Annotated in this window: 103 protein-coding genes (1 of these 103 running past the window's edge); 49 read left to right on the top strand and 54 right to left on the bottom strand. The window is 70.8% G+C overall.

Translation table 11 applies throughout. The annotated features are described in order from the left end of the window. On the top strand, window positions 1-511 hold the 3' portion of the coding sequence (locus DEJ09_RS11345; protein WP_111088705.1) for a MarR family winged helix-turn-helix transcriptional regulator. 68 nt of this gene lie to the left of the window's left edge; only the last 511 of its 579 coding nucleotides appear in the window; its start codon lies beyond the left edge, outside the window; its stop codon occupies window positions 509-511. Between the two features lie 36 nt (window positions 512-547). Then, window positions 548-1,057 (top strand): DinB family protein, encoded by a 510-nt coding sequence (locus tag DEJ09_RS11340; protein ID WP_111088704.1) that lies wholly within the window; start codon window positions 548-550, stop codon window positions 1,055-1,057. Window positions 1,058-1,270: 213 nt separating this feature from the next. Here the strand turns inward: DEJ09_RS11340 and DEJ09_RS11335 are convergent, their stop codons facing one another. After that, window positions 1,271-3,400, bottom strand: a complete 2,130-nt coding sequence (locus DEJ09_RS11335; RefSeq protein WP_111088703.1) for a DEAD/DEAH box helicase — start codon at window positions 3,398-3,400, stop codon at window positions 1,271-1,273. A 275-nt stretch (window positions 3,401-3,675) separates the two neighbouring features. Further along, a complete protein-coding gene (locus DEJ09_RS11330; RefSeq protein ID WP_111088702.1) occupies window positions 3,676-4,419 on the bottom strand; it encodes a polyprenol monophosphomannose synthase in 744 nt (247 codons plus the stop codon). A gap of 74 nt (window positions 4,420-4,493) precedes the next feature. Here DEJ09_RS11330 and DEJ09_RS11325 point away from each other — a divergent pair, with 74 nt between their 5' ends. Continuing rightward, window positions 4,494-5,654 (top strand): mannosyltransferase family protein, encoded by a 1,161-nt coding sequence (locus tag DEJ09_RS11325; protein ID WP_111088700.1) that lies wholly within the window; start codon window positions 4,494-4,496, stop codon window positions 5,652-5,654. A gap of 9 nt (window positions 5,655-5,663) precedes the next feature. Here DEJ09_RS11325 and DEJ09_RS11320 read toward each other — a convergent pair whose 3' ends face one another. Beyond that, window positions 5,664-6,518, bottom strand: coding sequence for a polyphosphate kinase 2 family protein (locus tag DEJ09_RS11320; RefSeq protein WP_181422657.1), 855 nt, complete (start codon window positions 6,516-6,518; stop codon window positions 5,664-5,666). A gap of 106 nt (window positions 6,519-6,624) precedes the next feature. Here DEJ09_RS11320 and DEJ09_RS11315 point away from each other — a divergent pair, with 106 nt between their 5' ends. Further along, window positions 6,625-7,641, top strand: coding sequence for an alpha/beta hydrolase (locus DEJ09_RS11315; protein ID WP_111091869.1), 1,017 nt, complete (start codon window positions 6,625-6,627; stop codon window positions 7,639-7,641). A 110-nt stretch (window positions 7,642-7,751) separates the two neighbouring features. After that, complete coding sequence (locus DEJ09_RS11310) at window positions 7,752-8,048, top strand: hypothetical protein (RefSeq protein WP_111024960.1); 297 nt, start codon at window positions 7,752-7,754, stop codon at window positions 8,046-8,048. On the opposite strand, the gene DEJ09_RS11305 is transcribed toward DEJ09_RS11310, so the two are convergent. The 3 genes from DEJ09_RS11305 to DEJ09_RS11295 form a co-directional block, all read right to left on the bottom strand. Next, window positions 8,045-11,401 (bottom strand): efflux RND transporter permease subunit, encoded by a 3,357-nt coding sequence (locus tag DEJ09_RS11305; protein WP_258373877.1) that lies wholly within the window; start codon window positions 11,399-11,401, stop codon window positions 8,045-8,047. The two genes, DEJ09_RS11310 and DEJ09_RS11305, sit on opposite strands and share 4 nt — an antisense overlap. A 109-nt stretch (window positions 11,402-11,510) precedes the next feature. Further along, window positions 11,511-12,188: a DUF6518 family protein gene (locus DEJ09_RS11300; RefSeq protein ID WP_111088696.1), complete on the bottom strand. Its 678-nt coding sequence runs from the start codon at window positions 12,186-12,188 to the stop codon at window positions 11,511-11,513. Window positions 12,189-12,349: 161 nt separating this feature from the next. Next, window positions 12,350-13,801: a PLP-dependent aminotransferase family protein gene (locus DEJ09_RS11295; protein WP_258373876.1), complete on the bottom strand. Its 1,452-nt coding sequence runs from the start codon at window positions 13,799-13,801 to the stop codon at window positions 12,350-12,352. Between the two features lie 61 nt (window positions 13,802-13,862). On the opposite strand from DEJ09_RS11295, the gene DEJ09_RS11290 reads away from it, so the two are divergent. From DEJ09_RS11290 to DEJ09_RS11280, 3 genes are all read left to right on the top strand, one after another. Next, entirely contained in the window at window positions 13,863-14,546 is a 684-nt protein-coding gene (locus DEJ09_RS11290; RefSeq protein WP_220034933.1) for a YitT family protein, read from the top strand. A 165-nt stretch (window positions 14,547-14,711) separates the two neighbouring features. Continuing rightward, a complete protein-coding gene (locus DEJ09_RS11285; protein WP_111029828.1) occupies window positions 14,712-15,572 on the top strand; it encodes a DUF4097 family beta strand repeat-containing protein in 861 nt (286 codons plus the stop codon). Next, window positions 15,569-16,150, top strand: coding sequence for a PadR family transcriptional regulator (locus DEJ09_RS11280; protein ID WP_071405831.1), 582 nt, complete (start codon window positions 15,569-15,571; stop codon window positions 16,148-16,150). Before DEJ09_RS11285 ends, DEJ09_RS11280 begins: the two co-directional genes overlap by 4 nt. A 140-nt stretch (window positions 16,151-16,290) precedes the next feature. Here DEJ09_RS11280 and DEJ09_RS11275 read toward each other — a convergent pair whose 3' ends face one another. Beyond that, a complete protein-coding gene (locus DEJ09_RS11275) occupies window positions 16,291-16,743 on the bottom strand; it encodes a MerR family transcriptional regulator (protein WP_111088694.1) in 453 nt (150 codons plus the stop codon). 130 nt (window positions 16,744-16,873) lie between these two features. Between DEJ09_RS11275 and DEJ09_RS11270 the strand changes: the two genes are divergently transcribed. The 4 genes from DEJ09_RS11270 to DEJ09_RS11255 all read left to right on the top strand — a co-directional run bounded on the left by DEJ09_RS11270 (window position 16,874) and on the right by DEJ09_RS11255 (window position 20,822). Then, window positions 16,874-19,120, top strand: coding sequence for an APC family permease (locus DEJ09_RS11270; protein ID WP_110864325.1), 2,247 nt, complete (start codon window positions 16,874-16,876; stop codon window positions 19,118-19,120). Window positions 19,121-19,131: 11 nt separating this feature from the next. Further along, complete coding sequence (locus tag DEJ09_RS11265) at window positions 19,132-19,887, top strand: hypothetical protein (protein ID WP_111088692.1); 756 nt, start codon at window positions 19,132-19,134, stop codon at window positions 19,885-19,887. Between the two features lie 98 nt (window positions 19,888-19,985). Continuing rightward, a complete protein-coding gene (locus tag DEJ09_RS11260) occupies window positions 19,986-20,261 on the top strand; it encodes a DUF3072 domain-containing protein (protein WP_111088690.1) in 276 nt (91 codons plus the stop codon). A 120-nt stretch (window positions 20,262-20,381) separates the two neighbouring features. Next, entirely contained in the window at window positions 20,382-20,822 is a 441-nt protein-coding gene (locus DEJ09_RS11255; RefSeq protein ID WP_111088688.1) for a DoxX family protein, read from the top strand. Window positions 20,823-20,949: 127 nt separating this feature from the next. On the opposite strand, the gene DEJ09_RS11250 is transcribed toward DEJ09_RS11255, so the two are convergent. Next, the gene (locus tag DEJ09_RS11250; RefSeq protein WP_111088686.1) at window positions 20,950-22,095 is read right to left on the bottom strand and encodes an NAD(P)-binding domain-containing protein; all 1,146 of its coding nucleotides are present in this window, start codon (window positions 22,093-22,095) and stop codon (window positions 20,950-20,952) included. 158 nt (window positions 22,096-22,253) lie between these two features. Here DEJ09_RS11250 and DEJ09_RS11245 point away from each other — a divergent pair, with 158 nt between their 5' ends. Beyond that, window positions 22,254-22,472, top strand: coding sequence for a DUF3073 domain-containing protein (locus tag DEJ09_RS11245; RefSeq protein ID WP_017886249.1), 219 nt, complete (start codon window positions 22,254-22,256; stop codon window positions 22,470-22,472). 218 nt (window positions 22,473-22,690) lie between these two features. Here DEJ09_RS11245 and purM read toward each other — a convergent pair whose 3' ends face one another. After that, window positions 22,691-23,806 carry a phosphoribosylformylglycinamidine cyclo-ligase gene (gene purM, locus DEJ09_RS11240; protein ID WP_110858852.1) on the bottom strand — a complete coding sequence of 372 codons (1,116 nt, stop codon included), beginning with the start codon at window positions 23,804-23,806 and terminating at the stop codon, window positions 22,691-22,693. Between the two features lie 73 nt (window positions 23,807-23,879). Here purM and purF point away from each other — a divergent pair, with 73 nt between their 5' ends. Further along, complete coding sequence (gene purF / locus DEJ09_RS11235; protein ID WP_027465037.1) at window positions 23,880-25,337, top strand: amidophosphoribosyltransferase; 1,458 nt, start codon at window positions 23,880-23,882, stop codon at window positions 25,335-25,337. An 85-nt stretch (window positions 25,338-25,422) separates the two neighbouring features. On the opposite strand, the gene DEJ09_RS11230 is transcribed toward purF, so the two are convergent. Further along, on the bottom strand, window positions 25,423-25,824 hold the full coding sequence (locus DEJ09_RS11230; protein ID WP_111088684.1) for a hypothetical protein: 402 nt from the start codon (window positions 25,822-25,824) through the stop codon (window positions 25,423-25,425). Between the two features lie 108 nt (window positions 25,825-25,932). Here DEJ09_RS11230 and DEJ09_RS11225 point away from each other — a divergent pair, with 108 nt between their 5' ends. Further along, window positions 25,933-28,521 carry a LuxR C-terminal-related transcriptional regulator gene (locus tag DEJ09_RS11225; protein ID WP_146245714.1) on the top strand — a complete coding sequence of 863 codons (2,589 nt, stop codon included), beginning with the start codon at window positions 25,933-25,935 and terminating at the stop codon, window positions 28,519-28,521. Between the two features lie 334 nt (window positions 28,522-28,855). Here the strand turns inward: DEJ09_RS11225 and DEJ09_RS11220 are convergent, their stop codons facing one another. Next, window positions 28,856-29,227, bottom strand: coding sequence for a sterol carrier family protein (locus DEJ09_RS11220; RefSeq protein ID WP_111088729.1), 372 nt, complete (start codon window positions 29,225-29,227; stop codon window positions 28,856-28,858). A gap of 57 nt (window positions 29,228-29,284) precedes the next feature. Here DEJ09_RS11220 and purD point away from each other — a divergent pair, with 57 nt between their 5' ends. Both purD and DEJ09_RS11210 read left to right on the top strand, forming a co-directional pair. Continuing rightward, window positions 29,285-30,553, top strand: coding sequence for a phosphoribosylamine--glycine ligase (gene purD, locus DEJ09_RS11215; RefSeq protein WP_110864321.1), 1,269 nt, complete (start codon window positions 29,285-29,287; stop codon window positions 30,551-30,553). Next, entirely contained in the window at window positions 30,550-31,419 is an 870-nt protein-coding gene (locus DEJ09_RS11210; RefSeq protein ID WP_111088680.1) for a phosphoribosylaminoimidazolesuccinocarboxamide synthase, read from the top strand. The genes purD and DEJ09_RS11210 overlap by 4 nt, the downstream gene beginning before the upstream one ends. Before the next feature lie 220 nt (window positions 31,420-31,639). On the opposite strand, the gene DEJ09_RS11205 is transcribed toward DEJ09_RS11210, so the two are convergent. After that, on the bottom strand, window positions 31,640-32,863 hold the full coding sequence (locus DEJ09_RS11205; RefSeq protein WP_111088678.1) for a PP2C family protein-serine/threonine phosphatase: 1,224 nt from the start codon (window positions 32,861-32,863) through the stop codon (window positions 31,640-31,642). A gap of 88 nt (window positions 32,864-32,951) precedes the next feature. Here DEJ09_RS11205 and DEJ09_RS11200 point away from each other — a divergent pair, with 88 nt between their 5' ends. Continuing rightward, window positions 32,952-33,269: a hypothetical protein gene (locus DEJ09_RS11200; protein ID WP_071405843.1), complete on the top strand. Its 318-nt coding sequence runs from the start codon at window positions 32,952-32,954 to the stop codon at window positions 33,267-33,269. A gap of 63 nt (window positions 33,270-33,332) precedes the next feature. On the opposite strand, the gene DEJ09_RS11195 is transcribed toward DEJ09_RS11200, so the two are convergent. After that, the gene (locus tag DEJ09_RS11195) at window positions 33,333-34,952 is read right to left on the bottom strand and encodes an MFS transporter (RefSeq protein WP_181433344.1); all 1,620 of its coding nucleotides are present in this window, start codon (window positions 34,950-34,952) and stop codon (window positions 33,333-33,335) included. 81 nt (window positions 34,953-35,033) lie between these two features. Continuing rightward, complete coding sequence (locus DEJ09_RS11190) at window positions 35,034-35,768, bottom strand: alpha/beta fold hydrolase (protein ID WP_111088674.1); 735 nt, start codon at window positions 35,766-35,768, stop codon at window positions 35,034-35,036. 284 nt (window positions 35,769-36,052) lie between these two features. Between DEJ09_RS11190 and DEJ09_RS11185 the strand changes: the two genes are divergently transcribed. Further along, window positions 36,053-36,592, top strand: coding sequence for a hypothetical protein (locus tag DEJ09_RS11185; protein ID WP_111029819.1), 540 nt, complete (start codon window positions 36,053-36,055; stop codon window positions 36,590-36,592). A 78-nt stretch (window positions 36,593-36,670) separates the two neighbouring features. Here the strand turns inward: DEJ09_RS11185 and DEJ09_RS11180 are convergent, their stop codons facing one another. Genes DEJ09_RS11180 through DEJ09_RS11165 form a run of 4 tightly spaced genes read right to left on the bottom strand, consistent with a single transcriptional unit; the run spans window position 36,671 to window position 39,595 of the window. After that, window positions 36,671-37,528: a helix-turn-helix domain-containing protein gene (locus DEJ09_RS11180; protein ID WP_111024233.1), complete on the bottom strand. Its 858-nt coding sequence runs from the start codon at window positions 37,526-37,528 to the stop codon at window positions 36,671-36,673. Window positions 37,529-37,566: 38 nt separating this feature from the next. After that, window positions 37,567-38,385 (bottom strand): helix-turn-helix transcriptional regulator, encoded by an 819-nt coding sequence (locus tag DEJ09_RS11175; protein ID WP_146245713.1) that lies wholly within the window; start codon window positions 38,383-38,385, stop codon window positions 37,567-37,569. Beyond that, on the bottom strand, window positions 38,382-39,023 hold the full coding sequence (gene lepB, locus DEJ09_RS11170; protein WP_111088670.1) for a signal peptidase I: 642 nt from the start codon (window positions 39,021-39,023) through the stop codon (window positions 38,382-38,384). Before lepB ends, DEJ09_RS11175 begins: the two co-directional genes overlap by 4 nt. Then, window positions 39,020-39,595: a hypothetical protein gene (locus tag DEJ09_RS11165; RefSeq protein WP_139179293.1), complete on the bottom strand. Its 576-nt coding sequence runs from the start codon at window positions 39,593-39,595 to the stop codon at window positions 39,020-39,022. Before DEJ09_RS11165 ends, lepB begins: the two co-directional genes overlap by 4 nt. A 127-nt stretch (window positions 39,596-39,722) precedes the next feature. Here DEJ09_RS11165 and DEJ09_RS11160 point away from each other — a divergent pair, with 127 nt between their 5' ends. From DEJ09_RS11160 to DEJ09_RS18155, 3 genes are all read left to right on the top strand, one after another. Further along, window positions 39,723-40,508, top strand: coding sequence for an SDR family oxidoreductase (locus tag DEJ09_RS11160; protein WP_111088668.1), 786 nt, complete (start codon window positions 39,723-39,725; stop codon window positions 40,506-40,508). A gap of 68 nt (window positions 40,509-40,576) precedes the next feature. Continuing rightward, complete coding sequence (locus DEJ09_RS11155; RefSeq protein ID WP_111088666.1) at window positions 40,577-41,446, top strand: VOC family protein; 870 nt, start codon at window positions 40,577-40,579, stop codon at window positions 41,444-41,446. Between the two features lie 110 nt (window positions 41,447-41,556). Then, window positions 41,557-42,123 (top strand): GNAT family N-acetyltransferase, encoded by a 567-nt coding sequence (locus DEJ09_RS18155; protein WP_071405850.1) that lies wholly within the window; start codon window positions 41,557-41,559, stop codon window positions 42,121-42,123. 140 nt (window positions 42,124-42,263) lie between these two features. Here DEJ09_RS18155 and DEJ09_RS11145 read toward each other — a convergent pair whose 3' ends face one another. Continuing rightward, window positions 42,264-43,781, bottom strand: a complete 1,518-nt coding sequence (locus DEJ09_RS11145; protein ID WP_111088664.1) for a catalase — start codon at window positions 43,779-43,781, stop codon at window positions 42,264-42,266. Between the two features lie 95 nt (window positions 43,782-43,876). Then, on the bottom strand, window positions 43,877-44,383 hold the full coding sequence (locus tag DEJ09_RS11140) for a Fur family transcriptional regulator (RefSeq protein ID WP_258373873.1): 507 nt from the start codon (window positions 44,381-44,383) through the stop codon (window positions 43,877-43,879). A gap of 169 nt (window positions 44,384-44,552) precedes the next feature. On the opposite strand from DEJ09_RS11140, the gene DEJ09_RS11135 reads away from it, so the two are divergent. Continuing rightward, window positions 44,553-45,866 (top strand): acyltransferase, encoded by a 1,314-nt coding sequence (locus DEJ09_RS11135; protein ID WP_111088662.1) that lies wholly within the window; start codon window positions 44,553-44,555, stop codon window positions 45,864-45,866. Between the two features lie 166 nt (window positions 45,867-46,032). Continuing rightward, window positions 46,033-46,854 carry a cytochrome c oxidase assembly protein gene (locus tag DEJ09_RS11130; RefSeq protein WP_111088660.1) on the top strand — a complete coding sequence of 274 codons (822 nt, stop codon included), beginning with the start codon at window positions 46,033-46,035 and terminating at the stop codon, window positions 46,852-46,854. Window positions 46,855-46,957: 103 nt separating this feature from the next. Here DEJ09_RS11130 and DEJ09_RS11125 read toward each other — a convergent pair whose 3' ends face one another. Then, window positions 46,958-48,502 (bottom strand): DHA2 family efflux MFS transporter permease subunit, encoded by a 1,545-nt coding sequence (locus tag DEJ09_RS11125; protein ID WP_111029803.1) that lies wholly within the window; start codon window positions 48,500-48,502, stop codon window positions 46,958-46,960. Further along, window positions 48,499-49,107 carry a PadR family transcriptional regulator gene (locus DEJ09_RS11120; RefSeq protein ID WP_181433343.1) on the bottom strand — a complete coding sequence of 203 codons (609 nt, stop codon included), beginning with the start codon at window positions 49,105-49,107 and terminating at the stop codon, window positions 48,499-48,501. Before DEJ09_RS11120 ends, DEJ09_RS11125 begins: the two co-directional genes overlap by 4 nt. A 178-nt stretch (window positions 49,108-49,285) precedes the next feature. Here DEJ09_RS11120 and purS point away from each other — a divergent pair, with 178 nt between their 5' ends. Genes purS through DEJ09_RS11100 form a run of 4 tightly spaced genes read left to right on the top strand, consistent with a single transcriptional unit; the run spans window position 49,286 to window position 53,571 of the window. After that, on the top strand, window positions 49,286-49,537 hold the full coding sequence (gene purS / locus DEJ09_RS11115; RefSeq protein ID WP_017886272.1) for a phosphoribosylformylglycinamidine synthase subunit PurS: 252 nt from the start codon (window positions 49,286-49,288) through the stop codon (window positions 49,535-49,537). 5 nt (window positions 49,538-49,542) lie between these two features. After that, entirely contained in the window at window positions 49,543-50,238 is a 696-nt protein-coding gene (gene purQ, locus DEJ09_RS11110) for a phosphoribosylformylglycinamidine synthase subunit PurQ (protein WP_027465024.1), read from the top strand. Between the two features lie 17 nt (window positions 50,239-50,255). Beyond that, window positions 50,256-52,637, top strand: a complete 2,382-nt coding sequence (gene purL, locus DEJ09_RS11105; protein ID WP_258373872.1) for a phosphoribosylformylglycinamidine synthase subunit PurL — start codon at window positions 50,256-50,258, stop codon at window positions 52,635-52,637. Between the two features lie 13 nt (window positions 52,638-52,650). Next, window positions 52,651-53,571 (top strand): 2-hydroxyacid dehydrogenase, encoded by a 921-nt coding sequence (locus tag DEJ09_RS11100; protein WP_111033674.1) that lies wholly within the window; start codon window positions 52,651-52,653, stop codon window positions 53,569-53,571. A gap of 165 nt (window positions 53,572-53,736) precedes the next feature. Here the strand turns inward: DEJ09_RS11100 and DEJ09_RS11095 are convergent, their stop codons facing one another. Together DEJ09_RS11095 and DEJ09_RS11090 are read right to left on the bottom strand one after the other, a co-directional pair. Next, a complete protein-coding gene (locus DEJ09_RS11095) occupies window positions 53,737-54,825 on the bottom strand; it encodes a beta-propeller fold lactonase family protein (protein ID WP_111088654.1) in 1,089 nt (362 codons plus the stop codon). After that, entirely contained in the window at window positions 54,822-55,145 is a 324-nt protein-coding gene (locus DEJ09_RS11090; RefSeq protein ID WP_111024253.1) for a chorismate mutase, read from the bottom strand. The genes DEJ09_RS11095 and DEJ09_RS11090 overlap by 4 nt, the downstream gene beginning before the upstream one ends. A 60-nt stretch (window positions 55,146-55,205) precedes the next feature. On the opposite strand from DEJ09_RS11090, the gene DEJ09_RS11085 reads away from it, so the two are divergent. Then, window positions 55,206-55,610: a DUF1304 domain-containing protein gene (locus DEJ09_RS11085; RefSeq protein WP_111024254.1), complete on the top strand. Its 405-nt coding sequence runs from the start codon at window positions 55,206-55,208 to the stop codon at window positions 55,608-55,610. 114 nt (window positions 55,611-55,724) lie between these two features. Here DEJ09_RS11085 and DEJ09_RS11080 read toward each other — a convergent pair whose 3' ends face one another. Next, on the bottom strand, window positions 55,725-56,732 hold the full coding sequence (locus DEJ09_RS11080; RefSeq protein ID WP_258373871.1) for an ABC transporter substrate-binding protein: 1,008 nt from the start codon (window positions 56,730-56,732) through the stop codon (window positions 55,725-55,727). Between the two features lie 58 nt (window positions 56,733-56,790). Here DEJ09_RS11080 and DEJ09_RS11075 point away from each other — a divergent pair, with 58 nt between their 5' ends. Then, complete coding sequence (locus DEJ09_RS11075) at window positions 56,791-57,657, top strand: shikimate dehydrogenase (protein ID WP_181433342.1); 867 nt, start codon at window positions 56,791-56,793, stop codon at window positions 57,655-57,657. 31 nt (window positions 57,658-57,688) lie between these two features. Here DEJ09_RS11075 and DEJ09_RS11070 read toward each other — a convergent pair whose 3' ends face one another. The 3 genes from DEJ09_RS11070 to DEJ09_RS11060 are packed head-to-tail and all read right to left on the bottom strand — an operon-like array spanning window position 57,689 to window position 59,499. Then, a complete protein-coding gene (locus DEJ09_RS11070; protein ID WP_111088648.1) occupies window positions 57,689-58,642 on the bottom strand; it encodes an SDR family NAD(P)-dependent oxidoreductase in 954 nt (317 codons plus the stop codon). Window positions 58,643-58,676: 34 nt separating this feature from the next. Continuing rightward, window positions 58,677-59,063, bottom strand: coding sequence for a YchJ family protein (locus tag DEJ09_RS11065; RefSeq protein WP_111088646.1), 387 nt, complete (start codon window positions 59,061-59,063; stop codon window positions 58,677-58,679). Window positions 59,064-59,073: 10 nt separating this feature from the next. Continuing rightward, window positions 59,074-59,499, bottom strand: a complete 426-nt coding sequence (locus DEJ09_RS11060) for an organic hydroperoxide resistance protein (RefSeq protein WP_027465016.1) — start codon at window positions 59,497-59,499, stop codon at window positions 59,074-59,076. A gap of 232 nt (window positions 59,500-59,731) precedes the next feature. Between DEJ09_RS11060 and DEJ09_RS11055 the strand changes: the two genes are divergently transcribed. Together DEJ09_RS11055 and DEJ09_RS11050 are read left to right on the top strand one after the other, a co-directional pair. Next, a complete protein-coding gene (locus tag DEJ09_RS11055; protein WP_111088644.1) occupies window positions 59,732-60,379 on the top strand; it encodes a hypothetical protein in 648 nt (215 codons plus the stop codon). 108 nt (window positions 60,380-60,487) lie between these two features. Further along, window positions 60,488-61,219 (top strand): SOS response-associated peptidase, encoded by a 732-nt coding sequence (locus tag DEJ09_RS11050; RefSeq protein WP_111088642.1) that lies wholly within the window; start codon window positions 60,488-60,490, stop codon window positions 61,217-61,219. Between the two features lie 86 nt (window positions 61,220-61,305). On the opposite strand, the gene DEJ09_RS11045 is transcribed toward DEJ09_RS11050, so the two are convergent. The 3 genes from DEJ09_RS11045 to DEJ09_RS11035 all read right to left on the bottom strand — a co-directional run bounded on the left by DEJ09_RS11045 (window position 61,306) and on the right by DEJ09_RS11035 (window position 67,863). Continuing rightward, complete coding sequence (locus DEJ09_RS11045) at window positions 61,306-66,804, bottom strand: Ig-like domain-containing protein (protein ID WP_146245711.1); 5,499 nt, start codon at window positions 66,802-66,804, stop codon at window positions 61,306-61,308. 298 nt (window positions 66,805-67,102) lie between these two features. Next, on the bottom strand, window positions 67,103-67,432 hold the full coding sequence (locus DEJ09_RS11040; protein WP_217499688.1) for a hypothetical protein: 330 nt from the start codon (window positions 67,430-67,432) through the stop codon (window positions 67,103-67,105). Window positions 67,433-67,533: 101 nt separating this feature from the next. Further along, the gene (locus tag DEJ09_RS11035) at window positions 67,534-67,863 is read right to left on the bottom strand and encodes a hypothetical protein (protein ID WP_071248415.1); all 330 of its coding nucleotides are present in this window, start codon (window positions 67,861-67,863) and stop codon (window positions 67,534-67,536) included. Window positions 67,864-68,122: 259 nt separating this feature from the next. Between DEJ09_RS11035 and DEJ09_RS11030 the strand changes: the two genes are divergently transcribed. Further along, entirely contained in the window at window positions 68,123-68,587 is a 465-nt protein-coding gene (locus DEJ09_RS11030) for a VanZ family protein (protein WP_084740580.1), read from the top strand. 69 nt (window positions 68,588-68,656) lie between these two features. On the opposite strand, the gene DEJ09_RS11025 is transcribed toward DEJ09_RS11030, so the two are convergent. The 5 genes from DEJ09_RS11025 to DEJ09_RS11005 all read right to left on the bottom strand — a co-directional run bounded on the left by DEJ09_RS11025 (window position 68,657) and on the right by DEJ09_RS11005 (window position 74,708). After that, window positions 68,657-69,214: a hypothetical protein gene (locus DEJ09_RS11025; protein WP_111029789.1), complete on the bottom strand. Its 558-nt coding sequence runs from the start codon at window positions 69,212-69,214 to the stop codon at window positions 68,657-68,659. 379 nt (window positions 69,215-69,593) lie between these two features. Further along, on the bottom strand, window positions 69,594-71,414 hold the full coding sequence (locus DEJ09_RS11020; protein WP_111088638.1) for a DUF4012 domain-containing protein: 1,821 nt from the start codon (window positions 71,412-71,414) through the stop codon (window positions 69,594-69,596). 35 nt (window positions 71,415-71,449) lie between these two features. After that, window positions 71,450-72,421, bottom strand: coding sequence for a GDP-L-fucose synthase (locus DEJ09_RS11015; RefSeq protein ID WP_111088636.1), 972 nt, complete (start codon window positions 72,419-72,421; stop codon window positions 71,450-71,452). Next, window positions 72,421-73,449 (bottom strand): GDP-mannose 4,6-dehydratase, encoded by a 1,029-nt coding sequence (gmd, locus tag DEJ09_RS11010; RefSeq protein WP_110864285.1) that lies wholly within the window; start codon window positions 73,447-73,449, stop codon window positions 72,421-72,423. Before gmd ends, DEJ09_RS11015 begins: the two co-directional genes overlap by 1 nt. Continuing rightward, window positions 73,446-74,708, bottom strand: a complete 1,263-nt coding sequence (locus DEJ09_RS11005; protein WP_111088634.1) for a glycosyltransferase family 4 protein — start codon at window positions 74,706-74,708, stop codon at window positions 73,446-73,448. Before DEJ09_RS11005 ends, gmd begins: the two co-directional genes overlap by 4 nt. Window positions 74,709-74,835: 127 nt before the next feature. Between DEJ09_RS11005 and DEJ09_RS11000 the strand changes: the two genes are divergently transcribed. From DEJ09_RS11000 to DEJ09_RS10985, 4 genes are all read left to right on the top strand, one after another. Then, the gene (locus tag DEJ09_RS11000; RefSeq protein WP_111088632.1) at window positions 74,836-75,984 is read left to right on the top strand and encodes a glycosyltransferase family 4 protein; all 1,149 of its coding nucleotides are present in this window, start codon (window positions 74,836-74,838) and stop codon (window positions 75,982-75,984) included. A 59-nt stretch (window positions 75,985-76,043) separates the two neighbouring features. Next, complete coding sequence (locus DEJ09_RS10995) at window positions 76,044-76,607, top strand: acetyltransferase (RefSeq protein WP_309146930.1); 564 nt, start codon at window positions 76,044-76,046, stop codon at window positions 76,605-76,607. Further along, the gene (locus tag DEJ09_RS10990; protein WP_111088628.1) at window positions 76,604-78,802 is read left to right on the top strand and encodes a glycosyltransferase; all 2,199 of its coding nucleotides are present in this window, start codon (window positions 76,604-76,606) and stop codon (window positions 78,800-78,802) included. Before DEJ09_RS10995 ends, DEJ09_RS10990 begins: the two co-directional genes overlap by 4 nt. 125 nt (window positions 78,803-78,927) lie before the next feature. After that, complete coding sequence (locus DEJ09_RS10985; protein ID WP_111088626.1) at window positions 78,928-80,289, top strand: hypothetical protein; 1,362 nt, start codon at window positions 78,928-78,930, stop codon at window positions 80,287-80,289. A gap of 2 nt (window positions 80,290-80,291) precedes the next feature. Here DEJ09_RS10985 and DEJ09_RS10980 read toward each other — a convergent pair whose 3' ends face one another. The 6 genes from DEJ09_RS10980 to DEJ09_RS10950 form a co-directional block, all read right to left on the bottom strand. After that, complete coding sequence (locus DEJ09_RS10980) at window positions 80,292-81,038, bottom strand: hypothetical protein (protein WP_110864279.1); 747 nt, start codon at window positions 81,036-81,038, stop codon at window positions 80,292-80,294. Next, on the bottom strand, window positions 81,035-82,240 hold the full coding sequence (locus DEJ09_RS10975; protein ID WP_111088624.1) for a lipopolysaccharide biosynthesis protein: 1,206 nt from the start codon (window positions 82,238-82,240) through the stop codon (window positions 81,035-81,037). The genes DEJ09_RS10980 and DEJ09_RS10975 overlap by 4 nt, the downstream gene beginning before the upstream one ends. Window positions 82,241-82,248: 8 nt before the next feature. After that, a complete protein-coding gene (locus DEJ09_RS10970) occupies window positions 82,249-83,292 on the bottom strand; it encodes a glycosyltransferase family 4 protein (RefSeq protein WP_146245710.1) in 1,044 nt (347 codons plus the stop codon). A 96-nt stretch (window positions 83,293-83,388) separates the two neighbouring features. Then, the gene (locus DEJ09_RS10960; RefSeq protein WP_111088620.1) at window positions 83,389-84,885 is read right to left on the bottom strand and encodes a sugar transferase; all 1,497 of its coding nucleotides are present in this window, start codon (window positions 84,883-84,885) and stop codon (window positions 83,389-83,391) included. After that, the gene (locus DEJ09_RS10955) at window positions 84,869-85,816 is read right to left on the bottom strand and encodes a hypothetical protein (protein WP_111088618.1); all 948 of its coding nucleotides are present in this window, start codon (window positions 85,814-85,816) and stop codon (window positions 84,869-84,871) included. Before DEJ09_RS10955 ends, DEJ09_RS10960 begins: the two co-directional genes overlap by 17 nt. A 14-nt stretch (window positions 85,817-85,830) precedes the next feature. Continuing rightward, on the bottom strand, window positions 85,831-87,282 hold the full coding sequence (locus DEJ09_RS10950; RefSeq protein WP_110864273.1) for a polysaccharide biosynthesis tyrosine autokinase: 1,452 nt from the start codon (window positions 87,280-87,282) through the stop codon (window positions 85,831-85,833). 152 nt (window positions 87,283-87,434) lie between these two features. Here DEJ09_RS10950 and DEJ09_RS10945 point away from each other — a divergent pair, with 152 nt between their 5' ends. Both DEJ09_RS10945 and DEJ09_RS10940 read left to right on the top strand, forming a co-directional pair. Then, window positions 87,435-88,157, top strand: coding sequence for a type II CAAX prenyl endopeptidase Rce1 family protein (locus tag DEJ09_RS10945; RefSeq protein ID WP_111088616.1), 723 nt, complete (start codon window positions 87,435-87,437; stop codon window positions 88,155-88,157). 74 nt (window positions 88,158-88,231) lie between these two features. Beyond that, entirely contained in the window at window positions 88,232-89,515 is a 1,284-nt protein-coding gene (locus DEJ09_RS10940) for a PP2C family protein-serine/threonine phosphatase (RefSeq protein WP_146245709.1), read from the top strand. Between the two features lie 177 nt (window positions 89,516-89,692). Here DEJ09_RS10940 and DEJ09_RS10935 read toward each other — a convergent pair whose 3' ends face one another. Then, on the bottom strand, window positions 89,693-90,331 hold the full coding sequence (locus DEJ09_RS10935; RefSeq protein WP_146237684.1) for a TetR/AcrR family transcriptional regulator: 639 nt from the start codon (window positions 90,329-90,331) through the stop codon (window positions 89,693-89,695). Between the two features lie 207 nt (window positions 90,332-90,538). On the opposite strand from DEJ09_RS10935, the gene DEJ09_RS10925 reads away from it, so the two are divergent. Further along, window positions 90,539-91,390: a GDSL-type esterase/lipase family protein gene (locus DEJ09_RS10925; protein WP_111103874.1), complete on the top strand. Its 852-nt coding sequence runs from the start codon at window positions 90,539-90,541 to the stop codon at window positions 91,388-91,390. A gap of 33 nt (window positions 91,391-91,423) precedes the next feature. Further along, window positions 91,424-91,918, top strand: a complete 495-nt coding sequence (locus DEJ09_RS10920) for a hypothetical protein (protein ID WP_111088610.1) — start codon at window positions 91,424-91,426, stop codon at window positions 91,916-91,918. 51 nt (window positions 91,919-91,969) lie between these two features. Here the strand turns inward: DEJ09_RS10920 and DEJ09_RS10915 are convergent, their stop codons facing one another. The 6 genes from DEJ09_RS10915 to DEJ09_RS10890 all read right to left on the bottom strand — a co-directional run bounded on the left by DEJ09_RS10915 (window position 91,970) and on the right by DEJ09_RS10890 (window position 97,728). Next, complete coding sequence (locus DEJ09_RS10915) at window positions 91,970-92,641, bottom strand: response regulator transcription factor (RefSeq protein ID WP_110892023.1); 672 nt, start codon at window positions 92,639-92,641, stop codon at window positions 91,970-91,972. Then, on the bottom strand, window positions 92,638-93,936 hold the full coding sequence (locus DEJ09_RS10910) for a sensor histidine kinase (protein ID WP_111088608.1): 1,299 nt from the start codon (window positions 93,934-93,936) through the stop codon (window positions 92,638-92,640). Before DEJ09_RS10910 ends, DEJ09_RS10915 begins: the two co-directional genes overlap by 4 nt. Next, window positions 93,923-94,897: a CPBP family intramembrane glutamic endopeptidase gene (locus DEJ09_RS10905; RefSeq protein ID WP_111088606.1), complete on the bottom strand. Its 975-nt coding sequence runs from the start codon at window positions 94,895-94,897 to the stop codon at window positions 93,923-93,925. The genes DEJ09_RS10910 and DEJ09_RS10905 overlap by 14 nt, the downstream gene beginning before the upstream one ends. Before the next feature lie 188 nt (window positions 94,898-95,085). After that, window positions 95,086-95,577 carry an SRPBCC family protein gene (locus DEJ09_RS10900; RefSeq protein WP_111088604.1) on the bottom strand — a complete coding sequence of 164 codons (492 nt, stop codon included), beginning with the start codon at window positions 95,575-95,577 and terminating at the stop codon, window positions 95,086-95,088. A 253-nt stretch (window positions 95,578-95,830) separates the two neighbouring features. After that, entirely contained in the window at window positions 95,831-96,391 is a 561-nt protein-coding gene (locus DEJ09_RS10895) for a low molecular weight phosphatase family protein (protein WP_250897300.1), read from the bottom strand. A 2-nt stretch (window positions 96,392-96,393) separates the two neighbouring features. After that, on the bottom strand, window positions 96,394-97,728 hold the full coding sequence (locus DEJ09_RS10890; protein ID WP_111088600.1) for an adenylosuccinate synthase: 1,335 nt from the start codon (window positions 97,726-97,728) through the stop codon (window positions 96,394-96,396). 210 nt (window positions 97,729-97,938) lie between these two features. On the opposite strand from DEJ09_RS10890, the gene DEJ09_RS10885 reads away from it, so the two are divergent. Continuing rightward, window positions 97,939-98,112 (top strand): antitoxin, encoded by a 174-nt coding sequence (locus tag DEJ09_RS10885; RefSeq protein ID WP_071404361.1) that lies wholly within the window; start codon window positions 97,939-97,941, stop codon window positions 98,110-98,112. Window positions 98,113-98,216: 104 nt separating this feature from the next. Here the strand turns inward: DEJ09_RS10885 and DEJ09_RS18150 are convergent, their stop codons facing one another. Next, window positions 98,217-98,381 (bottom strand): hypothetical protein, encoded by a 165-nt coding sequence (locus DEJ09_RS18150; RefSeq protein WP_155896763.1) that lies wholly within the window; start codon window positions 98,379-98,381, stop codon window positions 98,217-98,219. A gap of 168 nt (window positions 98,382-98,549) precedes the next feature. After that, entirely contained in the window at window positions 98,550-102,221 is a 3,672-nt protein-coding gene (locus DEJ09_RS10880; RefSeq protein ID WP_146245708.1) for a S8 family serine peptidase, read from the bottom strand. A 160-nt stretch (window positions 102,222-102,381) separates the two neighbouring features. Between DEJ09_RS10880 and DEJ09_RS10875 the strand changes: the two genes are divergently transcribed. From DEJ09_RS10875 to DEJ09_RS10865, 3 genes are read left to right on the top strand one after another with little or no spacing between them, the layout of a single operon-like run. Further along, a complete protein-coding gene (locus DEJ09_RS10875) occupies window positions 102,382-103,038 on the top strand; it encodes a TetR/AcrR family transcriptional regulator (protein ID WP_111029758.1) in 657 nt (218 codons plus the stop codon). After that, window positions 103,035-103,823: a hypothetical protein gene (locus DEJ09_RS10870; RefSeq protein WP_111088596.1), complete on the top strand. Its 789-nt coding sequence runs from the start codon at window positions 103,035-103,037 to the stop codon at window positions 103,821-103,823. Before DEJ09_RS10875 ends, DEJ09_RS10870 begins: the two co-directional genes overlap by 4 nt. Continuing rightward, on the top strand, window positions 103,820-106,054 hold the full coding sequence (locus DEJ09_RS10865) for a YhgE/Pip domain-containing protein (RefSeq protein ID WP_111088594.1): 2,235 nt from the start codon (window positions 103,820-103,822) through the stop codon (window positions 106,052-106,054). The genes DEJ09_RS10870 and DEJ09_RS10865 overlap by 4 nt, the downstream gene beginning before the upstream one ends. A 109-nt stretch (window positions 106,055-106,163) precedes the next feature. Here DEJ09_RS10865 and DEJ09_RS10860 read toward each other — a convergent pair whose 3' ends face one another. Further along, window positions 106,164-106,802: an endonuclease domain-containing protein gene (locus DEJ09_RS10860; RefSeq protein WP_111088592.1), complete on the bottom strand. Its 639-nt coding sequence runs from the start codon at window positions 106,800-106,802 to the stop codon at window positions 106,164-106,166. A 503-nt stretch (window positions 106,803-107,305) separates the two neighbouring features. Here DEJ09_RS10860 and DEJ09_RS10855 point away from each other — a divergent pair. Continuing rightward, on the top strand, window positions 107,306-108,295 hold the full coding sequence (locus DEJ09_RS10855; protein ID WP_111048005.1) for a LacI family DNA-binding transcriptional regulator: 990 nt from the start codon (window positions 107,306-107,308) through the stop codon (window positions 108,293-108,295). 103 nt (window positions 108,296-108,398) lie between these two features. On the opposite strand, the gene DEJ09_RS10850 is transcribed toward DEJ09_RS10855, so the two are convergent. After that, a complete protein-coding gene (locus DEJ09_RS10850; protein WP_111088590.1) occupies window positions 108,399-109,043 on the bottom strand; it encodes a TrmH family RNA methyltransferase in 645 nt (214 codons plus the stop codon). 64 nt (window positions 109,044-109,107) lie between these two features. Continuing rightward, window positions 109,108-109,806, bottom strand: coding sequence for a TetR/AcrR family transcriptional regulator (locus DEJ09_RS10845; RefSeq protein WP_181433341.1), 699 nt, complete (start codon window positions 109,804-109,806; stop codon window positions 109,108-109,110). Window positions 109,807-109,984: 178 nt separating this feature from the next. On the opposite strand from DEJ09_RS10845, the gene DEJ09_RS10840 reads away from it, so the two are divergent. The 3 genes from DEJ09_RS10840 to efeB all read left to right on the top strand — a co-directional run bounded on the left by DEJ09_RS10840 (window position 109,985) and on the right by efeB (window position 113,613). Beyond that, a complete protein-coding gene (locus DEJ09_RS10840; RefSeq protein ID WP_027464991.1) occupies window positions 109,985-110,782 on the top strand; it encodes an HAD-IIA family hydrolase in 798 nt (265 codons plus the stop codon). 201 nt (window positions 110,783-110,983) lie between these two features. Then, window positions 110,984-112,177 carry an EfeM/EfeO family lipoprotein gene (locus tag DEJ09_RS10835; RefSeq protein ID WP_111088728.1) on the top strand — a complete coding sequence of 398 codons (1,194 nt, stop codon included), beginning with the start codon at window positions 110,984-110,986 and terminating at the stop codon, window positions 112,175-112,177. Then, a complete protein-coding gene (efeB, locus tag DEJ09_RS10830) occupies window positions 112,174-113,613 on the top strand; it encodes an iron uptake transporter deferrochelatase/peroxidase subunit (protein ID WP_258373869.1) in 1,440 nt (479 codons plus the stop codon). The genes DEJ09_RS10835 and efeB overlap by 4 nt, the downstream gene beginning before the upstream one ends. Window positions 113,614-113,735 lie beyond the last annotated feature (122 nt).

Raw genomic sequence — 113,735 nt, 5'->3', positions numbered from 1 at the left:
CACCACACCGCCGGCACCGATGTCGCCCGACGTCACTGCGCTCGACCCCGTCACCGCCGACACGGACCCCGACGCCGACCTGCCGCGACTGCTCACCGCCTTCCGCGTGCTCCAGATGCAGCACGCGCGCGTCCTGCACCACGAGAGCACGGTCCGCGCACTGAACGCGACGGACACCCGGTTCGTGTTCTTCCTCAGCGCCGCCGGCGGCCACGGCGTCACCCCGAAGCAGGCCGGCGAGTACCTCGAACTCACCACCGGCGCGATGACGTCGCTGATCGACCGGCTCGAGAAGCACGGACACCTGGAGCGTCGCCCGAACCCCGAGGACCGCCGGAGCGTGCTGCTGCACCTCACGCCCTCGGGCACGGCGGTCGCCCGCGAGGTCGGTGCCGTCTACTCGCAGGCCTTCCAGCAGGTCGTCGCACCGTCGGACCGCGCCGTGGTCGCGGCCGCCTTCGAGGGGTTCGCCGCCGCCCTGGAACGCCACCACCGGTCGTCCACAGCGTGACAGCGGGTGTCACGGCCCGCGCGTAGCGTGAGCGCCATGACCCCCTCTGAACTCCTCACCGAAGCGTTCTCCCGCGTCCCCGAGACGGTCGAGCGGGCCGTCGACGGGCTCTCCGAAGACCAGCTCGCGGCGCGGCCGGCCGCCGGGGCGAACACGCTGGCGTGGCTCGCGTGGCACATCGCCCGCGGCCAGGACGTGCAGATCGCCGACCTCGCCGGCTCCGAGCAGGTCTGGACGGCGGACGGCTGGTACGACCGGTTCGGGCTGCCGTTCCCGGCCGAGGCGCTCGGCTACGGCATGTCCCGCGACGACGTCGGTCGGGTGCGGGCCTCTGCCGAGCTGCTCACCGGGTACCTGCGTGCGGTGCACGAGCGCACCGTCGCGTACCTCGGCGCGCTCGGCCCGGACGACCTCGACCCCGTCATCGACGACGCGTGGGACCCGCCCGTCACGGCCGGCGCGCGGCTCGTGAGCATCCTGGACGACTGCACGCAGCACGCCGGACAGGCCGGTTTCGTGCGCGGGCTGCTGTTCTTCAACCGCTGAGCGCGCGCGGCCGCGCGGTCGCGCGGTCGCGCGTCCGGTGAGCAGAAGACGACGAGTCTGCCGCGGCGACCCGACGTCTTCTGCTCACTCGACGACGGACGGGAGGCCCGGTACCAGCTGGTACCGTCCCTCCCGTCACGGCCGTCGTGCCGCTGGCGCGTCACGCCGGTACCGGCGGGTGGGGCCCACCTCCCGTCCGTCGTCTGGTCGCGACTAGCGCGCGGCGAGCTCCGACACGATGCCGTCGCCGGGTGCGGCCTGCACCAGGTCCGCCTCGATCTCGGCGCGCTCGAGGATGCCCTCGATCTTGCGGATGCGGCCACGCGGGACGATCGTCACGACCGTGCCCTCCTTGCCGGCACGACCCGTGCGGCCGGAGCGGTGCATGTACGCCTTGTAGTCGTCCGGGGCGTCCGCCTGGACGACGAGCGAGACGTCGTCGACGTGGATACCGCGGGCGGCGACGTCGGTGGCGACGAGCACGTTCACCCGGCCGCTCGTGAGCAGCTGCAGGTTGCGCGTGCGGCGCGACTGGTTCAGGTCACCGTGGAGCGAGGTCGCGCGGATGCCGGCGTCCTCGAACTGGTCGGCCAGACGCTCGGCGTAGGCGCGGGTCCGGGCGAAGACGATCGTCTTGCCGTCGCCGGCGACCAGCTCCTCGAGGAGACGGTCCTTCTCGCGCTGCTCGACCACGAGGACACGGTGGTCGATGGTCGAGGACGCCTGGTCCTCACCCGCGACCTCGTGCACGCTCGGCTCGTGCAGGAACTGCTCGACGAGCGCCGCGACCTGGGTGTCGAGCGTCGCGCTGAACAGCAGCTTCTGCGCGCGGTTGCCCTGCGGGGTCACCTCGGCCGTGGCGGAGAGGATCTCCTGCACCGGCTCGAGGAACCCGAGGTCGCACATGTGGTCGGCCTCGTCGAGCACGGAGATGATGACCTCGCTGAGGTCGAGCTTCCCCTTGTTCATGAGGTCCTGCACACGGCCGGGGGTGCCGACGATGATGTCGACGCCGCGCTCGAGTGCGCCCTCCTGGCGGCCGTAGGGGACGCCGCCGTAGATCTGCGTCGTGAACAGGCCGACCGAGCGGGCGATCGGCTGCACCGTGCGGTCGATCTGCAGGGCGAGCTCACGGGTCGGCGCGAGGATGAGCGCACGCGGGGCGCGGCCCATCTTGCGCTTGGTGCCGCCGCCGTGCTCCATGAGCTTCTCGACCAGCGGCGCACCGAAGGCGATGGTCTTGCCGGAGCCGGTGCGGCCACGGCCGAGGACGTCCTTGCCGGCGAGCACGTCGGGGATCGTCGCCGCCTGGATCGGGAACGGGCTCGAGGCGCCGAGCTCCTGCAGGGCGCGGGAGATGTTGCCGCCGATGCCCAGGTCGCCGAAGGTCACGCCCTCGACGTCGGCCGCGATGGTGGCCTCGGCCTGGAGCTTCTCGAGCTTGACGTCGTCTGCGGGCACGAACTTGCCGCGCTCGGGCTCGTCGAACGAGCGGCGCGGGGTGCGGTCGCTGCGGTCGTCACGGTCGAACTTGCGCGGGGCGCGGTCGTCGCGGTCGAACGAGCGACGCGGGCGGTCGTCGTTGTCACGGCGGGGCGCGCGGTCGTCGCGGTTGAACGAACGAGGAGCGCGGTCGTCGCGGTCGAACTTGCGCGGAGCGCGGTCATCACGGTCGAAGCTGCGACGGGGACGGTCGTCGTTGTCCCGACGGGGCGCACGGTCGTCACGGTCGAATGAACGACGCGGGCGGTCGTCGTTGTCCCGACGGGGCGCACGGTCGTCACGGTCGAACGAACGACGCGGACGGTCGTCGTTGTCACGACGCGGGGCACGGTCATCACGGTTGAAGCTGCGCGGGGCGCGGTCGTCGCGGTCGAAGCGACGCGGACGGTCATCGTTGTCACGACGGGGCGCACGGTCATCGCGGTTGAAGCTGCGCGGCGCACGGTCGTCACGGTTGAACGAACGCGGAGCGCGGTCGTCGCGGTCGAACGAACGACGCGGACGGTCGTCGTTGTCACGACGGGGCGCACGGTCGTCACGATCGAAGCGACGCGGGGCGCGGTCGTCACGGTTGAAGCCGCGACCACCACGGTCGTCGCGGTCGGGGCGACGCTGGCCGCCACTGTCACGCGGCTCCCAGTTCGGACGGGCCGGACGCTCGCCCTGCGACGCGCGACCGCGACGCTCCTCGGCGTCCCAGCGCTGCTTCTGGCGCGGCTGCGACGAGTCGGCGGCGCGGAACCCGCGGTGCTTGCTGCTGCGGGCGGCGGGGGTGCCGTTCGGGTGGCGGACGCGGTCGGAGGCGCGGTTGTCCGCGCCGCCCTTGTTGTACGGGGCCATGGCTGCTTTCTCGGGTGCGCAACGTACCGCAGCGCCCGACAGCGACATCGGCGGGGGCTGCTTGCGGAGAGGGGGGTTCATCCCGTCGCGAGTCGACGTGATTCCAGCCCTCGAGCAACACACACCCAGCAGAATTTCCGTGATCACAATGTCACGACGTCGAAGGCCGACCGAGCGAGTCTACGCGAGCCGGTGCGGTGACGCCAGCCCCGAGGCGAACGCAGGCCGGTCGAGCGGGGTGATCCGCGCCTCCTGGCCGCACCGGACGCGACGCGTCACGGCGAGCCCAGCCGGAACAGCCGCTGCAGCCCCCACCCGGTGACGCGCACGAGCGCTTCGACCACGATCCCACCGTTCATCTTCGACTCGCCCCGCTCGCGCTCCACGAAGGTGATGGGGACCTCGGCGACGACGGCACCCGCCCGGAGCGCGCGTCGGGCGAGGTCGACCTGGAAGCAGTAGCCGGCCGAGGCGATGCCCTCGGCGACGAGCGAACGGAGGAGGTCCGCGCGGATCGCGCGATAACCCCCGGTGAGGTCGCGGACCCGGACACCGAGCACGATCCGACTGTAGAGCGAGCCGCCGCGCGACAGCGCGATCCGGTGCCACGGCCAGTTCACGACCGAGCCACCGCGCACCCAGCGCGAGCCGATGACCAGGTCGGCACCCGCCGCCGAGCGCTCGAGCAACCTGCCGAGTTCTTCGGGCCGGTGCGAACCGTCGGCGTCCATCTCGACCAGGACGTCGTGGTGGCGCTCGAGCCCCCAGGCGAACCCCGCCAGGTAGGCGGCACCGAGACCGGCCTTCTCGGTTCGGTGCAGGACGTGCACACGCTCGTCGTCCCGGGCGAGGTCGTCCGCGATCGCGCCGGTGCCGTCCGGGCTGCCGTCGTCGACGACCAGGACGGAGACCTCGGGGCGTGCCGCGAGGACGCGGGCGACGACCGACTCGATGTTCTCGCGCTCGTCGTACGTGGGGATGACGACGAGCACCCCTCCACCGCCACTGCGAAGTTTCAAGGATTACCCCGTTGCTGTGTGGTTCAAATTGGATATCAGAACAACATATACGCAACGACATCACGGAGGCCAGCATGCGAGACAGCACGGCGACCCGCACCCTGCCCGATTGCCTCATCACCCTCGCGCTCTACGCCCTCGCGCGGGTCGTGACGACCGTCACGCTCACGGTGGGGTTCGCGTTCAGCGACCCGGTCGGGTTCGGCGACCCGCTCGGCTGGAAGGGGTTCTTCGAACGCTCGACCGCCTGGGACGGCCAGTACTTCCTCGAGATCGCGCGGCAGGGCTACCCGAGCGCGCTGCCCGTCGACGACACCGGCGCCGTCCAGCAGAACGCCTGGGCGTTCTTGCCCGTGTTCCCGGCGGTCGTGCGGGCGGCCAGCATGACCGGCGCCGACCCCGCGGTGGTCGCGGTGCTGCTCGCGACGGCGTTCGGCGGCGCGGCGTCCGTCGCACTCATGGTCCTGGTCCGTCCACATGTCGGACGGACCACCGCGCTGTGGTCGGGCGTGTTCTTCGCCTTCGGGCCGATGTCGTTCGTCCTGCAGCTCGCCTACGCCGAGTCGCTCGGCCTGCTGCTCGCGTTCGCCGCACTCATCGCGATGCAGCGGCGGCACTACTGGACGGTCCTGCCGATCGTCACGGTTCTCGCGTTCACCCGGCCCGGGGCGCTCGCGATCCCGTTGGCGCTCGCGCTGCACGCCGTGCTCCGGCTCGTGCAGCACGACCCGGTGCCCGTGCGGGAGCGTGTCGCGATCGTCGTCACCGGCGTCGTCACGGCAGCGGCCGGCCTGGCGTGGCCGGTCGTCGCGGCGCTCGTCACCGGGGTTCCCGACGCCTACTTGCAGACCGAACTCGCGTGGTGGCGGCTCCACCTCGACGTGCAGCACTTCGTGCCGCTGACACCGTGGTTCCTGCAGGCCGACCGGGTCGCGGGCGCGCTCGGCGTGGTCGCTGTGCTCGTCGCGGTCGGCGCCACCGGGTGGTGGCTGTCGTCGCGCTCGACCCGCCGGATCGGCTCGGTGCCGCTGCTCGGCTCGACGTCGTACCTGCTCTACCTCTTCGCGACGTTCCTGCCCCAACAGAGCCTGCCGCGGCTGCTGCTGCCGGCGGCCCCGTTGCTCGGTGCGCCGATCCTGCACCGCACCGCGTTGCGACGGGGGGTCGTGCTCGGTGTCTGCGTGCTCGCGCAGCCCGCGGCGGTGTGGGTGCTGTTCCTCACCCACAATCCCTGAGCCGGTGGCTCAGGACTCCGCGAGCCGACGACGCTGCTCGGCGACGTCGAAGTCCGCCTTCGGCCACGACAGGTGCATGTCCTCCAGCGCCCGGAGCAGGAGCTGCTGCACGGCGAGGCGGGCGTACCACTTGCGGTTCGCGGGGACGACGTACCAGGGTGCCTGCGGGGTCGACGTCCGGTCGAGGGCGATCTGGTACGCCTGCTGGTAGCGGTCCCAGAGCAGGCGGTCGTCGATGTCGGCCGGGTTGAACTTCCAGTGCTTGTCGGGGCGGTCGAGCCGGTCGCCGAGACGCTCGCGCTGCTCGTCCTTCGAGATGTGCAGCATCACCTTGACGATGGTCGTGCCGGCGGCGGCGAGGCCGTCCTCGAACGCGGTGATCGCGCCGTAGCGGCGTTCGATCTCGTCCGGCGCGGCGAGCCCGCGGACGCGCTGAGCGAGCACGTCCTCGTAGTGCGAGCGGTCGAACACGCCGAGCTGCCCGGCTGCCGGCAGCTGCTTCTCGATGCGCCAGAGGAAGTCGTGCTCGCGCTCCTCGGCCGTCGGGGCCTTGAAGCCGGCGTAGTGCACGCCGTTCGGGTCGACCGCACCGACGACGTGCGAGACGATGCCGCCCTTGCCCGCGGTGTCCATCGCCTGCAGCACGAGCAGCACCCGGCGCTCGTCGCCGGCCGTCGATGCCGCGTACAGGCGCTCCTGCAGGGCGGCGAGACGGGAGGCGCCGGCGGCGAGGGCCTCGAGGCCGTCGATCTTTCGGCCGGGGAAGCCCGGGGTGCCGTCCGGGTCCACCTGGTCGAGGCGGAACCCGGGTTCGACGCGGAGCAGTGGTTCGGGATCGGCGTTCCAGGCCTTGCGATTGCTCACGGGTCCTCCTGCGGTGCTCCGGTCGGCGGCTGCCGTGCTCATCCTCGCACTGCCGTCCTCCGCTCGGGTGACGTGGGCGGTCGCCGGGGCGGCTAGCGTGGACGTGATGAAGTCCGGCCGCCGCTCAGTGCTCGCGCTCGTCGCCGCGGTCGTGGCGCTCGGCGCGATGGCGTCCTGCAGCACGGACCCGGTCGGCGACGAGAACGCCACCGTGACCGCGGACAGCGTCATCTACCCGCTGTCGCTGCGCTACCACGGCATCGACGTGGTGGCCGACGTGCCCTACGGCACCGACCCGCTGCAGCGCCTCGACGTGTGCCTGCCCGCCGACAGCGACCCCGCGACGACGGCGACGCCCACTGCGACGCCGTCCGCCTCGGCCACCGCCGACCCCGATGCCGAAGCGGTCGAGGCCACCACCGGACGCCCGGCGGTCCTGATGATCCACGGTGGCAGCTGGTCGCACGGCGACAAGGCGACGGCCGCGTACCGGTCCGTGTGCAAGTACCTGGCGTCCGAGGGCTTCGTGACGTTCAACGTCGACTACCGCCTGGCCCCGACGGACCCGTTCCCGGCGGGGCTCGACGACGTGCGCCGTGCGCTCGACTACGTGTTCCGTCCCGCGACGCTCGAGACCTACGACGTCGACTCCCAGCGTGTGGGCGTGTTCGGCGGGAGCGCCGGCGGCAACCTCGCCGCGATGCTCGCCGTCACCGACCACGACTCCGCCGCGTACGCCGACGGTGACCGGATCCGTGCCGTGGTGGACCTGAGCGGGCCGACGAACCTGACCACCCGGTCCACCGAGCCCGACGGGGTGTCCGCGGCTTTCCAGCGCAAGCAGCTGCTCTACCTCGGGTGCCGGTCGTACGCCCGGTGTCCGGCGGCCACGCGGGCGTCGCCCGAGTTCCACGTCACTTCGGACACCGCGCCGTTCTTCATCGGGCACTCCACCGACGAGTTCATCCCGATGTGGGAGTCGCAGGAGTTCGCCGCGACGCTCCGGTCCCACGACGTCCCGGTGACGTTCGTGGCGGTCGAGGGCACGGCGCACTCGATCGCCCAGCTCGACGAGGCGATGAGCCGCCGCGTGGTCACGTTCCTGCGGACGCAGCTGGGCTGACCGCGCCGGCCGACCGGCCGACCGCGCAGGGCGTCCGACCGCGTGCCCCGGGTGGGTGCCACCCGGAGTCGGGACTGCCGCTGCCGACCCCCTGGCCGCAGACTTCGGGGGTGACCGACACCTCGACCCGCCCTGCCCGCGCCGCTGCGACCCGCTGGGACCGCCCTGCGCTGCAGACGTTCGGGGAGCTGCTGCTCGGGTTGTCGTTCGTCGCCGCGGTGTCGTTCGGCGGGTACGCCTCGGTCACCGGACAGCTGGCCGTCGTGTCGCAGGTCGCCGCCGTGGTGTTCCTCGTGACGCTGACCCTCGTGCTCGTGTCGTGGTTCCGGGCCGTCGAGCGCGAGGAGCGGACCGAGCGCGTCGTCGTGTCGCCCCTCGCCGCGATCGACGCCGAGTACCGCCGCTAGGCAGCTTCGCCCGGCTCCGTCTGCCTCGCCGCCCGCCGATCCGCGCGGCGCTCGCGAGCCCGCTCGACGACGAAGTACAGCGCCGGCAGCACCACGAGCGTCAGCAGCGTCGAGGACACCAGGCCACCGATCACCACCAGTGCCAGCGGCTGCGAGATGAAGCCGGACTTGCCGGTCAGCCCGATCGCCATCGGCAGCAGCGCGAAGATGGTCGCCATCGCCGTCATCAGGATCGGACGGAGGCGTCGTGTGGCGCCCTCGATCAACGCCTCGCGCACCCGCAACCCGCGCCGTCGGTACTGGTTGACGAGGTCGATGAGCACGATCGCGTTCGTCACGACGATGCCGACGAGCATGAGCAGACCGATCAGCGACGCGACACCGATCGGGACGCCCGACGCGATCTGCAGCAGGATCGCGCCCGTCGCCGCGAACGGCACCGACACGAGCAGCAGCAGCGGCTGGAGCAGGCTCCGGAACGTCGCGACCATGATCACGTAGACGATCAGCACGGCGACCAGCACCGCGAGCCCGAGCTGCGAGAACGCCGACGACTGGCTGGCGGCGACGCCACCGATCGAGGCGGTCGCACCCTTCGGCAGGTCGAGCTCGTCGACGGCGGTCGTGACGGACTGCACGGCCGCACCGAGGTTCGTGGCGTCCGGCGTCACGGTGATCGTGGCGGTGCGGGCCGCGTTCGTCGTGGTGACGGTGGTGGGGCCCTCGGACTCCTCGACCGTGGCGACGTCGGACAGCGGGACCGTTCCGGTGCTCGTCGGCACGTCGAGGGCACGGAGCGCGGCGATGGTGGTCGGCGGCTCCGGGTCGGCGATGTAGACGTCGAGCGTCGCGTCGTCGATCTCGATGCTGCCGGTGTCCCGCGGCGAGACCGCGGCGGCGACGAGGCCACCCACCTGGGTCTCGGTGAGGCCGAGTGACGCTGCCTCCTGGCGGTCGACCCGGACGGCGAGGAACGGTTCTGCCGCGGACAGGTTGCTCGTGGCGCCCGTGGTGTCCGGGACCGACTGCATGGTCTTCAGCACCTGGCGCGACGCCGTCTCGAGCTGCGACTGGGTCGGCGCGGTCACGTCGACCTCGATGTCGCTGCTGCCACCGAACCCGCCGCCGGAGGACGCGATGGTGACCTCGCCGACGTCCTTGATCTTCCCGATCGACTTCCGGGCGTCGGCCTGGATCGTGGGCTGGTCGGCCTCGGCGTCGGTCGTGACGGCGTACTGCACAGAGGCGCTGCCGCCCCCGCCGAACGCCGCCTGGATCGACTGGCCGCTCGTGCCGATGGTGGTCTGCACGGTCTCGACGCCGTCGACGTCCTGCAGAGCCCGCTCGACCTTCCGTGCGGACTCGGACTGGACGGCGAGACTCGAACCGGCCTTCAGGTCCTGCGTGACCGTGATTGTGTTCTGCCCCGAGTCGCCCAGGTAGTTCGTGGTGACGAACGGCAGCGTGGCGACAGTTCCGCCGAGCACGATCACGGCGAGCAGGATGACGACGACCGGCTTGCGGACGACCCACCGGAGCACCGGCAGGTAGACGCGTCGCAGGCGGTCGACCCGGCCGGCGTCGTGCAGGTCCGCGGCGGAGGCGAGCGCACCCTCCGAGCGGTCGCCCTCGTGCACGCGCTCGGCATCGATCGCCGACGGTGTCGCTTCCGCGTCCGTGGGCGCTTCCGCTGCCGCCGTCGCGTCACCCGGCTTCGCCTTCGGCGGGCGCAGCCACCAGTACGCCAGCACCGGCACGATGGTGAGCGAGACGAACAGCGACGCGACGAGCGCCAGGGTGACCGTCACGGCGAACGGTCGGAACAGCTCCCCCACGAGTTCTGCGACGAAGGCGACCGGCAGGAACACCGCGACGGTGGTCAGGGTCGAGGCGGTGACCGCTCCGGCGACCTCGCGAACGGCGTCCCGCACGGCCTGGCCGCGGTCGACGCCGGGGAGCATGTGCCGCTTGATGTTCTCGATGACGACGATGGAGTCGTCGACCACGCGGCCGATCGCGATCGTGAGGGCCGCCAGCGTGATGATGTTGAGCGTGTACCCGGCGGCGCGCATGCCGATCGCGGCGAGGAGCACCGACGTCGGGATCGAGATCGCGGTGACGAGCGTGGAGCGCCACGACAGCAGGAACACCAGGATGACGAGCACCGCGAAGGCGAGCCCGAGCAGGCCCTCTTCGGCCAGGGAGTCGATGGACTGCTGGATGTAGGGCGCCTGGTCGAAGACGACGGTGAAGCGGGGGTCTCCCTCGATCTTGTCCTCGATGCCGGGCAGAGCGTCGCGGACGGTGTTCGAGACGTCGACGGTGTTGGCTTCCTGCGTCTTCGTGATCGAGATCGTCAGCGCCTGCTGCCCGTCCACGCGGCTGATGGAGGTGCGCGGCGACTCGGTGATGGCGACCTTCGCGACGTCGCCCAGGGTGGTGTCCGTCGGCGTGGCCGCGGGTGTCGCCCCGCCCGTCGCGGCGTCACCCGTGGGAGCGGTGCCGGTCGCGCCCGTGCCGGTGCCGGTCGCACCCGCAGCCGTGCCGTCACCGGACGAGGCCGTCCCGTCGGGCCCGGCGGCACCCGACCCGGACCCGTCCGAACTCGACGAGCTCGACGAGCTCGTGAGTGGCAGGGCGCGGATGTCCTTGAGCGAAGCGATCCGCTCGCCCGTCTGCACCGACAGGGTCGAGCCGTCCTCGGTGATGGTGCCGCCGGGGATCAGGGTGCCGTTGTCGTCGAGCGCGTCCGAGATCGCCGTCTGGCTGAGGCCGCGGGCGGCGAGCTCGTCCTGGTCCGGCGTGATGACGACGCGACGACCCGGGTTGCCGAAGACGTCCGCCTGCCGCACACCGTCGAGCTTCTCGAGGTCGGGGATCGCCGAGGCCTGGAGCCGGTCGACGAGCTGCTCCTGGTTGCCGGACGCCGAGACCGCGACCTGCAGCACCGGCAGGTCGTCGAAGGACCCGGTGACGATCTGCGTCTGCACCGAGTCGGGCAGCGACAGTGCGTTCACCGCGGTCTGGATCTTGTCCTCGGCGCTGGCCAGGTTCGATCCGTACTGGAACGACGCCGACACCACGCTCTGCCCGGTCGACGAGGTCGCACTGGTCGACTCGAGGTCCGGGACGACCTGGATCGCCTGTTCGATCTTGGTCGAGACGTCGTTCGACACGACCTCTGGCGTGGCTCCGGGGTAGGCGCTGACGATCGCGACCTGCGGGAACTCGACGCTGGGGATCAGCTCCTGCTTGAGGCTCGAGAGCGCGATGCCGCCGAAGACCGCGACCACGATCGTGACGAGCGCGATGAGGGCCCGGTTGCGCAGGCTGAAGACCGAGAGGAGGTGCACGGCATCGATCCTCGCAGGACCGACCGACGAACGTTCGGCTGGCAGCCAGAACCCGCCGTCGGATCAGGACGGAGCGGCGAGGACCCGCCGTCGGATCAGGACTGCAGGATCAGAACCCGCCCAGCAACAGGTACGCCCCGAGCACCGCCACCGTGCCGACCACCCCGGTGCCGAGCGCCACCACGCGCCCGACGGGTGAGCGGGTGCCGAGGACCCCGATGCCGAGGAGGAGCACCACCCCGACGACGATCTCGACGGCCCAGGTGACGTGCCCCGTCGTCGCGGCGACCTCCAGCAGCCCGCGGATCCCCTCGCCGACGAGCACCGCGGCCGTCACACCGAACGCCCCCGCGCGCCATCGGGCGTCGCGGGCCCGCACCGCCACGGCGACCGCTCCGGCCAGCAGCCCGGCCGGCACCCCGAGCAGCACCCAGGGGTTCGTGATCGACAGCACGTCGGGGAACCCGCGCAGGACCGTCGTGGCCCAGTACCCGACGTGCATGAGCTCGAGGAGCACGACGCCGAGCACCATCGCCAGCGGCAGGGCGACCCGGCCCCCTCGTGCTCCGGCCACCAGGCACAGCAGCGCGGCGACGAGGAACCACGGTCCGGCCGAGTTGGACACGGAGGCGAGCGCGGGCACGGCCTGCCCGAACGAGGTCAGGACGCCCGCCAGGAACGCCCCGCTGAGCGCGATGGTGACCCGCACCACGGCGGGGACTGCCGCGGGCGGCTCGACGGGCGTCGGCACAGCGGAGCGGGTTCCGGCGGACAGGGTCGCGTTCATGGCACCAGCCTCGCCGGACCCCGCCGGAGCCGCATCACCCCGAGGAGCGAGAACCCCCGACCCGACCTCACCCCAGAGGATGACACCGAGCCCCGCAAGACACCGAGTCCCGCAAGACACCGAGCCCGGCGGACAACGCCGACCCCCGGACGACGCACCGCTCAGACCACCGCCGCCAACGACCCCCGCACGCCGCTCGTCTCGCCGCCCACCCGTTCCCACGACCGCGACAGCACGTCCACCAACCGCCCCCGATCGGCCGGCGCCATCGTGAACGGCACCCGCAGGAACCGCTCGAACCCACCGTCCGGCCCGAACACCCCGCCCGAGGCCAGCACCACACCCTCGGCCCGTGCGGCGAGCACGAGCGCGCTCGACACCGGTCGGCCGAGCCCCACCCACGTCGTCAACCCGCCCGCCGGTGCCGGGACGTCCCACTCGGGGAGCCGCGCCCGGAGCGCCCCCACGACCGCGTCGCGACCTTCGCGCAGGGACGCACGTCGCGCCTCCAGGAAGGCCGCCGTGCGCGGGACCAGCTCGCGCACGACCAGCTGGTCGAGCACAGGGGTGCCGAGGTCGCCCGTCGGGCGGGCCAGCAACAGCCGCTGCAGCAGCGCCGGGTCGGCACGGATCCAGCCGATCCGCAGGCCGCCCCAGAAGACCTTGGCGGCGGAACCGATCATCACGACCGACGACCCCGACGGGTCCGCCGCCGCCAACGGCGGCGACGGCTCCCCGTCGATCCGCAGCTCCCCCATCGTCTCGTCGGCGATCACGATCGTGCCGACCGAGGACGCGACCGACAGCAGGAGCCGGCGGGTCGACGCGGACATGGTCGCACCGGTCGGGTTGTGGAGCTCGGGCATGACGTACGCGACGGAGGGCGCGGTGCGACGCAGCGTCGTCTCGAGCGCGGCGTCGTCCCACCCGGTCCGCGCGTCGACGGGGACGCCGACCAGGCGGCCGCCGGCCTCGCGGAAGGCCTCGTGCGCGTGCGGGTAGGTCGGGGACTCGACGAGCACGGCGTCGCCACGGCGGACGAGCACGCGCGCGAGCAAGGCGATCGCGTGCTGCGCGCCGAGGGTGACGATGACCTGGGCGGGCTCCGTCGGCAGTCCGCGCTCGGTGTAGCGCGCGGCGATCGCGGCGCGCAGGCCGGGGTCGCCGACGGTGTCGTAGCCGATCCCGGCGAGCGCCGCGGGCACGTGCCGGACCGCCCGCTCGACCGCCTCGTCGATGCCGGGGGCCGCGTGCAGGGCCGCCTTGCGCAGGTCGAGCAGATCCCCCTCGACGACTCCGCCCAGGCGTTCGGGGTCGGGCCGGCCGACCAGGTCACGGGGCAGGTGGACCACGCTGCCGGAGCCACGGACGGACACCAGGAACCCGTCGGAGCGCAGGCGGGCGTAGGCGTTCGCGACGGTGGTGCGCGAGACGCCGAGGGCTGCGGCCAGTCCACGCTCGGCCGGCAGCCGGGCGCCCTGGGCGACCCGTCCGTCGATGACGAGGACCCGCAGGGCATCGGCGAGCGCCTCGTAGGCCGGGGCGTCGGTCCCGGCGCGCCAGTCGGTCAGCAGGTGGGAGGCGGCACGGGCACTGATCAGGACCGGGGGCACGGGTCCACGGTAGCGCGATTGGCTCTCGACCAGCAGGCCAATCTGTCGGGACGATGGCTACATGCCCCGTCGCACCGCCCTCACCCTGCGCTTCGTCCAGCTCTTCGTCGGACTGTTCCTCTACGGCGCCTCGACCGCACTGCAGGTCCGCGCGGTGGTCGGTGTGAGCTCGTGGACGGTGCTGACCCAGGGGCTCGAGAACGTCGTGCCGTGGTCGTTCGGCGTCATCACGGTGGTGTCGAGCGGCGTCATCCTGTTGCTGTGGATCCCGCTCCGCCAGAAGCCGGGCATCGGGACGCTGCTGAACGCCCTGGCGATCGGGCCGAGTGCCGACCTGGTGCTCTGGCTGGTGCCGGAGCCGTCGGGGATCGTCGCCCGGATCGGGCTGTTCGCCGCGGGACTCGTGCTGCTCGCGGTCGCGACGGCGTTCTACATCGGTGCGGGGTTCGGCACCGGGGCGCGGGACGGCCTGATGGTCGGGTTGCACCAGCGGCTCGGCTGGCCGATCTGGCTCGCCCGGACCCTGGTCGAGGTCACCGTCGTGATCGTCGGGTGGATCCTCGGCGGGGACGTCGGCGCGGGCACCGTGATCGCGGCGTTCGCGATCGGCCCGATGGTCCAGCCGCTCATGCCCTACTTCCGCCGGTTCCCGTGGAGCCCCGAGCGCACGGCCGCAGCGTCCGAAGCGAACGTCGCCAAATCCACCCTGGAGGCCCACCCCACCCCCGCCACGCCCGCTTCGTGAGCAGGAACGGTCGGGCCCACGGCCCCCACCCGACCGTTCCTGCTCACGATCGCCCGGCGATCGCCCGGCGATCGCCCGGCGATCGCGTGCGACCCCTTGCGGCTCGGTGCAACGCGATATAGCGTGACCTCCAGACGCGATACATCGCGAGTTCCAGGAGGCAACATGGCGCAGGAGAAGTGGCTCGTCGACGAGCCCAAGGTCATCGACACCGGCATCGTGCGCACCGTGCGTGTCGGCCTCGTCGGCGGGCAGGTGGACGTCGTCGCGCACGACGAACCCACGGCCCGGGTCGAGATCCACAGCGTGTCCGGCAAGCAGATGCTCATCGAGGTCGACGGTGACACCCTCACCGTCGACCACCCCCAGGTCCGATGGGACGACCCCATCGGGTTCCTGAAGTCCTTCCGCGGCAAGGCCCACGCCGACGTCAGCATCCTGGTCCCCCGCGACGCCGGCATCACGCTCGGTGTCGTCTCGGCCGGTGCGCTGCTGTCCGGCACGAACCGCGGTGCCACGCTCAACACGGTGTCCGGCGACCTGGTCGTCGACGGCGTCGCGGGTGACGTCACGGTCAACGCCGTCTCGGGCGCCACCACGATCCGCGACCTCGACGGCGCGCTCGCGGTGCACACCGTCTCCGGCGACGTCGTGGCCACCGGCGAGATCCCGCGGTTCCAGGCCGATGGCGTCTCGGCCGACGTCGTGCTCGACCTGCACGGGGTCCCCGAGTCCGCCCGCGTCAACACGGTGTCCGGGTCGGTGAGCGTCCGCCTGGCGGACGGCGTCGCCTACAAGTGCACGGTGAACACCGCGACCGGCAAGCTGCAGTTCGACGACGCCGAGATCCGCGGGGTGCGCGGTTCGTACGTCAAGCAGGGCGGCGAACTGTCCGGTCAGTGGCTCGACCTGCGGGTGAACTCCGTCTCCGGCGACATCGCGGTGCTGCACGCCCCGCCGGTCGCCGAGCCGACGCCCCCGACGACGCCGACCACCCCGACGAACGAGAGCGAGGTGCCCGAATGAGCCCCGTCTTCGCACACGGCCACCTGCGCCTCTACCTGCTCGTCCTGCTGGCCGACCACCCCATGCACGGCTACGAGCTCATCCAGGCACTCGGCGACCGCTTCGGCGGCACCTACGTGCCGAGCGCCGGCACGGTCTACCCCCGGCTCGCGAAGCTCGAGGACGACGGCCTGGTCACGAAGACCGCCGACGGCCGCAAGACCGTCTACGCGATCACGGACGCCGGCCGTGCCGAGCTCGCGGCACGTGCCGACGAGATCGCCACGGTCGAGTCCGGCGTCAGCGACTCGGTGAAGTCGTTGGCCGACGGCGTGCGCGCCTCGGTCGGCGAGGCCATGCGCTCGCTCCGTGCCGACCTGGCCGCAGCCGCCGAGAGCCCGGCGACCGGTTCCGCCGAGGAGCCCGTGTCCGTCCCGTCGGACAGTGCCCGCGCCCTGCGCGAGCTCGAGATGGCCCTGTCGTCGTTCCGGCAGCAGGTGCGTGCGGACCTGCGCCGGCGGGCGACCCGCGGCACGCTCGGTGCGGACACCGTGACGCGTCTGCGTGACGGCCTGGAGGCCCTGCGCAAGTCGCTCTGACGGCCCGCGGCCGACAGGCGGTGGCGACCAGGGCCTCCCGGCCGTCGTCCGCACCGTGTCGCGCCCGACGTCACCCCCGGAACCAGGTTCCGGACACAGCACCGTGCAGATACGCAGTGTGGTGTCCGGAACCTGGTTCCTCAGCGCCCTGCACCCGGCAGATCGGCGGCCGGAAGACGCGTCGGCGGGAAGCCGGCGAACGCCTCGCCTGCCGTCAGGTCCTCCCCGTGCTCGACGCGCGCCACGGTGGTGCGGACCGCGGCCAGCTGCCGGGCCAGCCGGTCCCGTTCGTGCTCGAGCCACGTCAGGTGGGCCGTGAGCGCAGCGACGTCATCGCCCTCGTCGTCGAGCCGTCGCGCGATCTCCGGCAGCCCGAGTCCGAGCCCGCGCAGCAGCAGGATGCGCTGCAGCCGGACGAGCGCACGGTCGTCGTAGCGCCGCAGCCCACCCGCGCCGACGGCGGTGGCCGGCAGCAGTCCGACGGCCTCGTAGTGCCGAAGGGTCCGACTCGAGACACCGGCGGAACGCGCCACCTCGGTGATGGCGTGGGGAGCTTTCGCAGCTGCATCACCCGGGCCTGTCGATGCGCTCATGCTGGCAACTGTAATGCTTGACGCTGCGTCAACCGCAAGGGGTGTGCGACACCCAGGGTGGCGCGCCCGCAGCCGACCGGGAATGTGCGGCAGGCGAACCGTGTTGACTCGCGCCCGGAACTGAGTAGGTTTGCCGCTCGTGACGAACGAGATCCGGTCGTTGAAAGCACGACTGATCGGGGATCCCCTCCCCTCTGAGAAGCTCGAAGGACAGCTCCTCCCGAAGCACCTGGCCCTGCCGATCTTCGCGAGTGACCCACTGTCCTCTGTCGCGTACGCGCCGCAGGAACTGCTGATGATCCTGCTGCTCGGCGGCATGGCCTTCCTGACGTTCGCGCCGTGGGTCGCCGCACTCGTCGTGCTGCTGCTCGTGGTCGTCGTCGCCTCGTACCGGCAGCTCATCAAGGCGTACCCGTCCGGTGGTGGCGACTACGAGGTGGCGCACCGGAACCTCGGTGAGAAGGCCGGGCTGGTCGTCGCGAGTGCACTGCTCGTCGACTACGTGATGACGGTGGCCGTGTCGGTCGCCTCCGGTGTCGACAACATCATCTCGGCGCTCCCGATGCTCGACCACTTCCGCGTCGAGCTCGCCCTGCTGTTCGTCGTGCTGCTCGCCGCCGCCAACCTGCGGGGTGTGCGGGAGTCGAGCAAGGCCTTCGCGATCCCGACCTACCTGTTCGTGGCGAGCGTCTTCGTGATGGTCGTCACCGGGCTCGTCCGGGTCGCCGCCGGCAACGCCCCGGTCGCCGAGTCCGCGGCGTACACCGTGCAGAACGTCGAGCACACCACGCAGGCGGCGTTCATCCTGCTGCTCCTCCGCGCCTTCGCCTCGGGCTGCTCGGCCCTGACCGGCGTCGAGGCCATCGCGAACGGCGTGCAGGCGTTCCGCCGGCCGAAGATCAAGAACGCGCAGGCCACCCTGGTCGCGATGGGCGGCATCGCGATCGTCCTGTTCATCGGGCTCATCACCCTGGCGCTCGTGTCGCACGTGCACTACGCCGAGCGCGCCTGCGACCTGCAGGGCTTCGCGAACTGTGCGACCACGCCGCAGCGCTCGCTCATCGCGCAGATCGCGGCCGCGACGTTCGGCAACAACTCCGTGCTGTTCTTCGTGATCCAGGCGACCACGGCGGCGGTCCTGCTCCTCGCGGCGAACACGGCCTTCAACGGGTTCCCGTTGCTCGGCTCGATCCTGGCCCGCGACTCCTACGCCCCGAAGGCGCTCTCGACCCGCGGCGACCGGCTCATCTACTCGAACGGCGTCATCGTCCTGGCCCTCGTCGCCGCGGCGCTGCTCGTGGTCTACCGGGCGAACGTCACGAGCCTCATCCAGCTCTACATCATCGGTGTCTTCGTGTCGTTCACGCTCGGACAGACGGGCATGGTCGTGCACTGGACACGGCTGCTGCGGGCCGATCGGGACCGGAACGGGGCGCCCACCGCAGACGGCGAGCCACCCGTGAACCGCGGGCAGGTCGTCCGCTCCCGCACGATCAACGCGATCGGCGCCACCTTCACCCTCGTGGTGCTCGTCATCGTCACGATCACGAAGTTCACCCACGGTGCCTGGCTCGTGTTCCTGATCATGCCGGTGCTGTACGTGCTCATGCTCGGCGTGAACCGCTACTACCGCGACGTCTCGCACGAGATCGAGGCCGACGTCGAGACGAAGTTCGGCGCCACCGGCGACCACGCGATCGTCCTGGTGAACAAGCTGCAGAAGCCCGTGCTCAAGGCGCTCGACTACGCGGTCGCCGCCGAGCACGCGAGCATCGAGGCGGTGCACGTCGCGATCGACGACGCCGAGTCCCAGCGCCTGCGCGACCAGTGGGCGGAGTACGGCATCCAGGTGCCGCTGACGATCGTGCCGAGCCCGTACCGCGACATCTCGATGCCCCTGATCAAGTACATCAAGGCGCACCGGAACGAGCACGGCTCCGAGGTCGTCACCGTCTACACCCCGATCTTCATCGTCGGGCACTGGTGGGAGGGCCTGCTCCACAACCACCGCGGCCGCCGCATCCGCAAGAAGCTGCTGCTCGTGCACGGCGTCACCGTGGCCCTGGTGCCGTGGCTGCTCGACTCGTCCGAGCTGCTCTACGGCCGCCGATCCCGCCCGCTGCCCGGCCAGGAACGCCGCGGCGAGCCCGTCCGGCCCCCGCTCCGCCGCCCCGCGCAGCCCGGTTCGTCGGCCGAGGCCGCGGCCTCGGCTTCGGCCGAGGACCGCCTGCTCCGGTCCGCCGAGCGCAACAGCATCCAGCCGCGCCGCGCGACCCGACCGGCCGGCCCCGCCGAGGGCGTCGACCCCGCGCTCTGCACGGGCGAGATCCACGCCCTCGTGCCCTCCCCGCCGCGACGGGGAGCCGACGAGTCGTAGCATGTGGCCCCATGACCATCAGTGACCTGCGGACGTTCGCCACGTTCGACGGACACGGCGGCAAGGTCTCGAAGCGCGTCGAGGTGCTCGACCACGAGCCGCCGGCCGGCAGCCCGCTCGAAGGACTCGTCGCCGTGCGCGGCGAGCACCCCCTCGGCGCGCGCGACGAGCGCGCCGCCGACGAGTCCGCCGCGCTCTCCCGCGGCGTCCCGAGCGTCGGGTGGGTGGACCCGGCCGCGCTCCGCGACTGGTACCGCCCGGACCGCGTCGTCCTCACCCGGCTCGAGGCGCGGCAGTCCGGCATCGAGCCCGGCGTCTACGCCGACTCCCGTGGGCGCGGTCGCGTCCGGATCGACGGCCTGGAGGCCCACCTCGCCCCCGACGGTCGCCCCGCCTTCCGCGCACTGGCCGGCCCCACCGCCGAGCCCGTCGTCGACGTGCCGCTGCCGACCGACCAGGCCGTCCGCCTGGTGGCGGTGACCGCGGTCGACGAGGGACTCGAGGTCGTCACGGCCCCGGTGTCCCCGTTCCTGCAGCCCGGCGAGCACCCGGCGTACGGTGACGACGTCGTCGGGTTGCCGCCACGTCCGGCGAGCGGGCACGTCCGGGTCACTGCGTCGGCGCTGCTCGACGGCGAGCTGCACGAGGTCGACCGGATCGACGAGCGTGCGGCGACCATCTGGATCCGGCGGGACGACCGCGTCGTGCCGATCGCCACGAGTGCCGTCGGGCCCGACCTGGTGCGGTACGCGGCGACGGCCGTGTGAGCCGCTTCGGTGCGGATGGGTGCCGTTGTGCCGCTGGGCCGCTTCGGGGGACGCCGCTGCTGCGTGTCGTGACGGGGGTGCGGCGTACCGTCGCGGACATGAGTGACGCAGACCGCGACCAGCAGCAGACCCAGGACGCACCGATCCAGGGCGAAACCCTCGGCGGCCCCCGACCCGACCCCTCCACCGACGCGAGCAAGGACCCTGAGCAGTGGGTCACCGGCGACGAGCCGATGACCGGACCGCAGCGCAGCTACCTCGACACTCTGGCCCGTGAAGCCGGCGAGGAGCTCCCCGCCGACCTCACCAAGGCGCAGGCGTCGGAGCACATCGACCGCCTCCAGCAGCAGACCGGCCGCGGCGCCGATTCCTGAGAAGCAGTCCGCCCTTCGGCGGACCGCTGTCTGGGCATGCTCTGGGCATGTTCTGGCGAAGCGCGGTCAGTCCCCTGTTCGAGGACGATCGATGACGCGTCACCGGCTACCTTCGTGGCCATGCGAACGACATCGACCTCCATCGGCCTGACCGCGCTCCGCATCGTCCTCGGGGTGGTGTTCATCGCCCACGGCGCCCAGAAGTTCGCCCAGGGCATCCCCAACGTGGTGCAGGGCTTCTCGGGCATGGGCGTCCCCCTCGCCGAGGTCGCAGCACCCCTCGTCGCCGGCCTCGAGCTCGTCGGCGGCGTCCTGCTCGTGCTCGGCGTCGCGACCCGCGTCGTCGGCGTGCTGCTGGCCGTCGACATGGTCGTCGCCGGGTTCCTGGCCCACGGCACCGCGGGCTTCTACTCGCAGGACGGCGGGTTCGAGTACGTGCTCGTCCTCGCGGTGGCGTCCCTCGCCGTGGCGCTGACCGGGCCCGGGCGGTTCTCGCTCGACGCCCTGGTGCTCAAGTCGTCGCGCCGTCGTCGTGGCGTCGAGAAGCCCCTCCCTGCCTGAGCGCGCGTCCCGGTTTCGTCTGGTGCGAGGTTCCGTTCCCGGTGAGAGCTCACGAGGCCCGCACCGGGAACGGAACCTCGCACCGTTCACGCTGCCCCTCGCACCGTGCGAGGGGCTGCAGTGCCGTTCAGCCCGCCAGCGCGTCCATGACCTGGCGGGCGATGCGTCGGCCGGCCCGGTTCGCACCGATGGTCGATGCCTGGGGACCGTAGCCGGCCAGGAACAAGCGCGGCTCCTCGGCCGACCGGCCGTCCTCGACCACCACCCCGCCCGCCGTGGTCCGCAGGTGCAGCGGCGCGAGGTGCCGCAGGTCGGCCCGGAACCCCGTCGCCCAGATCACCGCGTCGGCGTGTACGTGGGTGCCGTCTGCCCGCACCACCCCGGTCTCGTCCATCCGGGTGAACATCGGCTCGTCGCGCAGCACACCGCGGTCGATGCCGGCGCGGATCCGTCGCGACACCGGGACCCCGGTGCCGCTGACGATGCTCGGCAGGACCTCGCCGGCGCGGGCAGCACGGTCCTGTTCGTCGACGGCGGCCACGGCGGACTCGACGTCGAGCGACGCCGTCCCGGCCCAGACCATCGGGCGCCGGGTGAACCACCGCGTCGAACGGGCGACGCCGTCGAGTTCGAGCAGGAACCCGATCGCGCTCGTCCCACCGCCCACCACCACGACGTCCTGGCGGGCGAACTCAGAGGCGCTGCGGTACTCGGTCGTGTCGACCTGGCGTCCGCGGAACACATCGCGCCCCGGGTACCACGGCACGAACGGGGTGCCCCACGTACCGGATGCGTTCACCACGACCTCGGCACGGATGCGCGTGACGGTGCCGTCGGCGCTCCGGGTCGTGACGCACAGGTCGCCGTCCGCCGGGGCGTCGCCCGCCACGCCGTCGCCGCCGCCGATTCGCGAGACGGACGTCACCGTGACCGGGCGCCGCACCCGCAGGTCGTAGTGCTGCTCGAACCGCCGGTAGTACTCGCCGACGACGTCCCGCGCGGGCCGTGACCGGTCGGCGTCGTCGAACTCCAGGCCCATCGCGCGCATGCCGGGCAGGTCGTGCACCCGGTGTGCCGCCCCGAGCCGCAGGGCCGCCCACCGGAACTGCCACGCCCCACCGGTGCTCGGCGCACGGTCGAGGATCACCAGGTCGCTGCCGGGGACGAGCCCGAGGCGACGCAGGTGGTATCCCACCGAGAGCCCCGCCTGCCCCGCACCGATCACCACCACGCGGGCGTGCTGGTCGACCGGGGTCTCGAGGGGTTCCGTCATCACTTCGATTCTGCTGTGCGGGCCAGCCGTCGCGCGACGTCCAGATCGAGGTACATGGTAGAGTGATCGGCAGATTTCAAACCACGAACCGTCTGGTTCCCCGAGTGATCTTCCGTCATTCGCCAGGACCGGACCAGAGCCGAACGAGGGGGTCACGCATGGGGCGCGGCCGTCAGAAGGCGAAGCACACCAAGGTCGCCCGTGAGCTGAAGTACTTCAGCCCGCAGACGAACTACGGTGCGCTCGAGCAGGAGCTCTCCGCCGGACAACACTCCGACGAGAACTACGTCGACCGTTGGGCGGACCAGTACGGTCCGGAACCGGCGGAAGACGAAGACGAGTTCGAGACCCAGGCAGACCAGAACAAGTCCGCCTGACCTCTCTCGCAGTGACGCCGCGCAGCCCTCGGGCAGCGCGGCGTTTCCGCGTGCCCGGACACCCGTCGGCGCGCTGGATCCCGGCCTTGAGTGGTCACGATTCACCGCGTGCACGACGGCGAGCGGTCACAACCCGTCGGTTGCAGGCCTGCCGAACGACGGTTCGTGACCACTCGCCGCAGGCAGAACGGCGCGGCGGCAGCACGCCGCCCGGCGGGTCAGCCCGCGTAGCTCCCGACGAGCCGGACCGCGCCGCCGTCGACACCCTTGGCGCCCTGCTCGAACCCGGTCAGGTCCCGCGCGGACGTGGCGATCGTGCCGACTGGCCACGTGGGCATGCCGGCGGCACCGAGCGAGGCGATGACCTCGGCAGCAGCCCCGGCCGAGACGACGGCGAACATGCCGATGCCCAGGTTCCAGGTACCCTCCGTGTCCTCGATCGGGGTGCCGGCCATGTCGGCCAGGACCCGGAACACCGGGAGCGGCTGCCAGGTGGAACGGTCGACCTCGACCCAGGAGCCGACGGGCAGCACACGCGCCAGGTTCGCGGCGATGCCACCCCCGGTCACGTGCGAGAGCGAGTGCACCGCGCCCGGGTGCTGCTCGAGCAGTGCCAGGAGCGGGGCGGTGTACAGGCGGGTCGGCTCGAGCAGGGCTTCGCCGACGGAGACCGCGCCGCCGAACCCGACGCCGCTCAGTTCGGGCAGCTGGTCCGTGAAGCCGACGCCCCGCGACGCCAGGATGTGCCGCACGAGCGAGTATCCGTTGGAGTGCAACCCCGACGACTCGATCGCCAGGACCACGTCGCCGTCCTGCACCAGGTGCGCGCCGAGCTGCGCGTCGGCCTCGACGACACCCGTCGCCGCACCGGCCACGTCGTAGTCGTCCGGGCCGAGCAGCCCCGGGTGCTCGGCGGTCTCGCCACCGACCAGTGCGGTGCCGGTCTCCGAGCAGCCGCGGGCGATGCCGGCGACGATGTCGGCGATCCGGCCCGGCACCACGCGACCGCAGGCGATGTAGTCGGTCATGAACAGCGGCTTCGCGCCGACCACGACGATGTCGTCGACGACCATGCCGACCAGGTCCTGCCCGATGGTGTCGTGCTTGTCGATCGCCTGCGCGATGGCGACCTTGGTGCCGACGCCGTCGGTCGAGGTCGCGAGCAACGGGTGTGAGAAGTCCTTCAGGAACGAGACGTCGTAGAGCCCGGCGAACCCACCGACGCCCCCGAGGACCGAGGCGTTGTGGGTGGCCGCGACCGCGGACTTCATCAGTTCGACGGCCAGGTCACCGGCAGCGGTGTCCACTCCGGCTTCGGCGTACGGGTTGGGCATGCGGAGTCCTTCGCGGTGACATGGCAGACTTGTTCGGTACCCCCCGATTCTACGGTCTGGAGCACACCCGCGAATGTGCGGCATCGTCGGCCTTGTTGCGCAGGGCCCCGCCAACCAATCCATCTACGACGCACTGCTCCTCCTGCAGCACCGCGGGCAGGACTCGACGGGCATCGCCACGGTCGAGGGTCACGTGCACCACATGCACAAGACCCGCGGGCACGTGCGCGAGGCGTTCCGCACCCGCGACATGCGTGCCCTCCTCGGCACCATGGGGCTCGGACACGTCCGCTACGCCACCAAGGGCGCCGCGACGAACGAAGAAGAAGCCCAGCCGTTCTACGTGAACGCGCCGTACGGCATCGTCCTCGTCCACAACGGCAACCTCACCAACACGCGGGAACTCACGCGTGAACTGTTCGACATCGACCGTCGTCACCTGAACACGACGAGCGACACCGAGCTCCTGGTGAACGTGCTGGCGCACGAACTGCAGGGCCAGGTCCGCGGCGCGAACCTCGACCCGGGCCAGGTGTTCGACGCCGTCGAGCGCGTGCACGAGCGGGTCGAGGGCTCCTACGCCACGATCGCGACCATCGCCGGGCACGGGCTGCTGGCCTTCCGCGACCCGTTCGGCATCCGCCCGCTGATCCTCGGCCACAAGTTCGACGAGGCCGGGCAGCCGGAGTGGGTCGTCGCGAGCGAGTCGCTCGTGCTCGAGTCCGGCGGGTACGAGATCGTCCGCGACATCGCCCCGGGCGAGGCCGTCTTCATCGAGATGAACGGACAGATGCACGCCCGCCAGTGCGCGAAGAACCCGCGCCTGGTGCCGTGCTCGTTCGAGTACGTCTACCTGGCACGTCCCGACTCGGTGATGAACGGCATCTCGGTCTACGACGCGCGCCTGCGCCTCGGCAACCGCCTGGCCGACACCATCGAGCAGTACGCGCCGACCGGTGACATCGACGTCGTCATGCCGATCCCGGACTCGAGCCGTCCGGCGGCCATGCAGGTCGCCCGGAAGCTCGGCATCGAGTACCGCGAGGGCTTCTACAAGAACCGCTACGTCGGCCGCACCTTCATCATGCCGGGGCAGGCGGAGCGCAAGCGTTCGGTGCGCCAGAAGCTCAACGCGATGTCGTCCGAGTTCAAGGGCAAGAACATCCTGATCGTCGACGACTCGATCGTCCGCGGCACCACGAGCCGCGAGATCGTCGAGATGGCCCGGGCCGCCGGCGCGAACGAGGTCACGTTCACGAGCGCCGCTCCCCCTGTCCGGTTCCCGCACGTCTACGGCATCAACATGCCGACGCGCGCGGAGCTCATCGCGCACGACCGGAAGATCCCGGAGATCAACCGCGTGCTCGGCAGCGACCACCTGATCTACCAGGAGGTCGGGGACATGCGCGACGCCATCATCGAGGGCTCGGACGTGACCGACCTCGAGATGAGCTGCTTCACGGGCGAGTACGTCACGGGCACCGTGAGCCCGGAGTACCTGTCCTGGGTCGAGGCGAACCAGCTCAGCTGAGTGGGGGTCGCGATCGCGATCACCAGACGGACGGGAGGCCCGGTGCCAGCTGGCACCGGGCCTCCAGTCCGTTGATCGGGAGCGGCTACGGCCGCTGGTCACCGTGGTCGTCGAGCTCGCCGTCGACCGTCTCGGGCGGCAGTTCGACCTCGACGCGCTCCGCCGTCAGGCGGGCCGACCGCCGGGCGTAGACCCGGTCGAACACGACGGCGACGACCGCACCGACGAAGGCGCCGATCGTGACGCCCCACAGGCTGAAGTAGCCGACCAGGCTGCCGAAGCTGGTCTGGTCCCGCTGGCCGCCGAGGTTCATGGTGAGGGCGACCACGACGAGGGTCGCGAGGAACCCGAGCACGGCACCTCCGACGATGAACACGCCGAACTTCGGTGCACGGCGGATGGTGACCTCGTCGGGGCTGGCGACCGCACTGGGAGCCGGTGCCGGCGTGGGGAGCGGCTGCTCGTCGGGTCGATCGGTGTTGCTCACCTGTCCATTGTCCCCCACTGTGGGACGTCCCGCGGCCTGTGCGCGGCGACCGATCCGGGAGAGGATGGTCGCTACTGGTCGGTATCCCAAGCGGAGGAGGTGTGTCGGATGCGTGAACGAACCGCACCCGCCCGCCGACGCCGACCGGCCGCCCCCGCCCGCGTGGCCTGGCCCGTCGCACAGCGCGCGGAAGAGGACCGCGCCGTCGCCGTCGTCGCCGAGCACCGGTGGAGCGTCGCGCTCGTCGGTGCCCCCGGCATCGGCAAGAGCACCGCTGCGGCGCGGGTCACCGACCGCGTCGCCGGTCGCGACGGCACCGGCCGCACCGTCGTCGTGCCGATCACGGCGGTCGCCGCGAGCCGGTCGATGCCCTTCGGCGCCGTCGCCGAGCGCTTCGGCGAGTTGCCGGCGTCCATCTCGGAGCTGTCCGACGACACCGGCGCCGAGCAGCGCTTCCGGGCGATCGAGGACCTCGTCGACCGCGACGTCCTGCTCCGCGTGGACGACGCCGACCACCTCGACGCGATCTCCGCGCGGTACGTCGCCTGGCTGGTCCGCCGGCAGGGTGCTCGGCTCGTCCTGACCTGCCGCGACTTCACGGCGCTCCCCGAGCCGCTCCGCGCGCTGTGGCAGGACGACCTGCTCGAGCGCATCGACCTGCAGCCCCTGGCGCTGCACGAGACCGCGGCGCTCGTGGCCGAGGCGCTGGGCTCGCCGCTCGAGAACGCCTCGGCCGAGCGCGTCCACCGCGCCACCGCCGGCAACCCGCTGTACCTGCGCGAGGTGGTCCGTGCGGCGCGGGTCTCCGGCGCCCTCGACCACACCGCGACCGGGTGGTACTGGCGCGGGCGCGTGACCGCGTCGGACAGCCTCGCGGACATGTACCGCACCGAACTCGGGTCGCTGCCGGAGGACCTGCGCGACGTCGTCGACATCGTCGCCCTCGCCGACCCGATCCCGCTCGCCCGCCTGCTCGGTCTGGTGACCGGCGGGGACGTCGACCGGGTCGTCGTGCTCGGCCTGGTCCGGATCGACTCGCTCGACGACGGCGCCGCGGTCGTCCGGCCGTCGCACCCGCTCGTCGGCGAGGTCATCCGCACCCTGGTGCCGGTGGCCCGGCGAACGGCACTCTTCGCGCGCGCCAACGCCTTCCGCACCGACCGGCCCGAGGGCGCACCGCCCGCCGCACGCCTGCGTGCCGCACTGTGGTCGCTCGAGTGCGGGGTCCTGCCGTCGGTCGACCAGCTGCTCGACGCGGCGCAGGTCGCCGTGCGGCTGCAGGAGCACGAGAGCGGCATCGCCCTGGCCTCGGCAGCGCTCCGCACGACGCTCACCCCCACCGAACAGGTCGCGGCGCACTGCCTCCGCTCGCTGGCGTACTCGTACTCGGACGGCCGTGAAGCCGGCCGCGCCGACGCGGAAGCCGCCTGGGGCGTGGCGAAGCGGCACGTCGGCGACGTCACCGACGAGGCCGTCATCGAAGCGTGCGAGACCCTGGCGAACATCCGCCAGTTCCACGACGACGACGTCGCGGCGGCGGTCGCCCTGACCGATGCCGCCACGCGCCTGGTGGTTTCTGACGAGGCCGTCGAACGGCTGCGGCTGCTGCGGATGGCGCACCAGGGCTGGGGCGGCGACTTCGCCGAGGTCCGGGCCGAGATCGAGCGCAGCGGCATCGTGGACGCCCCGACGATGCCGATGTCGTTCCTCGCCGTCGCACCCTGCGCCGTGATGGCGTTGGCGACCGCCGGCCGACTGGACGACGCGTCCGCGCTCGGTCACCGCGCCCTGGCCACCGCCGTGGCGCACGTCGAGGCAGCACCCTGGAGCGTCGGCGAGAACTCCTCCGTCCTCCACCAGGTGCAGATGTGGCGCGGCGACCTCGACGACCTGATCATCGAGGTGCCCGCGGGTCGGTCCAGCCCCTACCTGAAGTACGACTTCACGCTCGAGCTCATCGGCCAGGGCAACCTGGCGATCGCACAGCGCCGCTGGGACGACGCCGTCGCCGCGTTCTCGGCGGCGTGCGAACGGTACGACATCGCCGACCACGGCGGGTTCGCGGCCTACCCCTGGGCACGTCTGGCCCTCGCGCTCGCGTACGGCGGACGCCCGGAAGCAGCCGCCAGCGCGCTCGAACGAGCCCGGACCACCCCGCAGCGGGCGATGCGCATCACCGGCGAGCAGGTCGGCGTGTCGATCGCCTGGACCGAGGCCGTGCTCGGCAACCCGGCCGGACTGCAGCACGCCGACGAGATCATCGAACGCAGCACGGCCAACGGCTCGTGGACGCACGTGATGTACGGGTACGCCCTGCACCACGCGGTCGGCATGGCGCAGGGGCGCGACTCGAACAGCTCGCTCGAGCGGATGCGCGAGGCGGCGACCCGCGTCGACGGGCCACTCGCCGCCGCCGTGATCGAGTACGCCGACGCCGTGCGCGCTGGTGACCGCACGCGGGTGATCGCGGCGCAGGGCGTGCTCGCGGCGCACGGCGTCTCGGTGACCGCCGGGCGCTCGAAACCGCCGCTGACGAAGCGCGAGTACGAGGTCGCCGAGCTCGCAGCGCAGGGGCTGAGCAACCGGCGGATCGCGGAGTCCCTCGGGCTCTCGACGCGGACGATCGACGCGCACCTGTCGCGTGTCTTCGCGAAGTGGGACCTGCACGCGCGGTCGGAGCTCAGCGAGCTGCTCTGAGCTGCTCGGCACTCGGTACGGCCGGTTCCGCGTTCCGCGTCGGCTGTCGCGCACGCAAGAACGTTGCGGATTGCAGCACGACGCGCCGCCACGATTGACACGTTGTGTGGAACATCGCGTACCTTGGTGCCTGTCGCCGGGTTCGGACCCGTTCGGGTCGGGTCCGAATCCCGGCGACTTCAAGCCTAGGAACCCGGTCGATGCGGGCGCATCGGTAGGCACTACCTAATTCGCGTGGGAGTTCTCCGCAGGCGCTTTCGCCGCGGCGGCTCGGTGCTGGCGGATCGGTGCCGGCGGATCGGTGCCGGCGGATCGGTGCCGGCGGCTCGCAGGGTCAGGCGCCGGGGGCGGGCAGCCGGACCGGCAGGAACGCCGTCAGGTCGGCGCGCGAGCCCGAGGCGCTGACGCGCGACTGCGCGACCGCCTCGGCCCAGGTCAGCTCGCCGGACGAGAGGGCGAGCCACGTGGTGGCGTCGGTCTCGACCACGTTCGGCGGCGTGCCACGGGTGTGCCGGGGTCCGGGCACGGCCTGGACGGCGGCGAAGGGCGGCACCCGAACCTCGACGCTGTTGCCCGGGACCTCGTCCGCCAGGCACTGCAACGTCCACCGAACCGCGGTCGCGACGGCCGGTCGAGCCGTCTCCCCACGACGCACGGCAGCAAGTGCCGCGCGCCCGTCGGCGTCCTCGATCCTCCTGGGTGGCATCTCCACAGGCTAGCCCTCGCATCGCGGGCGGCGAGTCGGGCTGGGTAGGGTGATCGGGTGCGAATCCTCGTCCTCGGTTCCGGTGCCCGCGAGCACGCGATCATCACGGCCCTCCTCGCTGAGCATGCGGGTCACGTCATCACGGCAGCGCCCGGCAACGCCGGCATCGCCGCCGACGTCGAGACCGTCTCCCTCGACCCCACCAACGGTGCGCTCGTCGCCGAGTACGCCATCGAGAACGACGTCGAGCTCGTCGTCGTGGGCCCAGAGGCCCCGCTCATCGCCGGCGTGGCCGACCCGGTGCGCACCCGCGGCATCCCGGTGTTCGGGCCGGGCAAGGCCGCCGCGCAGCTCGAGGGCTCGAAGGCGTTCGCCAAGCGGATCATGGGCGAGGCCGGTGTGCCCACGGGGCGTCCGGTCTACGCGGGCACGGCGGACGAAGCCGTCGCCGCGATCGACGAGCTCGGCGCCCCGTACGTGGTCAAGGCCGACGGGCTCGCCGCCGGCAAGGGCGTGCTCGTGACCGACGACCGCCAGGCCGCGATCGACCACGCCACCTACTGGCTCCAGCACGGACACGTCGTGGTCGAGGAGTTCCTCGACGGCGAAGAGGTCTCGTTGTTCTTCCTGAGCGACGGGCACGACGTCCGCGCGCTCAGCCCGGCACAGGACTACAAGCGCCTGGCCGACGGCGACCTCGGACCGAACACGGGCGGCATGGGCGCGTACTCGCCGCTGCCGTGGCTCGCCGACCGCTGGCCGTCCGAGCAGGCCTTCGTCGACGAGGTCACCGAGCTCGTCGCGCTGCCGACCGTCCGTCGTCTCGAGCACGAGGGCACGCCGTTCGTCGGACTCCTGTACTGCGGCCTCATCGTCACCGAGCAGGGCGTCCGCGTGATCGAGTTCAACGCGCGCTTCGGTGACCCGGAGACGCAGGTCGTGCTCCCCCGCCTGGCCACCCCGCTCAGCGAACTCCTGCTGGCTGCCGCCACCGGGCAGCTCGGTGCCGTGCCCGCACCCGTGTTCCGCGACGAGGTCGCCGTGACCGTCGTCCTGGCGAGCGAGGGCTACCCGGAGAACCCGCAGACCGGCCGACCGATCACCGGCATCGACGACGCGAACGCCCGCGACGGCGTCTCGGTCGCGCACGCCGCCACCGGCGTCCTCGACGACACGCTCGTCGCCACGGGCGGCCGGGTGCTCAGCGTCGTCGCGACCGGGTCGGACTTCGCCCAGGCCCGTGAGCGTGCCTACGCCGGGCTCGGCGACATCACGCTCGAGGGCGCGCAGTTCCGCACCGACATCGCCGCGAAGGTCGCGAAGTGACCGCCCCCGCGCCGATCGCCGGCTGGCGGCACGTCTCGTCCGGCAAGGTCCGCGAGCTCTACGTGCCCGAGGGCACCGCCGACCTGGCGAGTGCGTCCGAGCTGCTGCTCGTCGCCTCGGACCGGGTCAGCGCGTACGACTTCGCGCTCGAGCCGCCGATCCCGGGCAAGGGCGAGCTGCTGACCCGCCTGTCGCGGTTCTGGTTCACCCAGCTGAGCGACGTCCCGAACCACATCATCGGCCCGTCCTCCGGTGGCACCCCGGTGCCCGCCGAGGTCGAGGCACGGTCGATGCACGTCATGCCGCTCACGATGTTCCCCGTCGAGTGCGTCGTGCGCGGGTACCTGGTCGGCAGCGGCTGGGCCGAGTACCAGGAGACCGGCAGCGTGTGCGGCGTCGCGCTCCCCGCGGGCCTGTCCAACGGTGACCGCCTGCCGGAACCGATCTACACGCCGGCGTACAAGGCGGCCCAGGGCGAGCACGACGAGAACATCTCGTACGAGCGGACCGTCGACCTGGTCGGTGCCGAGACCGCGGCCACCCTGCGCGAGCTCTCGCTGCACGTCTACACCGAGGCCGCGGCCATCGCCCTCGAGCGGGACGTCGTCATCGCGGACACGAAGTTCGAGTTCGGGCAGGACGCCACCGGCCGGATCCGCATCGCCGACGAGGTCCTGACGAGCGACTCCAGCCGCTACTGGGACGCCCGCTCCGCCGACCGCACCGACTCGTTCGACAAACAGATCGTGCGGGACTGGCTCAGCGCGCACTGGGATCGCCAGGGAACTCCGCCGGTGCTCCCGGCCGAGATCGTCGAGCGCACGGCTGCGCGCTACGCCGAGCTGATCGAGCGCCTCGGCGCCTGACGCCGCGCCCGGCCGGCCGGCACGTGGTGTGGCGTGGCGTGGCCCGGACGGTCACGACACCCCGCTCAGGTCCGGCGAACGGTCACGAACCGTCGCCCGAGGCCCCGCCAACCGACAGTTCGCGACCACTCGGCGCCCCGCCCACGACACGTCACGACCACTCGACCGGCGACGACTCGCCGCGCGACCGCCGACGAACCAGCCGACAGTTCTAGACCGGTCAGGCCTCGAACGCGCCGAGTGCGTCGCGCGCCACGACGACGACGGTCAGGTCGTCGCCCGGGTCGTTCTCGGCGACACGTGCGCGCACCCGCTGCAGGAACGTCTCGACGTCCGGGGACTCCCGGTACAGCGACCCCAGCTCGGACAGCGACGCGAGCGTGGAGTCCCAGAGCTCGAGCGCGCCGTCCGTCACGACGATGAGCACGTCACCCGGCCGGAGCACGAGCGACCCGGCGGCGCGGGGCATCCCGGCGGGGTGCAGCCCGATCGGCAGGTCCGACGACCGCAGGATCCGCTCGGCACCGTCGTCACGGAGCTGCAGCACGAGCCCGTGGCCGGCGTCGGCGAAGTCGAGGCGCCCGGTGGACGGGGTCAGCCGGCCGTGGAACATCGTCGCGAAGGACTCGGCACGGCTGAGCTCGGGGGCGACCTGCGCCTCGAGTTCGGCGACGGCGGTGCCCGGGTCCTGGTCGCCGCGGGCGAGCAGGCCTCCGCGGATGTTCGCGGCGAGGAGCCCGGCGGACATCCCCTTGCCCATGACGTCCGACACGGTCAGGTGGATCGAGTCCTCGCCGGAGCGGTGCCAGTCGTGGAAGTCACCGGAGACGAGCCCGTGCGGGATCGACATCCCCGTGATCCGGTACCCGGGAACCTGCACCTCGGTCGGCTGCAGGCCGTTGAGCACGGTGCGCAGGCGGTCCTCGTCGGCTCCGGCGAGCAGTTCGCGCTCCGCCCAGACGCCGAGTTCCTGCAGCAGTTCGAGCTCGTCGGTGTCGAGGGTGCGCGGCTCGGGGTCGATCAGGCAGAGGGTGCCGATCTTCAGGTCGTCGTCGCCGGCACGGAGCCCGACCCCGGCGTAGAACCGGACGTTCGGGTCACCGAGCACCATCGGCAGGTCCGCGTACCGGGCGTCCTCGCGGGCATCCGGGACGACCACGGGCCCCTGCTCGCCCAGGGTCCGTCCGCAGAAGGTGTCCTGCAGCGGGATGACCGGCCCGAAGGCGTCGTCGCTCTGCTGCGACTTGATCGTCAGCGTGGTCTCGCCGGCCAGGTTGAGGAACGAGCCGGAGACCCCGAGGGCCTCGCGCGCGATGCGGGTGATCCGTTCGAACCGTTCCTCGACGCCACCGTCGACCACGTCGAGCGCCGCGATCAGGGCCGCTCGCCGGACGGCATCGGCCCCGGTCGGCGCGGGCACGGACATCGCGGTTTCCGGCTGCATGCTCCCACGGTAACGCGCTGAACGGACAGGGCCTGGCCCCAGTCCGGAGGGCGCAAGTGGTCGGGCGCGGCGGCGTACCCTGGTCGTCGTGCTCCGAGTCGTCCCCGCAACCGTCCTCGGCGTGGCCGCGCTCCTGGCCCTCGCCGGCTGTGGCGCCCACGACTCCACCGGCCAGGTGTCGGTCACGGTGTCGTCGAACGCCGCGGACCACCCGTACGAGGTCAAGGTGTTCGCCTCGACCGGCAAGCTCTCCGAGCACCAGCGGGTGTTCCCGGGCGGCACGGCCGACTTCGCGGGCGTTCCCCTCGGCAAGGTCACGGTCCGCGCCGGCGACCTCTGCCCACAGACGACCAAGGTGTCCGACGGCACGGTCGCGACGGTGACCCTCACCACGACCGGCTGCTGACACCACCCGCCACCCCGACCGGCTGCTGACCCCGCCCACCACCCCGACCGGCCGCTGACCCCGTCACCCTGACGACGGACTGCCGACCCCCTCCGCGACCAGGTGCTCGACACGCGGCTCGCCCGCGACCTCGCGCACCGCCTGCAGGGTCCGCGCGTCGTCCCCGGTCTGCCGGACCTCGTGCTGGTCGACGTGCTCCTGCCACGACCCCACCCGGAACGCCTCCACCCAGGCGTCCGGCCCGGTCGCGGCGTCCCGGTAGAGGTTCCAGTCACGGGCACCGGTCCGCCGACGACTCCGCCCGAGCCGTTCGGCGCGCGCCCGGAACTCGTCGACCGCGTCCGCCGGGACCGTCCAGTGCAGCAGCACGAGGGTCTCCCCCGTCGCCGCGCCGTGGTCGTCCGCCACGAACACCTCGTCCCCGAACGGCATCGGCGTCACGGCGCGCTGCCGGTCGGTGAGCACCGGAAACCCGGACACGAGCAGCACTGCGGCGCTGAGCGCGGTAAGGACGCCGGCCCCGGCGAGCACGCCCGTCACCCCGAGCGGCGTGGCGACCGCGCCGGCGAGCGCCGCACCGATCGCGGTGCAGCCGAACAGCACGAGCTGGTACGCGGCGAGCCCGCGGGTCCGGACCCAGGCGGGCAGGAACGCCTGCACGGTGCCGTTCAGGGTCGTCACCACGGCGATCCAGGCCACCCCGCCGACCAGCAGCGCGACGAGCACGACCGCCAGCACGGGGACGAGCGCGATGACGGTGGTGCAGACGCCGAACACCACCGAGGCGATGCCGACCGTGCGGCCGATGCCGAGCCGCGCACGGACCGCCGGCATCAGGAACGCCCCGCCGACGGACCCGATGCCGACGGCGGCGAGCAGGAGTCCGTACCCGCCGGAGGACAGGCCGAGCGAGCCGTCGGCGACGAGCGGCAGGAGTGCCCACAGCGCGTTCGCGGGCACCATGAAGACGGCGAGCTGCACGAGCAGCCGGCGGACGACCGCCGCGTGCAGGACGTACCGCAGCCCGGCGCGGGTGGCGTCGATGAACGGTTCGGCCCGCGTCTCGGGGCGCTGGTAGCCGCGCCAGGCGACGAGCACCACCAGGAAGAGCGCGAACGACAGCGCGTTGGCGGCGAACACGAACGGCACGCCGAGCTGCGCGATCACCACCCCGGCGAGCGCCGGTCCGATCGCCCGGGCGACGTTGACGCCGACGGAGCTGAGCGCCGCGGCGTCGGTGATCGCGGCGCGCGGCACGATCTCGGGCACGAGCGCCTGGTACGCGGGCAGCTGGAGCGCCGAGGCGGTCCCGAGCAGGAACGTGACGGTGAGCAGGAGCGCCGGGGTCATGTCGCCGGTCGCGGTGAGCACGGTCATCACGACGCCGACGACCACCTGGAACGCCTGCACCCCGATGAGCAGCCGCCGCCGGTCGACGAACTCGCCGATCACCCCGGCGGGGATCCCGACGAGCAGCACCGGCAGGCTCGACGCGGTCTGCACGAGGGCGACGACGACGGGTGCGGCGTGCTCGTCGACGAGCAGCCACTGCGCGCCGACGGTCTGCATCCAGCTGCCGATGTTGCTCACCAGCACCGCGATCCACAGGGCGCGGAAGACCGGGATCGCGAGCGGCGCCAGGGCGCCGCCGCGGGGTGCTGGGGTGGTGCGTTCCGTGGTCACGTCGCCTCCTGGGGTGGAACGGGGACATCCTGGAGGCGCGGTGCGCGTCGGGCGCACGCCGCGCCTCCAGGGATGGTCGGGTCAGGCGGCCGCGGCGTCGGTCGCGCTGGTCGCGGCGACGGCGCGCTCGATGACGTCGGCGACGTCCTTCGGGTGGGTCTGCATGACGAGGTGCGGGGCGGCGAGCTCGGTCACGTCGGTGATGCCGGCGCGGGTGTAGCCGAAGCGCTCGACCTCGGGGTTGATGGTGTGGTCGTCGGACGAGACGATCGCCCACGCGGGGGTGGTCTTCCACGCGGCGGCGGAGGCCGGTTCACCGAAGGCGGCGCCGGACAGCGGGCGCTGCGAGACCGCCAGGACCTCGGCGACGCGCGGGTCGACCCCGGCGGCGAAGACCTGCGGGAACGCGTCGATCGCGACGGAGACGTCGGTACCGTCCTCGGCGCCGGCGACCGGGTACGGCGTGTACACCAGGTTCGCGGCGAGGTCGGAGTCGGGGAACCCACCCTGCAGCTGCCCGAGGCTCTCGCCGACCTCGAGCACGTAGCCGGAGACGTAGACGAGTCCGACGACGTTCTCGGCCTCGCCGGCGACGGTGATCACGGCGCCACCGTACGAGTGCCCGGCGAGGACGACCGGCCCGTCGACGTGCTCGGCGACGGCGCGGATCGAGGCGGCGTCCTCGGCGAGGCTGCGGTTGTAGACCGGCGGGACGAGGACGGTGTGGCCGCGGTCGAGCAGCTCGCGGGTGACGGGTGCCCAGCTGGCGGAGTCGGCGAACGCGCCGTGGACGAGGACGATGGTGTGTGCAGCCATGTGCGGGTCTCCTTCGTGACGAACGTCTGGGGTGGTGCGGGGACCGGGGGGGTCCCGGCGTCGTCACGCTAGGGCTGGGGGTGCTGCGTCGTCGTGTCCCTGTCGTTGCCCGTCACCCCCGACGACAGCCCGTGCCGGCGGCCCCGGGTGCGGCGCACGGTGCTCTCCGACGGTCGGACACACCGTGCCGGGGTCCCCCTGCGGGGCGGAGGCTCCGCGACGGGGTCCCCGCCGGGGCCCCCTTCTCCCCCCTGCTCCACGGCCCGGCCGGTTAGCGTGATCGCATGGAACACGAGGACGGCACGACGACGACGTCGGCCCAGGACTTCGTGGACGCGCTCGCCGAACCGGTCGTGGTCTTCGACCGCCACCTGGACGTCGTGGCGGCGAACCGGCTCGCCGGTGCCCTGTCCGCGTCCCTCACCGTCGGCACGAACCTGGCGCGGTTCACCTTCCTGAACCCCTGGGTCGAGGACTCGGTGGACGGCTGGGAGGCCGAGGCGCACCGCACCGCCGCGATGCTCCGGGACTCGCTGGACGAACACGACGCCGACGACCGGTTCCAGGAGCTCCTGGGCGAGCTGATGGCCCGGAGTACGACGTTCGCGACCGAGTGGGCCGGCGGAGCGGTCCGGCCGACCCGCCGCGGGGAGTCGGCGTTCGAGAACCCGCTGGTGGGCCGGATCGACCTGCGGTGGGAGCAGCTGCGTCGCCTGGAGGACCCCGAGCACGTGCTCGTGGTGTGGACGGCGGCGGACGACGAGTCCGCCGCACGGCTCACGACGCTCCGGGGACTGCTCGACGAGGGCGCGACGACCGCCTGACCGGCGAGCGCGGCCACCACGGCAACCGCGGCGAGCGCGGCGACCGCGGCGACCGCGGCGACCGCGGCGACCGCCTGGCTAGCCCACCGCGGTCTCGCCCGCGACCGGTTCCCGGCGCGCGGTGCCCTGCTGCACCTGCGCGGCGAGGTACGCGACGGCCGCGGCTGCGGGGGTGCCGGGGTCGGCCCAGAAGGTGACGAGCACGTGCGAGCTGCCCGGGATCGCGAGGTTCTGCCAGCGGAACTCGACCCAGCCGATCGGGTCGATCCAGTGCCGCGAGACCCCGGTGCGCTGCACGGCGACGTCGTGCCGGGCCCAGATGCGGGCGAAGTCCGGGTCCTGCAGGGTCAGCGTGCCGACGATCTCCTGCAGCCGGGGATCCTCGGGTTCGGCGTGCAGCCGGAGTGCGGCGACGACCCGGTGCGCGGTGCGGTCCCATTCGGCCGCGTGCTGCCGGGACGCCTCGGAGAACATCTGCAGGACGAGGTTCGCGCCCGGCTCCATGTAGCCGGGGCCGAGGGCGCTCGCCAGGGCGTTGGACAGGATGATGTCCTGGTTGCGGTCCATCACGAACGCCGGGGTGTGCGACCACTGCGCCAGGAGCGACCGGACCGAGTCGTCGAGCCCCGGCGGCACGACCCCCTCGGGGCGGCGGCGTTCGGCGTGTGCGAGGCGGCGCAGGTAGTCGACCGCCTCGTGGTCGAGCCGCAGTGCCCGGCCGAGCGCCACGAGCACCTGGTCGGACGGCTGGTGGTCACGGCCGCGTTCGAGCCGCAGGTAGTACTCGGGGCTGATGCCCGCGAGCCGCGCGACCTCTTCGCGGCGCAGGCCGTCCACTCGTCGTCCGGGCTCGCGGGTGAGGCCGACGTCCTCGGGCTGGACGAGTGCCCGACGGGCGCGGAGGTACTGCCCCAGTTCGGACCGTCGCGCATCCACGCGAGCAGGATAGCCGGAATCCGCAAAGAACGCGAGAACTACCGTTCTCCGGGTGTGCCGCTCCGCGCGATGGTCTCGTGCGGCTGCTCCCCGAACCGTTCCCGGTAGTGCGCCGCGAACCGCCCGAGGTGGGTGAACCGCCACCGCCGCGCGACCTGGCTGACGAGCAGCGCGCGGGAACCCGGCCGCCCCAGCTCCAGGTGCACCCGGTCGAGCCGGACCTCGCGCAGGTACTGCATGGGGGTGACGCCGAGACGACGGCGGAACAGGTCCTGCAGCCCGCGCTCGCTCAGGTCGCAGGCCGCTGCGACGTCCGCCACCGTCAGCGTCCGGTCGGCGTGGTCGTGCACGAAGCCGATCGCCCGCCGCATCCGGTCCGCGACGTCCGCTCGCGACCGGGCGAAGGTCGACAGGACGACGGTCGCGATCCGCCGGTTCAGGGCCGCACGGTCGTCGGCGGGCAGGCCGGGGTCGAGGATGCGCCCGGAGGCCTCGCGCAGCAGTGCCCGCAGCGGCTCGAGTGCGGGATCGGCCGCGTCCGGCTGCCCGAACACCGAGGACTCCCCCGTGTCGCCGAGCAGCGACGGTGACAGGTGCAGCAGCGTCGTGGCGGTCGCGTCGGTCTCGAACCCGTACGCGACGGACGCCGAGAGCATCATCGGCCGCTCGGCGCCGACCTCCCAGTGCTCACCGTCGTCGGCGGTCAGGCTGGCCCGGCCGTCGGCGAGCCAGAACACGACGTGGTCGGGGCGCGGACCGATCGTCCCCGACCGCTTGCCCGGTGTCGCGATCCGGTGGATCGACAGATCGTCGTCCCCGCCGGTCTCGTAGCCGAAGCCCTCGTCGTCCGCGGTCACGGCGTCGGGACCCGGTCCCACTCGTCGCCGTACCGGGACAGCACCGACCACCGCGAGACGGGCCACGTGGTCACGAAGGCGCGCCCCACGACGTCGTCGACCGGCACGGTGCCGTGCACGCGCGAGTCGGCGGAGTCGTAGCGGTTGTCGCCCATCACCCAGATGCGCCCCTTCGGCACGGTGATCTCGAAGTCCTTCCCGGCGACACGGTCCGACCCGCGTTCGAGCACGACGTAGGGCTCGTCCACCGCGTGCCCGTTCACCGACAGGCGACCCCGGGCGTCGCAGCACGACACCGTGTCACCCGGCAGGCCGATGACCCGCTTGATCAGGTCGTCGCCCTGGCCCATGCCGAGCCAGCCGCCCGGGTCCTGGAACACCACGACGTCACCGCGCTGCAGTGGGACGACCCCGGGCACGAGCTCGTTGACGAGCACCCGGTCCCCGACGAGCAGCGTGTTCTGCATCGAGGCCGAGGGGATGTAGAAGGAACGGACCAGGTACGCCTTCACCAGGAAGGACGCCAACAGCGCCACGACGACGATGATGACGAGGTCGCGCAGGAACCGCAGACCGCCGCGCTTCGGCTCGCTCTCGGGCGCGGGTTCGGCGTGCGCGTCGGCGTGCGTGTCGCTCAATGCGTCAACACCACCTTGACGAGGCCGATCACGAACGCCACCGCGGCCAGCACGATGCCGCCCCACAACCCGAGGAACGTGGGCTGCTTCCCGCTGAACCGCTGCATGAACACGCCCACCAGCCCGATGCGCACGACCAGGATCACCGTCGCCGCGACCTGTGCCCACTCCGCCGGCAGCCACCCGATCCAGGCAGCCGCGTAGAGGACCGCCGGGATCATGCCGGAGGTCGCGATCGGGTTGGCGTTCCGGACGATCGTCGCGACCGAGTCGCGGCGCGCAGCGCGGTCCGCAGCGGACTCCTCGCCGTCGTCGCCGAGCCCGTGCGCGACCAGGTGCGCGAGCACGTGCGCCAGGTAGGTCAGCACCGCGGTCGCCAGGACGGTCGCCACCGCGGCACCGTGGTGGATCTGCTCCGGGTTCACCGCGATCGCGACGGCGAGCACCGTGATGTTGCCGTAGATGTACGACGACATCCGGTCGCGGACGTGCTCGAGCGGCAGGTCGCGGGGGTCCGGGCGACCGCCGCGGGGTCCGCGCCCCGGTCGCGAGGGCCGTCGTGTGCGTGGCATCCGTCCATCTTGGCCCCCGCGGTCGGCCGTCCGCCGACAGGACACCGGGTGCGATGGTCACACGGGTGGCCGGTTCCGGCAGACTGGGTGCCGATCGGTGCGACGGAGCGCCGGACAGGAGGCACGCATGACGTCCGCACGACCCCTCGCCCTGGTGACCGGGGTGGGCCGCAGAGCCGGCATCGGCGCAGCGCTCGCCACCCGGCTGGCGACCGACGGCTGGGACCTCGCCATCTCGTGGTGGGGGCCCTACGACGACCGCGTGAGCGGCGGGGCGGACCCGGACGGGGTCGAGTCGGTGGTGCAGGAGTGCGAGGCGGCGGGAGCACGGGTGACGCGCCTCCCGGTCGACCTGGAGGACCCGGAGCAGGCGGCCGCGCTCGTCGGCCGCGCCGAGGCGGAAGCCGGCGCCCCGGTCACCGCCCTCGTCATGTCGCACTGCGAGTCCGTCGACTCCGACTTCCGCACCACCACGGTCGAGTCGTGGGACCGCCACTTCGCCGTGAACGCCCGCGCACCGTTCCTGCTCGTGCAGGCCTACGCGGCCGGGCTCGAGCGCGCGGGTGAGGCCGCACCGCGCGACCGCCGCCGGCTCGTCGCGCTGACGAGCGACCACATCGCGTACAACCTGCCGTACGGGGCGTCGAAGGGCGCGCTCGACCGGATCGTGTTCGGCGCTGCGAAGGAGCTCGGGAGCCTCGGCGTCAGCGCCAACGTGGTGAACCCGGGCCCGAACGACACCGGCTGGATGTCCGACGAGGTCAAGGGGTGGGCCGTCGAGGGCGCCCCACTCGGCCGGCTCGGACGCCCGTCGGACACCGCCGCGCTCGTCGGGTTCCTCTGCTCGGAGCAGGGCGCCTGGGTGAACGGGCAGCTGCTGAAGTCGGACGGCGGGATCTCGAACAGCGCCTGACGCACCGATCTGGTTGACGCGTCATCGCATTGGTTGACGCGTCAACTAATTCGGCGCACACTGTGTGCATGCAAACGCACGAACTGCTCGCCGCCGACACCGGGATGGGCGCCGTCACGCTCCGCGTCGCCGACCTCGACGCGATGATCCGGTACTACCGCGACGGCGTGCGGCTGTCGCTGCTCTCCCACGACGGCGGCGTCGCCGTGCTGGGTCGCGGCAGCACGCCGATCGTGATCCTCGAGCACGCGCCCGCGATGCAGCACGCCGGCCCACGCGAGGCCGGACTGTTCCACACGGCGATCCTGTTCGACACCCGTGCCGACCTGGCCGCCGCGCTGTACTCGGTCGCCACGCAGTACCCGGCGTCCTTCACCGGCAGCGCCGACCACCTGGTGAGCAACGCGTTCTACTTCACCGACCCCGAGGGCAACGGCGTCGAGCTGTACTGGGACCGCGACCGCACCGAGTGGTCGTGGACGCACGGCATGGTCGACATGGACACGAAGTACGTCGACCCGAACGCGTTCCTGCAGTCCCACCTGACGCAGGACGCCCTGGACACCGCCGCGGCACGCCCGGGCAGGGTCGGCCACGTGCACCTGTCCGTCGGCGACGTCGACGCCGCGCGCTCCTTCTACGTGGACACTCTCGGCTTCGAGACCACCGCCGGCTTCGGCGATGCCCTGTTCGTCAGCGCCGGCGGGTACCACCACCACATGGCCATGAACACGTGGAACTCCCGCGGCGCCGGGCGTCGACAGCTCGCACTGGGCCTGGGGCTCGTGCGCATCGAGGTCCCCGCGGCCGACGACCTCGGCGCCCTGACCGAACGCATGCGGCACGGCGGCGTCGAGCTCGCCGACGACGGCCGGACAGTCGCGTTCGACGACCCCTGGGCGAACCGCATCGAGGTGACCGCGCCCGGTCGCGGCTGACACGTCGCGGCGCTTCGCGCTGGGCGACACCCCACGCGTGCCCGGACCCGCGAGGTGTCGCCCAGCGCGAAACCTCCCCACACCGGCCGCCGGACCGGCAGGATGGACCCGTGACTGACGACATCCGGTGGGAGGTGGTCGAGGAGAGCACGCTGTCGCTCCCCGACCACGAAGCGATCGCAGCGCTGCTCGGGCAGGCCTTCCCCGACTGGTCGCACTGGTACGTGGGCGGCCGGAGCTGGTCCGGCATGCAGCCGGAACGCCGGGTGCTCGCGCACGACGCCGACGGGGTCGTCCTGGCCCACGTCGGCATCCGCCGCATGTACATCTCCGTCGGCGGCGAAGACGTCCTGGTCGGCGACACCGGCCTGGTCGCCGTGTCGCCCCGGCTGCAGGGCACCGGCGTCGGCCGCGAGCTGATGACCCGGACCGCGGCGGTCCTCGAGGGGCTCCGCGTCCCCTTCGGGTTCCTCGGGGCCGGCGAGGACCGCATCCCCTTCTACGCGAAGCTCGGCTGGCACGAGTTCCCCGAGGCCGTCGGCACCTTCTCGGCGTTCACCGCCGAGGGCGCGGGCGTCAGCAACACCGAGCAGGGCGGCTGGATGGCGCTGCCGGTGGCAGCGCAGCTCGAGGACTGGCCCGCTGGCCCGATCTGGCTGAACGGCCAGCAGGTCTGAGCACGAGGACTGGGCACACCCCCGACGCGCCGGCCCGATCTGGCTGAACGGCCAGCAGGTCTAGACGCAACGACCAACGGACGGGAGGCCCGGTACCAGCTGGTACCGGGCCTCCCGTCCGTCAGGTCGTCAAGTGGGGCTTACGCCTCGACCGCGACCTTCTCCGGGTCCTCGTTGGAGCCCGGCGCGCTCGGCGCGACCGCGGCGCGCACGCGCGCACCCAGGTCGGCGTCGACGTTCGCCCAGTAGGCGAACACGCGCTCACGCAGGTCGTCGCGCGTCACCTTCGAGACGTGGCCGGCGATGTTGCCGACCAGGCGCTCACGGGCGGCGTCGTCCAGGACCTCGCGGACGAGCGTGCCGGCCTGGCCGAAGTCGTCGTCCTCCGGGTGCAGGGTCGCGGCGGAACGCTGCAGCGCACCGTCGGACTCCCAGCCCGGGGCGTCGTCGGTCGCGTTCGGGTCGGCGTGCGCACCGCCGAGCGAGTTCGGCGCGTACACCGGCACCTCGGACTTCTGGAAGTCGAAGCGCATGCCGCCGTCCTTCGAGTACGAGTGGACCTCGTTCTTCGGGGCGTTCACCGGCAGCTGGGCGTGGTTCGTGCCGACGCGGTACCGGTGTGCGTCCGCGTAGCTGAAGATGCGCGCGAGGAGCATCTTGTCGGGGCTCGCCGCGATGCCGGGCACGAAGTTCGAGGGGGCGAAGGTCGCCTGCTCGATCTGCGCGAAGTAGTTCTCCGGGTTGCGGTTGAGCTCCATCGTGCCGACCTCGATGAGCGGGTAGTCCGCGTGCGGCCACACCTTCGTCAGGTCGAACGGGTTGAAGCGGTAGGTCGCGGCGTCCTCGTAGGGCATGACCTGCACCTTGAGGGTCCAGCGCGGGAAGTCCTGACGCTCGATCGCGGCGTGCAGGTCACGGATGTGGAAGTCCGCGTCCTCACCGGCGATGCGGTCGGCGTCCTCCTGCGTCAGGGTCTTGTGGCCCTGCTCGGTGATGAAGTGGTACTTCACCCAGAAGCGCTCGCCCTCGGCGTTGATCCACTGGTAGGTGTGCGACCCGAAGCCGTCCATCTCGCGCCAGCTCGCCGGCAGGCCGCGGTCGCCCATCAGCCACGTGACCTGGTGCGCCGACTCGGGCGACAGGGTCCAGAAGTCCCACTGCATGTCGTGGTCACGCAGGTGCGAACCCGGCAGGCGCTTCTGCGAGCGGATGAAGTCGGGGAACTTGATGCCGTCGCGGATGAAGAACACCGGGGTGTTGTTGCCGACGAGGTCGTAGTTGCCCTCTTCGGTGTAGAACTTCAGCGCGAAGCCGCGGGGGTCGCGCCAGGTGTCCGGGGAGCCCTGCTCGCCAGCGACGGAGGAGAAGCGGGCCAGCATCTCGGTCTGCTTGCCCGGCTGCAGGAACGCGGCACGGGTGAAGCGGGAGACGTCCTGCGTGACGGTGAAGGTACCGAAGGCGCCGCCGCCCTTGGCGTGCACGACCCGCTCCGGGACGCGCTCGCGGTTGAACTGGGCGAGCTTCTCGACCAGGTAGTGGTCGTGCAGCGCGAGGGGGCCGTCGGCCCCGACGCCCATCGAGTGCTCGTCGCTCGAGACGGGTGCGCCGCTGTTGGTCGTGGTGGTCGGGGTGCCGGTCGGCGTGTTCTGGTCGGACACGGTTCCTCCTGGAGGTGGGACGTTGGTTCGGTCAGGGGTGCTCGGGTGGTTCGGGGTCCGGCGCGTCGTGCGGCCGGTGCGGTGGGCGGTCGCCGTCAGGCGGGCGTGGGGGCGCCGGGGGCCTGCGCGTTCACGCCGGGCGCGTCTGGGTGATCGCGCTCTGCGTCGTCGTGTTCCGCGTCGTGGCGCTCTGCCGCTGCGCAGCGTTCGCAGATGCCCCAGTAGGTGACCTCGGCGGTGGTGACCGCGAAGCCGTGGGTCTCGGACGGGGTCAGGCAGGGCGAGTGGCCGACCGCACAGTCGACGTCCTCGATCGCGCCGCACAGGGTGCAGACGATGTGGTGGTGGTTGTCACCGGTGCGGCGCTCGTACCGCGCGGGGCTGCCGGCCGGTTCGATGCGGCGGACGAGCCCGACGCCGGTCAGGGCGTTCAGCACGCCGTAGACGGCCTGGTGACTGGTGGTCGGCAGCTCCACGGCGAGCGCGGTGACGATGTCGTCCGCGGTGGCGTGCGGCATCGAGTCGGTCGCTCGGAGCACCGCGAGTCGCGGGGTCGTGACCCGGAGCCCCGAGGAACGGAGCAGATCGGCGTCGGCGTCCATGCTGAGCCTTTCTTTTGCAGGAATCAAGACAACGCGTTCACTGTACACGAGCTTCTGCTGCCGACCAGCGAGGACCCACATGCCGCCACCGGAATACGAAGTGTCACGATCCGGTCGCGATCAGCTGGGACGACACTGGACCGACCGTTCCGCACGCTAACGTCCGGACATGTCCACGAGCCAGGGTCTGCCTGAACAGGCGAACAGCACCGCGGACGTCCGGGGGATCATCGCGAAGCGGGACCTGGTCGTCGACCTCATCCGGACGGCCTGCGTCGTCCTCGTCGTCATCGTGCACATCTCGATGGTCGGCGTCGCCGCCGATGACCAGGGGGTGCGGGTCACGAGCCCGCTGCAGGAACTCCCCTGGTACGTCGCCGCCACCTGGGTCGGACAGGTGATGCCGCTGTTCTTCGTGGTCGGCGGGTTCGCGAGTGCCGTCGGCTGGCGCAGCACCGTCGCCCGTGGTGCGCCGAGCCCCGCCCGCGACTACCTGGCCACCCGCCTGGTGCGGCTGTTCCGGCCCGCGGTGCCGCTGTTCGTGTTCCTCGCGCTCGGGCTCGGGGTCGCGACGGCCGCGGGCACGCCGCCGGAGCTGCTGGCCGAGGTCGCGTTCGGCATCGGTTCGCCGCTCTGGTTCCTGGCGGCCTACGGCATCACCCAGTGCTGCGTCCCCGTGATGATGCGCCTGCACGAGCGAGCACCGTGGGCCACCCTCGCCGTGCTGCTCGTGCTCGCCGGGGCGGTCGACGCCGTCCGCCTGGCCACCGGGGTCGCCGAGGTCGGCCTGCTCAACCTCGGGCCGGTGTGGCTCTTCGCGCAGCAGCTCGGGTTCCTGTGGGCCGACGGCTGGTTCGCTCGCCGGTCGAAGGTGCTCCTGCTGGCCATCGCCGTCGCCGCGTACGCCGTGCTCGTGCCGATGACCTCGGTCGGGCTCTGGGCACCCGACATGCTGCAGGACCTCAACCCGCCGATGCTCCCGCTGGCGTTCCTGGCGATCGCGCAGGCCTGCCTGGTCCAGCTCGTGCACGCGCCGCTCACCCGGCTGATGCGCACCCGTGCCGCGCTCGGTGCCGTGTTCGTGCTCGGCCGCGACGGCATGACGATCTACCTGTGGCACCTGCCGCTGTTCATCGCACTGAACGGCATCGCCCTGCTCGTCGGGGTGCCGTTCCCGGCACCGGGCTCCGGTCCGTGGTGGGCGTCGCGCATCGTCGCACTCGTGGTGGTGCTCGCCGTCGCGATCGGGGTGGCCAGGGCGCTGCGCTGGTTCGACCGGCCGCTCCCACGGCTGCTGCCGTCGGCCGACCGTCCGTCGTGGCCGGTCGTCGCGTTCGCCGCGCTCTGCACGATCGGCCCGGCGTTCCTCGTGATGCAGCTGCACCTGTCGTTCGGCGTCGCGCTCGTCGGTGCCGTGGCCGTGCCGGTGGGCGTCTGGCTGCTGTCGCGGACCGTCCCGGCACGCGGGGTCGCCCGGATCTGAACCGGTTCTCACCGTCGCGGGGCCACGACGGACCCCCGCCGGACGTCGGGCGGACGGAGGATGGTTCCGGCGGCGCGAAGGACGAGTCCGCCTGATCCCCAGGAGGCTCCCCACGCCGTCGACACCCGAGTTCTGGAGCACCTGGCGGTTCGACCCCCTGGCGGCGGTGCTCCTCGTCGTCGCCGCGCTCGCCTACGGCCGCTGGGTCGTCGGCGCGGCTCGACGGGGTGCCCGCTGGCCGTGGTGGCGCACGCTCGCCTTCGCCACGGCGCTCGTGCTGTTCGGCGTCCTGCAGTTCGGCATCGTCGGTGTCGACGACGAGCGGTTGCGCTGGGCGTTCGTCCTGCGGGCCGCCCTGCTGTTCTTCGCGGTCCCCACCTTCGCCGCGCTCGGTGCGCCCGTCGCACTGCTCCGGATCGGAGGCCCGGCTCGCCTCGCGCAGGTCGCCGACGCGGTCATGGGGTCACGTCCGGTGCGGCTGCTCGGCAACGCGATCGTCGCCCCGCTGGTCGCGCTCGCGCTGTTCGCCGTCCTGCTCACCCCGTTCTCGGCGGTGATCCGGGAGTCCCCCGCCTGGGCCGCCGTCATCACCGTGACCGTGCCGGCACTCGGGTTCGGCCTGCTCGCGCCGCTGTCCGAGGTCGGCGTGCTCGTCTCGTCGACGTTCGCCACGGCCGAGTTCCTGCTCGCGTTCGTCGAGCTCGTCGTCGACGCGGTGCCCGGCATCGTGCTGCGGATCACGAACCACGTGCTCGACGGATCGCTCGTGCCGGTGGTCGGGCGGGCCTGGTACCCGTCGCCCCTGCAGGACCAGCACCTGGCGGGCGACCTACTGTGGTTCATCGCCGAGGTGGCGGACATCCCCGTGCTCGTCGCCCTGTTCATCCGGTGGCAGCGGACCGACCGCCGCGAGGCCCGGGACGTCGACGCCCTGACCGACGAACAGATGGACGAACTCACCCGAGCGCACCTGCAGCGCCGCAGTTGACGGGCGGGGGTGAGTCCCCGACACGAGTGAGCAGAAGAAGTCGAGTACCCGGAGGTGACTCGACTTCTTCTGCTCACTCGTTGGGCGCCGAAGCGCTCGTGCCCTACTTCGACGGGGCCCCCGCGGGCTCGGCGTCGGGCTGCGTGGTGACCGAGCCGGTCTGCTGCCACGCGACGGTCTGCTTCGGCTTCGCCAGGAACAGTGCGGCGACGATGGCCACGATCAGCACGATCGCCGGCAGGTAGAGCGACTCACCCATGGCCTTCGAGAACGGCTCGAGCAGGAAGCCCGGCAGCGCGCCGACCTGCTGCTCCGCGCCACCGGCCGAGGCCCCACCGGACGACGCCGGGAAGTTCGCGGTGATCCGGGCCTCCATCAGAGCGGCGATGCCGGCGGAGCCGAGCACCGCACCGATCTGGCGGGTGGTGTTGTAGACGCCCGAGCCGGCACCGGCCAGCTTCGGCGGCAGGTTGCGCGTCGCCGAGACGGACAGCGGTCCCCACATGCAGGCGTTGGCGAGACCGAGGAGGGCGCTCGGCAGGAGCACCCAGCCCCACTCGGCACCGCTCGACAGCAGGGCGCCGAACCAGAACAGGCCGACCGAGAAGCAGGCGAGCCCGAACGAGGCGACCCAGCGCGGGTTCCAGCGGTTCAGGTTCTTGCCGACGATCGGCGCGAGCGCGGCGGACAGCACGGCCTGCGGCACGAGGAGCAGTGCGGCCTGGGTCGGCGAGAAGCGCAGGACGTCCTGTGCCCACAGCATGATCGGCAGCGCGAACGAGGCGATCGCGACACCGACGGCCGTGATGGCGACGTTGGCCAGCGTGAAGTTGCGGTCCTTGAACAGGCCGAGCGGCAGCAGCGGCTCACCCTTCTGCACGCCCTGCCAGACGACGAAGCCGGCGAGCACCACGAGGCCGACGATGATGAGCGACCACACCGAGATCGGGCCGGCGATGACGCCCCAGTCGTAGGTCTCGCCCTCTTGGATGCCGAAGACGAGCAGGAACAGGCCCGCTGCCGACAGGAAGATGCCGAGGTAGTCGAAGCGGTGTCCGTGCCGCTCGAACGACGGCACGAAGCGCTGCGCGAGCACGAACGCCACGACACCGACGGGGACGTTCACGAAGAAGATCCACTCCCAGCCGAAGCCGTCGACCAGCAGGCCGCCGACGATCGGGCCGACGAGCGACGCGACACCGGCGACGGCACCCCAGAGGCCCATGGCTGCGCCGCGGTTCTGCGGCGGGAAGATGCGCGTGATGACCGACATGGTCTGCGGGCTCATCATCGCGGCGCCGAGGCCCTGCACGACGCGGGCGACGATCAGCACCTCGATCGAGCCGGCCAGGCCGCACCACAGGCTGGCGAGCGTGAAGACCACGAGGCCGATCTGGTACATGACCTTCGGGCCGAAGCGGTCACCGAGCCGGCCGGTGATGAGCAGCGGCACGGCGTAGGCGAGCAGGTAGGCGCTCGTCACCCAGATCACGGAGTTGATGTCCGCGTCGAGCTTCTGGGCGATGGTGGGGGTGGCGACCGACACGATGGTCGAGTCGACGAGGATCATGAAGAACCCGACGACGAGTGCCCACAGGGCAGGCCACGGCTTCTTCTCGGTCGTCCGCGGAGGCGTGACGGTGGTCATCGAGTGGTTTCCTTGCTGTTCGTGGTGGTGTCTGCGGACGCGACGGAGGCGTCCCAGGAGATGTGGCCGGCGGCGATCCGGTCGGCCGTGGCGGCGAGCCACTCGATCTGCGTCGTGAGCATGGCACGCACGTACGACACGTCGAGCCAGTACCGCTCGGGCAGGTCCTTCGCACGGACGACCCCGAGGATCTCGTCCGCCTCGTCGCGCTGGGCCCGGAGTGCGACGGCCCGCGCCCGGAGTGCGGACTCGGCCTCGTCGACCGACAGGTTCTCGATCTCGGCGACGGCCAGGTGGAAGACGGGGTACTCCTCGGCCGGTTCGGCGATCAGCCGGACGAGCCCGTCGTGCAGGGCCGTCCACCCCTCGTCCGTGATGGCGTAGGTGGTGCGTTCCGGACGGTTGCCCGCCCGGTCGGTCCCCACGATCTCGGCGAGGCCGAGCTCCACCAGGCGGCCGACCTGGTGGTACAGGGTGCCGGGCCGGACCTTGACGTTCCGACCGTCCCGTCGGTGCGTCATCGTCTGGAACATCTCGTAGGGATGCGTCGGCCCCTCGGCCAGGAGCCCGAGCGCGGCGAACGCGAGTGGCGTGAGCGACGGCACACGTGCCTCCAGTCCGCTTGTTCGTTGTTGACTATTCGAAGTGGAATATACGCGTTGGAACAGACATGAACAACCGCACAGCAAGGGCCGGTCTGGAGGCCCGTGGCCGTCCCGGCGTGTCGCGCGCGCCCCGTAGACTGGTCGCGTCCCCCCACCCCTGAAGTGCTGGAGAGAACACGTGCCAACGATCGTCGTCGAGGTCATGCCCAAGGCAGAGATCCTCGACCCCCAGGGGAAGGCCGTGGGCAACGCCCTGGCCCGCCTCGGCAAGGCCGACCTGACCAACGTCCGCATCGGCAAGCGCTTCGAGGTGACCGTCGACGGCCCCGTCGACGACGCCAAGCTCGCCGAGGTCCGCGACATCGCAGCCGACGTCTTCTCGAACGCGGTCATCGAGGACGTCGTGTCCGTGACGGTCGAAGGCCAGTGACCCGGATGCGCATCGGCGTCATCACGTTCCCCGGCTCGCTCGACGACCGCGACGCCCAGCGCGCCGTCCGTCTCGCCGGTGCCGACCCCGTCGCCCTCTGGCACGGCGACCACGACCTGCAGGGCGTCGACGCCATCGTGCTGCCCGGTGGGTTCTCGTACGGCGACTACCTGCGTGCCGGCGCGATCGCCGCGAAGGCCCCGATCATGGCCGAGGTCATCGACGCCGCCGGCAAGGGCATGCCCGTGCTCGGCATCTGCAACGGGTTCCAGATGCTGGCCGAGGCCCGTCTGGTCCCCGGAGCGCACACCCGCAACGCGCACCAGCAGTTCATCCGCCGCGACCAGAAGCTCCGCGTCGAGACCACCGCGACCGCCTGGACCTCCGGCTTCAGCGCTCAGCAGGAGATCACCATCCCGCTGAAGAACGCCGACGGCCGCTTCGTCGCGGACGCCGACACCATCAAGCGCATCGAGGACAACGGCCAGGTCGTGTTCCGCTACGTCGGCGTGAACCCGAACGGCTCCATCGACGACATCGCCGGCGTCTCGAACGAGCGCGGCAACGTCGTCGGCCTGATGCCGCACCCCGAGCACGCGACCGAGGCCGGCTTCGGCCCGGACACCCCCGCTGCGATGGCCTCGGGCACCGACGGCCTGACCTTCTTCACCTCCGTGATCGAGCACGCGCTCGTCAAGTGACAGGGAACAACGACACCGTGACGACACCCGTTCGCCCGAAGCCCGACACCGTGCAGGACGCGGCAGCCACCCCCGACAAGGAGCAGCCGTACGACGCGCTGGGCCTGAAGCCGGATGAGTACGCCCGCATCAAGGAGATCCTCGGCCGCCGCCCCACGTCGGGCGAGCTGGCGATGTACTCGGTGATGTGGAGCGAGCACTGCTCCTACAAGTCCTCGAAGAACTACCTCCGTCAGTTCGGCAAGAAGGTCACGCCGGAGATGACGAAGAACCTGATGGTCGGCATGGGCGAGAACGCCGGTGTCGTCGACGTCGGCAACGGCTGGGCGGTGACCTTCAAGGTCGAGTCGCACAACCACCCGTCCTACGTCGAGCCGTACCAGGGCGCGGCCACCGGTGTCGGCGGCATCGTCCGCGACATCATCTCGATGGGCGCCCGCCCCGTCGCCGTGATGGACCAGCTCCGCTTCGGCGCGATCGACCACGAGGACACCGCACGCGTCGTGCACGGCGTCGTCGGTGGCATCTCGTTCTACGGCAACTGCCTCGGCCTGCCGAACATCGGCGGCGAGACCTACTTCGACCCGGTGTACCAGGGCAACCCGCTGGTCAACGCGCTCGCGGTCGGCGTCCTGCGCCACGAGGACCTGCACCTGGCGAACGCCTCCGGTGCCGGCAACAAGGTCGTCCTGTTCGGTGCCCGCACCGGTGGCGACGGCATCGGCGGCGCGTCGATCCTGGCGTCCGACACCTTCACCGAGGGCGGGCCGACCAAGCGTCCGGCCGTGCAGGTCGGCGACCCCTTCGCCGAGAAGGTCCTGATCGAGTGCTGCCTCGAGCTGTTCCAGAAGGACCTGGTCGAGGGCATCCAGGACCTCGGCGCCGCGGGCATCTCCTGCGCCACCTCGGAGCTCGCGAGCAACGGTGACGGCGGCATGCACATCTCGCTCGACGACGTCCTGCTCCGCGACCCGACGCTCACCGCCGAAGAGATCCTGATGTCGGAGAGCCAGGAGCGCATGATGGCGGTCGTCCGCCCCGACAAGCTCGACGAGTTCCTGGCCGTCGTCGGCAAGTGGGAGGTCGAGACCAGCGTGCTGGGCGAGGTCACCGGCACCGGCCGACTCGTCATCGACTGGCAGGGCCAGGAGATCGTGAACGTCGACCCGCGCACGGTCGCCGTCGACGGCCCGGTCTACGACCGCCCGGTCGCCTACCCGACCTGGATCGACGCGCTGCAGGCCGACACCGCTGCCTCGCTCGACCGACCGGCCGACGGCCCCGCGCTGAAGGCACAGTTCCTCAGCCTGCTCGGTTCGCCGAACCTGGCGTCGAAGAACTGGGTCACGAACCAGTACGACACCTACGTGCTCGGCAACACCGCACTGTCCTTCCCCGACGACGGCGGCATGATCCGCGTCGACGAGGAAACGGGCCTCGGTGTCGCCATCGCCACCGACGCGAACGGCCGCTACTGCCAGCTCGACCCGAAGCAGGGTGCCCGTCTGGCGCTGGCCGAGGCCTACCGCAACGTCGCCGTCACCGGTGCCGTCCCCGCCGCCGTCACCGACTGCCTGAACTTCGGCTCCCCCGAGAACCCCGAGGTCATGTGGCAGTTCTCCGAGGCGGTCGAGGGTCTGGCCGACGGCTGCATGGAGCTCGGCATCCCGGTCACCGGCGGCAACGTTTCGTTCTACAACCAGACCGGCTCGACCCCCATCCACCCGACGCCCGTCGTCGGCGTGCTCGGCATCATCGACGACGTCGCCAAGCGCGTGCCGTCCGGGTGGCAGGACGACGGCCACAACATCTACCTGCTCGGCACCACGAGCCTCGAGCTCGACGGCTCCGCGTGGGCCGGCACCGTGCACGGGCACCTGGGCGGGCGTCCGCCGGCGGTCGACCTCGAGCGCGAGAAGGCCCTCGCCGAGCTGCTGTACGCGGCGTCCGGCGAGCAGCTGCTCACCAGCGCGCACGACCTGGCGGACGGTGGCCTGGGCCAGTCGCTCGCCGAGTCGGTGCTCCGCTTCGGCATCGGCGCTCGCGTGGTCCTCGACGAGCTCGAGACCCGCGACGGCATCGACACCGCGACGGCGCTGTTCTCCGAGTCGACCGGTCGCGTCATCGTGACCGTCCGCCGCGAGGACGACGTGCGGTTCCAGGGCATGTGCGACGGCCGGGGCTTCCCGGTGCTGCGCATCGGCGTGACCGACGCGACGTCGAGCACGCTCGAGGTCCAGGGCGCGTTCGAGGCCACGGTCGACGAGCTGCGCGGCACCCACGCCGCGACGCTGCCGGCCCGCTTCGGCGACGTGATCGTCGAGGACGTCACCGAGGGGTACGTCGGCCGCGGGCCGCTCGACTCCGACGGTGCCTTCTCGCCGCGCACCGACGCCTAGGCCCGGATCGCGGATGCCGATCGTCACCCTGCCCTTCGCCGAGCTCGTCGACCGGTTCGGCCCCGTGCCCGACGGCATCGAGCTGGACGTCTGGGACGTCGAGTCGCCGTACGGTCGCCCGGACGACGTCGCGATCACGTTCCTGCCGTTCTACTTCGAGGGGCGGCACCGCTGGCAGTTCGTGCACGACCTGCCCGAGCTCCAGCTGCTGCAGCTGCCGAGCGCCGGGTACGAGCACGCCGTCCCGCACGTGCCCGGTCACGCGCAGCTGGCGAACGGTCGTGGCATCCACGACGACGAGACCGCCGAGCTCGCGGTCGGCCTCGCGCTGACGTCACTCCGTGAGATCTCGGCGTTCCAGGTCGACCGTGCCAACGGCGTCTGGGACGCCCGCGAGACCCGATCGCTCGCCGACCGCCGGGTGACCGTCGTCGGCTACGGGGCGATCGGGTCCGCGATCGCCACCCGGTTCGAGGCGTTCCGCACCGAGGTGACCGTGGTCGCCCGGACCGCTCGCGAGCAGGACGGCCGGCACGTGCACGCGTTCGGCGAGCTGCCCGAGCTGGCTCCGACGACCGACGTCCTCGTGCTCATCGCGCCGCTCACCGCCGAGACCGAACGCCTGGTCGACGCGGAGCTGCTCGCGGCACTGCCGGACGGTGCCCTCGTGGTGAACGTGGCGCGCGGCAAGGTCGTCGACACCGACGCCCTGGTCGCCGAACTGCGGTCGGAGCGGCTGTTCGCGGCCCTCGACGTCACCGACCCGGAGCCCCTGCCCGCCGGACACCCGCTCTGGACGACGCCGAACACCGTGCTCACCCCGCACGTCGGCGGCAACACCGACCTGAGCGTGCCGCGGTCGATCGAGCTGATGCGCAAGCAGGTCGCCGCACTGGCCGAGGGCCGCCCGTTCGAGAACCTGATCGAGTTCTAGCGCGCTGCGGCTCCGAACACGCCGGCGTATCGCTCGCACGCCGCGGTGTCGTCGAGACGCCGCCGAATTCGGGGGCGTCTCGATGACTTCGGGGCGCCACACGAACACGCCGGCGTCACGCGGGCACGAACACGCCGGCGTCACGCGGGCACGAACACGCCGGCGTCAGAGCGGGACGACGCAGGTCGGCGTGCCGACCGGGATCTGCGCGACGGCTTCGCCGGGCACGCCCTCGGCGTCGAGCGGCAGCACGGCGACGGCGTCGGACATCTGGTTCGCCACCAGGACGAACCCGGGCACCCGCGCGAAGTGCCGCGGCCAGACCCCACCGCAGGGCACCGATCCGACGACGGCGAGCCCGCCGTCACGTGCGTCGAGCACCACGAGCAGGTCCCGCCCGCGCACGGCCACGTACACGCGGCCGGCCTCGTCGACCTCGATGTGGCTGAGCAGCGACTCCCCCACCGCACCGTCGAAGGTGGGCACGGCAGCGATCGTCACGAACGACCCGGAGTCGTCGCGGCGCAGGCGGTGCAGACGCCCGTCGAGTTCGCCGGCGACGAGCAGGTCACCGTCGATCCAGGCCATGTGCCTCGGGCCGGCGCCGGGTGTCACGTGGTGCACGCGGAGCGCCTCGATGGTGGGGACCCCGTCGACCGACACCGCGACGCGGAACTCGTGCAGGGCATCGCCGCCGAGGTCGGCGACGAGCACCGTGCCGTCCGGGGTCGCGATCGACTGGTGGGCGTGTGGGCCGTCCTGGCGGTCGTCGTCAGGGCCGGTGGCGTCGGGCAGCACGGCGACCGCGACGGCCTCGGTCGGCACCGAACGCTGGTCGGCGTCCCCGTGCAGCACCACACCGTCGCTGGCGGTCACCGACGCCGCGTGTGACTCGGCCGGCGCGAGGGAGATCGCCGTGACCGTGCCCGAGACGTAGTTCGTGACGACGAGCGTGCCCGAGGGGTCGACTCGCACGTGGCACGGGGCGTCTCCGCCGGCGGGGGCGTCCCACAGGTGTTCGAGTGCGCCACCCTGCAGCCGGAAGGCCGACACGGCGCCGTCGTTCGTCTCGGAGACCGCGTAGACCCGGTCACCGGAGACGGCGAGGAACGAGGGGTCGTCGAGCACCGCGACGGTCCGGGGTGCCGGAACGGCTCCGACCGGTCCGGCGTCGACCAGCGAGATGCCCGTGGCGTTGCCGCCACCGGTCGCCGTGTAGGACCCGATGAGCAGCGTCGGCAGCTCGGCGCTCATTCGTCGCGGCCCGCGATGCGCTCGTGGTGGTGGATGACCTCGGCCACGATGAAGTTGAGGAACTTCTCGGCGAAGGCGGGGTCGAGGTGGGAGTCGGCGGCGAGCGAGCGGAGCCGTGCGACCTGGATCCGTTCGCGGTCCGGGTCGGCGGCGGGCATGCCCGACTCGGCCTTCAGGTGCCCCACGCGCTGCGTGTACTTGAAGCGCTCCGCGAGCATGTGGATGACGGCGGCGTCGATGTTGTCGATGCTCTGCCGGATGCTCCGCAGTTCGGCGACGGCGCTCGCGTCGGCCTCGGACAGGGTGACGTCGTCGTTCATGGTCCGAGCCTACTGGCGGACGTGCAGCGGAACCCGGCCCGCTGCTGCGAGAATGTGCACATGTCGGTCCTGCTGGTGATCTCGGGTGTCTGTGCGGTCCTCGCGGGCCTCATCCACGTGTACATCTTCTTCCTCGAATCGGTCATCTGGACCAGTCCGCAAGCGCGCCGGATCTTCGGCATCGCTTCCGAGACCGAAGCCGTGGCGACCCGTTCGCTCGCCTTCAACCAGGGCTTCTACAACCTGTTCCTGGCGATCGGGGCGATCCTCGGCGTCGTGCTCGTGCTGGCCGGCAACACCGTGAGCGGCTGGACCCTCGTGGTGTTCTCGACCGCGAGCATGCTCGGTGCCGCGGTGATCCTGATCGGCTCGGGTCGCAAGTACGTCAACTCCGCGTTCAAGCAGGGCACGCTCCCCCTGATCGCGCTGCTCTTCGCGCTGCTGGGCTCCACCATCGGCGTCTAGCCCAGCTCACCCTCCCCCGAACTGCGAAAGCGACAGGGTGCCACCGAACATCGGCGGCACCCTGTCGCTTTCGCGGTGCTGACCAGCGGAACCGGCCAGCAGCAACGACCTGCTCTATCCGAGCTTCTCCTCGAACTGCGCCGGCAGCTTGTCGAGCGCCCACTCGATCGCGGCGGTCGTCCCCATCGAGAACGCCGACGACACGTCCTTGTCGTCGAAGACGATCGAGTGTCCGGCCTCGACCGACGGCACCTTCTGGAACAGCTTGTTCGACGAGGCCTCTGACGCGTCGACGTAGATCGGCAGGATCAGCGTCAGGTCGGCGTCGAGCAGGTCGAGGTTCTCGTCGGACAGGTGCACGGAGAACTCCTTGCCGGCCTGCTCGTCGATGGCCTTCGGGATCTCGAAGCCGAGGTTCCGCATGAAGGTCGAACGGCTGTCCGTGGAGGCGTACGCCCCGAAGCCCTCGGAACTGTAGGCACCGACGACGGCCGTCTTGCCCTCGAAGTCCGGGTGCGCCTTGCGTGCTGCGGCGTAGGCGTCGGCGAGGCCGGAGAGCAGCTTCTTGCCCTCGGACTCCTTGCCGAGCGCCTTCGCGATCATGGTCGTCTGCTGCTCGGTCGACGCGAGGTAGTTCGCGCCGCCCTTCGGGATCGCCACGGTCGGCGCGATCGCGGAGAGCTTGTCGTACCGCTCCTTGTCACCCGAGGACTTCACGTCGAGGATGACGTCGGGGTTGAGCTTGAGGATGTCCTCGTAGCTCGGCTCGAGCGTCTGGATGATCTTCGGGGACTTGTCGTACGCACCCTTGAGCCACGGACCGACACCGTCGCCGCCGAACGCGAGCCAGTCGCTCGCACCGACCGGCTGCACACCGAGCTCGAGCGCGGTCTCGGCGTCGCCCCACCCGAGCGCGACGACGCGCTTCGGCGCCGACTCGATGGTGGTGGTGCCGAGGCCGGTCGTGATCGAGACCGGGAACGCGGCGTCGGACGACCCCGTCGACGCCGAGTCGGTCGAGGAGCCGGAGCCGGACGCGCAGCCGGCGAGGACGAGGGACGCTGCGACGACGGCGCCGGCTGCGGCGAGCACGCGTCGGAGACGCAAGGGAGAACGGTTCACGAAGGGTAGCCTAACCTAACGGGGTGCGCAGGAAAACGGCTGGCTAGGCTGGGTGACCGTGGCGTTCACCGATCCAGGCCGCACGCACCTCGCGGTGCTCGGCTCCCCCATCGCGCACTCGCTCTCGCCCACGCTCCACGCAGCGGCCTACGATGCGCTCGACCTGCCCTTCACCTACGGGAGGCACGAGGTCGCGTCCGGCGAGCTCGCCGCGTTCGTCGCGGGGCTGGGTCCGGAATGGCGTGGGCTAAGCCTCACGATGCCGCTCAAGCGCGAGGTGCTGCCGCTGCTCGACCGCACCACCCCGCTCGTCGACGAGCTCGGGGTCGCCAACACGGTCGCGTTCCGCCACGAGGGCTCCACGATCGTCCGAGCCGGTGCGAACACCGACGTGCAGGGCCTCGTCCGCCCGGTCGAGGCACTCGGACACCTGCCCGGCGAGGCCACGGTCCTGGGCGGCGGAGCCACCGCGGCGAGCGCCCTGACCGCTGCCGTGCGGCTCGGGGCATCGCTCGTCCGGGTGTTCGTCCGCGACACCGCGAAGACCCGTGCGCTGGTCGACCTGGCCGTCCGGCTCGGGGTGACACTCGAGGTGCACCCCCTGACCGAACTCGCCGGCACGCACCACGGGTTCGTCCTCTCGACGCTGCCGGGTGGTGCCGCCGACCCGCTCGAGTTCCGTCCGTCGGGGCCGGACGCCGTGCTGTTCGACGTCGCCTACGAACCGTGGCCCACCGTGGTCGCCAGCCGCTGGACCGACGCCGGGGGCCGCGTGCTGAACGGCCTCGACATGCTCACCGAGCAGGCGATCGGGCAGATCCGGTTCTTCCTGACCGGTGACGAGGACGAGCTACTCCCCGACGAGGCCGGGGTCCGCCGGGCGATGCGCACCGCGGTCGACCTGCCCGCCGTCATCGGCAGCTAGCCGACGACGACGACGACCCTGGCGCCCTCGCTCAGCCGCGGGATCGCGCCTCGGCGTCGAGCAGCGCGACGGAGACGTCCCACAGCCGATCGGCCTGGTCAGGATCGAGGGCCCAGGGCAGCACGCCGTGCAGGCCGTCCTCGATCCGCTCCACCACCGCTGCTTCGTGGCAGTCCTCGAAGTACCGGCCCGTGACCCCGTCGAGTTCGGGAGCGGTGGCGAGCAGGACCGAGGTCGCGGCTCCCTGCTCCGGGGACTTCACGGCGTCGGCCGCGGCGATCTTCGTGGCGGCCAGCACCTCCGGGTCCCAGTGCTTCTGCAGCCCGGTCCAGATCCCGCCGGGCATGAGGGCGTTCGCGGTGATGCCGTCGGCGGCCCACCGCCGGCCGGCGGCGACGGCGAACAGCACGTTGGCGGTCTTCGACTGCCCGTACGCGAGTCCGGGCTCGTAGCGACGCCGGCGGAAGAACAGGTCGTCGAACACGACGGGCGAACCACCCTGGCCGCTCGACGACACCGAGACGATCCGTGCCGAACCCGAGGCGGCCAGGGAGTCGTGCAGCCCGAGCGCGAGGGCGAAGTGCCCGAGGTGGTTGGTCGCGAAGTGTGACTCCCACCCGGCGGACGTGTACGACTCGGGCGCGTCCATGATGCCCGCGTTGGCGACGAGCACGTCGAGCGGCCCCGACCACGCTGCGGTGAAGGCCTCGACGGAAGCCGGCCGGTCCAGGTGCAGCTCGACGACGGCCGGCGCTTCCGTCCCCGTCGACCGGGCGATGTCGTCCGCCACCCGTCGGCCGGCATCGACGTCCCGCACCGCGAGCGTCACGCACGCCCCGGCTCCGGCGAGTGCTCGGGAGGTTTCCACGCCGATGCCGGACGCCGCACCGGTGACGATCGCCGTGCGCCCCGTCAGGTCGAGGCCGTCGACGACCTCGGCGGCCGTGGTCCGGTCGCTGAAGCGGGTGAGGTCGCGTGCGGGCATGTGGGCTCCTGTCAGCTGGCGTGGTGCGCAGTCGTCAGGCGACCACGCCGTCCACGTAGAACCATCGTCCCTGCTCGCGGACGAAGTCGCTCGTCTCCTCGAGCGTGCCGCGCTCGTCGTCGGAACGCCACCACGCGCGGAACGTGACGGTGCCGTGGGAGTCGAACGGGCCTCCCGAGGTGGTCGCCAGCACGTCCAACCGGGTCCAGCGCTGGGTCGGGTCCAACTCGAGACCCGCCGGACGGGTGCGCGGATGCCAGGTGAGCAGCAGGTACTCCGGCAGGCCCAGCGCGAAGGCGCTGAAGCGGGAGCGCATGAGCCGTTCCGCGGTCGGTGCGACGGCCCCGGCGTGCAGGGGGCAGCAGCACTCGCCGTAGGGGTTGCCGCTCAGGCAGGGGCAGCGCGTCGTGTCGGTGACCACCGGCCGAACGCTAGTCGACGATGGACAGGGTGACGGTGATGTTGCCGCGGGTGGCGTTCGAGTACGGGCAGATCTCGTGTGCACGCTCGGCCAGTCGCTGGCGCTGCTCCTGCGGGGCGTTCGGGGCGTAGACGTCGAGCTCCACGGCGAGGCCGAAGGCGCCGTTGCCGGTGCCGCCGATGCCGACCTCGGCGGAGACCTCGGCGCCGGTGGTGTCGACCTCGAGCTCCTTGCCGGCGGCGTGCAGGGCACCGAGGAAACACGCGGCGTACCCGGCGGCGAAGAGCTGCTCGGGGTTGGTGCCCTCGCCGCTGCCGCCCATCTCCTTGGGCGGGCGGGTGTCGAGGTCGAGCCGGTCGTCCTCGCTGCGGACGTGCCCGTCGCGGCCGCCTCCGGTGGCGTGGGCAGCGGCGGTGTAGACGATGTCGAGACTCATGGTCCGAGGTCACCGTGCTCGCCTGGACGAATCCTGATCGGCACCACCACGTCGCGGGTGCGGCGGCTCCGGGCGCGGGGCACTCGGGCGTGTCCGGGTGGGGGATGCGGCGCGGGGGCGCCGTGCATCGAGTGAGCAGAAGATGTCGGTCCCCCGCCCGCACCCGACATCTTCTGCTCACTGAACGCAAAGCGCGCGGGCACCCAACATCAGCGCCGGGTAGACATGATTGATGTTCACGCTCGGCTGGCAGGTCTTCCGCCGGCACGTCACGGACGTGCTGGATCCGGCACGCGTCCGTCGTGCCGCCCTGTGGTCCGGCATCGCGGCGGTCGTCGCGCTGGTCGGCATGGCCGTCCTGGAGGCCCGGGTCGACTGGACGGGGACCACTCCGGTCCGCAGCGTGGTCGCGATGGTGCTGCTGGCGCTCGGCGTCGGACTGCTCGCCTTCGCGTGCATCCCGACGTGGCAGCCGCCGGACCCCTCGACGACGATCAACGGTCGGCAGGTGCGGCCCTCGTGGCAGCTCGCCGCGCGGGGAGCCACGCAGCTGTACGTGCAGCGTCGGCCGGTGCCGGTCCTGCCGGAGCACCGCGAGATCGTCCGCACCGACACCGTCCTGCTGCGGCGGGGGCTGATCGGCACGCTCGCCCGCGTCGCACCGTTGCTCGGTTCGGGTCTCGTCGCCGTCCTCGGCGCGTTCGTCCTCGGGGCCGCCAGCGGGTTCCAGGTGCTCTTGATCGCGGTGTACACGATCGGGCTGTCGGAGTACGTCATCCGCCTCGGCCGCTCCGAACGAGCCCGCCTGGCCGCCGAGTCCCTCGAGCCCGCACCCGCACCCGCACCCGCACCCGAGACGCCCGCACACCCCACTTCGTGAGCAGAAGCGGTCGAGTCACTGTGGGGCACTCGACCATTCCTGCTCGCGAAGCGTGAACGGCGCGCCCCGACGCGCACCACTGTCGGCGGCGACGGGCACACTGGGCGCATGTGTGGAAGGTTCGTCGTCTCCGACACCACGGCCGATCTGTTGCCCGAGCTCATGGGCGAGCTCGCCGCCCGGACCGAGCACGTCGACGAGGACACCGGCGAGGTGCACACCGGCCTCGCCCCGAGCTGGAACGTCGCCCCGACCGACCCCGTGTACGCCGTCCGCCAGCGGCACGGCGAACGGGAACTGCCGCAGATCAGCTGGGGCTTCGTGCCGAGCTGGGCGAAGGACTTCCAGAAGCAGCGCCCGAAGCCGATCAACGCCCGCATCGAGACGGTCGCGACGAGCGGCATGTTCAAGCGGGCCTTCGCCACGAACCGCTGCATCGTCCCGGCGCAGGGGTACTACGAGTGGGTCGTGCGCGAGGACGGCAAGGAACCCCACTTCGTGCACGAACCCGGCGGCGCCCTGGCGATGGCTGGCGTCGTCAGCGCCTGGCCCGACCCCACGAAGCCCGAGGGCGACCCGGACAAGTGGCGGCTGTCGCTCGCGATCATCACCCGTGACGCCCACGTCGCCCCGGGCGAGGTCCACGACCGCATGCCGGCGTTCCTGACGCCCGACGGCTACGACGACTGGCTCGGCGGCGACCTCCGGTCAGACGACCTGCTGGCCCTGCTCGACCACGAGTCGCTGGCGGTGGCCGCGGGCCTGGAGCAGTACGAGGTCTCCCGCACGGTGAACAGCGTGCGGAACGACGGACCGCAGCTCATCGCGCCCGTCGCGTAGACGGTCGCGCCCCGCGCGCTGACAGGAGGCCCGGATCACCGCAGCGGGTCTGCTGCGGTGATCCGGGCCTCCAGTCCGGTGCCCTGTTACGGACGTGCGCTGCGGCGGATGCCCGGCGCGACGCGGACCGCGATCCGGCGTCGGGTCACCAGGAGCACGCCCGCCAGCATGAGCGCGAGTGCCGCGAGCCCGAGGCCGACCAGCCCGGTCACGCCCGTGAAGGCGAGCTCGGTGCCGTGGACGACCGCGGCGAGCCCGGTCGGGAACCGGACCGTGACGGTCGCGCTGACCGTCTGTCCCGCACTGTCGGTGATCTCGTAACCGACGAAGGTGGTTCCGGTGAACCCGCTCTCAGGGATGAAGACGACCCGGCCGTCGCGGATGGTCCACGTGCCCTGGTCGGCGACGACCACACGGTCGGTCGGTGTGCCGGACTCGGGGTGGAGCAGGTGCAGCGTGCCCGGCTCGAACGTGGCACCGCCGGAGGCGGAGTCGTTGTCGAGCGGATCCACGACGACCCGGTGTCCGACGATCCCGGTGGCGGAGTCGTCGGCGGCGACCGCCGCGGCGACCACGGTCATGGTCGCGGTGGCGGTGGCCGTCTGCCCCGAGGCGTCCGTCACCGTGTAGGTGAAGGTGTCCGTGCCGGTGAAGCCGGCGGCCGGGGTGTAGACGTACGCGCCGTTCCGCTGGATCGTCACGGTGCCGTGGGCGGGCTTCCGGGCCGGGGCGGCGGTGAGGCCGGTGCCCTGGTCGTCGGCGAGCAGGCCGTGGCGGGCGTCACGGGTGACGGGCGTGCCGGACACGGTGCGCCCGGAGTCGTCCGCTGCGGCGATGCCGACCGTGATCGTGACGGTGGCGTCGACCTGCTGCTCCATCGAGTCCTGCGCACGGTACGTGACGGTGTCGGTGCCCGAGAAGCCCTTCGCCGGGGTGTAGACGAACGTGCCGTCGGCGGCGATGGAGGCCGTGCCGTGCCGGGCCTGACCCACCGCGACGACCGTCAGGGCGTCACCGTGGTCGTTGCCGAGCACGCCGTGGCCGGCGACCCGGACCGTCTTGCCGGCCGTGGTCGTGGCCTTGTCGTCCTTCGCGGCCGGGGCGACGTCGATGACGACGCGCGCGAACGCCGCGGTGCCGTCGGCGTCGTTGGCCGAGTAGGTGAACCAGTCACGACCGGACCAGTTCGACGTGGGCGTGTAGACGTACGAGCCGTCCTTCTCGAGCGACAGTGTGCCGTTGAACGGCTTCGTCTCCATGGCGGCCCAGAGCCCACGACCGGAGTCACCGACCAGCACGCCCTTGTCGGCGGTCATGCGCATGCTGCGGTTCGTCGACATGGTGTGCCAGTGGTCGACCGCGGCGACGCCGACGACGACCGTGACCGTCGCGGTCGAGGTCCGTCCGGCGCCGTCGGTCACCGTGTACTCGAACGTGTCCGCGCCGGAGAAGCCCTTCGCCGGGGTGTAGACGAGCGAGCCGGGCTCGGTGCCCTCGGTCACGGTGCCGTGCTCGGCGCGGCCGTGCGCGGTGACGGCGAGACCGGTGCCGCGGTCGTTGCCGGTCAGGGTCGCGCCGCTGATCGGCAGCGCGGTGTTCGCCGCGGTGCGCAGGGCGTCGGCGACCGCGGTCGGCGTGACGGTCACGGTGACGGTCGCCGTCGCGGTGCCGCCGGTCGGGTCGGTCACCGTGTAGGTGAACGTGTCCGTGCCGGAGAACCCGTCGGCGGGCGTGTACGTGACCGAGCTGGCACCGGTCGGGCCGCCGGTTGCACCGCCGGTTCCGCCGGCCGTCGTGCTGCCCGTGATCGTCGCGGTGCCGTGGCCGGGCTTCGAGACCGCGGTGACGGCGAGCTTCGTGCCCGAGTCGTTGCCGGTGACGGCGACGTCGACCGCGGTCGCGGCGCTCGTCGTCGCGGTGTCCGCGGCGGCCTTCGGGGCGACGACGATCGTCACGGTGCCCGTGGTGGTCCCACCGGAGCCGTCGGTGACCGTGTAGTCGAACCCGTCCGGGCCGGAGTAGCCCGGCTCGGGCTTGTACGTGTACGAGCCGTCCTCGTCGACCGTCACGTCACCGTGCGAGGGCTTCGTGTGGTCGGTGACCGCCAGGTCGGTGCCCTTCGCACCGTCGAGCAGTCCGGTGCCGGCCGGCACGGTGGTGGTGGCGTCGGCCTCGGCCGAGGTCGACCCGCCACCGGCGACCGGGGTGACGGTGACCGTCACGGTGCCGGTGTTCGTGGTGCCCGACGGGTCCGTCACCGTGTAGGTGACGGTGTCCGTGCCGGAGAAGCCGTCCTTCGGTGTGTACGTGATCGTGCCGTCGTCGTTGCGGGTCGCGGTGCCGTTCTTCCCGTCGGTGACGGACACGACCGTCAGGCCGGTGCCGTGGTCGTTGCCCGTCAGGGCGCCGGAGGTGACCGTGGTGCTGCCGCCCGCCGCGACCGTGATGGTGTCGGGCTCCGTGCCGGGGCGGACCGTGATGGTGACGGTGCCGGTGGTGGTGCGGCCGGCAGGGTCCGTCGCCGTGTAGGTGAAGGTGTCCGTGCCCGAGAAGCCGTCCTTCGGCGTGTACGTGTACGAGCCGTTCGCGGCGAGCTCGACCGTGCCGTGTGCGGGCTGCTGGTCGACGGCCGCGGTCAGGCCGGTGCCCCGGTCGTTCGCGAGCACGCCGTCGCCCTTCGCGACGATCAGCGTCGAGCCGGCCGTGGCGGTGGCGGAGTCGGCCGTGGCGCGGGGGCCGACGACGACCGTGACCGTGCCGGTGGTGGAGCGACCTGCTCCGTCGACCACCGTGTAGGTGAAGGTGTCCGTGCCCGAGAAGCCGTCGGCCGGGGTGTAGACGACGCGGCCGGTGGCACGGTCGAGGGTGACGGTGCCGCGGGCGGTGCCGGTCTCGCCGGTGCCGGTGCCGGTCTCGCCGGTGCTGTTGCCGGTGCCGCTGCCGGCGGCCCCGCCTGCGGTCACGTCGGTCACGGTCAGCCCCGTGCCCCGGTCGTTGCCGGTCAGGGTGGCGGCGTCAATGGTCAGCGCCTCGTCGGCCCGGGTCGACACCGTGTCGGCGGTCGCGACGGGTCGCACGGTGATCGTGACGGTCGCCGCACCGGTGGTGACACCGCTGCCGTCGGTCACCGTGTAGGTGAACGAGTCGGTGCCGGACGCTCCGGCGGTCGGCGTGTACTCGACCGAACCGTCCGCTGCGACGACGGCCGTGCCGTGGGACGGGCCGGTGACGATCGTGGTCTCGAGGTCCGAGCCACGGTCGTTGGCCTGCACGTCGATCGTCACCGGGGTGCCGGCGTCCGTCGACGCGGTGTCGGCACCGATGGTCGGGTTGACCGTGATGGTGACGGTCGCGGTGCTCGGCGAACCGGAGCCGTCGACTGCCGTGTACGTGAACGCGTCGGGGCCGGAGTAGCCCTCGGCCGGCGTGTACGTGAAGGTGCCGGTGGCCTTGTCGAGCGTCAGCGCACCGTGCGAGGGGGACGTGTTCGACGCCACGGTGAGCCCGGTGCCGGAGTCGTTGCCGAGCACGCCGGTCGCTCTGGTGCCGGCGGTGGCGGTGCCGCCCGCGGCGACCTTGACGGTGTCGTCCTGTGCCGCAGGGGCGACCTGCACGGTCACCGTGACGGTGTCGGTCCCGCCGCTGCCGTCGGTCACGGTGTACGTGAAGGAGTCGGTGCCGGAGAACCCGGCTGCCGGGGTGTACGAGTACGAGCCGTCCGGACGCACCGTCGCCGAGCCGTGGGCGGGGGCGCTGCTGCCGGTGACCGTCAGGCCGGCGCCCAGGTCGTTGTCGAGCACGTTGCCGGTCGTCGACGACCCGGCCGTCGCGGTGACGGCATCGGCCGTCGCGGTCGGCAGGACGGTGAGCCGCACCGTCGCGGTGACGGTCGCGCCCGAGCCGTCCTTCGCGGTGTACGTGAACGAGTCCGGGCCGGAGTACCCCTTGTCGGCGCCGTAGGAGAACGACCCGTCGGGGCCGATCTTCACCAGACCGTGCGACGGCCGACCGTGACCGGTGAGGGTCAGGTCCGACCCGCGGTCGTTCGTCAGGACGCCCTCCGCGGCGTTCACCGTGAGCACGGTGCCCGCGTGCACGCTGTAGGCGTCGTCGGAGCCCTTCGGTGCGACGGTGACGGTCACGGTGCTGGTCGAGGTCTGCCCGGAGGAGTCCTTCGCCGTGTACTGGAACGTGTCCGAGCCGGAGAACCCGCCGGCCGGGGTGTACGTGTACGAGCCGTCGGCGGCGACCGTGGCGGTGCCGTGCGCCGGCGTCGTGTTCGAGACCACGGACAGGCCGGTCCCCTGGTCGTTCGCGAGCACGCCCGAGGATGCGGGCACCGACAGCGCCGTGCCGGTGGGGGTCGTGGCGGTGTCGCTGCTGGTGGTGACGTGTGTGGCTTTCAGCGTGTTCGTGAAGGTGACCAGGAGGTCCGTGCCGTCCGCGGTGGTCGCTGCCGGGAACGTGAAGGTCCCCGTCGTGCCCGTGCCGCTGGCGACGACCGCGTCGCTGTTCAGGTTCACGGCCTTCCACGTGGTCGTGTAGTTCGACAGGTCGGTGGTCCCCACCGCCGTCTGGCGGGCGGTGTAGGTCTTGTTCGGGGTCGACAGGACCGCGCCCGCCTTCTGGGGCTGCGTGCCGGCGGCCGTGCCGTTGGTGGTGGCCGTGTTGCCGGTCGAGACGCCGCCCCCGGTCACCGCCAGACCGAACTGGTCGGACGGACTCCACCGCTGGTCGACGCTCGACTGCGCCGCCAGGGTGTTGGCGTAGTTGCAGGACGCCAGGTCGCTCGGCGAGTAGCCGTTCGCGATCGTGAACGTGCTGACCTGCGCGCCCGAACCCGGATCGATCTTGTACATCGTGGAGCCGACCGACGCGAACAGGTAGCCGTCGGACGAGAACGCGATGCCGGGGCTGCCGCTCGTGCTCGCGTCGATCGGCAGGGTCGCGACCTTCGAGGTGGTCAGAGCCGTGGTGCCCGCGGTCGTCGGGACCGTCTCGGTGTCAACGCGACGGATCTCGTTGCCGGTGACGACGAACAGCAGCCCGCGGGTGCTGAACGCCATGTCACCGTTCTTGTTGGTGAGCAGGTTGCCGATGGTGCCGACCTGGCCGATCTTCGCGCCGGTCTTCGTGTCGTACGCACCGAGGTACGCGGGGTTCGCGCCGCTCGCGTAGTAGTAGATGCCGGTCGCCGGGTTGATCGCACCACGGAGCAGCTGGTGGCTGCCGTTCGGGTCCGCGTCGGTCACGTCGGCGATCCGGGCATCGCTCACCGCGTTGTACCCGGTGATCGTGTTGCCGTTGTTGATCGACGCGTACGCGGCGACACCGTTGCGGGCCACCGCGAGGGCGTTGTCGCCCGGTGCCATGCTCGTGACGTTCGTGACGGCACCGGTGGTGGCGTCGATGGCGGCGAGCTGGTTCGCGGCGGTGTTGATGCCGTACAGCGTGTTCTGGTCGCAGGCGAGCGCGCCGGCTGCGGCGGCGGGGTCGGCCACGACGGCCTGGGTCAGACCGACGCCGGCGAGGAGCGCGGCGCCGAGCATGGCGACGGCGCGCAGGCCGGGACGGCTTCTGGGCACAGCGGTGCCCGGGTTCGTACGCTGCATGATCACTTTCGGGTCGAGACGATGCGGGCACCGACACCGACCGGAGGATCAGGGAGAACGGTCGTTGGCGCCAGGTTGATCCTGGCAGTTCCTCGTGTTCGGATGGGGACAATCCGGGTCCCCAATAGGGGGGACCACTCGTTCAGGGGGTACGCGGCGGTCCGGCACGTCTCGGTCCGCCGTTGCGAGCCGTTCGCGCCCCGGGCGCACGGAAGAACCCCCGCCGGCAGGCCGGCGGGGGTTCGAGGATCAGCGAGCGATCAGCAGTGGATCACGCGGTCGGACGGATCACGTCCGGCAGCAGCACGTGCAGGCGCTCGGACAGACGCGCCTTCGCCTCGTCGAGCGAGCGGAAGTCCCCGACGTACTCACCGAAGGTGTCGGAGACGAAGAAGTGGGTGCCCTGACGGTCGACGGTGCCGCCGTAGTAGCCGCCGTAGTTCGCGACCCACAGACCGGTGTCGGCCTGGGCCCACGAGATGCGGACGGGGGCTGCCTGCACGGGAGCCACGACCTGGGCCTCGATCTCGGCGATGACCTCGATCGTCTGGGTGTCCAGGGTCACCTCGGCCTGCTGGCGGTGGGCGACGGTCGTGCTCATGGTGCTGCTCCTTCGTGCTGTGCTGCGTACTGGGTGGTGCCGGTGGTTCCGGGTGGTGCGGGCGTCGCGATCGACGCCGGTGGAGCTGGTGTCCGTCGTCGTCACTCGACCGGCCGGATGACCGGCGGGAGCATGACGTGCAGCTGGTCCTCGAGCTTGGTCTGCGCCTCTTCGAGGGAGGAGAACTCGCCCACGACGAGCCCGAAGGTGTCGGAGGCCACGTAACGGTCGTCGCGCTTGTCGACGCTGCCGCCGAAGTACCCGCCGTAGCCGGCGATCCACTCGCCCTGGTCTTCCTGCACCCAGGTGACCTTGGCGCGCTTGGGGCGCGAGGAGAGCGCTGCATCGGCCTCGAGGATCGCGATGGTGTCCACGGTGTCGGTGTCGAGGGTGACCTCGGCCTGCGTCGCGTTGTTCACGGTGATGCTCATGTCGCTCTCCTTCACGATCCGGGGTACATCTGCTGACACCAGAACGCTACGAGAAGTGCCGAGGGGATCGCCAGCCAGGCCCGTCGATTCACGGGTTTCGTCAATGCCGTCAATCGGGCAGCCCCGGATTTCCGGGCAGGTGCGTCGCACTTCCGGGGTACAGCGCCAGGATCGGGGTACTCGTTTTCCGGATCGCCGGGATCGGGGGACGAGATGGTGCGGACACCTGCCTGGAGGCGCGACTCGCTAGCGTCGGCACGTGACCTCTGACAAGCCCCGCGTCGACGACCGCGCCCCGGCCACCTGGCGCAGCCGTCGGTTCGCGACGGGGCTGGCGATCGCCTACGGCGTCGCCCTGGCGCTCGTCGGGTTCTGGGGCTCCCCCGTCGACGCCGCAGGGGCCCCGTGGCTCACCCGTGTCCTCGCTGCCGCGCACCGGCACGGCCTGCCGGAGCGCATCGACTACGCCACCGTGGAGTCCCTGGCGAACGTGGTCTACTTCGTGCCGCTCGGCCTGCTCGTGGTGCTGCTCGCCGGTGCCCGCTGGTGGTGGGCCGCCATCGCCGCGGGGCTCGTCGTCAGCACGTGCATCGAGACCGGTCAGGCACTGTTCCTGCCCGCCCGCACCGCGACCATCGACGACGTCGTCGCCAACGGCGTGGGGGCACTCCTGGGGGCCGTGGTGGGTGTGCTGCTGCTCAGCCGTGCAGCTCGGCGTCGCTGAGTACGATCTCCGGACACGAAGAAGCCCCCGGAGCAGATGCTCCGGGGGCTTCGTTCAGTGCGTTGAGACTCAGACGGACTCGCGCTGGCGGCGGACCGAGCCGCGGACCAGCAGGAGGCCACCGCCGAGGACGACTGCGCCGCCGGCGACCCAGAGGGCCAGGGCGGAGACGGTCGAACCCGTGAAGGCCAGCGTGCCGTCGGTGCCGTTGCCAGCGCCGGCTGCGGGAACCGCAGCAGCGTCAGCCGGGGCGACGGTGAAGGCCGCGAAGCCGACGACGCCCGAGGTGGCGCCGGTGGCGGTCAGGTTGTAGGTACCCGAGGCGCCCTGGGGGAACGTGACCTTGACGACGAGCGAGCCGTCCGAAGCGGCCGTGTAGGTCTTCGAGACGGTCGTGGTCGGCAGCGCGCCGAGCGTGACCGCACCGGCACCGGTGACCTGGACGTTGACGGTCTCGTTGTCCTGGAACGCACCCTCGGTGAAGTTCACCGAAGCGGTGCCACCGGCAACGGCGGTGCCGGAGACGGAGACGTCGGAGTCAGGCGTGTAACCGGCGGCGTTGGCGACGGCCGGAGTGGCGAGCAGTGCGGCGCCAGCCAGCACCACCGCTGCGATGAGCTTCTTCATGAATGGTTCCCCTAAAGATCTGAAAATCCAGACCCTGACACCCAGAGCCCGCTGTTCGCCGGTGGTTGACCCCAGCCACAGAAATGGCGGTTGTTATGGCGAAGTTGTCTCAATCTAGCGGAGTTTCCCAGCTTGATACCAGATCACGTGGATTTTGTTCATTGGTCGACGTGTGTTCATCCACGTCCGCTGCCCGTCGCCCGGCTCTACCGTCGGTCCATCGAGGCTTCACACACCCGAAACCCCAGTTGAGAGGCCCCAGCGGTGTGAACCAGAGCACGCTGTGCGTCCGATCAAGGGCCTTTGCACCCGGACAGGTTGGCGCGTTGCCCCTCGGAGTGGGGGCGTACCCTCGGTTCGCTTTGCGGAGGTTCCGTTGTCAGCCCGCGGCAAGCGGCTGCTCGCAGTCGAACGTGAGGGGCTTCGTCTCGGTCTGCCGCACGCCAGGAGTCGAGTTCGCCTGCACCCCCGCCTTCGCGTACTTCGCCTCGCCGAGGAACGCGACGCGGTAGGTCAGGCTCTCGCCGGGGGCGAGCAGGGTCTGCAACTGGGCCACGGGGTGCCCGCCGTCGGTCGCTGTCTGCACCGGAACGGTCTTGCCGTCCTTCGTGGCCCCGAGGAAGATCGCGTTCTCCGGTGCATAAGCGGCGAGGAGCGTCTTGATCTTGCCCGGCTCCACGCCGAAGTCCCCACCGCCGGTGACGTACTCGGGGAGGCTCGTTGCCGCATCGGCCGGTGCCGTGTTCTTGATGGTGATCTGGACGACGGACGTCGGACGCCCGTCCTTCCGGCACACAGAACTGCCGACCGAGACGCGCTTCTGGAGGTAGTAGTCCATCTTCGCGCCGGTGCCGTCGTTCAGGTAGACGGCGAACTGGCTTGAGTCCGTGGTCGCCGTCGGCAGCTCTCCAGCGACCGGTGTCCCACTGAGCCGGCCCTGCTCCGCCTTGTCGACGCTCCAGAGGCGAAGCCGGCCCTCATTGGAGCTCTGGGTCAGCGCCGACACGAAGGCCTTCGTGTCGAACCCGCCCGACGCGACCTTGTCGAACACCGCGCTGGCGGCGGACGCGAAGAACGCGTCTTGCACGACCGGGTCGGGGTACTTGGCGTACACGTCGCTCAGCAGCAGCTGGACGGCATTGTCCGCGGTCAAGGTGTCGCCGGTCGGCAGCTGCACGGGGCCGGTCGCCCTGAGCAGGTAGCTCAGCGTCACAGGATCCATGGCGAGCACGCCGTCGACCTGCTGCCCGAACCGCTGCTTCCACATCTCCCGAGCGAGCTTCGCCGACACGTCGAAGCGCGGCGTGAGGGTGACGTCCTGCATGTACTCGCCCGTGATGTCCCCGTAGAGCCCACGCGTGTCGGCGGTCAGCGGCAGCACCGGCTTGTCGTAGGGTCCGAACGACGCCCCTGACGCTTGACTGCCCAAGCTGATTGCTCCGTCCTTCGCCTGCAGGAGCGCCACGGCACCGGGGATGCCCCCGCCCGCACGCAACTCGGCGTTGTTCTGGAACAGCAGCAGGTAGTCCCGGTCCCCGTCGTGACCGAGCATGGCCGGCGCGAGCTGCACGATGCGGTTCGCCGCCACCGCCTGCTCGGAAGCTGACGACAGCGCGTTCCGCAGCTGTCCCACGGCGGTGGTGACCGGCGACAGCGTTCCGCTGGTGTCGATCCGCGCCGCGTCGGCACGAGCCTGCTCGAGTGTCTTCGTGGCCTCGGCGACCGCCGGCTGCGCGTCCTCGATCGGCTGGAGATTGATCTTGCCGTTCTTCGGCGCGAACGCATCCGACCCGAGGCCGTCGATGACGCCGGCGACGGGACTGACGGCATCGCTGGCGACGTCGTCGACGATCACCGAGATGTCGCGCACGGCCCGCAGGTTGGTCCCGAAGAAGGGTACGGACTGTGCCGCACCCCAGACGGGGTCGCCGGTCAGTGATCGAGCCGACGCTGCCTCGTCTTCGAGGTGCCTCGCCGTCTTCTGGGCGGCGGCGGTGTCACCGCCGGTCAGCTGCGACCGGAGGGTGTCGACGTCCCCGACAGCCCGCTCCAGGTGCCCCTTTGCGAGCATGCCGCGGACACCGACCCAGGCGACGGCGAGGATCAGCAGCAGGACAAGGGCGAGGACGACCCACAGGACGATCCGGGCCCTGGACCCCCGGCGTACTGCAGTGCGTCGCGACTCGGGCTGGTCGGACATGAGGCGATCCTACGGTTCCGCGCGCCCGACACCCGTCACTGACGGACGGAGTCCGCGTGTTCGCGGTACCAGTCGATCGTGGTGCGGAGCCCGTCCTCGAGGCCGATCTGCGCCGTCCATCCAGCGTCCGCCAGCTTCGACACGTCGAGCAGCTTCTGCGGGGTGCCGTCCGGCTTGGTGGTGTCCCAGACCGTCTCGCCCTCAAACCCGACGATCTTGCCGATCGTCTCGGCGATCTCCTTGATCGTGACGTCCGACCCGGTGCCGACGTTGACCTGGTCAGGACCGTCGTAGTGCTCCATCAGGTGGAACACCGCTGCCGCCATGTCGTCGACGTGCAGGAACTCACGACGGGGCGCCCCGGTCCCCCAGTTCTCAACGGTCCGTGCGCCGCTGCGAGCGGCTTCGTCGTACCGGCGGATGAGCGCCGGCAAGACGTGGGACCCGGTCGGCGAGAAGTTGTCGCCCGGACCGTAGAGGTTGGTCGGCATCGCCGAGATCCACGGGCGGCCGAACTGCCGGCGGACGGCCTGCACCTGCAGGATGCCAGCGATCTTGGCGATGGCGTACGCGTCGTTCGTCGGCTCGAGGTGGCCCGTGAGCAGTGCGTCCTCGTGGATCGGCTGCTCGGCCATCTTCGGGTAGATGCAGGACGAGCCGAGGAACACGAGCCGTTCGACACCGTGCTCCACCGCGGCATCCATCACGTTGACCTGGATCTGCAGGTTCTCGCTCAGGAAATCGTGCGGGTACGTGTTGTTCGCCATGATCCCGCCCACCTTGGCGGCGGCGAGCACGACGTGCTTCGGCTTCTGGTCCGCGAAGAAGGCGAAGACCGCGCCGCGGTCCTTCAGGTCGAGCTCGGACGAGGTCCGTCCGACCACGTCGGTGAATCCCTCCGACTCGAGCTTGCGCCAGACCGCCGAACCCACCAGGCCGCGGTGCCCCGCGACGTAGACGCGGTCAGCTCGATCGATCGGACCGGGGGTGAAGTCGGTCGTGGTCATCAGGAACCCCAGCTCTCGAGACGAACGGTGTCGATCCAGGGACGGCCCTCGTGCTCGAGGGCGGAGATGTCGGCGTCGACCATGATCCTCGCCAGCTCGGCGGTGTCGACGGTCGCCTCCCAACCGAGCTTCTCCTTGGCCTTCGAGGCGTCGCCGACGAGGGCGTCCACCTCGCTCGGTCGCAGGTAGCGCTCGTCGAACCGGACGTGGTCTTCCCAGTTCAGCCCGGCGTGCGAGAACGCGGTGGTGAGGAAGTCCTTGACCGTGAAGTCGCCACCGGTCGCCAGCACGAAGTCGTCCGGCTCGTCGACCTGCAGCATCCGCCACATGCCCTCGACGTACTCGGCGGCGTACCCCCAGTCGCGGACGGAGTCGAGGTTGCCGAGGTACACGTGGTCCTCGAGGCCAGCCTTGATCCGAGCGACCGCGCGGGTGATCTTCCGGGTGACGAACGTCTCACCGCGACGCGGTGACTCGTGGTTGAACAGGATGCCGTTGACCGCGAACATCCCGTAGGCCTCGCGGTAGTTCCGGGTCACCCAGTAGCTGTAGACCTTCGCGGCGCCGTACGGAGAACGCGGCCAGAACGGCGTCTCCTCGTTCTGCGGCGGCGGTGTCGCGCCGAACATCTCGGAGGAGGACGCCTGGTAGAAGCGCGTGTGGATACCGGACACGCGGACGGCCTCGAGCATGCGCATCGTGCCGACACCGGTCACGTCACCGGTGTGCTCCGGCTCGTCGAACGACACCCGCACGTGTGACTGCGCCGCGAGGTTGTAGACCTCGTCGGGCTTCAGCTCGCTGAGCAGGCTGACCAGCCGCGCGCCGTCACCAAGGTCCCCGTAGTGCAGGAACAGCTTGGCATCGGGGTTGTGCGGGTCCACGTACAGGTGGTCGATCCGCGAGGTGTTGAACGTGGACGCACGACGGATGAGTCCGTGCACCTCGTACCCCTTCCGGAGCAACAGCTCGGCCAGGTACGAACCGTCCTGCCCGGTGATGCCCGTGATGAGCGCGCGCTTGGTCAATCGTTCCCCGATCCCGTGGATGTGTCCGTCCGACGCCCCTGCGCCAACCCCTGCAGCAGTTGAGCATATGTGTCGAATGATGCGCGGCTCGACAAGCGCTCGTCTCGGAAACGCCGACCTGATCGGCCCATCTCCACAGAGCGAAGGCTGTCCCCACCGAGCATCTCCGCTGCTGACAGTAGTGCCTGAGGATCACCCGCAGGCACAGAAGTTCCGCCTCCGGAAAGGAGGATCTCGCTCTCGGTGACGCTGCCAGGGTCAGTTGCCGCAATCACCGGAAGGCCGGTGCTGAAGTACGACGTGAGCTTGCTGGGGACTGCCATACCGGCAACCCCGGGCCTCTCGTTCACGAGGAGGACATCGGCGGCAGCCAGCGCACGGCGAAAGGCGTCGTCCGACAGTGACGGAAGCATCCGTAGTGCTTCGACGCCCGTCGCCGCCTGCTCGAGCATCGTGCGCTGGTTCCCGTCGCCCAGCAGGACGAAGCGAACACGACTGCCTTGCTCAGAGGCGAGCCGCGCGGCCTCCACAACGTTCTCAAGCCCTTGCTTGACGCCCATGTTCCCCGCGTGAAGGACGATGATGTCGTCGTCGGCCCACCCGAGTTCCTTGCGCGACGAGACACGGTCGACAACCTCGATCTCCTCGAGGTGTGACCAGTTCCGGACAACGGTGACCTTGCTGGGCAGGACGTTCATCCGCTCCACCACTGTGTCTCGGAATCGCTCATGGATGACAACGACGCCGTCGGCCCGTCGAAGGAGCCACCCTTCGAGCCGCGCGACCGCTCGCGCCATCAACCCGGGACGCTCACCGAGCTCATCGAGGCCCAACGAATACAAGTCCTGAACCCAGATGACCACGGGCACCCGGGTGAACAGCCGCGAGCGGACGAAGCTGATCGCGCTCGACAACAAGGCCGGCGACACGAGGACCAATACGTCGGGTCGCCCGAAGCGGGTCGTACTCGTGACGATCCCGAAAGAGACCTCGGAGAGCGCCCGAGCTAGCCCGCCGGGCTTCGACGGCAAACGGTGCCGAAAACGCTCGATGCGAACGCCCGCACGTTCCTCACGTGTGTGACGCCCGGGAGCTCCGTCGAACCGCCACTGCGGGTAATGCGCATGCGCCGTGAGCACCCGGACGCGTCCTCCACGACGCACCAGGTCCTCTGTGAGGCCAGTCGAGTACGGCGCGATCCCGGTGGTCTCCGGGGCGAAGTTGATGCCGATCAGCAGAACCGACAGGGGACTCGTCACCGGGTGAACATAACAGTCGCGCGGCTTCGATCTCGCGTGGAAAGCACGATGTCGAATCGAGAGACACTTCAGGACGCCTGCTGTGTCCGGCTACCCTGTGCCTTGTCAACTCGAAAGAAGGTTCGCAATGGCGCGAGTCCTGATCATGCAGCCGTACGTCCCGTCGTACCGAGTTCCGCTCTTCACCGAACTCGCGACGCGCCTTCTAGAGCAGGGACACGAGTTGGTGATCGCAAGCGGTGAACCCACCGGGTCGCAGGCAGACCGGCATGACAGCGCCTCCCTGGAGGGGGTTCAAGAACGTCTCGTGCGCACAACCTCCCTGAAGATGGGACCGATTCACTTCCGCTTCGGTTGGGGACGGAGCGCGTGGCGCGACGCAGATGTCATCGTCGCCGAGCTCGCTGCCGGGTCTTTCACCACGTACGGGGCGCTGATGCAACGTCGGCGACCCGTCGCGGTGTGGGGTCACGTGGACGCCTTCGTCCAACCGGACATCGCACTTGCCCGCGCACTCCGGCGGTGGCAGGCGCGCTCGTCATCCCGGGTGCTCGCCTACACAGAGCGAGGTACGACGCTCGCTCGCCGTTGGGGGGTCCCCGCGGACAGAGTGACCAACCTCAAGAACACTGTCGACACAACGGATCTGAGTCATGCGATCGAGCAGCGACGCTCGATCGACCCGCTATCCATTCGCGAGCGTCTCGGGCTGGGTCGCGGGCCAGTGTTCGCGATGATCGGAGGCATCGACGAGAGCAAGCGCGTCGATCTCGTTGTCGCAGCGCTCGATCTCCTTTGGCAGACGCGTCCGTCAGTCCAGTTGCTGGTAGGCGGCCGAGGTGAGCTCGAGCCCGAGTTCAAGCGCTCGCGCGACCGCGGCCAGGTCCGGATGCTCGGGTACGTCGAAGCCGCGGCGAAGGCGGACATCGCGCGGGTTGCCGTCGCCCTCCTCAACCCTGGCCGGGTCGGTCTGGTGGCGGTCGAAAGCATGGCCATGGCGCTCCCGATCATCACGACGCGAGGGACTCGGCACGGACCGGAGTTCGACTACCTCGACCCGGGAACGGACTGCCTGGTGTGTGCACCAGAACCGGCGGCGCTCGCGGAGGCTATGACCTCGCTGGCTGACCATCCAGAGGCCGCAGATCGGCTCGCCTCCGCAGTCGCCGCCAAGAGTCCGGCCTTCGCCCTGGCGGGCATGGTGGACCGGTACACCGACGCGATCAACTCGCTGCTGCAAAGCATGAAGACGAGATCTGGTCGCCCTAGGATGTGACGAGACGAGGTCGCTCCTCGCATCCAGAGGGAAATCCGGGACTCATGGCAGGGGACGTCGTGCGCGTCATCAAGCTCAAGGCTGCGCCAGGAGAGCGAAGCACGTGGGGCCGCTCGAAGTTGGCTGTCTACGCGTGGGGGGTCGCGGAACTGCTCTTCGTGACCAATCCCTGGCAGATCTCGTCCCAAGTCCGAGTGAAAGTTCTCCGGGCCTTCGGGGCCGAGATCGGCGACGGAGTGATCTTCCGACCCAGGACACGAGTGCGGTTTCCTTGGAAGCTCCACATCGGTCCCGACAGTTGGATCGGGGAAGGTGTCTGGTTCCACAACCAGGACCACATCCACATCGGCAACGATGTAGTGATATCCCAGGAGACGTTCCTCACGACCGGGAGCCACGCGCACCGGCGCGACATGAGTCTGATCACCAGACCCATCGTCATCGAACCCGGCGTCTGGGTGACCTCGCGTTGCATGGTCGTCGGCGGCGCTGTCATCGGTACCTCGAGCCTCATCAAACCCATGAGCCTCGTTGAGGGACACGTCCCCGCCAACTCGATCGCGGAAGGACGACCAGCTCGAATCGTCGGTATCCGCTTCAGCGAAGAGGAGCGAGAAGCGTGAGACTCCTCATCTCCGTCACCTACATCTCCGAGGACGGCGCCTTCGGAGGACCGGTGAGCGTCGCCCTCAACCAAGCAGCAGGGCTCGCAGAAGCCGGTCATGAGGTGACCGTTCTCGCTGGGTGGGACGGAAGAGCGCGACCAAAAGCGCCCGGATTCGACCTCGTTCTCCTCAAGTCGAAGCCCTTCGCGGGCATGGGATTCGTAGCGACCAGCACCCGATCGCTCGGCAGTTGGCTTCGGCGGAATCTGCGGAAATTCGACGTCGTCCACGTGCACAGCGGTCGTCATCTGTTCGACCTCGCGGTCGCCACGGCCGCGCGCCGCATGGGACGTCCTTACGTGGTTCAACCACACGGGATGATCCTCCCGTCTTCCCGGCCCCCCATTTTGATCCTTGACTCGTTCGTGGTGCGTCCGATGCTTCGCCATGCGTCCACGGTCCTGGCACTCACGGATGCTGAGGAGCGAAGCCTTCGACGACTAGAACCAGAAGCCTCCGTAAGGCGGATCAGGAACGGGATCCGACCCATTCAGTTGGCGACGTCCCCACGGCGCTCCGAGGTGCTCTTCCTCGCCCGCCTCCATCCGCGCAAGCAGGTTCTCGTCTTCGCCGAGATGGCACGCCTCCTCAGTCGAAGGAACCGTACTGTCCAGTTCGCGGTTGTGGGTCCGGACGAAGGCGATCTCGCCGCCCTTCGCTCCTTCATGAGCACGAACCCAGACGTGCCTCTTCGGTACGAAGGGGCGATCCAGCCGGGCGAGGCTCCGGCGCGTCTGGCGCAGGCGCTGGTGTTCGTCTTGCCGAGCCGCGGAGAAGTCTTCCCGGTCACGGTGCTTGAAGCGCTTTCCGTCGGGACTGCGACGGTCATCACGGATGACTGCGGCATCGCTCAAGAACTCGCGGACCACAATGCTGCGCTCGTGTCTGAGGGTTCGCCCGAGGATCTCGCTCAGCGGGTCGAATCTCTCCTTCTCAACCCGTCCCTGCTCGAGTCGACCACCGCGTCCGGGCATGCCTCGGTCAGAGCCCTCTACGGGATTGAAGCGGTCGTGAGCTCACTCCTGCGCTTCTACGAGGACGCCGTCGGCTCTCGCGGCGTGCTGTGGATGACGAACACCGCGGCGCCGTATCGCATCCCTGTTTGGGAGAGCCTCGCACGCAGGCTCCCTGTCGAGGTGATGCTTCTCGAACCTGACCAGCGATTGGCGAGAGACGACAACAACCGCGGACCGGAGTGGGAGGCCCGCTCGCGGACCAATCTGATTTTCGCTGTCTCGTGGCTCAAGACAGCTGTGCTGAAGCGCGGTGAAGCGCGTTACTACTTCGGCTGGCTTCGGCACGCTCATCTTCGGAACAAGCGTGCTGTGGTCCTGGGAGGGTGGGAGTCGCCTGTCTACTGGATGGCGTTGCTCAGAGCCAAGAGGGCGCGCGTCCGAACGGTCGGGTTCTACGAGTCACACCTTGGCTCGCAAGGGAACACTCGCGGACCGATCTCCTGGTTGCGGCGCAGGTACTTCGCAACGCTCGATGCGGTCGTCACGCCCGGTCCTGCCGCAACTGAGGCCGTGATGCAGATGGGGGTGGCCAGGAGCCGCATCCACGAGGGATTCAACGCCGTGGACGTCACGCACATCCGTGAAGTCGTGCAATCGACGCGTCCTGCCCAGCAAGGAGACCACCGCCTCCGGATCATCTACGTGGGACAGCTGATACCTCGGAAGAACGTTGGTGCCCTCATCGGCGCGCTCACGACCCTGCCGAACGCCTCACTCACGATCGTGGGCGTGGGGCCGCTCAGGGCACAGCTCGAGCAGCAAGTCGTCACGACTTTGCCCAACCCGGATCGGGTGACCTTCGTGGGTTACATCCCCGGGCAAGATGTCGCAAAGCGGATGCTGGAGCACGATGTTCTCGTGCTTCCGTCGCTTTCGGAAGTTTGGGGACTTGTGGTGAATGAAGCGCTTGCGTGCGGGCTACACGTAGTGGTCAGCACGAGGGCGGGAGTGACTCGCTCGGTTGAGAAACATGCCGGGGTCATCGTCTCCGACCCCGATACCATGTCCTTAGTGTCCGCACTCCGGAGCCTTCCGGATCCAGTGGGCCGGATTCCAGACCCCGAGATTCTTCAGCAAACGCCAGCGCGGTTCTCCGAAGTCTTCGAGAGGGCGATCTTGTCGGAGAATGAATTGTGAAGCGGGCACCACATCACGGGCACCTGCCGTCATCCGGCAATGGGGCCGGCGGTCCTGGAGCACTGCCGCAACCGCTTCTGGGGACCATTGTTTTTGCGGTCCTGGCCCTGATGGTTCCACTGTTCGTGGTCGCGACGACTCCGAACAACGGCTACGACGCTTGGGCTGGTTGTCTCGCGGTAGCGGTCCTCGCGGCGGCACGGTTCGCTTGGGCCATCTCCGCTCGTGAGTCCCACATCGTCGACATGGTGGTGTCCGTCTTCGTTTACGGATTCCTCGGCATTGCTCCGATGGTGCAACTCCGACAGCGTGCCGAAATATCTACTACGCCTGGATTCCTCGAACAGTACGCGTGGCAATCAGCCGCCATCGTATTCATCGGGTACGGCGCGCTGCTGCTAGGAGCATTCTTCGGCAAGCGATCATCGCTGCACGAATTCCCTGCCTCGGAACCTACCGCTGTGGCGCTCCAAAACTCGAGGGTCGTGGTGACGACCCTGCTGGCATTTGGGATCACTGCGTACTACGTTTACTCGCTCGGACCCGAGGCGCTGTTCCACACCAGGAGCGTGATCGACGCCGAGCGCGCGGCTACATGGGCCAATCCGACGACTGCTGCGCTGGTGACCGGGTTCTCGAACATGGGCCTGCTCGTAGCGGCCGTGGCACAGATCCTGTTGTTCCGTCAGCGGCGCGCATCTGGGGCGCCAGCTCCATTGGTGCTCCTGATTGTCACCCTCGTCGCACTCTTGGTCGTGGTCAACCCTGTCTCCAGCCCCCGATACACGGTAGGCACCGTGTACGTGGCTCTATTGGCTGCATGTGGGGCATGGTCTTCCCTCAAGAAATATCGAACGGTCGCGGTCTCGCTACTGACCGCTCTCTTCTTCCTCTTCCCGATCGCGTCGACCTTTCGGAACTCGATCGATGCGAAAGTCCAATTCAAGGGTCCACTCGAATCACTCCTGAGCGGCGACTTCGACAGCTTTTACCAGATCAACAACACCGTCTACTTCATCGCCAGCCGCGGAATCACTTGGGGGGACCAGCTACTCGGGGTGGTCCTCTTCTGGGTCCCACGCGACGTCTGGCCCGGGAAGGCGGTCGACACCGGCATCCTTCTGGCAGAATTCCGCGGTTACTCGTTCACGAACCTCTCCGCCCCACTCTGGGCCGAGTTGATGATCAACGGGAGCTGGCCACTCCTCGTGCTCGGAATGACACTCATCGGATTCATGGTTCGTCGGTGGGACAGCAAGCTCGCATTGCATATCGCAAGGGCTGGCACCCCCGGCCTCGTCGGCTGCATCGTTCCGGTCTACCTCCTGATCGTGCTGAGAGGCTCGCTCCTGCAGTCGATGGCGTCCCTATCGGTCATCCTGCTCTTGGCGTGGTTCCTGTCTGCGGGCTCGGCTCGCACGAAATCGAATCAGCAGGCAGCCGCAGTTCGATCGTCGTCAGAACGAACAGGTGAAGGCGCAGCCTGATCTCAGACTTGCTTGCGTGATGCGAGGCGCGAGAGACGATCCTCGAAGAGTTCTATGAGTTGCCTCTTGAACTTTCCAGGTCCGGCTCCGTAGAACTCTCCAGTGGACCCAGACTGTCCGCTGATCCTGGGGCGAACAGGAAACCGCTCGAGACGGATCTGCTTCAACGCCGCCGAGCGGGCGAGCGCAGCCGCGACGGCGTGCTCGAGGTAGACGCCCGCAGACTCATCGATCATCGTCGTCTCGGCGAGGATCACGTCGAGCCACTCTTGAGCGCGTCCGGTCACTAGTCGGGTGTCAACGAACGACCGGTCCGCAGTCGTGCGAACTCGCACGACGGGTCCAAGCACGGGCCGCAGAACTTGCGACGGGTTCTCCAAGCCGAGGCGGCCCGTCATCTTGTGAATGGTCGTGTCCTTGCCAGAGGACCGGATGATTCCCTCGACGGCGAAGCGGATGGCATCGGCCTCGACGCGTCCCTTGCCCCTGTCCACTTCGGAGGTCGTCGGGTCGAATGACACCACGCGTGTCAATGCCCGATCCTTTTCGGGAAGGAGCTCGGTGAGGTCAGCGGTCGCTTCGCCACTCGTTTCGACGACGACCAGATCGACTCGTTCGTCGAGCTGAGACCGGATTGCGCTGATCGCCTGCCTGTACTGGAGCAGTCGCACAGCAGGATCAGCCTGCGCGACGAACAGACCGGTGTTCGGCCGAACCGTCGCGGTCAGCAAGACCGTTTCGCGAGTCATGACTTCCTCCGAGTGGAACGAGCAAGGCTGACCGTCCCGCCGAGGAGCGAGACGAGGATGAAGAGCTGGGCGATCAACGCCGCATGAGCTGCGCCGAGCGCGCCAGCGGAGCCTCCGAGGACCAGCACCAATGCGAGCTGACCGATGGCCGCAATGACCATCACGATCGCAACGTAGCGATCCCGCTGGAACGATTGAAGCACCACGACGAGTGGCTGGCAGATGATGGACGGGATCACGACCAAGGCGAGGATCTGAAGCGTCGCTGCTGAGCCTTCGTACGAGCCGCCGAGGAGGATCCCGACGATGAAGGGTGCGGCGAAATACACCGCAATCGAGACTGCAATCGCCGCAAGCGGCATCCAGATAGCTCGTCGCAGCTCTGACCATGCGCCCCGAAGGCTCGTGCTCCGCGCGGCGTACGGTGCCAACGCCGAAGAGAACGCCGCTGCCAGAAGCGACATGGGTTGTGTCCAGCGATTGACAGCGCCGTAGACGCCAGCAGCTGCGGGTCCTGCTGCGGCCGAAAGCAGTGTGAGGTCCAGCGCCTGGGAACTGTTCGCCACGACGGTGAGCCCGAAGTAGTGAGCACCGGACCAAGGGTTGCTTAGCCTCGGCCGCCGCCGCAGGTTGCGCGGACTCATCGACCGACCAACCACGGCGGCACCGATCGACCCCGCCGACAACGCGATCCACAATGCCGTCGGTGCTGAAACGTCGGCAGCCACCATCACGAAGAAGAGGACCGACGCGAACACCCTGTCGGCCAGGATGACGAGTGCGACCAGCTCGCCCCGCGCAGCGCTTCTGAGCGGAACTTGGTACGCCTGATTCGCCACTAGTGCAACCGTGATCGGACCGGCCAGCCACAAGGCAGATCCCGGAAACAGGATGGCCACGCCGGCACACCAGAGCAGCGCCGCGCCGACGGTGATCGCGAGCTTTGAGAACAACCGATCGACGAAGGTCTGGTCTGCGAGGGCGCGCCGGGCAAGTTCTCGAGTCCAATGGTTGTTCGTCCCGAAATCAACGAAACCGGCAGCAGCGGTACCGAGCGCGATAGCTGAAACAGTCGAACCGAACTCCGATGGAGAAACCTCCCTCGCTGCAACGAGGTAGAGCAACGCCACAAGCACCTGCGCCGCTCCGGTTGAGGCCGCCAGGAAGAGCGCCTGATGCGACATCGGGCGCTCTTGCGACATCCGGCTCCTCATGGAAGCAGAGCCGATGTGAACGCCTCACTACTTGCCTTCAGCACTGCCGGCGGCCTGGGTGAGGACGCGGCACGGTGCAATGCCTCTGCCAGTGTGCGGGTGTCGAGTGCAACCCACTCCCCGAGAGCCGGGTAGGCGGCGAGATCGTTCTTGAGGCTCTTTGCGCCGGCAGCGACGATCCTGGTCCCGATTGCGGCCGCCTTGCCCAGCAGCCCACTTGGCCCCTCGTTCGAGTGGGCGAGGACGACGCAGTCAACACATGCGACTGCTGAGTCGAGCTCTACGTCGCTCAGTAATCTGTCAACGACGACGACGCGGCCCTCTGCTTCGAGGGTTGCAAGTCGATGCCGGATTTCGAGCGGGATGTCATGATCAAGCTTTCCGGCCACGAGCAGCCCGACGTTCGTGTCGAGTCCGACGATCGCGTCGAGGATCAACTCCAAGTTCTTCCGAGCCGAGATCGCCCCGAGGACCGCAAACCAGTATCGGTCGCCCGTGATGCGGTGAGCAGAACGGAACGATTCGACGGCACTCGGGGTTGCCAAGGTGCGGATCGGGTCTACAGCGACCCCGAAGGCTGAGTGCCCAGACCACGTCGGCGACTTCAGAACCCGCAGACGAACTCGCCCCATTGCCGCGACCCGGCGGAACGCCATAGTACGGAGCGCGGTCTTCATCCGGGTGATCAAAGCATTGCTCGCAGGCTGAGCGGTCTCGCGCATCACGAGGACGCTCAGCTCGCCGCTCCCCTCCCACTTGCGACGGAGCGCGAGACTGATTGCGGTTCGGTCTCCGTCGGGGACGATGACGTAGTCCGAATGCATCACACGCGAGGCTCGGACAAGATCGTCGAGTCCGCTGGCCGGTCCACGTCTGACAGTAATCCCCTCCTGAAGCCCACTGAGATGAACGCGTTCCTCCTCGGCTTCCGGATGCTCGCCAAGAACAAGAGTGACATGGTCGCCTCGTTGGTGCGCGGCCTCCGCGATGAGGCGGGCGTAGAAGAGCCTGTGACCTGTCGGATTCGGCTCGATGACCACCGTGCGACGAACCCCTGGCATCACGCGAGCCATCGCAACGTCACCACTTTCTCCTTCTGAGCGAGATCCGCTAGTCATCAAGCCGTGCTTGTCGCGTCAGTAAGCGCCGCGCGAAGCGACGACGGCCTTGGCAGTCCGCCAAAGGACCACGAGATCACCCGTGATCGACCAGTTCTCCACGTAGTACAGATCAAGCCGCACGGAATCCTCCCACGACAGGTCGGATCGGCCACTCACCTGCCACAGGCCGGTCATGCCGGGCTTCACCAGGAAGCGACGGTGGACGTGCGTGTCGTAGCGGGCGACCTCACGCGCCAGCGGCGGTCGGGGTCCGACGAGGGACATGCTGCCGGCCAGGACGTTGAACAGCTGCGGTACCTCGTCCAGGCTGTAGCGGCGCATGAACCCGCCGACCCGGGTGACCCGGGGGTCGTTCCGCATCTTGAACAGGACGTCGTTGCCCTCGGCCCGGTCGAGTGCGCTGAGCTCCTGCAGGCGTTCCTCGGCGTCGACGACCATCGAGCGGAACTTGATCATCCGGAAGGTGCTGCCGTTCAGGCCGACGCGCTCCTGCCGGAAGAACACCGGACCGGTCGAGGTGGTCTTCACCAGCACGGCGAGCACGAGCAGCAGCGGCGACAGGACGACGACGAGCAACCCGGCACCGATCAGGTCGAAGGCGCGCTTCGTGTAGAGCTTGCGGCCGGAGTACGTCGGTGTCTCGACGTGGATGAGCGGCAGGCCCTGCACCGGTCGGGTGTGGATGCGGGGGCCACCGATGTCGGTCAGGCTCGGCGCGACCACGAGGTGCTGCCGACCGGGCTCGAGCGACCAGCTGAGCTCGCGGACGCGCTCCGGCGGCAGGTCGTCGGAGCTGGTGATCACGACGGTGTCGGCGCCGGTCTCGCGCAACGCGGAGCCCACGTCGTCGAAGCCGCCGTGGCTCTGGATGGTCGACCCAGCCAGCAGACCGCGGTGGTTCGTCGACACGACCGCCCCGACCACGCGGTAGCCGGCTTCGGGGGAACGAGCGAGTTCGCGGCCGATGTGCAGCACGCTGGCCGGAGACCCGACGAGCAGCACGGTCGCCGAGTAGGCGCCCTGCTGACGCTGGGCCACGAGCCACTGCCGCCAGATCCACCGCGACAGCAGGAGGACGAGGATCCCGATCGGGAACGCGATGAGCACGTAGCCGCGGGCCAGGTCGACGTGCAGCAGGAACGCCGCGATCGCGAGCAGGCCGAACACGCGGACGCTGGAGTCCGCGACCAGGCGGTACTCGGTGCTGCCGACGCCGATCACCCGCGCACCGCGGGTGTCGTACAGGGCGAGTGCGCTCATCCACACGACGATCACGACGATGGAGATCGCGGAGTAGCTCAGCCGCAGGTCGGCGGTGTTGGTCGCCAGGTTCGACTCGAGCCCGAGCCAGGCGATCTGCACACCGAAGACCACCCAGATCAGGGCCAGCAGGTCGGTGAAGAGCACACGGCGCGAGTACGTGCGGCTCCACTCGTCGGTGGCGCCGACGGCGCGCGGTGCGCGGAGCGCATCCGCCGTCACGACGACGACCCGGTCACCACGTCGCGCCACCGTCCGACGAGACCCGCACGGTCTTGCCGTCCCACAGCCACACGTCCTGGCCGGCACGGTCGATGGTGACCGTGTTGTCGGTGTCGGCCCCGTCGGCACAGCCGATCGGCGTGGTCGACGACGAGGGCGTCACGTCCGACGCGGACATGGTCTCGATCTGCACGCCGTCGCACGCTGCTGCACCGACGCGGGCGAGCGTGTAGTTGCCGCCGTCGACGCCGATCGAACGGACGCCGCCCATCGGCACGTCGACCCAGGCGGCATCGCCGGTGCGCCACTCGAGCTGGCCGTCGCAGATGACGACCGCGGTCTTCTCACCCTGGAACGCGTCGATCGGGTCGCCGCACGGCGCCTGCTCCGTCCCGCTCGCGAGCACGACACCGTCGGTGCTGATGCCGGCGCCGGCGGCGCCGGGCGCCCCGGCTTCCCACGTCACGCCGGCGTCGGTGCTGGTCCGCGCCGTCGTGGTGCAGTCGTCGCCGACACCCACCAGGACCGAGAGCTCCGCACTGGAGGCCCGGATCGCCATGAGCGATCCGACATCCGTCCCGAGTCCCACCGGGACCCACGTCACCCCGCCGTCCACGGAGTGTTCCAGCACCGGCCGCGGGCCGCCGCACGACCCACCGGTCGCGCGCCACGCCTCCTGGCCGTCGACCACTGCCAGCAGGCGGCGACCCTGCTGCTTGGTGGAGGCGGCGTCTGCGTCGGCAGACGCACTCGGTCGCGGTGTCTCGCGCCGGTCGGGCGTTCCCGAGAAGGTGGGGATGGGGCCGGCGGGTCCGTTCTCCTCGGGTGCCGTCCGGCCCAGGGCGAGCGCGACGAGCACGACGTCGACGACGATCAGCGCCACCACCACGACGGCCACCAGGATGAACGTGGTCCGGGGCAGTGCGCGGCCGAGGCTTCGGGTCCCCCGGCGAGTCTTCATCTGATCGGCCCCGTTCAGCGCCCGGCGCGGCGGAGCACGCCCAGCTTCTTGCCGGAGCGCTTCGGCGGGTGCGTCGACGTGGTCACGGTGTTGTCGTCCTCGTCGTGGCCGTAGCTGTAGCCGTAGCCGTAGCGGCCGTGACCGTAGGCGCCCGGGCCCTTCAGCGGCATCTTCGTCAGGACGAAGCCGGAGACCGGGGCCCCGACGTTCTCGAGGGTGGCGACGGCCGCGGCGAGCTGGCCCTTCAGCGTCTGTCCCGAGGCGACCGCGACGATCGCGCCAGAGGCCTTCTTGGCCAGGATCGCCGCGTCGGTGACGGGCAGCAGCGGCGGTGCGTCGAACAGGACGTAGTCGAACTGCTGCTCGAGCAGGTCGATCAGGTCCTGCATCGCGCGCGAGCCGAGCAGCTCGGACGGGTTCGGCGGGATCTGACCGGCAGGCAGGACGACGAGCTTGCCGCGTCCCCACGGGTGGGCGACGTCCTCCAGGTCGGCGCGGCCGATCAGCACGTCGGTCAGACCGGCGTTGCTCTCGACGTCCATGTACTCGGCGACACGGGGGCGGCGCAGGTCGGCGTCGATCAGGATGACGCGGAACCCGGCGCTGTCGAGGGCGATCGCCAGGTTCGCGACGGTGGTGCTCTTGCCCTCGGACTGCATCGACGACGTCATGACGAAGGTGCGGGCACCGGTTCCGATGTCGAGGAACTGCAGGTTGGTGCGGAGCGTGCGGAAGGACTCGGCACGGGGGCTGCGCGGGTCCACCTGCACGATGAGCGGGCGTTCGGCGGCCTTGGCGTCGAAGGCGATCCCACCGACGACCGGCTTGTCGCTGATCTTCTCGACGTCGAGTTCGGTGCGGATCCGGTTGTCCAGGGTCTGGCGCAGCACGGCGATGCCGATGCCCAGGGCGAGCCCGACGAGCAGCCCGAGCGCCACGTTGACGGGCACGTTCGGGCTGACCGGGACGCTCGGCACGTCGGCCTGCTTCACGCGGGTGAGCTTGACCGTGCTCTTGCCGCTCGCGTCGGTGGCCTCGATGTCCTGCACGACGTTGGTCAGGCTCTGCGAGGTCGCGTTCGCGATGTCGGCGGCCTGCACCGGATCGGTGCCCTCCACCGAGATGGAGATGAGGGTCGTGCTCGTCGGCGCCGTCGCCGACACCATCGTCGCGAGCTGGTCCGCGTTCATGTCGAGCTTGAGCGACGAGATGACCGGCAGCAGCACGATCGGCGTCGACACCAGGTTCGAGTACGTCAGCACCCGCTGCTGGGTGAACGTGTTGCCCTGCGCCAGGTCACTGGCGCTGCCGGACGTCTCCGTGGAGACGAAGACCTGCGCCGATGCCGAGTAGACCGGCTTCTTCAGCAGGGAGAACCCTGCGGCTGCGGCCACTCCCACCAGGGCGAGTACGACGATCAGCACCCATCCCTTGCGGAGCACCGTGATGTAGTCGCGGAGTTCCACGCCTTTGCCTTCCCCGATCATGGCCGTCCCCGTGGTCCCGACACAGGCACGCCGGGGTACTCCCAGCGCACGGCATACAAATAGTGCCACAGGAACGAGCACTGCTCGGGGGAAGTCGCCATCCGGCGCGCGGTGTCCTCTACGGTGGCCCCATGCGCTCCGAGCCGGCCACGACCACCACCGAGCCCAGCGTGCGGCGACAGCGGGACCTCATCGTCATCCTCGTCGCACTCGGCGTCGCCGTGATCCTGACCCGGATCGTCGGACAGGTCACCCGGACTGGGGGCATCCCCTCGCCGGTCCTGCAGGTGCTCGCCGCGGACGCCGCCGTGTGGGTACCGCTCGTCGTCGCGGCCGCCGTGGTGCTCCGTCGGACCCCGCGATCGGCGATGGTGTCGCGGCTGCGGCTCGACCTGGGGATCGTGGTCTTCGCGATCGGCATCGTGATCGTGTGCCGCGCGGTGGACGTCTTCATGTCGCTCGCGTTCACCGGGTCGACCGGACTGGTCCCCGCACCGTCCCTCGGCACGCCGGACGTCGGGCTGCTGCTCGTGTCGGCGATCGGCATCGTCGTCGTGAGCCCGGTGCTCGAGGAAGTGGTGTTCCGCGGGCTGTTCCAGCGCCGGCTCGCCGCCGAGCTCACGCCCCGCACCCGGTTCCTCGCGGTGCTGGTCACGGCGTTCCTGTTCGCGCTGCTCCACCTGCTGCTCGGTGCGGGTGGCACGTCGCTCGGCGGGTTCCAGGTGTTCGTCACGACGTTCCTGCTCGGCCTGCTCACCGGCACGCTCGTCGCGATGACCGACCGCATCGGCGGCGCGATCCTGGCACACGTGCTGTTCAACGCGGTCGCGGTCGTCGCCACCTGGCCGCGCTGAGCGGCCAGGGCCGCGTCCCCAGATGGGGTCAGGGTCGGTCGCTCAGCAGCCGGGACCACTAGCCTGCACTGAGCATGACTCGCCCAACCAGCATCGTCGACAACCCTCTCGTCCGTCAGGCTCCGATCAGCGGCCTGTTGGCGCTGTCGGCGTTCCTGAGCGTCGTGATGCCGACGCTGGCGATCACCCAGCACCACCTGTTCGTCGCGAGCGTGATCGGTACGGTGGTCGCGACGCTGATGAGCGCGATCCCCACGCTCGTGCGCAGCGCGGCCTGGGTGGTGCCGGTCCTGCTCACCGTCGACTTCCTGACGATCGCACTCCTGCGTACCGGGACGGGCTCCGGCTCCTCGCTGTTCACCGCGATCGTGGTGCTCCCCGTGGTCTGGTGGGCGTCGCTCGAGGGCCGTCGCACCGTGCTCTTCGCGATCGCGGGCATCGTGGTCGTGATCCTCGCGCCCTACGTCCTGACCCCGTCCGACGCGCCCGGAGCGAGTGAACTCGTCCGTCTGGGCATCCTCGTCGTCGTGTTCGGCACCGTCGCCGTCGTCGTGCACGAGCTCTCCCGCCGGGCTCGACGGAGTCTGCGGTCCGCCGAGGCGCGCGAGGGCAAGGTCCGCGCCGAGATCGACCGGGCAGCAGCGGTGCAGCGCTCCCTGCTCCCGACGACGACCGGCCGCATCACCGAGGACGTCGTCGTCGCCGGTGCCTGCCTGCCGGCCCGGAGCGTCGGTGGCGACTTCTTCGACTGGTACCCGACACCGACCGGCGTGGCGGTGAGCCTCGGTGACGTCATGGGCAAGGGCGTCGGCGCGGGGCTGATCGCGGCCGCGGTGCGCGCGACCCTGCGCAGCGCCCGGACCGTCGAAGACCCCGGCGAGGCGCTGAAGCGGGCATCCGACGGGCTGACCGCCGAGGGCGTCGGACCCGATCTCGCCTTCACCACGCTGTTCCACGCTCGGATCTCCGACGACGGCACACTCCAGTGGGCCGACGCCGGGCACGGGCTGAGCTTCGTCCTGCGGGCCGACGGACACGTCGACCGGCTGCGCTCCGGCGACATGCCGCTCGGGCTCGGCATCCGCGAGGAGTGGGCGACTTCCGACGGCACCCTCGAACCGGGCGACCTGCTCGTCTCGTTCAGCGACGGCGTCCTCGACCTGTACGACGACCTGGACGACACGATCGACTCCGTCGCCGCGATCGCCCGCGCCGGCCGCGACCCCCACGCGGTCGTCCTCGCGCTGTCGGCCCGCGCCGACGAGGTGCCGCACGACGACGACGTCACGGTGATCGCGATCCGCAGGCAGCCGGTCGAGGTGGACACCGAGCGACCGCTCGCGATGCACGCGGACTGACGGCGCGGAACAAGCGTACGGCGGCCGGTGCGGAACGCACGTCCGTCGCGCAGAGATTGGTACGCGCCGCCGCTCGAACCCGAATCGTGCGGCGACGCGTGCAGACGGTGAGCGTCTGCCCTCGGACGCCCTAGCGTCCTCGGTCTGTGGGGGCGGCCCGACGAGCCACCCGGAGGGTCAACCGACCCGGGCGAGGTCCCAGACGGGCGGCACGTACGCGCGGGACCAGCCCTCGCGCAGGCGCGTCACGGCGCGGTCGAAGGCCTCGAGCAGGTCCATCTCCGGTCGCACCATGGACTGCAGCTGCAGCCCCTCGTAGGTCGCGAGCAGCTGCTCCGAGCCGCGGGCCGGTTCCATCGTGCTCGGCTCACGACCGAGCATGACGTCACGCTCCAGGGCGTGCTGCACGAAGGCGTGGAACCGTCGCCACCGGGCGTGCAGCATCGGCGCGAGCGGGTGCTCGGGCGATGCCGCGATGTTCAGCGTCGCCGTCAGGAACCGCATGAGCGACGGGTCGGCCACGTTCGCGGTGACGATCGCGCGCAGGAACCGGATGGTGCCGTGCTGCTCGGCCAGGGGCATGAGCGGCACGGTGCGCTCCTCGTTCCACCGGTCGATGGTCGCGAGCAGCAGGCCGTCCCAGCTCGGGAACGTCCGGCCGACGACGTCGGTGTCCACTCCGGCCGCAGCCGCGACGACCTCGGGCGTCACCTCGTGCAGCGGACGGGAACGCAGCGCCGTGATCATCCCGTGGATGACCTCACCCCGCAGGGCGGGGTCGTCGGGGGTGGTCACCGGCGGCGTTTCGATGTGCATGCATACACTGCACCAGCCCGACGCGACCGTGCAAAGTCCCCCGAACGGGAACGCGCGTTCCCCGGACAGGGTCCGGCGTCGTGTAGCACAGGGAACGACCTGTCTGTCCGCGCAGCGCGAGCCGCCAGCGCCCCCAGACCTGGGGGACGATGACATGTCACGGAGCTTCTAGGGTGGGGAAGTTCGCACCCGAAACGAAAGCTCACGTTGCCTCACCACCAGCGCTCCTCCCGCCTGCCCTTCATCGCCGCAGCCGCATCCGTCGCCGTCTTCGCCGGCACCCTGCTCGCCACCGTCCCGAACACCGCGACCGCCGTGGAGGGAACCGGGACGATCGCCCCCGCCCCCGCGCCGACCGACGTTCCGGCACCGTCTCCGACCACGGAGCCGACGAGCCAGCCGAGCGAGCCCACGCCCGTTCCGACCAGCGCCCCGACGCCGAGCACCGCCCCGACGGCCACGCCGAAACCGGTGCCGACCCCGACGCCCGCGCCGACACCGAGCAAGCTGACGTTCACCTACGCCGGCGACTCGCTCACAGCCATGGACGCCTCGTGGATGCGGCAGATGAAGGACCCGACGATGGCCAACGTCGGAGGCACCTCGATCGGAGGAGCCACCTCGACGCGGATCCTCGAACGGAGCTCGGCGCACGATGCCGACGTCCTCGTCGTGATGGCCGGCACGAACGACCTGCGCTACGGCTACAGCACGAAGTCGATCCTGAACAACATCGACAAGATCACGAAGAAGGTCGGCGCGCGCCACGTCGTGATCGCCGCGATCGCCCCGTCGAACATCACGAACTACAGCAAGAAGCACATCGACCGCCGCAAGCAGGGCGAGATCCTGAACCGCGACCTGCAGAACCACGCGCTCACCCGCGGCTGGATGTTCGTCGACCCGTGGGCAGCCGACCGCCGGCTCGACGGCGGCTGGCCGTCCTCGCGCACCTACGACGGCGTCCACCCGACGGTCGCGATGTCCAAGAAGGTGTCGGTCCGGATGCAGCAGGCGATCCACATCGCCGCCGAGGGTGCCAAGGGCGCAGCGGGCTAGCCCCGCGGTCGCGTCGTGAGCCATACTCGCCCCATGCAGTGGGGACGGATCGCACCGGTCGTGGCACTCGTCGTGGTGCTCGGCGGCACCCTGGCGGGCTGCGCCCCCGGAGTCGGCGGCGGGACCAGCGCCCCCACGAACCCGAGCAACGACGACAACGTGCAGAGCACCGGGTGCACCGACTACGTCCAGCTGAAGACCCCGGCCGAACGCCGCGACGCCGCTGAACTCGTCGTCGACGCCGACGTCACCAGGACCGATCGCACCGTGGAACCGCAGGGCATCTACGAGGTGTACGAGGCGACGGTCACCGACGTCACGAAGGGTGACGCCGTCGCCCCCGGCGACACGATCCAGGTCATCAGCACGTCAGACCAGTGCGAGACGAGCGGCGAACCGGTCGAGTACCTCTCGGGCGACCCCCTCGCCGACGAGGGCGCCTTCCGCCTGTACCTCTCCCACGACGGAGACGACGACGTCTGGCAGCTCGTCGTCCCCGGCGCCGCCGAGCCACGGCCCGCCGACTGACGCCGCAGCCCGCCGACTGACGCCGCAGCCCGCGGGCTGACACCGGGGCCGCTACGGCTGCTCCGGCACCGTCACGATCCGGTTCTGGTACGCCCACACGACGGCCTGCAGCCGCGACCGCACCCCGAGCTTCGGCAGCATCCGCGCCAGGTGCGACTTGACGGTCGAGACCTCGAGCACCAGGGCTGCGGCGATCTCCTCGTTCGACATCCCCTGCGCCAGCAGCAGGAGCACCTCGCGCTCGCGGGCGGTCAGCACGCCGTCGGCCCGGTCGCCGGAGACCGGCTGCAGGCTCCGCCGCGACACGAACTCCCGCAGCACTCGCCGGGTCAGGGCCTGGTCGAGCGTGCCGTTGCCGGCGGCGACCTGCCGTACGGCGTCGACGATGGTGTCCGGCTCGGCGTCCTTGAGCAGGAACCCGGAGGCACCGGCCTCGAGCGCCCCGAACACGTAGTCGTCCAGGTCGAACGTCGTCAGCATGAGCGCGGGGATCGCCGGATCGGCGTCCGGGGCGCAGAAGATCCGGGCGAGTTCGATACCGTTCATCACCGGCATCCGGATGTCCAGGCAGGCGACGTCGGGTCGCGTCTCGCGCGCCAGCGCGAGCGCCTCGCCGCCGTCGGCGGCCACGCCGACCACCTCGATGTCCGGCTCCGCACCGAGGAGCGCGGACACCCCGGCGCGGACCAGGGGCTGGTCGTCCGCGACCAGCACGCGGATCACGCGACCACCCCGGTTCCGTCGGCGGCCTGCGTGGGTGCGGTAGGTGCCTCCCGGCCGAGCGCCAGCTCCACCAGCCATCCGCCGGTCGCGGTCGGGCCGGTCTGGAGGCGCGCCCCGACCAGGTCCGCCCGCTCGCGCATCCCCCGCAGGCCGTTGCCGCCCGAGGGAGAGGTCCCCGCTGCCGGCACGGTGGCCGGTGCGTTCTCCACCCGGATCACCACCCGGGTCGCGTCGCGATCGTCGATGGTGACGGTGCACGGGGCGGACGGGGCGTGCAGGGCGGCGTTGGCCAGCGCCTCCTGGACGGTGCGGTAGGCGGCGAGCTGGGCGAGCGGGCCGACACCGTCGGCCAGCGGGCGGTCCCCCGGCAGCACGTCGAGCCGGACGTCGCTGCGGAACCGGGCGCGTTCGGCCAGGTCGACGATGCCGGCGACCGTCTCGACGGCGCGCTCAGCGGGAGCGTCGTCGCGGAGCAGGCCGACCAGGCGGCGGAGGTCCTCGAGCACGGCGGTGCTCTGCTCCCGGACCTGGCGGGCACCCTCGTGGGCACGCTCCGGGTCCGCGTCGATCTGCCGGTCGATGACGGCGGCCATCAGCGCGATGCCGGACAGGTGGTGGGCGGCGATGTCGTGGAGCTCACGGGCCATCGCGGCACGTTCGCGGGACACCGCGGCGTCGACCAGGGCGTCCTGCTCCCGGTTCACGGCGCTGGCCTCGGCGGTGCGGGCGACACGGACCTCGCGGCGGGACTGCACGAGCAGGGTGACCAGCAGGGGCAGGCCGACCGCACCGATCGCCTGCAGCACGCCCTGCCCGAGCGAGCCGGACACGGCGGCCGTCGTGTCACCGGCGACGGCGGCCAGCACCGCGCTGCCGGCGGCGACCAGTGCGCCGGCGACCAGGAGCGTCGGCCACAGGCGAGCCAGCGGGACGCGGAGTGCGGCGAGGACGACGGCGACGACCACGGGCAGTGCGGTGAGGCCGAACAGGTCGGACGACTCCGGGGCGAGCGCCGCGACCACCACCGGCAGGGCGGCGACCACGATCAGCACGGTGCGTGGTGCCAGGCGGGCGGTGAGCAGGGCGGCCGACTGGGCCAGCAGGCCGAGGGCCAAGACGGTCCAGGCGCCCGAGAGCACTGCAGGGACCCCCAGTGCCAGGGCGGGGCCGTCCGGTTCGAGGCTGTCCAGGGGCGGCAGGCCGAGCAGCAGCCCGAGGGCGACGACGGCCGTGCCGAGGGCGACGACGACGTCGACGCGGCGGGCGCGCGACGCGTCGTGCTCAGCGGGTGCCATCGTTGGATCCTACGAGGCGGGCGCGGGTGGGGACCGGTGCGTCGAGGGGCAGGGCGCGTCGGGCGGGGTCGTAGCCCAGGCGGCCACGGGTCACGGCGAGCAGCACCACGGCGGCGATCGTCGACATGATCGTCAGGCCGATCATCAGCGTGCCGGCGGTCATGCTCGGGTACATCTCCGGGAAGAGCGTCGAGATCGTGTTGTTCACGCCGACGTGCAGCAGCAGGGCCAGGGGCAGGCTCTCGCGGGTCTTGTTGAAGACCTGGATCATCACGACGTTGAAGGTGATGGTGAACAGGGCGAACACGACGGGCTCGCTCCAGTGCGCGTTCGGCCAGCCGCCCCAGTCGCTGAAGTACAGCGGCATGTGCCAGAGCGCCCAGATCGGGCCGAGGATCGCGGCGGCGCCGAGGCCCCCGAACCGGTGCTGCAGGCGGGGCAGGGCGAAGTCGCGCCAGCCGGGCTCCTCGCTCAGGCCGGTCGAGAACAGCTGGATGATCAGTCCGGGCACGAGCATGGCGAAGGCCAGTGCCGAAGGGGCACGCACGTCACCACCGGCGAACGGCAGCGCGGACACGACGATCAGGGCCGGCACGACGACGAGCGCCAGCGCGTACCAGTACCAGGCGACCCGCCAGCGGAACAGCCGTCCCACCCAGCGGCGGAGCCCCGAGCGACCGTCGGCGACCGCGGTGACGATGAACGCGCTGCCCAGCGGGCCGAGGAGTGCCCCGGGCAGGACGCCCGTGAACTGTCCGCTGCCCAGGACCTCGGGGAATTGGATGTCCCACACACCCATGCCGTGCGGGGACAGGATGTACGGCACCCACGCGAGCCAGCTCAGGCCGAGTGCCATGGTGAAGAAGGACACGAGCGGGTGCCGGGCGATGAGGCCGCGGACACCCCCTCGGTCGCGGGCTGCGGTGCCGGCGGCGGGCCGGACTTCGGTGGTGTTCGTCATGCACACGACGCTAGGAAACCGGGCGCTCGGGGACGACCGGCTTCGGGATGCACCTGCGGGAGTTCCATCGAAGGATGCAAGTGCCGGTCGGTCGGTTCGGCACTCCTGAACACGCCGTCGTCATCGCTCGACGACGGCGTCTTCCGAACCGACTCGGCCCGCAGGACGCCGGCGTCTCGCGGGTCCGGTCAGGCAGCGCGATGTGCGGCCACGTGGGCCAGGACGACGGGGTCCTCGCAGCCGCGGGCGAACCCCAGGATGCGCCGGTCGATGTCCCGCTGCAGCACCAGCACGCCGATGCGTTCGGCGATCGGAGCGAGCCACTTCGGCCGGCACGTGAAGTTGTAGCGCCAGGTCGCGAGCGTGTGTCCGGGCTGCCCCTCAGCCGCCTGGAAGCGCCATCCTCCGCCCATCCGCTCGAAGAACCACGAGCCCTTCGTCATCTTCATCCCCACGTTCGACGGCGGGTGGTACGAGACGTACTCGCTCTCCATCGCCAGCCCGAACCGTTGCACCGTGTACGTGCGGACGCCCTTCGCCGGCACGGTCGCGCCGTCCATCAGGTGCTGGCGGCGGATGAAGGGGTCCCACCGCTTCCGGATCGCCCCCTGTGTCTGCGAGACGGCGAAGGCCACGTCGGGCTCGACCGGGACGACACAGCGGGACTCGACGACGGGCATGAGTCATCCTCGCACGTGCACGGTGCGGCGTACACCGGCCCGTGCGAGCTCCGCCGGACTCGCACCGTGCGGCGTGCGACGGCCCGTGCGAGCTTGCTCGCTCCGTGCGCCGCTACAGCCCTGCACCAGGCCGCCAACCTCGCACCGGGCGAACAACCGCGCACCGTGCGCAGCGGCAGCGGCAGCGGCAGCGGCAGCGGCAGCGGCAGCGTCAGCGTCAGCGTCAGCGGCAGCGTCAGCGGCGGCGGCGCCGTCAGCGCAGCGTTGCCCGGAGTGCGTCGGCGACGAGCGCGAGCGCCACGTCGACCTCGTCGGCCACGCGCTGGTGGGTCGCCGTCGAGCGACGGTAGGGGTCGTCCACGTCGTCGTCGGCCGGGTCGGCGGGCGGCGGGACCGTTCCACGCAGCCGGGCGACACGCTCCACGAGTTCCTGCGGGGTCGTCACGTCGGCCAGGTCACCAGGCTCGAGGCCGGCGAGCACCCGCGCGAACTGCTTGATCGTGAAGGTCCGCTTGGAGGCCCGGGGCGCCAGGGAGACGGCGGCTGCACGGTGCGATCGCTCGGCGGTCAGCACCAGGTCGGCGCTCGCGACGATCTCGGCCGTCAGGTACCGCGACCGGTGGGCCGACGGGTCGCCCCCGAGCCGGACGGACTGCTCCGCCGCGGCGGCGTCCATCGCGGCACCGTCGTCGGCGATGGTGCCGGCCGACTCGACCACGAACGCGGGGGCGTCCGGGCCGAGTCGTGCCGTCAGGACCTGCGCGCCGAGCGGCGACCGGCAGATGTTGCCGCTGCAGACGAACAGGATCCGCATCGTCACGCTGCGTCGGTGCGCTCGCCGGCGCGCTGGTCGGCACGCTCGTCGTCGCCGAGCAGGTCGTGCCGCACGACGATGGCGTCACGGCCGGGTCCGACACCGATCGCAGAGATCCGTGCGCCGGACATCGCCTCGATCGCCAGGACGTAGTCCTGCGCGTTGTTCGGCAGGTCGTCGAAGGTGCGGGCTCCGGTCATGTCCTCGGTCCAGCCGGGGAACTCCTGGTACACCGGCTTCGCGTGGTGGAAGTCGGACTGGTTGACCGGGACCTCGTCGACGCGGACGCCGTCGACCTCGTACGCGACGCACACCGGGATCGTCTCGAGCCCGGTCAGGACGTCGAGCTTGGTGAGCACGAAGTCGGTCACACCGTTGATGCGTGCCGTGTAGCGGGCGATCGGGGCGTCGTACCAGCCACAGCGGCGCGGGCGGCCGGTGGTGGTGCCGAACTCGAAGCCGTTGGCGCGCAGGAACTCGCCCGACTCGTCGAACAGCTCGGTCGGGAACGGACCGGCCCCGACGCGGGTCGTGTACGCCTTGACGATGCCGATGATCCGCTCGAGCTTGCCCGGGCCGATGCCCGAACCGGTCGCGGCGCCACCGGCGGTCGCGGACGACGAGGTGACGAACGGGTAGGTGCCGTGGTCGACGTCGAGCATGGTGGCCTGGCCGGCTTCGAACAGGACGGTCTCGCCACGCTCGAGCGCACGGTGGATCTCGAGGGCGGTGTCGGCGACCATCGGGCGCAGGCGCTCGGCGAACGAGAGCAGCGACTCGACGACTTCTTCCGGGTCGATCGCACGGCGGTTGAAGACCTTGACCAGCAGGTGGTTCTTCTGGTCGAGGGCGGCTTCGACCTTCTGCCGCAGGATGTTCTCGTCGAAGATGTCCTGGATCCGGATGCCGACGCGGTTGATCTTGTCGGCGTAGGTCGGGCCGATACCGCGACCGGTGGTGCCGATCTGGCGCTTGCCCAGGAACCGCTCGGTCACCTTGTCGACGGTGCGGTGGTAGTGCGTGATGACGTGGGCGTTGGCCGACACGAGGAGCTTCGAGACGTCGACGCCGCGGGCGCGCAGGGCGTCGAGCTCCTGGAACAGCACCTCGAGGTCGACGACGACGCCGTTGCCGATGATCGGGGTCACGCCGGGCGTCAGGATGCCGGAGGGCAGCAGGTGCAGGGCGTACTTCTCGCCGCCGACGACGACGGTGTGGCCGGCGTTGTTGCCGCCGTTGAACTTCACGACGTAGTCGATGCGGGAGCCGAGGAGGTCGGTGGCCTTCCCCTTGCCCTCGTCGCCCCACTGGGCTCCGATGATGACTGCTGCGGGCATCTGGTTCTCCTCACGTTGGCGGAGGACCGCACACGGCCGTCCGGGCCGGTGGTCCACCCGAGTCTATCGGCTGGTCACCTGCGCGTCACCCGCTGTGACGTCCTGTGGACGGCGGGCCGCTTGTCCACATCGAGCGCACCTGGATGTCCGTCCGGATCGGTCGGAGCACGGTCGGACGCGTCCAGATCCACGACGCGAACGGAGCACGACATGAGCGGCATCGGAGACAAGGCGAAGGACTTCGCCGACAGTGACAAGGGCGAGCAGGCAACGGACGCCGGCCTCGACAAGGCCGGCGACGCGGCCGACAAGGCGACCGGCGGCGGACACGGCGACCAGATCGGCAAGGCCGAGGACGCGGCCGACGGCAAGATCGGCAAGTGACGTCCGAGACGTCACCGACGTATAGACGGGAGGCGCGGTGCCAGCTGGCACCGCGCCTCCCGTCTGTCCGCCGGTGCGTCCCGAGCCACCCGGCCGACCCCGGATCAGCTCCGGAAGAAGTCCTGGTACGACGGGTCGCCGACGGGCTGGGAGTGCCCCGGCTCGGCCAGGCGCTGCTCGATCATGGCCTGGATGACGTCCGGCGGGGTGAGTCCACGACGGCGCCACTCGACCGGGTTGGACCGGAGCTGGTTCAGCGTGTTCTGCATGGAACAAACAGTGGCACCACTTCACTAGTTTGTCTAACTACCTGTCCCGAACACGCGTTCGCCGGGTGGGATGCCCCGCGCTTGGTGAGCAGAAGAGGTCGGATCCCCACTCGGGACCCGACCTCTTCTGCTCACCATGTGGCGCGCGAACCGCGCGCGCACCCTGTCCTAGCGGCGCGTGACCTTCGCGGTCGCCCCGGACTTGGCCGTGCCGTCCTTATACCCGGAGGCGTGGGCCGTCACCTGCACGCTGATGCGGTGCCCGACGTCGGACGAGCCGAGCTTGTACTTGGCACCCGTTGCCGACTTGACGACCTTGCCGTCACGCAGCCACTGGTACTTGTAGGTCGCCTTCGTCGTGCTCCACGTGCCGTGCTTCGCGGTGAGGGTCGAGCCGACCTTCGCCGTCCCGCTCACCGTGACCTTGCTCCCCTTCGCCAGCGCGAGCTTCGGCGGGACCACGTTGATCGTCGACGTGTCGGCCTGCTTGCCCGCCGCGTTGTCGAGGTGAAGCAGCAGCACCGTCGCCTTGGTGACACCCGAGGCACGGGTGACCGTGAGCGAGTCGGCGTCGGCGAACAGCACGCCGGAGGTGCCGTCCTGCGAGAACGACAGCTTCGGCTTCGACGGGTCGAACGTGGCCGTCTTCGTCTCGTCCACGACCGAGGAACCGCTGGTGGCGGCACCCGGGGCGTAGGCCGACTCCGTCAGCACCGTGTAGTCGAACTTCTTCGACGAACCGATGGCCTTCGCAGCGACGGTCAGCACCTTCACCGAGCTGTCGAAGGTGTTCACGTCCTGGCCGGGCGCACCGCCGTTGAGCGGCTGGACGTCGACGACGGGGTCGACGTCCGGGTCGTCCAGGGCGGCCTTCGCCAGGTCGACCGTCGTGGCGAACGTGGCGTCCACGGCAGCCGACTTCGCGTTGTACACCAGGAAGTCGGGCTCGCCGTCACGGTCCGTGTCGATGAGGACCTCGACGTTGGTCACGGCGCCCGGGTTCGCGTCCGGACCAGCGGTCTGCACACCGAACGCCAGGGTTCCCGACGCCTTGTCGTACGACGCACCGTAGGAACGGACGTCGGCCGCCTGCAGCGAGCGCGTCGCCGAACCCTCGGGGAACGCCTCGGCCGGGTCGGTGCCGCCGAGCACGAACGGAGCGACGGCGGCGTGGTAGCCGGTCGTCAGTCCGCCCTGGTCGAGCGTGCGGCCCTTGAGCGTCAGCTCGGCCGACTTACCCGGTCCCGTGAACGAGACCGTGGTCCGTGCCCGCACCGCGCTGACGGGCTTCGGGGCCACGTAGGCCCCGAGGCGCATCGGGTTGAGCGAGCTGTCGGTCGGCGCGAACGCCACGATGCCGGAAGCGGCGGCCACGAACTCGCGCTGGTAGCCCTGCTGGACGGCCTCCTGGGTCGGGTCGATGACCCGGCGGAGCTTCGTCGCGTCGGCGACCGAGAACGTCAGCGTGACCGACGCGGTGCCGTTGCCGGGCACCGTGACCTGCTTCGAGCTGAGCGCGAAGGTCACACCCGGCTGCGACACCTGCGGCTGGTACGACACGTTGTACGTGTGCGCCGTGCTGTCGGTGTTGTCGATCTGCAGGGTGCGGGTCTCGCTCGTCCCGCTCGCGACCTCGACGACGCCGAACGAGGCGGTGACGAGCTGGTCGTTCTCGGCGCTGCGGACCGTGGTGCCGGCGGTGACCGCCTGCAGTGCGTCCACTCGACCGGTGCCCTGGCGGAGCAGCGTGGCCGAACGGTTGCCGTCCTTCACGTCGTGCGTCGCCGTGTTCATCAGGGCCGCCTTGACCTGCGGGGCGGACCATGTGGGGTGCGACTGGAACGTCAGCGCCGCGATGCCCGCGACGTCCGGCGTCGCCATGGAGGTACCGCTCATCGACATGCGGCCGTCACCGGTGCCGTTGGCCGCCGAGATCACGTTGACCCCGGGGCCGGCGATGTCCGGCTTGACGATGTCGTCGAACGATCCGTGCACACCACGGCTGGTGAACGACGCGAGCGTGTTCACGGCGTCCGCCTCGATGGCGACCTCGAAGCCCTTGAGCTCGTCCGCGAAGCGCACGTGCAGGGTCCCCGCCTTGGCGGTGGCCTGGAGGCTCGCCACGCTCTTCGCGGTCAGCTCGGCACCCGGGATGGTCGCGTTGCCACCGATGCCGGATTCGAACGTGTCGAGCGTGCCCGCCAGCAGGACGCCGACACCGCCGGCAGCCTGGACGTTGCCGAAGCGCACGGCGGAACCGCACTCGAGCGCGGCGTCCGTCCACTTCAGCCAGACGACCTTGCCCTTGATCTCCGCGGCGTCGGCGGCGCTGAACGCGGCACAGCCGTCGATGTTCGCGGTCGGGACGACGACGTCGCCCTCGACGGGCAGGGTGCCCTTGAAGTTGGACGAGTACTGCGAGCGGTAGGTCTTCGCGACGTCGGCCGGTGCGGTGACCTGCACGCCGTCGTAGAGCGACTGGCCGGTGGCGCTCGCGGCGACGGTGAGCGCGCCCTCGGCGTTGCCCGGCGAACCACCGATGTCGGTGAAGTCGTCGGCGTTGCCCGAGGCGATCACGGGGAGCACGCCGCGAGCGGTCAGTGCGTCGATCTTGGCGTTGTCGGGGTCGTCCGGCGCGCCGTAGTCGGAGCCGAGCGACAGGTTCAGGACGTTGATGTCCTTGCCCTCGGTGAGCGCCTGGCCCACCCAGTCGAGCGCGGCACCGGTGACGTCGGTCGAGCCACCGTTGTCACCGAAGACCTTCAGGGCGTACAGGCCGGCCTCGGGCGCGGTGCCCGGACCGATCCACATGTCCTGCACCTGCTGCGTGGTGAGCTTGGTGTAGTCGCCGTCGAACTGCTGCTTGTCGGCGGTCAGGCCGTAGCCGGCGATCGAGCCGGACACGTGCGTGCCGTGGTCGCCGCCCTTGCCGTCGATCGGGTTGTCGTCGGGAGCCGGCACCGGGTCGTAGGCGTCCGGGTCCGTCGGGTCGGCGTTGTAGGTCGCACCGGCGAAGTCGTACCCGCCGAGGAACTTCGACGCGTCGTACAGGCTGGGGTCCGGGGCGCCGCCGCTCGCGTTCGCCAGGGCCTGCTGGTACGCCTCGGTGGTGCCGGGGCCACCGAAGTCGGCCTGCGTGTAGTCGAGACCGGTGTCGAGGACGGCGACGTTGACGTCCTTGCCGGTGTGGCCGGTCTGCTGCCAGGCGTTGAGCGAGCGCGTGTAGACGTCGCTCGCGGCGTTCTTCGGCGCGACGCCGTCGGCACCGGGCTGCACCAGGCTGGGGTCGACACCCGAGGGAGCGGCGTCGGCGTTCTCGTTGACCGTCGGCTCGACGATCTTCTTCGGCGTGAGCGGGATGATGCTCTCGACGTCGGAGCGCTCCGCGATCTTCCGGAACGCGTCGACGTCGGCGACGACCGCGACGCCGGGGACGGTGTACTCGGTCGAGTAGAGCTCGGTCGCGTCGGCGTCGGCGCGCTTGACGGCCGACCGCACCGCGGCGACGGTCGACTGGATCGCCTCGACGCGGTTCTTGGCCGCGGAGGACTGGGTCCGCGACTTCGTCAGGTCCCCGCCCTTCGCCTTGGCGTCCACTTCGAGGGCACCCTGGCCGGTCGTGCGCACGAACGCGGCGACGGTCTTCGTCGGCTTGGCGTCACGGAGCGGGGCGGAGAGCTTGAGGTCGGCCACCGAGATCCCGGCCGGAGCTGCGGAGGCCGCGCCCCCGACTGCGAGACCGCCACACGCGAGGGCCGCGACGGCGATGCCGGCGGTCAGGACGCGGGTGAAGCGATGGGGGGTTGGGTTCGGGTCGGTGTTCGGTGTTGCACGGTTCAAAGAGGGCACTCCTGGCTCAGTCCGTGGTTCGCATGAGATTCCTGTGAAGCTATGCGTTCGTTCTCAGGGAAGACAGTCCGCACTTTGGGGGACTCTTCTCGTCCGGGGGCTGGAACCTGTTAAGTTGCACACCCGTGTGCACGTTATTACGATGGGGTGCGTGACCACCACCGAGCAGCCCTCCCGCGCGCCCCGCCGCGACGCCACGGAGAACCGGGCAGCCCTCCTCGACGCGGCGAAGACCTGTCTGCAGCAGGACCCGGACGCCTCGATCGAGACGATCGCCGCGGCTGCGGGACTCTCGCGCCGTGCGGTGTACGGACACTTCCCCTCCCGCGACGACCTGGTGCGCGAGGTCGTGACCGCCGGTGCCGCCCGGATCGCCGCAGCCATGCCCACCGCATCGGACCTGCAGGAGCTCCCGCCGGCCGCACGTCTCGCCGCCATCGCGGTGACGCTCTGGACCGAGGTGTCGCACGTCCGCTCGATGGCCCGGGTCGCCGTCCGCAGCCCGTTCGCCGAACCCGTGGCCGAGGTGTTCGCGCCGTTGCGCTCACAGGTACGCCAGGCGTGCGCGCTCGGGATCGCCGACGGTGCCATGCGGGACGACGTCGACCCCGAGACGCTCGGCCGTCTGGTCGAGGGCGCGTGCATCGCCGTCCTCGACGAGGCCACCCGTTCCGGCACGAGCGACGAGGACGGACGGCGCATGGTGGTGGTGTCGGCGCTGGGCATGGCCGGCATCGACTGGCGCACGGCACTGCTCTCCGAACCCGCTGCTCCCGCTCCCACTCCTGCCCCGAAGGACCACGCATGACGCTCGAACTCGACCACGTCGGCATCGGCGAGGAGCCCGGCGCACCCCTGCCCGTCGTCTCCGCCGTCGCCGCCCAGGGACGCCCCGGGGTCCTCGCCGTCGAGACCGAGCAGGCACCCGTGCTCGCGTCACTCGTCGCCGGTGGCCGCATGCAGCCCGACACCGGTCGGCTGCTGCTCGACGGCCACGAGGACCCGGCAGCCGTCCGGCGCTCGTTCGCGCTCGTGGACACCCCCGGGGTCGCCGAGCCCTTCCCCGTCATGACCCTCAAGCAGATCGTGCGCGAGGAGCTCGCGTTCGCCGGGCAGCGCCCGAACCGCGAGCACGTCGACACCGTGCTCGACGAGCTCGGACTGCGGGACTACGTCGACACCGCCGTGCAGCGGGTGCCGACCGTCGTGCGCGTCCGGCTGCTGGTCGAACTCGCCCTGCTCCGCGACGGTGTGACCGGCATCGTGATCACCTCGCCCGAGCGGCACGGCGGCGCGGTCGAGGACTGGTTCCAGGTGGTCCGCGACGTCGCACGACGGGGCGTGACCGTGGTCCTCGTGACCTCGAAGGCCGCCGCCACCACCGTCGAGCACCTGCTCGACACGATCGACACGCACGACCGCGTCGAGACGCACGGCGGCGTCGAAACGCACGACGACGTCGCGACGCTCGCGACGCCCCAGACCGAGGACCCCGAGGACGTGGCCCGAACCGACGGACCCGAGCCGGGCCTCCCGGCCGCTCCTTCCGTCACCGAAGCATCCGCAACCGTCCCGACGGAGGCACAGAAGTGACCACCACCTCGCTCGTCCGCGCAGAACTCGCGCGGCTCACCGCGACCCCGCTCGCACGCCTGGCGTTCATCGCGCTGATGATCGTGCCGCTGCTCTACGGCGGCGCCTACCTGTGGGCGAACCGCGACCCGTACGCGAAGCTCGACCAGATCCCCGCCGCGATCGTGAACCTCGACGCCGGCGCCACGCTGGACGGCGACCACGTCGACTACGGCAAGGACGTCACGAAGGAGGCCATCGACGGCGCCGACTTCAAGTGGACGAAGACCAGCGCCGCCGACGCCCGCTCCGGCGTCCGCAACGGCACCTACGACTTCGTCGTCACCATCCCGCACGACTTCTCCGAGCACCTGGTGTCCGCGCAGTCAGACGACCCGACGCAGGCGAAGCTCGTCATGACGACGGCCGACACCAACTCGTACCTGGCCTCGACCATCGCCGAACAGGCGGGCAAGACCATGCGCACCGCCGTCGCCGAGCGCGTCGGCAAGCAGGCGGCGAAGACCCTGCTGGTCGGGCTCGCCGACGTGCGGGACAGCCTCGGTGACGCCGTCGACGGGGCCGATGAACTCGCGTCCGGCACCGCCAAGGCGGACAAGGGTGCGCACCAGCTCGCCGACGGTACCGGCAAGCTGTCGTCCGGTGCGGCGGAGCTCGCGTCCGGCACGGCCGACCTGCCGTCGCAGACCCAGCAGCTCAACAGCGGGGCGCAGCAGGTGGCGTCGGGGGCGTCGACCCTGGCGTCCGGGCTGGCCAGCGCGCAGCAGCAGACGGCGGCACTGCCGTCGCAGACGCAGCAGTTGGACAGCGGGGCGCGGCAGCTGCAGTCCGGGCTGCACCAGCTCCGTGACCAGACGGCTTCGCTTCCCTCCGACTCTGCGCGCCTGTCCAGTGGTGCGTCGCAGGTCGCCGCCGGGAACGCCACGCTGGCCGACGAGGCCGCACCGTTCATCGCGGGCGTCCAGCAGCTCACTGCGCAGTCGCCGGAACTCGTCGCGTCGCTGAAGCCCGTCGTCCAAGCCTCCACGGTGCTCTCCGAGGAACAGAAGACCCGGCTGCTCGCCGGGCTCGACAACCTGCAGGCCGGCAGCACCAAGCTCGGTACCGGTGCCGGCAACCTGTCCGGCAACCTGCAGAAGCTCAAGACCGGCAGCGCGCAGGTGTCCGCGGGCGCCTCCCAGCTCGCCGAGCAGGCCCCGGCGCTGACGAGCGGCATCCAGCAGCTCTCCGACGGCTCGGACACGCTCGCCGCCGGCACCGGCAAGCTCGCCGCGAAGGCCCCGGAGTTGTCGTCCGGCATCGCCACCGCCGCGGACGGTGCTTCGAAGGTCTCGTCGGGCGCGTCGAAGGTGGCCGCCGGTACATCGAAGCTGGCCTCGGCCGCTCCGACGCTGTCGTCCGGTGCGTCCCAGCTCGCGACCGGTGCGAAGACCGCTGACCAGGGCGCTTCGTCGCTCGCATCGGGGTTGGACAAGCTCACGACCGGCTCGTCGAAGCTCGCGTCGTCGCTCGACCAGGGCCGCACGAAGATCCCGGCGTCGAACGCCTCGGAGCGTGCGTCGCAGGCCTCGGTCATCTCCGACCCGGTCAAGGTCGGGGACGACAACGTCGCCGCCGCGTCGAACTACGGTGCCGGCCTCGCGCCGTTCTTCATCTCGCTCGCGGCCTGGATCGGCATGTACGCGCTGTTCCTCATCCTCAAGCCGATCTCGAAGCGTGCAATCACGGCGGTGCGGAAGCCCCTCGCGGTGGTGTTCGGCGGCTGGCTGACCCCGGCGCTCCTCGGCCTGGTGCAGATGGTGGCGCTGTTCTTCATCGTGCGCTTCGCCCTCGACCTGAACGTGGTGCACGTCGGCGGCACGATCGGGATCATGGTGCTGGCCTCGGCGACCTTCGCGGCGATCATCATGGCGCTCAACGTGCTGCTCGGATCGGTGGGGCAGTTCCTCGGCCTGGTGCTGATGCTCGTGCAGCTCGTCACCGCCGGTGGGACGTTCCCGTGGCAGACGTTGCCAGGGCCGTTGGCGGCGCTGCACTTCGCGCTGCCGATGACGTACTCGGTCGACGCGATCCGGCAGACGATGTACGGCGGGAACCTCGGTGCCGCGTGGTCGGACGCGGGCGTGCTGCTCTGCTGGCTGCTCGGGGCGCTGCTGGTGTCGTTCGTGGTCACGGCGCGGCAGACCCGCTCCCGCACGCTGCGCGACCTGCGCCCGAGCCTGATCGGGTAGCGGGGCGGCACGCGGGCGCGCGGGCGCGGGACGCTCGCGCGCGGGGCCGCCCGCGACATTGAGTGAGCAGAAGACGACGGGTGTGCAATAGCGACCCGTCGTCTTCTGCTCACTCGACGCGACCTCCGCGTGCAAGGAGCGTCTGCAGGTGCGCCACTGCGGCTGAGCGGTGCAGCGTCAGGTCGGACTTCGTCCACCGGACGACCGCCCAGCCGAGTCGTTCCATCTCGCGGTAGCGGCGGAGGTCACGGCCCCACTGCTCGGCGTCGGTCCGGTGGTGGTCGCCCTCGTACTCGATGACGATGCGGTGCTCCGGGTACGCCAGGTCGACGCGGCCGACGAACCGACCGGCTTCGTCGAGCACGTCGACCTGCAGTTCGGGCTCGGGCAGCCCCGCGCGGACGATCGCCAGCCGCGCTCGGGTCTCCTGCGGCGACCCGGCCCCCACCCGCACGAGCTCGAGTGCCACGCGCAGCTTCCGTACGCCACGACGATTCCCCGCCCCGGCGAGCGCGGCGGCGAGGTCCTCCAGCGCGGTCGCGCACGCCCGCGACGTGACGATGGCGTCACCCAGGACGACGAGCTCATCGAGTCCGAGCAGGTCCCCGCACTCCACCCACAGCGCCGCGGGGCTGCTGGACGGAACACCCCAGCGCTGCCGGATGCTCACCCGGTCAGCAGCCACACGGTGCCCGACCACGCCGACGCGCCGGGGCTGCGCCTGCGGGTGCACGCTGGTGATGTGCACCGGTGCGTCAGGGCCGCACGGCACCGGCAGACCCCACAACACCCCCGCAGAGGTGTGGCTGACGAACTGTCCGGGCAACAGGACCGGCCGCAGTGCCTGGATGCGGCGGATCGGATCGGGTGGTCGGTCCCGGGGCCATCGGATCGATCGCGTCGGGCAGGTCAGGTCCTTCCGCTGGAGTCGTTGTCGGGGAACTCCGGCTCGATCAGCCGCGCCGATGTCGAAGGCCCGGCCTCGCAGCGCCGAAGGGAGTGGTCGTGGTCGCATGCCGACACGCTCGCGCCCCGCGCCGACGCCCCGCTCACCGAACCGGAGTTCGGTGCAGAACCGGCACCGTGCCTCCCCTGTGGAGGACTCGCGAACCCAAGGGAGTGAGCAGAAGACGACGAGTGGCTGTTCGAGACCCGTCGTCTTCTGCTCACTCGACGCCCCCACCCCCGCCCAGCCCATGTCACGTCAACCGCTACGATCGACGCACGAGCCAACGGAGGTCGAAGCGCATCATGGGAGACGGCAAGCCCGCGACCATCTACGACGTCGCCGCACGCGCCGGGGTCTCGAAGTCCCTCGTCTCCCTCGTGCTGCAGCGCTCCCCCCGGGTCAGCGACCAGCGCCGGGCCGCCGTGCTCAAGGCGATCCAGGAGCTCGACTACCGCCCCTCCACCGCGGCCGTCTCCCTCGCCGGCACGCGCAGCCGCACCATCGGCGTGGTCCTCGACGACTTCCGCAACCAGTGGTTCGTGGACCTGCTCACGGGTCTGCGCGAGAGCCTGCAGGACCAGGGGCACCGGCTCGTGGTCGCCGACCGGTTCCTCAACACCGGGCTCGATGCGTCTCCGGTGGAGGGCTTCCTCTCCATGCGCGTCGAGGGCATCGTGATCGCCGGCGAGCCCACCACCGACCTCGCGATCCCCGCCTCGATGCCGCTCGTCATCGCCGGTGGCCGGGTCGCGATCCCCCGCGCGGACACCGTCGCGAACGACGACCACGCCGGCGGGGGCATCGCAGCGCAGCACCTGCTCGACCTCGGCCACACCCGACTCGGGTTCGTCGGTGCGAGCTCGGCGGCCTCGGCCGAACGCCAGTCCGGTTTCGAGCAGGCCGCAGCAGCACGCGCCTCTGTCGTCACGACGGTCCTGCCCGGCGAACCCACCGAGGAGGCCGGTTCCCGCGCCCTCGGCATGCTCCTCGACGAGCACCCGGACGTCACGGCCGTCTTCGCCGCGAACGACGTGATGGCCCTCGGCGCGCTGTCCGAACTCGCCGAACGCGGGTTGCGCGTCCCCGAGGACGTCTCCGTCATCGGCTACGACGACACCCCGGTGGCCGCGATGCGGTACGTCGGCCTGACGAGCATCGACGACCGCAGCGTCGAGATCGGCCGAGGCGCCGGCGAGCGCCTGCTGGCCCGCATCGCCGATCCGCGGATCGCCGCCACGGAACTCCTCGTCGAACCCCGCCTGGTCGCGCGCCGCACCACCGCCGCGCGCTGACGCTTCAGCACGGACCCCGGCCGGGAGGCCCGCCCCGCCCCCGCCCCGCCCGCTTCGTGAGCACGAATGGTCGGGTCCAGGGCCCGTACCCGACCATTCCTGCTCACGAAGCGCCGGGCAACTCCGCGTGCTGGACGACCCACGAGTGCATGACGATCGCGGCCGCCGCCGAGGCGTTGATGCTCCGCGTCGACCCGAACTGCGTGATCTCGAGGTGTGCGTCGGCACCGGCGACCGCCTGGTCGGTCAGCCCGGGGCCCTCCTGCCCGAACAGGAACACGCAGCGCTCCGGGATCGTCGCGGTCTCGATGCGCTCGGCACCCGGGGTGTTGTCGATCGCGACGACGGGACGCTGTTCCTCCGCCATCGCGGTGAGGAAGGCCTCGACGTCGGGGTGGTAGCGGACGTGCTGGTACCGGTCGGTGACCATCGCTCCGCGCTTGTTCCACCGGCGTCGCCCGATGATGTGCACGGTGCCGGCCAGGAAGGCGTTGGCGCTCCGCACGATCGACCCGATGTTCAGGTCGTGCTGCCAGTTCTCGATCGCCACGTCGAACGCGTGCCGTCGGGTGTCGAGCTCGGCGACGATCGCGTCCATCGACCAGTACCGGTAGCGGTCGAGCACGTTCCGGGAGTCCCCCGCTGCCAGCAGCTCCGGGTCGAGCCTCGGGTCGTCGGGCCAGGGTTCCGGGTGCGGCCCCACCCCGTTGGTCGTCAGCTCGTGCGACGGTTCGGGCGCAGTGGTCACCCTACCAGCGTACGGCGCACACGGCACCGGCCCGACGACGGCAGCGCCCGGCGGCGCCGCGGGCTCAGGCGATGCCGGCCCCGTGGGCGATGCGCGACTCGATGCCGGCGATCAGGATGTCGAGGCCGAGCGCGAACCGGTCGTCGTAGGAGTGCTCACCGAGGATCTCGCCCACCAGCCGGTGCCGCTCGGGGCGGCCGGCCTCGGAGTCCCCGCGCCCGACCTGCACCCCGGCGTGCCCGACCACGAAGTCGTAGACGACGAAGAAGGTGTACATCGCCTCGGCCGGCGGCAGCCCGGCGTCCTGCAGGGCACCGACGACCTTCGCCACGACGGCGTCGGACTCGGTCGAGGCGAGCGGGGCGCGCTGGCTGTGCGACTCGAGCACGAGCGGGTGGGTGCGCATCAGGTCGCGGAACGTCGTGGCGAAGGTGCGGACGACGGCGTGCCACTCGTCCGGCCAGACGAAGGTGGCGGTGAACTCGTCGACGGTGCGGCGGACGAGTTCGGCGTGCAGGTCGTCCAGCCCGCCGATGGTCCGGTGCACGGTCATCGGGGCGACCCCGAGCCGCACGCCCAGGGCTCGGAAGGACAGCCGGTCGAGGCCGTCCTCGTTCGCGATGGTCGTGGCGGCGTCGATCACCTGCTCGCGGGAGAGCACGTTCGGGCGGCCTCGGCGTCGTCGCGGCGTCACCTCGAGCTCCGTCTCCGACACCGGGGTGGGTCGGGGCGCGGCGGACGGGGTTCCGGGTTCGACGAGCACGAGGGGCCTCCTTGATTCGGTACGTGTCCCGAAAAGCGTAGGGCAAAAGCCGACCGCGGTTCGGTGTCTCGACCTTCTCGGGTCTGGCAGCAGCGCGCAAGAGCCGCCCCGGGCCTCCCGGCCCTTTCCGAGCCGACCACGAGCCGGGCCTGAACCCCTGCGCAGTAGGGTGAGGGCCATGGCGACCCGAGACGACGTCGAGTGCTGGCTGACCGACATGGACGGCGTGCTCGTCCACGAGAACCAGGCGCTCCCGGGCGCGCCGGAACTCATCCAGCAGTGGCTCGACGACGGCACCGAGTTCCTCGTGCTGACGAACAACTCGATCTTCACGCCGCGCGACCTCAGCGCCCGGCTGCGGGGCTCGGGCCTGCACGTGCCCGAGGAGCGGATCTGGACGAGTGCGCTCGCCACGGCCGACTTCTGCAAGTCGCAGATGCCCGGCGGTTCGGCGTTCGTGATCGGTGAGGCCGGCATGACGACCGCCCTGCACGAGGCCGGGTTCATCATGACCGAGACCGCTCCCGACTACGTCGTCGTCGGCGAGACCCGCAACTACTCGTTCGAGGCGATCACCAAGGCCGTCCGGCTCATCCGCGCCGGCGCCCGCTTCATCGTGACGAACCCCGACGCCACCGGCCCCAGCGCCGAGGGGGTTCTGCCGGCCACCGGCGCCATCGCGGCGATGATCGAGAAGGCCACCGGCAAGCAGCCCTACGTGGTGGGCAAGCCGAACCCGATGATGTTCCGCTCCGCGATGAACCGGATCGGCGCGCACTCCGAGAACACCGGCATGATCGGCGACCGCATGGACACCGACGTGCAGGCCGGCATCGAGGCGGGGCTGCACACCGTGCTCGTGATGACGGGCATCAGCGACCAGGCCGAGATCGACCGGTACCCGTTCCGCCCGAGCGAGGTCATCTCCGGCGTGCACGAGCTCGTGCGCACCGAGCCGTTCGAGGTCGAGCTCTAGCTCGAGCTCTGGCGGCCCACGCCACCCGGGTGCGCCCGTTCACCGCAGACCGCTCGATGACGATCCGGTGAACAGAACCGCCCTGCGGTGAACGACGGGAAAACTGCCCCTGGGGCGACTCTATGGTTGCCCTGGTCGAGCCGAAAGTGGCTCTGATCAGGGTTTTCTGTGAGTTGCTACAGGATGGGGTCATCGGTGTCGATGTCGGTTCGTGCCACGACGGCAGTGGTCGTCGGCGCGCTCGGGGCACTCGTGGGGACCGCGATCGTCGCCCCGCACCTGGTCCCCTCGCCGGCGCCGCAGACGTCGGCGGTCACCGTGCAGGCCGGCACCGACGCCTGCGGGACGGGGTGGCCCGCGAGCCCGGACCGCGCCCTCGCCGGCCCCCAGACGTTCCGGATCCACAACACCTCCGTCGCCGGGATCGAGGTGCAGCTGGTCGACCCCACGAACGGCGCGGTCTACCTCGACGCGGAGGGCCTGGGACCGGGTGCGACGCACGACTACGGCGTCCGACTCCCGCGCGGCCAGTACCGGTTCCGCTGCCTGCCCGCCGACGCGAACCCGAGCACCGGACCCGTCGTCCACCTGCGCGGCGCCACCCACGTCAGCGACGAGACCCCGGGGATCGTCCCGGTCACCCGCGACGACCTGATCCCCGCCGCGAAGTCGTACGGCGCCTGGATCGAGAGTCGCCTGCCGGCGCTGCTCGACGACGTGCGCGCGCTGGACGCCGACGTCCGTGCGGGTGACGTCCGCGCCGCACGGCGGGACTGGCTGACCGGGCACCGCGAGTACGAGCAGCTCGGAGCCGCCTACGGGGCGTTCGGCGACGACGACACCGCGATCAACGGGCTCCCGGCCGCCGGACGGACCGCACTCGACGACTCGCACCTGACCGGCTTCCACCGCGTCGAGGCGCTGCTGTGGTCGGATGCGCCCAGCCGTCGCGCCGTCGCGCCCGCCGACGCCCTGGTCGCCGCCGTCGCGCACCTGCGCCGAACGTTCCCCACCCAACGGGTCGACCCGCTCGACATCGGCCTGCGCTCGCACGAGATCCTCGAGAACGCACTCCGCTTCGAGGCGACCGGGGCCACCGACGCCGGCAGCCACACGGCACTGGCGACGATCGACGCGAACACCAGCGGGACGGAACACGCGCTCGAACCGCTCCGGTCGATCCTGCGGACCCGCTACCCGGGCCTCCGGGCCACCGATCGCGCGCTGGCGACCCTCCGCGCCGACGTGGAATCTCACCGACGGCCCGACGGCAGCTGGGACACCCTCGACGGTCTCGACCGCACCGCCCGCGAGCACCTCGACGCCGACCTCGACGCTGCGCTCGAACGACTCGCCCCCGTCGCCGCCATCTGCGACCCGAGGAGGACCTCGTGACCGAACGACCGCAGCGCCAGGGCCGGCAGGGCCTCCAGAGCCGGCAACTCCCACGCGGGATGGACGCGGCGACGTACCGACGAATGACCGAGGCGCACGCCCGCCTCGGACTGTCCGCCGACGGCAGCGCGTGTCCCGCCGGTGCCCCGGGCGACCAGCACCCGCCGACCGGCCCCACCCGCGGGGTCGGCCGCCGCGCGTTCCTGACCAGCGCGGTCGGGGCAGGTGCCGGAGCCGCCGCGGCGGCGGCGAGCCTGACCGCCGGGGGTGGGACGGGCCTCCAGGCAGCCGCCGCGACCACGGGCGGTGCCGACGCTCCGCCCGGTTCCTCGTACGCGTTCCACGGGGCGCACCAGGCCGGGATCACCACGCCCGCGCAGCGACAGTCGGCGTTCCTGGCGTTCGACGTGACCGCGGCCGACCGCGGGGAGCTCGCCGACCTGCTCCGGACGATCACCGAGCGGGCACGGTTCCTCACCCGCGGCGGCACGCCTGCCGACGTCGGGATCACCGCGCCGCCGGCCGACTCCGGCGTGCTCGGACCGGAGGTCGCGGCCGACGGGCTCACCGTGACCGCGAGCGTCGGTGCCTCGCTCTTCGACCACCGGTACGGCCTGTCGGGGCAGCGCCCGGCGCGGTTGCGGACGATGGAGGACTTCCCGAACGACGACCTCGACCGGTCGATCTCGGACGGCGACCTGCTGCTGCAGGTGTGCGCGCACAACACCGACACCGTCCTGCACGCGATCCGCGACATCGCCCGGGCCACCCGCGGCGGCATGCAGGTGCGCTGGCGGCAGGACGGTTTCGCGTCCCCGCCGCGCCCCTCCGGCACCCCGCGCAACCTGCTCGGTTTCAAGGACGGCACCGGCAACCCCTCCACCGCGGACCGCAGCGTCATGGACGACCTGGTCTGGACCCGCGGCGGACAGGACGGCGAACCCGACTGGGTCACCGGGGGCAGCTACCACGTCGTGCGGACCATCCGGATGTTCGTCGAGTTCTGGGACCGCGTCTCGCTGCACGAGCAGGAGAACATGATCGGCCGCCACCGTGACTCCGGTGCCCCGCTCACCCGCAGCGGCGAGTTCGACGACCCCCGGTACCAGGACGACCCGACCGGCGACGTCATCCAGATGGACGCGCACATCCGGTTGGCGAACCCCCGAACCGCCGAGGCCCGTGCGCAGCAGATGCTCCGTCGTCCGTACAACTACGACAACGGCACCGACACGAACGGCGACCTCGACATGGGCCTGCTGTTCGCGTGCTTCCAGGCCGACCTGGAACGGCAGTTCGTCGCCGTGCAGAAGCGCCTGGTCGACGAACCCCTCGTCGACTACGTGTCACCGGTCGGCGGCGGCTACTTCTTCGCCCTGCCCGGGGTCCGCCACGCGGACGACTGGCTGGGCCGTCGGCTGCTCACACGGACCTAGCCGGGCCGTCGCTCGAACGCGCCGCCCGCCCGCCGCAGGGCCCCACCGCTCCGCCACTCCACCACCCCCCCCCCCCCCCTCCCCCCCCGTGGGAGGGTTCACGTTTTCTGACCCTTCGAACC

Source organism: Curtobacterium sp. MCLR17_055, assembly GCF_003234305.1.
In the GTDB taxonomy this organism is placed as follows: domain Bacteria; phylum Actinomycetota; class Actinomycetes; order Actinomycetales; family Microbacteriaceae; genus Curtobacterium; species Curtobacterium flaccumfaciens.
The sequence above is the reverse complement of the archived record's forward strand: the minus strand, read 5'-3'. Positions and strand labels throughout refer to the sequence as shown.

What these genes read in the sequence shown, in the direction of transcription:
- DEJ09_RS11340 (WP_111088704.1), top strand. Translation starts at nt 548, where the DNA reads ATGACCCCCTCTGAACTCCTCACCGAAGCGTTCTCCCGCGTCCCCGAG.
- DEJ09_RS11335 (WP_111088703.1), bottom strand. Translation starts at nt 3,400, where the DNA reads ATGGCCCCGTACAACAAGGGCGGCGCGGACAACCGCGCCTCCGACCGC.
- DEJ09_RS11325 (WP_111088700.1), top strand. Translation starts at nt 4,494, where the DNA reads ATGCGAGACAGCACGGCGACCCGCACCCTGCCCGATTGCCTCATCACC.
- DEJ09_RS11315 (WP_111091869.1), top strand. Translation starts at nt 6,625, where the DNA reads ATGAAGTCCGGCCGCCGCTCAGTGCTCGCGCTCGTCGCCGCGGTCGTG.
- DEJ09_RS11300 (WP_111088696.1), bottom strand. Translation starts at nt 12,188, where the DNA reads ATGAACGCGACCCTGTCCGCCGGAACCCGCTCCGCTGTGCCGACGCCC.
- DEJ09_RS11290 (WP_220034933.1), top strand. Translation starts at nt 13,863, where the DNA reads ATGCCCCGTCGCACCGCCCTCACCCTGCGCTTCGTCCAGCTCTTCGTC.
- DEJ09_RS11285 (WP_111029828.1), top strand. Translation starts at nt 14,712, where the DNA reads ATGGCGCAGGAGAAGTGGCTCGTCGACGAGCCCAAGGTCATCGACACC.
- DEJ09_RS11280 (WP_071405831.1), top strand. Translation starts at nt 15,569, where the DNA reads ATGAGCCCCGTCTTCGCACACGGCCACCTGCGCCTCTACCTGCTCGTC.
- DEJ09_RS11275 (WP_111088694.1), bottom strand. Translation starts at nt 16,743, where the DNA reads ATGAGCGCATCGACAGGCCCGGGTGATGCAGCTGCGAAAGCTCCCCAC.
- DEJ09_RS11265 (WP_111088692.1), top strand. Translation starts at nt 19,132, where the DNA reads ATGACCATCAGTGACCTGCGGACGTTCGCCACGTTCGACGGACACGGC.
- DEJ09_RS11260 (WP_111088690.1), top strand. Translation starts at nt 19,986, where the DNA reads ATGAGTGACGCAGACCGCGACCAGCAGCAGACCCAGGACGCACCGATC.
- DEJ09_RS11255 (WP_111088688.1), top strand. Translation starts at nt 20,382, where the DNA reads ATGCGAACGACATCGACCTCCATCGGCCTGACCGCGCTCCGCATCGTC.
- DEJ09_RS11250 (WP_111088686.1), bottom strand. Translation starts at nt 22,095, where the DNA reads ATGACGGAACCCCTCGAGACCCCGGTCGACCAGCACGCCCGCGTGGTG.
- DEJ09_RS11245 (WP_017886249.1), top strand. Translation starts at nt 22,254, where the DNA reads ATGGGGCGCGGCCGTCAGAAGGCGAAGCACACCAAGGTCGCCCGTGAG.
- purM (WP_110858852.1), bottom strand. Translation starts at nt 23,806, where the DNA reads ATGCCCAACCCGTACGCCGAAGCCGGAGTGGACACCGCTGCCGGTGAC.
- purF (WP_027465037.1), top strand. Translation starts at nt 23,880, where the DNA reads ATGTGCGGCATCGTCGGCCTTGTTGCGCAGGGCCCCGCCAACCAATCC.
- DEJ09_RS11225 (WP_146245714.1), top strand. Translation starts at nt 25,933, where the DNA reads ATGCGTGAACGAACCGCACCCGCCCGCCGACGCCGACCGGCCGCCCCC.
- DEJ09_RS11220 (WP_111088729.1), bottom strand. Translation starts at nt 29,227, where the DNA reads ATGCCACCCAGGAGGATCGAGGACGCCGACGGGCGCGCGGCACTTGCT.
- DEJ09_RS11205 (WP_111088678.1), bottom strand. Translation starts at nt 32,863, where the DNA reads ATGCAGCCGGAAACCGCGATGTCCGTGCCCGCGCCGACCGGGGCCGAT.
- DEJ09_RS11190 (WP_111088674.1), bottom strand. Translation starts at nt 35,768, where the DNA reads ATGGCTGCACACACCATCGTCCTCGTCCACGGCGCGTTCGCCGACTCC.
- DEJ09_RS11185 (WP_111029819.1), top strand. Translation starts at nt 36,053, where the DNA reads ATGGAACACGAGGACGGCACGACGACGACGTCGGCCCAGGACTTCGTG.
- DEJ09_RS11165 (WP_139179293.1), bottom strand. Translation starts at nt 39,595, where the DNA reads ATGCCACGCACACGACGGCCCTCGCGACCGGGGCGCGGACCCCGCGGC.
- DEJ09_RS11160 (WP_111088668.1), top strand. Translation starts at nt 39,723, where the DNA reads ATGACGTCCGCACGACCCCTCGCCCTGGTGACCGGGGTGGGCCGCAGA.
- DEJ09_RS11155 (WP_111088666.1), top strand. Translation starts at nt 40,577, where the DNA reads ATGCAAACGCACGAACTGCTCGCCGCCGACACCGGGATGGGCGCCGTC.
- DEJ09_RS11140 (WP_258373873.1), bottom strand. Translation starts at nt 44,383, where the DNA reads ATGGACGCCGACGCCGATCTGCTCCGTTCCTCGGGGCTCCGGGTCACG.
- DEJ09_RS11135 (WP_111088662.1), top strand. Translation starts at nt 44,553, where the DNA reads ATGTCCACGAGCCAGGGTCTGCCTGAACAGGCGAACAGCACCGCGGAC.
- DEJ09_RS11125 (WP_111029803.1), bottom strand. Translation starts at nt 48,502, where the DNA reads ATGACCACCGTCACGCCTCCGCGGACGACCGAGAAGAAGCCGTGGCCT.
- purQ (WP_027465024.1), top strand. Translation starts at nt 49,543, where the DNA reads ATGCGCATCGGCGTCATCACGTTCCCCGGCTCGCTCGACGACCGCGAC.
- DEJ09_RS11100 (WP_111033674.1), top strand. Translation starts at nt 52,651, where the DNA reads ATGCCGATCGTCACCCTGCCCTTCGCCGAGCTCGTCGACCGGTTCGGC.
- DEJ09_RS11095 (WP_111088654.1), bottom strand. Translation starts at nt 54,825, where the DNA reads ATGAGCGCCGAGCTGCCGACGCTGCTCATCGGGTCCTACACGGCGACC.
- DEJ09_RS11090 (WP_111024253.1), bottom strand. Translation starts at nt 55,145, where the DNA reads ATGAACGACGACGTCACCCTGTCCGAGGCCGACGCGAGCGCCGTCGCC.
- DEJ09_RS11085 (WP_111024254.1), top strand. Translation starts at nt 55,206, where the DNA reads ATGTCGGTCCTGCTGGTGATCTCGGGTGTCTGTGCGGTCCTCGCGGGC.
- DEJ09_RS11070 (WP_111088648.1), bottom strand. Translation starts at nt 58,642, where the DNA reads ATGCCCGCACGCGACCTCACCCGCTTCAGCGACCGGACCACGGCCGCC.
- DEJ09_RS11060 (WP_027465016.1), bottom strand. Translation starts at nt 59,499, where the DNA reads ATGAGTCTCGACATCGTCTACACCGCCGCTGCCCACGCCACCGGAGGC.
- DEJ09_RS11055 (WP_111088644.1), top strand. Translation starts at nt 59,732, where the DNA reads ATGTTCACGCTCGGCTGGCAGGTCTTCCGCCGGCACGTCACGGACGTG.
- DEJ09_RS11050 (WP_111088642.1), top strand. Translation starts at nt 60,488, where the DNA reads ATGTGTGGAAGGTTCGTCGTCTCCGACACCACGGCCGATCTGTTGCCC.
- DEJ09_RS11040 (WP_217499688.1), bottom strand. Translation starts at nt 67,432, where the DNA reads ATGAGCACGACCGTCGCCCACCGCCAGCAGGCCGAGGTGACCCTGGAC.
- DEJ09_RS11035 (WP_071248415.1), bottom strand. Translation starts at nt 67,863, where the DNA reads ATGAGCATCACCGTGAACAACGCGACGCAGGCCGAGGTCACCCTCGAC.
- DEJ09_RS11025 (WP_111029789.1), bottom strand. Translation starts at nt 69,214, where the DNA reads ATGAAGAAGCTCATCGCAGCGGTGGTGCTGGCTGGCGCCGCACTGCTC.
- DEJ09_RS11020 (WP_111088638.1), bottom strand. Translation starts at nt 71,414, where the DNA reads ATGTCCGACCAGCCCGAGTCGCGACGCACTGCAGTACGCCGGGGGTCC.
- DEJ09_RS11015 (WP_111088636.1), bottom strand. Translation starts at nt 72,421, where the DNA reads ATGACCACGACCGACTTCACCCCCGGTCCGATCGATCGAGCTGACCGC.
- DEJ09_RS11000 (WP_111088632.1), top strand. Translation starts at nt 74,836, where the DNA reads ATGGCGCGAGTCCTGATCATGCAGCCGTACGTCCCGTCGTACCGAGTT.
- DEJ09_RS10980 (WP_110864279.1), bottom strand. Translation starts at nt 81,038, where the DNA reads ATGACTCGCGAAACGGTCTTGCTGACCGCGACGGTTCGGCCGAACACC.
- DEJ09_RS10975 (WP_111088624.1), bottom strand. Translation starts at nt 82,240, where the DNA reads ATGTCGCAAGAGCGCCCGATGTCGCATCAGGCGCTCTTCCTGGCGGCC.
- DEJ09_RS10955 (WP_111088618.1), bottom strand. Translation starts at nt 85,816, where the DNA reads ATGAAGACTCGCCGGGGGACCCGAAGCCTCGGCCGCGCACTGCCCCGG.
- DEJ09_RS10945 (WP_111088616.1), top strand. Translation starts at nt 87,435, where the DNA reads ATGCGCTCCGAGCCGGCCACGACCACCACCGAGCCCAGCGTGCGGCGA.
- DEJ09_RS10940 (WP_146245709.1), top strand. Translation starts at nt 88,232, where the DNA reads ATGACTCGCCCAACCAGCATCGTCGACAACCCTCTCGTCCGTCAGGCT.
- DEJ09_RS10935 (WP_146237684.1), bottom strand. Translation starts at nt 90,331, where the DNA reads ATGCACATCGAAACGCCGCCGGTGACCACCCCCGACGACCCCGCCCTG.
- DEJ09_RS10920 (WP_111088610.1), top strand. Translation starts at nt 91,424, where the DNA reads ATGCAGTGGGGACGGATCGCACCGGTCGTGGCACTCGTCGTGGTGCTC.
- DEJ09_RS10910 (WP_111088608.1), bottom strand. Translation starts at nt 93,936, where the DNA reads ATGGCACCCGCTGAGCACGACGCGTCGCGCGCCCGCCGCGTCGACGTC.
- DEJ09_RS10905 (WP_111088606.1), bottom strand. Translation starts at nt 94,897, where the DNA reads ATGACGAACACCACCGAAGTCCGGCCCGCCGCCGGCACCGCAGCCCGC.
- DEJ09_RS10900 (WP_111088604.1), bottom strand. Translation starts at nt 95,577, where the DNA reads ATGCCCGTCGTCGAGTCCCGCTGTGTCGTCCCGGTCGAGCCCGACGTG.
- DEJ09_RS10895 (WP_250897300.1), bottom strand. Translation starts at nt 96,391, where the DNA reads ATGCGGATCCTGTTCGTCTGCAGCGGCAACATCTGCCGGTCGCCGCTC.
- DEJ09_RS10890 (WP_111088600.1), bottom strand. Translation starts at nt 97,728, where the DNA reads ATGCCCGCAGCAGTCATCATCGGAGCCCAGTGGGGCGACGAGGGCAAG.
- DEJ09_RS10885 (WP_071404361.1), top strand. Translation starts at nt 97,939, where the DNA reads ATGAGCGGCATCGGAGACAAGGCGAAGGACTTCGCCGACAGTGACAAG.
- DEJ09_RS18150 (WP_155896763.1), bottom strand. Translation starts at nt 98,381, where the DNA reads ATGCAGAACACGCTGAACCAGCTCCGGTCCAACCCGGTCGAGTGGCGC.
- DEJ09_RS10870 (WP_111088596.1), top strand. Translation starts at nt 103,035, where the DNA reads ATGACGCTCGAACTCGACCACGTCGGCATCGGCGAGGAGCCCGGCGCA.
- DEJ09_RS10855 (WP_111048005.1), top strand. Translation starts at nt 107,306, where the DNA reads ATGGGAGACGGCAAGCCCGCGACCATCTACGACGTCGCCGCACGCGCC.
- DEJ09_RS10840 (WP_027464991.1), top strand. Translation starts at nt 109,985, where the DNA reads ATGGCGACCCGAGACGACGTCGAGTGCTGGCTGACCGACATGGACGGC.
- DEJ09_RS10835 (WP_111088728.1), top strand. Translation starts at nt 110,984, where the DNA reads ATGTCGGTTCGTGCCACGACGGCAGTGGTCGTCGGCGCGCTCGGGGCA.